The sequence below is a fragment of the Parahaliea mediterranea genome, assembly GCF_017255185.1.
Classification (GTDB): Bacteria; Pseudomonadota; Gammaproteobacteria; order Pseudomonadales; family Halieaceae; genus JAFKCZ01.
Window position 1 is genome coordinate 1 of sequence record NZ_JAFKCZ010000011.1, and the last position, 114,901, is coordinate 114,901.

At 66.7% G+C, this 114,901-nt stretch carries 96 protein-coding genes and 3 tRNA genes (1 of these 99 cut by a window edge); 42 read left to right on the forward strand and 57 right to left on the reverse strand.

Annotated elements, in window-relative coordinates; all coding sequences use genetic code 11:
* Positions 1–218: 218 nt before the first annotated feature.
* Both JYP50_RS15020 and JYP50_RS15025 read right to left on the reverse strand, forming a co-directional pair.
* Positions 219–1,496, reverse strand: coding sequence for a DUF819 domain-containing protein (locus tag JYP50_RS15020; RefSeq protein ID WP_206561372.1), 1,278 nt, complete (start codon positions 1,494–1,496; stop codon positions 219–221).
* A 106-nt stretch (positions 1,497–1,602) separates the two neighbouring features.
* Complete coding sequence (locus tag JYP50_RS15025) at positions 1,603–2,091, reverse strand: winged helix-turn-helix transcriptional regulator (protein ID WP_206561373.1); 489 nt, start codon at positions 2,089–2,091, stop codon at positions 1,603–1,605.
* Positions 2,092–2,246: 155 nt separating this feature from the next.
* On the opposite strand from JYP50_RS15025, the gene putA reads away from it, so the two are divergent.
* Positions 2,247–6,002, forward strand: a complete 3,756-nt coding sequence (gene putA / locus JYP50_RS15030) for a bifunctional proline dehydrogenase/L-glutamate gamma-semialdehyde dehydrogenase PutA (protein WP_206561374.1) — start codon at positions 2,247–2,249, stop codon at positions 6,000–6,002.
* 10 nt (positions 6,003–6,012) lie between these two features.
* Here putA and JYP50_RS15035 read toward each other — a convergent pair whose 3' ends face one another.
* Both JYP50_RS15035 and JYP50_RS15040 read right to left on the reverse strand, forming a co-directional pair.
* Entirely contained in the window at positions 6,013–6,726 is a 714-nt protein-coding gene (locus tag JYP50_RS15035) for a 2OG-Fe(II) oxygenase (RefSeq protein ID WP_206561375.1), read from the reverse strand.
* The gene (locus JYP50_RS15040) at positions 6,723–7,586 is read right to left on the reverse strand and encodes a bifunctional transcriptional activator/DNA repair enzyme AdaA (protein WP_206561376.1); all 864 of its coding nucleotides are present in this window, start codon (positions 7,584–7,586) and stop codon (positions 6,723–6,725) included. The genes JYP50_RS15035 and JYP50_RS15040 overlap by 4 nt, the downstream gene beginning before the upstream one ends.
* Before the next feature lie 167 nt (positions 7,587–7,753).
* Between JYP50_RS15040 and JYP50_RS15045 the strand changes: the two genes are divergently transcribed.
* Positions 7,754–8,977, forward strand: a complete 1,224-nt coding sequence (locus JYP50_RS15045; RefSeq protein WP_206561377.1) for a serine hydrolase domain-containing protein — start codon at positions 7,754–7,756, stop codon at positions 8,975–8,977.
* Positions 8,974–9,273: a hypothetical protein gene (locus tag JYP50_RS15050; RefSeq protein WP_206561378.1), complete on the forward strand. Its 300-nt coding sequence runs from the start codon at positions 8,974–8,976 to the stop codon at positions 9,271–9,273. The genes JYP50_RS15045 and JYP50_RS15050 overlap by 4 nt, the downstream gene beginning before the upstream one ends.
* Before the next feature lie 172 nt (positions 9,274–9,445).
* Here the strand turns inward: JYP50_RS15050 and ltrA are convergent, their stop codons facing one another.
* Positions 9,446–10,768 carry a group II intron reverse transcriptase/maturase gene (gene ltrA, locus JYP50_RS15055; RefSeq protein WP_206561379.1) on the reverse strand — a complete coding sequence of 441 codons (1,323 nt, stop codon included), beginning with the start codon at positions 10,766–10,768 and terminating at the stop codon, positions 9,446–9,448.
* Positions 10,769–11,367: 599 nt separating this feature from the next.
* Between ltrA and JYP50_RS15060 the strand changes: the two genes are divergently transcribed.
* The 4 genes from JYP50_RS15060 to JYP50_RS15075 all read left to right on the forward strand — a co-directional run bounded on the left by JYP50_RS15060 (position 11,368) and on the right by JYP50_RS15075 (position 15,616).
* The gene (locus tag JYP50_RS15060; RefSeq protein WP_206561380.1) at positions 11,368–11,529 is read left to right on the forward strand and encodes a hypothetical protein; all 162 of its coding nucleotides are present in this window, start codon (positions 11,368–11,370) and stop codon (positions 11,527–11,529) included.
* 65 nt (positions 11,530–11,594) lie between these two features.
* Complete coding sequence (locus tag JYP50_RS15065) at positions 11,595–12,674, forward strand: saccharopine dehydrogenase family protein (protein ID WP_241263187.1); 1,080 nt, start codon at positions 11,595–11,597, stop codon at positions 12,672–12,674.
* Positions 12,675–12,844: 170 nt separating this feature from the next.
* A complete protein-coding gene (locus JYP50_RS15070) occupies positions 12,845–14,200 on the forward strand; it encodes a pyridoxal-dependent decarboxylase (protein ID WP_206561381.1) in 1,356 nt (451 codons plus the stop codon).
* Positions 14,201–14,305: 105 nt separating this feature from the next.
* Positions 14,306–15,616, forward strand: coding sequence for an NAD(P)/FAD-dependent oxidoreductase (locus JYP50_RS15075; protein ID WP_206561382.1), 1,311 nt, complete (start codon positions 14,306–14,308; stop codon positions 15,614–15,616).
* A gap of 2 nt (positions 15,617–15,618) precedes the next feature.
* Here JYP50_RS15075 and JYP50_RS15080 read toward each other — a convergent pair whose 3' ends face one another.
* The 8 genes from JYP50_RS15080 to JYP50_RS15115 all read right to left on the reverse strand — a co-directional run bounded on the left by JYP50_RS15080 (position 15,619) and on the right by JYP50_RS15115 (position 27,546).
* Positions 15,619–17,766, reverse strand: a complete 2,148-nt coding sequence (locus JYP50_RS15080) for a 3-hydroxyacyl-CoA dehydrogenase NAD-binding domain-containing protein (protein ID WP_206561383.1) — start codon at positions 17,764–17,766, stop codon at positions 15,619–15,621.
* A 27-nt stretch (positions 17,767–17,793) separates the two neighbouring features.
* Positions 17,794–19,002, reverse strand: a complete 1,209-nt coding sequence (locus tag JYP50_RS15085) for an acetyl-CoA C-acetyltransferase (RefSeq protein ID WP_206561384.1) — start codon at positions 19,000–19,002, stop codon at positions 17,794–17,796.
* 128 nt (positions 19,003–19,130) lie between these two features.
* Positions 19,131–20,642 (reverse strand): acetyl-CoA acetyltransferase, encoded by a 1,512-nt coding sequence (locus JYP50_RS15090; RefSeq protein ID WP_206561385.1) that lies wholly within the window; start codon positions 20,640–20,642, stop codon positions 19,131–19,133.
* 26 nt (positions 20,643–20,668) lie between these two features.
* Positions 20,669–21,283, reverse strand: a complete 615-nt coding sequence (gene maiA, locus JYP50_RS15095; protein WP_206561386.1) for a maleylacetoacetate isomerase — start codon at positions 21,281–21,283, stop codon at positions 20,669–20,671.
* A gap of 12 nt (positions 21,284–21,295) precedes the next feature.
* The gene (locus JYP50_RS15100) at positions 21,296–22,015 is read right to left on the reverse strand and encodes a dienelactone hydrolase family protein (RefSeq protein ID WP_206561387.1); all 720 of its coding nucleotides are present in this window, start codon (positions 22,013–22,015) and stop codon (positions 21,296–21,298) included.
* Between the two features lie 45 nt (positions 22,016–22,060).
* On the reverse strand, positions 22,061–24,064 hold the full coding sequence (locus tag JYP50_RS15105) for an acetyl/propionyl/methylcrotonyl-CoA carboxylase subunit alpha (RefSeq protein WP_206561388.1): 2,004 nt from the start codon (positions 24,062–24,064) through the stop codon (positions 22,061–22,063).
* A 14-nt stretch (positions 24,065–24,078) separates the two neighbouring features.
* Positions 24,079–25,713, reverse strand: coding sequence for an acyl-CoA carboxylase subunit beta (locus JYP50_RS15110; RefSeq protein ID WP_206561389.1), 1,635 nt, complete (start codon positions 25,711–25,713; stop codon positions 24,079–24,081).
* Positions 25,714–25,740: 27 nt separating this feature from the next.
* On the reverse strand, positions 25,741–27,546 hold the full coding sequence (locus JYP50_RS15115) for an acyclic terpene utilization AtuA family protein (protein WP_206561390.1): 1,806 nt from the start codon (positions 27,544–27,546) through the stop codon (positions 25,741–25,743).
* A 94-nt stretch (positions 27,547–27,640) separates the two neighbouring features.
* On the opposite strand from JYP50_RS15115, the gene JYP50_RS15120 reads away from it, so the two are divergent.
* Together JYP50_RS15120 and JYP50_RS15125 are read left to right on the forward strand one after the other, a co-directional pair.
* Positions 27,641–28,357 carry a TetR/AcrR family transcriptional regulator gene (locus tag JYP50_RS15120; RefSeq protein WP_206561391.1) on the forward strand — a complete coding sequence of 239 codons (717 nt, stop codon included), beginning with the start codon at positions 27,641–27,643 and terminating at the stop codon, positions 28,355–28,357.
* Between the two features lie 38 nt (positions 28,358–28,395).
* Complete coding sequence (locus JYP50_RS15125; protein WP_206561392.1) at positions 28,396–29,568, forward strand: acyl-CoA dehydrogenase family protein; 1,173 nt, start codon at positions 28,396–28,398, stop codon at positions 29,566–29,568.
* Positions 29,569–29,575: 7 nt separating this feature from the next.
* Here JYP50_RS15125 and JYP50_RS15130 read toward each other — a convergent pair whose 3' ends face one another.
* Positions 29,576–31,495, reverse strand: a complete 1,920-nt coding sequence (locus JYP50_RS15130; RefSeq protein ID WP_347136806.1) for an aminotransferase class I/II-fold pyridoxal phosphate-dependent enzyme — start codon at positions 31,493–31,495, stop codon at positions 29,576–29,578.
* A 209-nt stretch (positions 31,496–31,704) separates the two neighbouring features.
* On the opposite strand from JYP50_RS15130, the gene JYP50_RS15135 reads away from it, so the two are divergent.
* The gene (locus tag JYP50_RS15135; RefSeq protein WP_206561393.1) at positions 31,705–32,139 is read left to right on the forward strand and encodes an Lrp/AsnC family transcriptional regulator; all 435 of its coding nucleotides are present in this window, start codon (positions 31,705–31,707) and stop codon (positions 32,137–32,139) included.
* Positions 32,140–32,152: 13 nt separating this feature from the next.
* Here the strand turns inward: JYP50_RS15135 and JYP50_RS15140 are convergent, their stop codons facing one another.
* Complete coding sequence (locus JYP50_RS15140) at positions 32,153–32,905, reverse strand: lysophospholipid acyltransferase family protein (protein ID WP_206561394.1); 753 nt, start codon at positions 32,903–32,905, stop codon at positions 32,153–32,155.
* A complete protein-coding gene (locus JYP50_RS15145; protein ID WP_206561395.1) occupies positions 32,902–33,984 on the reverse strand; it encodes an alpha/beta hydrolase in 1,083 nt (360 codons plus the stop codon). The genes JYP50_RS15140 and JYP50_RS15145 overlap by 4 nt, the downstream gene beginning before the upstream one ends.
* 146 nt (positions 33,985–34,130) lie before the next feature.
* Here JYP50_RS15145 and JYP50_RS15150 point away from each other — a divergent pair, with 146 nt between their 5' ends.
* Complete coding sequence (locus tag JYP50_RS15150) at positions 34,131–34,454, forward strand: hypothetical protein (protein ID WP_347136807.1); 324 nt, start codon at positions 34,131–34,133, stop codon at positions 34,452–34,454.
* 74 nt (positions 34,455–34,528) lie between these two features.
* Here JYP50_RS15150 and JYP50_RS15155 read toward each other — a convergent pair whose 3' ends face one another.
* Both JYP50_RS15155 and JYP50_RS15160 read right to left on the reverse strand, forming a co-directional pair.
* On the reverse strand, positions 34,529–35,089 hold the full coding sequence (locus tag JYP50_RS15155; protein WP_206561397.1) for a hypothetical protein: 561 nt from the start codon (positions 35,087–35,089) through the stop codon (positions 34,529–34,531).
* A gap of 12 nt (positions 35,090–35,101) precedes the next feature.
* Positions 35,102–35,776, reverse strand: a complete 675-nt coding sequence (locus JYP50_RS15160) for a class D sortase (protein WP_241263189.1) — start codon at positions 35,774–35,776, stop codon at positions 35,102–35,104.
* Positions 35,777–36,014: 238 nt separating this feature from the next.
* Between JYP50_RS15160 and JYP50_RS15165 the strand changes: the two genes are divergently transcribed.
* The 3 genes from JYP50_RS15165 (at position 36,015) to JYP50_RS15175 (ending at position 39,366) form a co-directional block, all read left to right on the forward strand.
* Positions 36,015–37,406 (forward strand): SDR family NAD(P)-dependent oxidoreductase, encoded by a 1,392-nt coding sequence (locus JYP50_RS15165; protein WP_206561398.1) that lies wholly within the window; start codon positions 36,015–36,017, stop codon positions 37,404–37,406.
* Positions 37,407–37,493: 87 nt separating this feature from the next.
* On the forward strand, positions 37,494–38,651 hold the full coding sequence (locus tag JYP50_RS15170; protein ID WP_206561399.1) for an alpha/beta fold hydrolase: 1,158 nt from the start codon (positions 37,494–37,496) through the stop codon (positions 38,649–38,651).
* Between the two features lie 19 nt (positions 38,652–38,670).
* Positions 38,671–39,366, forward strand: coding sequence for a PaaI family thioesterase (locus tag JYP50_RS15175; protein ID WP_206561400.1), 696 nt, complete (start codon positions 38,671–38,673; stop codon positions 39,364–39,366).
* Positions 39,367–39,386: 20 nt separating this feature from the next.
* On the opposite strand, the gene JYP50_RS15180 is transcribed toward JYP50_RS15175, so the two are convergent.
* From JYP50_RS15180 to JYP50_RS15195, 4 genes are all read right to left on the reverse strand, one after another.
* On the reverse strand, positions 39,387–40,739 hold the full coding sequence (locus tag JYP50_RS15180) for a hypothetical protein (RefSeq protein ID WP_206561401.1): 1,353 nt from the start codon (positions 40,737–40,739) through the stop codon (positions 39,387–39,389).
* A gap of 114 nt (positions 40,740–40,853) precedes the next feature.
* A complete protein-coding gene (locus JYP50_RS15185) occupies positions 40,854–41,981 on the reverse strand; it encodes an acyl-CoA dehydrogenase family protein (protein ID WP_206561402.1) in 1,128 nt (375 codons plus the stop codon).
* 27 nt (positions 41,982–42,008) lie between these two features.
* A complete protein-coding gene (locus JYP50_RS15190) occupies positions 42,009–43,244 on the reverse strand; it encodes an acyl-CoA dehydrogenase family protein (RefSeq protein WP_206561403.1) in 1,236 nt (411 codons plus the stop codon).
* Between the two features lie 89 nt (positions 43,245–43,333).
* Positions 43,334–43,576, reverse strand: coding sequence for a SlyX family protein (locus JYP50_RS15195; protein ID WP_206561404.1), 243 nt, complete (start codon positions 43,574–43,576; stop codon positions 43,334–43,336).
* Positions 43,577–43,640: 64 nt separating this feature from the next.
* On the opposite strand from JYP50_RS15195, the gene JYP50_RS15200 reads away from it, so the two are divergent.
* Both JYP50_RS15200 and JYP50_RS15205 read left to right on the forward strand, forming a co-directional pair.
* Positions 43,641–44,006: a translation initiation factor Sui1 gene (locus tag JYP50_RS15200; RefSeq protein ID WP_206561405.1), complete on the forward strand. Its 366-nt coding sequence runs from the start codon at positions 43,641–43,643 to the stop codon at positions 44,004–44,006.
* 350 nt (positions 44,007–44,356) lie between these two features.
* Complete coding sequence (locus tag JYP50_RS15205; RefSeq protein ID WP_206561406.1) at positions 44,357–44,749, forward strand: hypothetical protein; 393 nt, start codon at positions 44,357–44,359, stop codon at positions 44,747–44,749.
* Here JYP50_RS15205 and JYP50_RS15210 read toward each other — a convergent pair.
* The 4 genes from JYP50_RS15210 to JYP50_RS15225 are packed head-to-tail and all read right to left on the reverse strand — an operon-like array spanning position 44,739 to position 48,959.
* The gene (locus JYP50_RS15210; protein WP_206561407.1) at positions 44,739–45,386 is read right to left on the reverse strand and encodes a TIGR04282 family arsenosugar biosynthesis glycosyltransferase; all 648 of its coding nucleotides are present in this window, start codon (positions 45,384–45,386) and stop codon (positions 44,739–44,741) included. The genes JYP50_RS15205 and JYP50_RS15210 overlap by 11 nt on opposite strands.
* 5 nt (positions 45,387–45,391) lie before the next feature.
* Entirely contained in the window at positions 45,392–46,072 is a 681-nt protein-coding gene (locus JYP50_RS15215) for a TIGR04283 family arsenosugar biosynthesis glycosyltransferase (protein ID WP_206561408.1), read from the reverse strand.
* Positions 46,069–47,031 carry an arsenosugar biosynthesis radical SAM (seleno)protein ArsS gene (arsS, locus tag JYP50_RS15220; protein ID WP_206561409.1) on the reverse strand — a complete coding sequence of 321 codons (963 nt, stop codon included), beginning with the start codon at positions 47,029–47,031 and terminating at the stop codon, positions 46,069–46,071. The genes JYP50_RS15215 and arsS overlap by 4 nt, the downstream gene beginning before the upstream one ends.
* Complete coding sequence (locus tag JYP50_RS15225) at positions 47,031–48,959, reverse strand: transglycosylase SLT domain-containing protein (RefSeq protein ID WP_206561410.1); 1,929 nt, start codon at positions 48,957–48,959, stop codon at positions 47,031–47,033. Before JYP50_RS15225 ends, arsS begins: the two co-directional genes overlap by 1 nt.
* Before the next feature lie 260 nt (positions 48,960–49,219).
* Here JYP50_RS15225 and JYP50_RS15230 point away from each other — a divergent pair, with 260 nt between their 5' ends.
* On the forward strand, positions 49,220–49,834 hold the full coding sequence (locus JYP50_RS15230; RefSeq protein ID WP_206561411.1) for a TetR family transcriptional regulator: 615 nt from the start codon (positions 49,220–49,222) through the stop codon (positions 49,832–49,834).
* Between the two features lie 39 nt (positions 49,835–49,873).
* Here the strand turns inward: JYP50_RS15230 and JYP50_RS15235 are convergent.
* Positions 49,874–49,950 (reverse strand) — tRNA-Arg (locus JYP50_RS15235).
* Positions 49,951–50,193: 243 nt separating this feature from the next.
* On the opposite strand from JYP50_RS15235, the gene JYP50_RS15240 reads away from it, so the two are divergent.
* Positions 50,194–50,958, forward strand: coding sequence for a DUF2189 domain-containing protein (locus JYP50_RS15240; protein ID WP_206561412.1), 765 nt, complete (start codon positions 50,194–50,196; stop codon positions 50,956–50,958).
* 3 nt (positions 50,959–50,961) lie between these two features.
* On the opposite strand, the gene JYP50_RS15245 is transcribed toward JYP50_RS15240, so the two are convergent.
* From JYP50_RS15245 to JYP50_RS15280, 8 genes are all read right to left on the reverse strand, one after another.
* Entirely contained in the window at positions 50,962–51,501 is a 540-nt protein-coding gene (locus JYP50_RS15245) for a DUF3833 domain-containing protein (RefSeq protein WP_241263190.1), read from the reverse strand.
* A gap of 90 nt (positions 51,502–51,591) precedes the next feature.
* The gene (locus tag JYP50_RS15250; RefSeq protein WP_206561413.1) at positions 51,592–51,948 is read right to left on the reverse strand and encodes a hypothetical protein; all 357 of its coding nucleotides are present in this window, start codon (positions 51,946–51,948) and stop codon (positions 51,592–51,594) included.
* Between the two features lie 155 nt (positions 51,949–52,103).
* Positions 52,104–52,766 (reverse strand): glutathione S-transferase family protein, encoded by a 663-nt coding sequence (locus JYP50_RS15255; RefSeq protein WP_206561414.1) that lies wholly within the window; start codon positions 52,764–52,766, stop codon positions 52,104–52,106.
* A 133-nt stretch (positions 52,767–52,899) separates the two neighbouring features.
* Positions 52,900–53,925: an HAD family hydrolase gene (locus tag JYP50_RS15260; RefSeq protein ID WP_241263191.1), complete on the reverse strand. Its 1,026-nt coding sequence runs from the start codon at positions 53,923–53,925 to the stop codon at positions 52,900–52,902.
* A 67-nt stretch (positions 53,926–53,992) separates the two neighbouring features.
* Entirely contained in the window at positions 53,993–54,787 is a 795-nt protein-coding gene (locus tag JYP50_RS15265) for a hypothetical protein (RefSeq protein ID WP_206561415.1), read from the reverse strand.
* Positions 54,788–54,865: 78 nt separating this feature from the next.
* Complete coding sequence (locus JYP50_RS15270) at positions 54,866–55,552, reverse strand: DUF3313 family protein (protein ID WP_206561416.1); 687 nt, start codon at positions 55,550–55,552, stop codon at positions 54,866–54,868.
* A gap of 334 nt (positions 55,553–55,886) precedes the next feature.
* Positions 55,887–58,715 carry a hypothetical protein gene (locus JYP50_RS15275; RefSeq protein WP_206561417.1) on the reverse strand — a complete coding sequence of 943 codons (2,829 nt, stop codon included), beginning with the start codon at positions 58,713–58,715 and terminating at the stop codon, positions 55,887–55,889.
* A gap of 88 nt (positions 58,716–58,803) precedes the next feature.
* On the reverse strand, positions 58,804–61,851 hold the full coding sequence (locus JYP50_RS15280; RefSeq protein ID WP_206561418.1) for a TonB-dependent receptor: 3,048 nt from the start codon (positions 61,849–61,851) through the stop codon (positions 58,804–58,806).
* A 391-nt stretch (positions 61,852–62,242) separates the two neighbouring features.
* On the opposite strand from JYP50_RS15280, the gene JYP50_RS22290 reads away from it, so the two are divergent.
* The 3 genes from JYP50_RS22290 to JYP50_RS15295 are packed head-to-tail and all read left to right on the forward strand — an operon-like array spanning position 62,243 to position 64,972.
* Positions 62,243–62,389, forward strand: a complete 147-nt coding sequence (locus JYP50_RS22290) for a hypothetical protein (RefSeq protein WP_431311304.1) — start codon at positions 62,243–62,245, stop codon at positions 62,387–62,389.
* Between the two features lie 12 nt (positions 62,390–62,401).
* Entirely contained in the window at positions 62,402–64,117 is a 1,716-nt protein-coding gene (locus JYP50_RS15290) for a lysophospholipid acyltransferase family protein (protein WP_206561420.1), read from the forward strand.
* Positions 64,118–64,162: 45 nt separating this feature from the next.
* Positions 64,163–64,972 carry a UDP-2,3-diacylglucosamine diphosphatase gene (locus JYP50_RS15295; protein ID WP_206561421.1) on the forward strand — a complete coding sequence of 270 codons (810 nt, stop codon included), beginning with the start codon at positions 64,163–64,165 and terminating at the stop codon, positions 64,970–64,972.
* A 19-nt stretch (positions 64,973–64,991) separates the two neighbouring features.
* Here the strand turns inward: JYP50_RS15295 and JYP50_RS15300 are convergent, their stop codons facing one another.
* The 3 genes from JYP50_RS15300 to JYP50_RS15310 all read right to left on the reverse strand — a co-directional run bounded on the left by JYP50_RS15300 (position 64,992) and on the right by JYP50_RS15310 (position 67,998).
* Positions 64,992–65,447: a nitroreductase family deazaflavin-dependent oxidoreductase gene (locus JYP50_RS15300; protein ID WP_206561422.1), complete on the reverse strand. Its 456-nt coding sequence runs from the start codon at positions 65,445–65,447 to the stop codon at positions 64,992–64,994.
* A 126-nt stretch (positions 65,448–65,573) separates the two neighbouring features.
* A complete protein-coding gene (locus tag JYP50_RS15305; protein WP_206561423.1) occupies positions 65,574–66,677 on the reverse strand; it encodes a glutathione S-transferase family protein in 1,104 nt (367 codons plus the stop codon).
* Between the two features lie 4 nt (positions 66,678–66,681).
* Positions 66,682–67,998, reverse strand: coding sequence for a M20/M25/M40 family metallo-hydrolase (locus JYP50_RS15310; RefSeq protein WP_347136809.1), 1,317 nt, complete (start codon positions 67,996–67,998; stop codon positions 66,682–66,684).
* 77 nt (positions 67,999–68,075) lie between these two features.
* Between JYP50_RS15310 and JYP50_RS15315 the strand changes: the two genes are divergently transcribed.
* The 4 genes from JYP50_RS15315 (at position 68,076) to rmf (ending at position 72,408) form a co-directional block, all read left to right on the forward strand.
* On the forward strand, positions 68,076–68,480 hold the full coding sequence (locus tag JYP50_RS15315; RefSeq protein ID WP_206561425.1) for a secondary thiamine-phosphate synthase enzyme YjbQ: 405 nt from the start codon (positions 68,076–68,078) through the stop codon (positions 68,478–68,480).
* Positions 68,481–68,593: 113 nt separating this feature from the next.
* A complete protein-coding gene (locus tag JYP50_RS15320; RefSeq protein WP_206561426.1) occupies positions 68,594–71,029 on the forward strand; it encodes a TonB-dependent receptor domain-containing protein in 2,436 nt (811 codons plus the stop codon).
* A gap of 107 nt (positions 71,030–71,136) precedes the next feature.
* A complete protein-coding gene (locus JYP50_RS15325; protein ID WP_206561427.1) occupies positions 71,137–71,913 on the forward strand; it encodes a helix-turn-helix transcriptional regulator in 777 nt (258 codons plus the stop codon).
* A 291-nt stretch (positions 71,914–72,204) separates the two neighbouring features.
* On the forward strand, positions 72,205–72,408 hold the full coding sequence (gene rmf / locus JYP50_RS15330) for a ribosome modulation factor (protein ID WP_206561428.1): 204 nt from the start codon (positions 72,205–72,207) through the stop codon (positions 72,406–72,408).
* 33 nt (positions 72,409–72,441) lie between these two features.
* Here the strand turns inward: rmf and JYP50_RS15335 are convergent, their stop codons facing one another.
* Entirely contained in the window at positions 72,442–77,286 is a 4,845-nt protein-coding gene (locus JYP50_RS15335; protein ID WP_206561429.1) for an NAD-glutamate dehydrogenase, read from the reverse strand.
* A 250-nt stretch (positions 77,287–77,536) separates the two neighbouring features.
* Between JYP50_RS15335 and JYP50_RS15340 the strand changes: the two genes are divergently transcribed.
* From JYP50_RS15340 to JYP50_RS15365, 6 genes are read left to right on the forward strand one after another with little or no spacing between them, the layout of a single operon-like run.
* A complete protein-coding gene (locus JYP50_RS15340; protein ID WP_206561430.1) occupies positions 77,537–78,493 on the forward strand; it encodes an AAA family ATPase in 957 nt (318 codons plus the stop codon).
* Positions 78,494–78,504: 11 nt separating this feature from the next.
* Positions 78,505–79,506 (forward strand): DUF58 domain-containing protein, encoded by a 1,002-nt coding sequence (locus JYP50_RS15345; RefSeq protein WP_206561431.1) that lies wholly within the window; start codon positions 78,505–78,507, stop codon positions 79,504–79,506.
* A gap of 2 nt (positions 79,507–79,508) precedes the next feature.
* A complete protein-coding gene (locus JYP50_RS15350; RefSeq protein WP_206561432.1) occupies positions 79,509–79,988 on the forward strand; it encodes a DUF4381 domain-containing protein in 480 nt (159 codons plus the stop codon).
* A complete protein-coding gene (locus JYP50_RS15355) occupies positions 79,985–81,037 on the forward strand; it encodes a vWA domain-containing protein (RefSeq protein ID WP_206561433.1) in 1,053 nt (350 codons plus the stop codon). The genes JYP50_RS15350 and JYP50_RS15355 overlap by 4 nt, the downstream gene beginning before the upstream one ends.
* Entirely contained in the window at positions 81,034–82,905 is a 1,872-nt protein-coding gene (locus JYP50_RS15360; protein WP_347136811.1) for a VWA domain-containing protein, read from the forward strand. Before JYP50_RS15355 ends, JYP50_RS15360 begins: the two co-directional genes overlap by 4 nt.
* The gene (locus JYP50_RS15365; RefSeq protein WP_206561434.1) at positions 82,889–84,562 is read left to right on the forward strand and encodes a BatD family protein; all 1,674 of its coding nucleotides are present in this window, start codon (positions 82,889–82,891) and stop codon (positions 84,560–84,562) included. The genes JYP50_RS15360 and JYP50_RS15365 overlap by 17 nt, the downstream gene beginning before the upstream one ends.
* 1 nt (position 84,563) lies before the next feature.
* On the opposite strand, the gene pepN is transcribed toward JYP50_RS15365, so the two are convergent.
* From pepN to JYP50_RS15390, 5 genes are read right to left on the reverse strand one after another with little or no spacing between them, the layout of a single operon-like run.
* The gene (pepN, locus tag JYP50_RS15370) at positions 84,564–87,227 is read right to left on the reverse strand and encodes an aminopeptidase N (protein WP_206561435.1); all 2,664 of its coding nucleotides are present in this window, start codon (positions 87,225–87,227) and stop codon (positions 84,564–84,566) included.
* Positions 87,228–87,242: 15 nt separating this feature from the next.
* Positions 87,243–88,076 carry a DUF2797 domain-containing protein gene (locus tag JYP50_RS15375; protein WP_431311303.1) on the reverse strand — a complete coding sequence of 278 codons (834 nt, stop codon included), beginning with the start codon at positions 88,074–88,076 and terminating at the stop codon, positions 87,243–87,245.
* Positions 88,077–88,108: 32 nt separating this feature from the next.
* Positions 88,109–88,363, reverse strand: a complete 255-nt coding sequence (locus tag JYP50_RS15380) for a YeaC family protein (RefSeq protein ID WP_206561436.1) — start codon at positions 88,361–88,363, stop codon at positions 88,109–88,111.
* Between the two features lie 35 nt (positions 88,364–88,398).
* On the reverse strand, positions 88,399–89,274 hold the full coding sequence (locus JYP50_RS15385; protein ID WP_206561437.1) for a rhomboid family intramembrane serine protease: 876 nt from the start codon (positions 89,272–89,274) through the stop codon (positions 88,399–88,401).
* Positions 89,274–90,158, reverse strand: coding sequence for an NAD(+) kinase (locus JYP50_RS15390; RefSeq protein ID WP_206561438.1), 885 nt, complete (start codon positions 90,156–90,158; stop codon positions 89,274–89,276). Before JYP50_RS15390 ends, JYP50_RS15385 begins: the two co-directional genes overlap by 1 nt.
* A gap of 61 nt (positions 90,159–90,219) precedes the next feature.
* Here JYP50_RS15390 and JYP50_RS15395 point away from each other — a divergent pair, with 61 nt between their 5' ends.
* Positions 90,220–91,131 (forward strand): DUF1853 family protein, encoded by a 912-nt coding sequence (locus JYP50_RS15395; protein WP_206561439.1) that lies wholly within the window; start codon positions 90,220–90,222, stop codon positions 91,129–91,131.
* 6 nt (positions 91,132–91,137) lie between these two features.
* Here the strand turns inward: JYP50_RS15395 and JYP50_RS15400 are convergent, their stop codons facing one another.
* Complete coding sequence (locus tag JYP50_RS15400; protein ID WP_347136815.1) at positions 91,138–92,112, reverse strand: 1-aminocyclopropane-1-carboxylate deaminase/D-cysteine desulfhydrase; 975 nt, start codon at positions 92,110–92,112, stop codon at positions 91,138–91,140.
* A complete protein-coding gene (gene lipA / locus JYP50_RS15405; RefSeq protein ID WP_206561441.1) occupies positions 92,069–93,055 on the reverse strand; it encodes a lipoyl synthase in 987 nt (328 codons plus the stop codon). The genes JYP50_RS15400 and lipA overlap by 44 nt, the downstream gene beginning before the upstream one ends.
* Positions 93,056–93,231: 176 nt before the next feature.
* On the opposite strand from lipA, the gene JYP50_RS15410 reads away from it, so the two are divergent.
* Complete coding sequence (locus JYP50_RS15410; RefSeq protein ID WP_206561442.1) at positions 93,232–93,861, forward strand: TetR/AcrR family transcriptional regulator; 630 nt, start codon at positions 93,232–93,234, stop codon at positions 93,859–93,861.
* Between the two features lie 225 nt (positions 93,862–94,086).
* Positions 94,087–96,615, forward strand: a complete 2,529-nt coding sequence (locus JYP50_RS15415; protein ID WP_206561443.1) for a TonB-dependent receptor — start codon at positions 94,087–94,089, stop codon at positions 96,613–96,615.
* 284 nt (positions 96,616–96,899) lie between these two features.
* On the opposite strand, the gene JYP50_RS15420 is transcribed toward JYP50_RS15415, so the two are convergent.
* Both JYP50_RS15420 and JYP50_RS15425 read right to left on the reverse strand, forming a co-directional pair.
* Positions 96,900–96,976 (reverse strand) — tRNA-Asp (locus JYP50_RS15420).
* 27 nt (positions 96,977–97,003) lie between these two features.
* Positions 97,004–97,079: transfer RNA gene (locus JYP50_RS15425), tRNA-Val, on the reverse strand.
* Between the two features lie 184 nt (positions 97,080–97,263).
* Between JYP50_RS15425 and queD the strand changes: the two genes are divergently transcribed.
* Positions 97,264–97,623, forward strand: coding sequence for a 6-carboxytetrahydropterin synthase QueD (queD, locus tag JYP50_RS15430; protein WP_206561444.1), 360 nt, complete (start codon positions 97,264–97,266; stop codon positions 97,621–97,623).
* A 450-nt stretch (positions 97,624–98,073) separates the two neighbouring features.
* Positions 98,074–98,700 (forward strand): LysE family translocator, encoded by a 627-nt coding sequence (locus JYP50_RS15435; RefSeq protein WP_206561445.1) that lies wholly within the window; start codon positions 98,074–98,076, stop codon positions 98,698–98,700.
* An 8-nt stretch (positions 98,701–98,708) separates the two neighbouring features.
* On the opposite strand, the gene JYP50_RS15440 is transcribed toward JYP50_RS15435, so the two are convergent.
* Entirely contained in the window at positions 98,709–99,035 is a 327-nt protein-coding gene (locus JYP50_RS15440; protein ID WP_206561446.1) for a DUF3301 domain-containing protein, read from the reverse strand.
* A gap of 168 nt (positions 99,036–99,203) precedes the next feature.
* On the opposite strand from JYP50_RS15440, the gene JYP50_RS15445 reads away from it, so the two are divergent.
* Positions 99,204–99,833, forward strand: a complete 630-nt coding sequence (locus JYP50_RS15445; protein ID WP_206561447.1) for a TetR/AcrR family transcriptional regulator — start codon at positions 99,204–99,206, stop codon at positions 99,831–99,833.
* 18 nt (positions 99,834–99,851) lie between these two features.
* Here JYP50_RS15445 and JYP50_RS15450 read toward each other — a convergent pair whose 3' ends face one another.
* A complete protein-coding gene (locus JYP50_RS15450; protein WP_347136813.1) occupies positions 99,852–100,625 on the reverse strand; it encodes an alpha/beta fold hydrolase in 774 nt (257 codons plus the stop codon).
* Between the two features lie 65 nt (positions 100,626–100,690).
* On the opposite strand from JYP50_RS15450, the gene JYP50_RS15455 reads away from it, so the two are divergent.
* On the forward strand, positions 100,691–101,485 hold the full coding sequence (locus JYP50_RS15455; RefSeq protein ID WP_206561448.1) for a hypothetical protein: 795 nt from the start codon (positions 100,691–100,693) through the stop codon (positions 101,483–101,485).
* A gap of 3 nt (positions 101,486–101,488) precedes the next feature.
* On the opposite strand, the gene JYP50_RS15460 is transcribed toward JYP50_RS15455, so the two are convergent.
* The 6 genes from JYP50_RS15460 to JYP50_RS15485 form a co-directional block, all read right to left on the reverse strand.
* Complete coding sequence (locus tag JYP50_RS15460) at positions 101,489–102,487, reverse strand: HupE/UreJ family protein (RefSeq protein WP_206561449.1); 999 nt, start codon at positions 102,485–102,487, stop codon at positions 101,489–101,491.
* Positions 102,484–103,416: a peptidylprolyl isomerase gene (locus JYP50_RS15465; protein ID WP_206561450.1), complete on the reverse strand. Its 933-nt coding sequence runs from the start codon at positions 103,414–103,416 to the stop codon at positions 102,484–102,486. The genes JYP50_RS15460 and JYP50_RS15465 overlap by 4 nt, the downstream gene beginning before the upstream one ends.
* A gap of 8 nt (positions 103,417–103,424) precedes the next feature.
* Positions 103,425–104,237: a crotonase/enoyl-CoA hydratase family protein gene (locus JYP50_RS15470; RefSeq protein WP_206561451.1), complete on the reverse strand. Its 813-nt coding sequence runs from the start codon at positions 104,235–104,237 to the stop codon at positions 103,425–103,427.
* A 32-nt stretch (positions 104,238–104,269) separates the two neighbouring features.
* Positions 104,270–104,827: a nitroreductase family protein gene (locus JYP50_RS15475; protein ID WP_206561452.1), complete on the reverse strand. Its 558-nt coding sequence runs from the start codon at positions 104,825–104,827 to the stop codon at positions 104,270–104,272.
* Positions 104,828–104,912: 85 nt separating this feature from the next.
* Complete coding sequence (locus tag JYP50_RS15480) at positions 104,913–105,722, reverse strand: FkbM family methyltransferase (RefSeq protein ID WP_206561453.1); 810 nt, start codon at positions 105,720–105,722, stop codon at positions 104,913–104,915.
* Positions 105,712–106,734 carry an AraC family transcriptional regulator gene (locus JYP50_RS15485; protein WP_206561454.1) on the reverse strand — a complete coding sequence of 341 codons (1,023 nt, stop codon included), beginning with the start codon at positions 106,732–106,734 and terminating at the stop codon, positions 105,712–105,714. The genes JYP50_RS15480 and JYP50_RS15485 overlap by 11 nt, the downstream gene beginning before the upstream one ends.
* A 113-nt stretch (positions 106,735–106,847) precedes the next feature.
* Here JYP50_RS15485 and JYP50_RS15490 point away from each other — a divergent pair, with 113 nt between their 5' ends.
* The gene (locus JYP50_RS15490; RefSeq protein WP_206561455.1) at positions 106,848–108,023 is read left to right on the forward strand and encodes a hydroxymethylglutaryl-CoA reductase; all 1,176 of its coding nucleotides are present in this window, start codon (positions 106,848–106,850) and stop codon (positions 108,021–108,023) included.
* Positions 108,024–108,094: 71 nt separating this feature from the next.
* On the forward strand, positions 108,095–110,473 hold the full coding sequence (locus JYP50_RS15495; RefSeq protein WP_206561456.1) for a TonB-dependent receptor: 2,379 nt from the start codon (positions 108,095–108,097) through the stop codon (positions 110,471–110,473).
* A 78-nt stretch (positions 110,474–110,551) separates the two neighbouring features.
* Here the strand turns inward: JYP50_RS15495 and JYP50_RS15500 are convergent, their stop codons facing one another.
* Entirely contained in the window at positions 110,552–112,408 is a 1,857-nt protein-coding gene (locus tag JYP50_RS15500; protein ID WP_206561457.1) for a beta-ketoacyl synthase, read from the reverse strand.
* A 112-nt stretch (positions 112,409–112,520) separates the two neighbouring features.
* On the opposite strand from JYP50_RS15500, the gene JYP50_RS15505 reads away from it, so the two are divergent.
* Positions 112,521–113,534, forward strand: a complete 1,014-nt coding sequence (locus JYP50_RS15505; protein ID WP_241263192.1) for a GlxA family transcriptional regulator — start codon at positions 112,521–112,523, stop codon at positions 113,532–113,534.
* Between the two features lie 187 nt (positions 113,535–113,721).
* Positions 113,722–114,901: the 5' portion of an acetyl-CoA C-acyltransferase gene (locus JYP50_RS15510; RefSeq protein WP_206561458.1), read on the forward strand. 2 nt of this gene lie beyond the right edge of the window; the window shows 1,180 of its 1,182 coding nt (coding positions 1–1,180); the start codon lies at positions 113,722–113,724; the stop codon is cut by the window's right edge — 1 of its three bases falls inside, at position 114,901.

Below are 114,901 nucleotides of genomic sequence, written 5' to 3' on the forward strand. Positions count from 1 at the left end.
GGTCAGTTGTGGGCACAACTCAACCTCAAGAGATAGCATGAGCCTTTCTATTCGTAACAGGCAGAGCCTGCCACTCATGACCACGTCCGTAGGACGTGGTTTCCCACGCTTAAATGAATTCGGCCCTACAGGGCGGGCTGGCTTCGGGATTGGCCGAATGAATTCGGCCCTACAGGGGCTTGTGCCGGCCTTCATGTAGGGTCGAATTCATTCGACCATTACCCCACCGGCGCGGCGAGCTGCATCAGCACCGCGCACAGCCACGCCGCGTAGGTCCCCAGGGCGTAACCCAGCACCGCCAGCAACACCCCCACCGGCGCCAGCGAGGGGTGAAAAGCCGCGGCCACCACCGGCGCGGAGGCCGCCCCACCCACGTTGGCCTGGCTGCCGACCGCGATAAAGAAGGTCGGCGCGCGGATGATGCGCGCCACCACCAGCAGCAGAACCGCGTGAATGCTGATCCAGATCAGCCCCACCACGAAAATCCCCGGGTGATTCACGATCGCCGTGATATCCATCTTCATACCGATGGACGCCACCAGGAAATAGATGAATATCGAGCCCACCCGCGACGCCCCCGCAGCCTCGAGCCGGCGCACCGGGGTGAATGACAGGGCCAGCCCGGCCGTGGTGGCCAGTACCACCAGCCAGAAGAACTGGCTGCCCAGGCTGAACTTGTTGAGCGCGGGAAAGTTGCCACCGATCCACGGCGCAATGGCGTCGGCCGCCAGATGCGACAGCCCCATGACCCCCAGGCCTACCGCCAGCATGGCCATGAAGTCCGGCAGCAGCGGCATGCGCGCGTGGTGCCGGTGGAAGTGCTCCACCGCATCGCGCACCTCGTAGATAGCCGAGGCGTCGGCGCCGCGCTTCTCGTCCAGCTCCTCGGCGCGACCGGCCATCACCAGCAACACCGCCAGCCAAATATTGGCCATGATGATATCCACCGCGATCATCGCCGGGAAAATCTCGTCCGACACCTGCCACATCTCGTACATGGCGGTCTGGTTGGCGCCGCCGCCAATCCAGCTGCCGGCAATGGTGGACAAACCGCGCCAGATTTCGTCGGGCGCGGCCCCGCCCACGGTTTCCGGGCTCACCAGCCCCACCAGCATGACCGCGATGGGCCCGCCGACAACGATGCCCACCGTGCCGGTGAGGAACATGATGATGGCCTTGGGCCCCAGGGCGATGATGCGGTTGAGGTCGATGGACAGGGTCAGTAGCACCAGGGCCGCCGGCAACAGGAAGCGCGAGGTCACATAGTAGATATTGGAGTGCTCGCCGCTGATGATGCCGGCGCTGTTGAGCAGCGATGGCAGCAAGTAGCACAACAGCAGCGAGGGCACATAGCGATAGAAGCGCTGGCAGGCCGGGTGCTTGCTGTTCTCGGTGTAGAACACCAGGCCCAGGCACAGGGCCAGCAGCCCCAGTACCGCGGCGTCGCCCTGAATCAGCGGCATTTGCGCGGCGGCGTCGGATAGCGGGTCGGCCATGGTATCCCCTGTCGAGCAAATCCGCGCAGAATAGCGTCCGCCCCGGGGGATTGCCAGTGGGCGCCGTGCAACGGGCGCCGTGCAACGGGCGTCGTGCAACGGCGGCTCAGGGCGCCAGCGGCAGCCCCGCGTCCTGCTTGATCGCCTCGATCACCACGTAGGTGTGGGTCTGGGCCACCCCCGGCAGGTCGACGATGGTGGCCAGCACGTCGCGGTAGGCCTCCATGTCCGCCAGCCGCAGCTTGATCAGGTAGTCGAAGCCCCCCGCCACCATGTGGCACTCGGCCACCGCGTCGATCAGCACCACCGCGTCGCGGAAGCGGTCAAAGACGTCCGCGGTGGTGCGGTCCAGCGTCACCTGGATAAAGGCCGTGGTGCCATAGCCCAGGGCCGCGGCATCGAGTTTTGCGCCGTAGCTGCGGATCAGGCCGGCCGCCTCCAGGCGGCGCACCCGCTCCAGGCAGGGGCTGGGGGACAGATTCACCTGCCGCGCCAATTCGACGTTGGAAATACGCCCCCGGGACTGCAGGATCGCCAGGATTCGCGTGTCTGTGCGGTCGATCGGGGACCTGACGGTTGCTTTGCTGGCAGTCATACAATAACGCCAAATGATTCACTGTAAACTCGCATATTCGCCAAATATTATTCCCCCAAAAGCCGAAAAAAACCAGCTCATTCTGCGGTCGACTGACTACACTTTCGTCTGACCAAACCCTGCCCAATCCCACAGACAATATCGAGGCACCCATCATGCTGTACCAAGGCTCCCTGGCGGCGACCGACGACATCCGCGCCGAAATGCGCCAGTTCCTGCGCAAGGACGAAAACCAGGTGCTGGACCACCTGCTGCCACTGGCCGACATCAGCAACGCCGCCCGCAGCCGCGCCTGGGAGCGGGCGCGCAAGCTGGTGCTGCGAATCCGCGCCGAGCAGAGCGGCAAGGGCGGCGTGGACGCCCTGCTGCAGGAATACGCCCTGTCCACCGAGGAGGGCGTGGTGCTGATGTGCCTGGCGGAGGCCCTGCTGCGGGTGCCGGACCGGCACACCATCGACCGCCTGATCCGCGACAAGCTGGCGGACGGCAACTGGAGCTCGCACCTGGGCAACTCCGAGTCCATATTTGTCAACGCCTCCGCCTGGGGTCTGCTGCTCACCGGCAAGATGGTCAACTACAACGACGAGGACAAGAGCGAGCAGTTCGGCCTGCTGCGCAAGACCATGGGCCGCCTCGGCGAGCCGGTGATCCGCGCCTCGGTGCGCTACGCCATGCAGGTGATGGGCACCCAGTTCGTCATGGGCACCACCATCGACAGCGCCGTGGAGCGCGCGCGGGAAGTGGAGGCCAAGGGCTACCGCTACTCCTACGACATGCTCGGCGAAGGCGCGCGCACCCTGCGCGATGCGGAGCGCTACTACACCAGCTACGTGAACGCGATCGAGGTAATCGGCCGCGCGGCCGCCGGCCGCGGCCCGGTGAACAGCCCCGGCATCTCGGTGAAGCTGTCGGCCATTCACCCGCGCTACGAGTTCGCCCAGCGCGAGCGGGTCATGTCGGAGCTGGTGCCGAAACTGAAGGCGCTGGCGCTGGCGGCCAAGGCCAAGGACATCGGCTTTACCGTGGACGCCGAGGAAGCCGACCGCCTCGACATTTCCCTGGACGTCATCGAGGCGGTGTTCAGCGACCCCGACCTGGGCGACTGGGCCGGCTTCGGCATCGCGGTGCAGGCCTACCAGAAGCGCGGCATCTTTGTCATCGAATGGCTGCGGGCGCTGACCCAGCGCACCGGGCGCAAGATGATGGTGCGCCTGGTGAAGGGCGCCTACTGGGACACCGAGATCAAGCTGGCCCAGGTCGAGGGTGAACACGACTTCCCGGTGTTCTCCCGCAAGCCTTCCACCGACGTTTCCTACCAGGCCTGCGCCGCCAAACTGCTGGCTTACCGCGATACCCTCTATCCCCAGTTCGCCACCCATAACGCCTACACCGTGGCCACCATCCTGGAGATGAGCCAGGACCGCACCGGCTACGAATTCCAGCGCCTGCACGGCATGGGCGACGCCCTCTACGACCAGGTGGTGGGCGACGACAAGGTCCCCTGCCGGGTCTACGCCCCGGTGGGCGTGCACGCCGACCTGCTGGCCTACCTGGTGCGCCGGCTGCTGGAGAACGGCGCCAACAGCTCCTTCGTCAACAACATCGTGGACGAGGACATTCCGGTGGAATCGCTGTTGGAGGACCCGGTGGAGCAGGTGCGCCACTGGCAGGACAAGCGCAACCCCCACATCCCCCTGCCCGCCGACCTCTACGGCGCCGAGCGGCGCAACTCCGAGGGCATGGACCTTACCGACCCACTGGTACTGGAACCGGCCCGGGAGGCCATGGATCGCTGGCTCGAACAGCTGCCCCTGGACTACAGCAACGGCGGCGAAGTGGTGGAGGTGCGCAACCCCGCCGACCACAATGAGTTGGTGGGCCGGGTCAGCTTCGCCGACGACGCCGCCATCGCGGGGGCCCTGGATCGCGCCCACACGGCCTTCCCGGCGTGGGCCGGCAGGCCGGTGAGTGAGCGCGCCGATATCCTGCGCCGCATCGCCGACGCCCTGGAAGCACACCGCGACGAGCTGATCGCCCTGTGCGCCAAGGAGGCCGGCAAGTCGATCCCCGATGGCGTCGCCGAGGTGCGCGAGGCGGTGGATTTCTGCCGCTACTACGCCGCCCGCGCCGAGAGCGCGGACTTCGCCGCCGAGGGCCTCAAGCCCCGCGGCGTGGTGCTGTGCATCAGCCCCTGGAACTTCCCCCTGGCCATCTTCCTGGGCCAGGTCAGCGCCGCGCTGGTCACCGGCAACACGGTGATCGCCAAGCCCGCCGAGCAGACCAGCCTGATCGCCAGCCGCACCATCGAACTGGCCCGGCAGTGCGGACTGCCCGAGCACGTCCTGGAGCTGCTGATCGCACCGGGGCCGCCGGTGGGCGAAAAACTGGTTCCCGACACCCGCATCAAGGCGGTGATGTTCACCGGCTCCACCGAAACCGGCGCCTGGCTGTACCGCACCCTGGCCGCCCGGGAGGACGCCCCGGTGCCCCTGGTCTGCGAAACCGGCGGCCAGAACTGCATGATCGTCGACTCCACCGCGCTGCCCGAACAGGTGGTGGACGACGTCATTGCCTCCGGCTTCCAAAGCGCGGGCCAGCGCTGTTCGGCGCTGCGGGTCCTGTTTTTACAGGACGAAATCGCCGACAAGGTGATTGATATGATCGGCGGCGCCATGCGCGAGCTGCGCCTGGGCGACCCGACCCAACTGCACACCGACATCGGCCCGGTAATCGACGCAAAAGCGCGGGCCCGACTGGAGGAGCACGTGCAGTACCTGGAAGGCGCCGGGCGCCTGCTGCACGCCTGCGAGACTCCCGGGGGCGACAACCACACCTTCTTCGCGCCCCGCCTGTACGAAATCAGCAACCTGTCGCTGCTACCGCGGGAAGTGTTCGGCCCCGTGGTGCACGTCGTCCGCTACCGCGCCGAGGATTTCCGCGCGGTCATGGAGCAGATCAACCAGACCGGCTACGGCCTCACCTTCGGCATCCACAGCCGCATCGAGGACGCCTGCGAGGACGCCGCCCGCCGGGTCAGCGCCGGCAATATCTACGTCAACCGCAATATGATCGGCGCCATCGTCGGCGTACAGCCCTTCGGCGGCCGCGGCCTGTCCGGCACCGGCCCGAAGGCCGGCGGCCCACAGTACCTGACGCGCCTGGTCACCACCGGCGAGGAGGCGGAAAACGCCGCCGACCAATGCCCACTGCCATCCGGCGGCCGCAATGTCGACGCCCCGCTGCGCTCGGCAAAGGCCACGCAGGCCAGCTGGTCCGGCAAGTCGCTGAACGATCGCACCTCGGTACTGCGCCAGTTCATCGCCAGCTACACCGAGCGTCCCGCGGCGGACGACCCGCTGATGCTGGAAAACACCCTGGGCGCGGCCCGCGACCAGCTGCGCTTCGCCAGCGAGTGCCTGGGCCAGCCGGTGGAGCTGCCCGGCCCCACCGGCGAGTCCAACAGCCTGATTCTGGAGCCCCGGGGCAGCCTGGCCATTGTGCTGGACAATCCCGGGCACAATAGCGAATACCTGATGGCCATCCTTTCGGTGCTGGTGGGCGGCAACGCCCTCACCGCCTTCGCCAGTGACGACCTGCTGGGCGAATGGCGAGAGCTGGGGCTGGCGCTGGAAGCCGCGGGACTGCCGCGGGAGGTGTTCCAGGTGGTCCCGCTGGCCAGCGCCGCCGACGGCCTGGTGTCGCCGTCCGTCGACGGCGTACTGGTACACGCCCGCAGCGTTCACCTGCACGCGGTGGCGCAGAAGTTGGCGGAACGCGACGGCGCCATCATCCCGCTGATCAGCTGTGTCTCCCCGCGCACCCTGCTGCGCCAGACGCAACTGGAAAAAGCGGTGAGTATCGACACCACGGCCTCGGGGGGCAACGCCTCGCTGATGACAATGCCGGCCTGAGGTCGCGCGCTCAACTCGCCGCGTCGTGGAAGATCACCCCCATGGCGTGGCGACGGCCGCCGCGCACCTCGGCCACTCCGTGCTTCATCGCCACCCGGTGAAAACCCCTCCGGCCCCGAACGGGCCGGTAACGGGTGCTGAAGACCAGCAGGTCACCGCGCCCCGGTGACAATACGGTAACCCGCGCCTGGGCGCGCGCCGCCTGCTCGGTGATCACGAACTCGCCGCCGCTATAGTCCCTGCCCGGCTCGCCGAGGAACACCACCGCCTGCAACGGGAAGTAGATCTCACCGTAGATATCCTGGTGCAGGCAGTTGTAATCCCCGGTCCCGTACCTCAGCAGCAAGGGGGTCGGCTTGCACTGGCCGCTGTCGCGGCAGGCCCGGGACAGGGCCGCCAGCGAATCCGGGAAACGCGGCTCCAGCCCCAGTTGCGCCATCCACAGGTTGGCCACCGGCACCAGCGGCGGGTAGAGCCCCTGCCGCAGCTGTTGAACCAGCGGCGGCAGCGGGTAGTCCCAGTACTTGTACAGCCCGCGCCCGTAGCGGTGGCGCTCCATCACCACCTGCTTGCGAAAACCCCGCTCGCTGTCGAAACCGCCCGCCAGGGCCGCGCACTCCCGCGCCGTCAGCAGGCCCTCGACCACGGCATGGCCGCGCTCGTGCAGCTGAGCGGCCACCGTCGAATAGTCTATTGCCTCGATTCGCCGGCCCAGGTCCATCATTGCACTCCCTCCGCCCGGGCGGATTCCCAGCCGATCATCGCCGATTTGCGCGCGCCGCCCCAGCGGTAACCGCCGAATTGCCCACTACTCCGGATCACCCGGTGACAGGGAATCAGGAAGGCCACCGGGTTGCCGCCGATCGCGCGGCCCACGGCGCGGGAACTGCCCGGCGCGCCAATCCGCGCCGCCACCTGCCCGTAGGTGGCGAGACCGCCGGCGGGAATGCGCAACAGGCTCTCCCACACCTTCAACTGGAAGGCGGTGCCCGCCAGGTGCAGCTTGATCCGGTCCAGTTCCCGCCAGTCGTCCTGGAAGATGAACAGCGCATCCTGCTGGTGGCGGTCGGTCATCTGCCGCAGGCTGGCCCGGGGAAACTGCCGCTGCAGCCCCTCCAGCGCATCCTGCTCCGCCGCCTCGAAGGCAAGGTGGCACACCCCCTTGGCCGTCGACGCCACAATCACATTGCCAAACGGGCTCTCGGCCATACTGTAGTTGATATTCAGGCGGGCGCCGCCGCTTTTGTATTCTCCCGGTGTCATCGCCTCGATACGCACGAACAGGTCGTGCAGGCGGCCAGTGCCCGACAGCCCCGTCTCCGCCGAGGCCTCGAACACGGTGGACGGCCGCCGCAACAGGTCCTTGGCGTGCTGCAGGCTGAGGTACTGGATGAACTTCTTGGGGCTGACCCCGGCCCACTGCGTGAACAGGCGCTGGAAGTGGTAGGGGCTCAGGTGCACCACCGCCGCCACCTCCTCCAGGGACGACTGATTGCGAAAGTTCTCTCGCAGATAAGCAATTGCGCGCTCGATACGCAGGTAGTTGGCCTGCCCGGTGCTGGATGCCTTGGTCGTTACCGCCATGGTACTTCTCCCGCGATTGCGTGATCCGACACTGGCAACGGTACAACGGCGCCCGCGACGACACGACCCGATTCTTGCTGACTTGCCTGGCGGGTTTGTCCGTCCCGCCCGCCAACAGTACTATGTGTGCACGACAAACCGGGATAACAAGCCAACGGAATTCAAATATGAACAAGCCTTCGCGACAACTCTCCTCCCTGATACTGGCCACCGCCCTCGGCGCTAGCGCCGCGACCACGCAGGCCGCTGGCGTGACGATTGGAGGCACCGAATCGGACGAACAAGGCTCGGGCTTTACCGCCCTGTTCTCGGGGGATCGCTTCGAGAACTTCCGCCACATGAAGCGCTTCGTGCCCACCTCGGTGATGTCGCCCTCCCCCAAGCCCTGGCAGCTCGGGGACAGCAGCGACACCCTCAGCTACAGCGGCGACTTCCTGGGCGAGGAAACCAGCCTGGAGGACTTCATCGCCCTGTCGGACACTTCCGCGCTGCTGGTGATCAAGGACGGCCAGATTATCTACGAGCAGTACCGCCACGGCGACAGCCGCGACAGCCTGCACACCTCCTTCTCGGTGGCCAAGTCCTTTACCTCCGCCCTGCTGGGCATCGCCCTTGCCGAGGGTCATATCGACAGCCTGGACGACCCCCTGCGCAAATACCTGCCCGAGCTGGACAGCCCAACCTTCGACGGCGTGACCGTGGAGCACGTGCTGCAAATGTCCTCCGGCGTGCGCTTCGATGAAACCTACACCGACCCGGAGTCGGACATCAACCGCATGACCGCCCAGGTGCCGCCGATGACCTACCTGGAGTACATCAACCAGCTGGAGCGGGAACACGCCCCCGGCACCTACAATCACTACGCCAGCGTCAACACCCAGCTACTGGGCATACTGCTGGTGCGGGTCACCGGCGAGAGCCTGACCGACTACATGACCAGCCGCCTGTGGCACCCCCTCGGCATGGAACACAAGGGCCTGTGGACCCTGGACGAACAGGGCATTGAACTGGCCATGGGCGGCCTGGCCGCCAGCGCCCGGGACTACGCCAAGCTCGGCCTGCTCTACCTGAACGACGGCCTGCGCGGCGACCAGCGCATCCTGCCGGAGGGTTGGGTGAAAGCCTCCGTCACCCCGGACGAACCGCACCTGATGCCCGGTGAAAACCCCAACTCCTCCAGCGTCTCCGGCTACCAGTACCAGTGGTGGACGCCCCGCAACTGGGACGGCGACTACCTGGCGCGCGGCATCTGGGGCCAGAACATCTACGTCCACCCGGAAAACCGCGTGGTCATCGTCAAACTCGCCGCCGACCAGAAAAACTTCGACCCCGCCTACAAGCTGGCCTATATCGACTACCTGCAGGACATCGCGCAGTCACTGGGTGAATGAAACAACACCGGCGCCTCATCCGCGGCATCACCGCCTTCGTCACCACGGCCTATATCCTGATCGTCTCCGGCATTGCCGGGGGCGGTCACTCCGGCTCGCCCGGCTTTATCAGTGATATCGCGCGGGCATTGCCAACGGGCTCCGGAAGTATTGAATACGCGATTTATGTAGCGGTGTTGCCGGCGGTGGTGTTGTGGGTGGTGGTGTTGCGGGTGACGCGGTTGAGTCAGGAGGAGAAGGACATTGAAGACTTTAAACGTCGCTATGAGCGTGATGACCGAAATACAGGTCCCTGACTGCCAAGGGCTTTATACTAAGGATCATCTGATTAATTGCCGATGAACAGCGGACCGATCCAGTATCTTCCACTTCCCATCATTTCTGGGGCGGTCGGGTAGCCCCGGGGATTGCTCCACCGGGGCTCCCACAGATCCGGACGTGCGGAACTCCCGCATCCGGCTCCTCGAGTTAAGATGATGACTGGGATGGGTACGCACTGTGTATTACCCTCGCTGGTGGTAGTGGATACCGTTTGAGGAAAGTCTTAAAACGACTCCAGAGCAGCTTTGCGCGAGCACTACGCCGTGCAAGCCAGTTGCGCCAGATACGTTCCACCGCGTGCCGGAAGCGAACGAGAGTCCGCCCGTTTCCCGTGATGCCATAGTAGGCATAATGCCCGCGGAGCTTTCGACTCAGTTGAGTATGCTGCCATAGCACAGGTTCGTGCCGATAGCGACGACACCACTGTTTGATCGTCACCAGTGCGCGGCTCAACCGGTTCTTCGCCGTTTTGCGTTTCACCGCCCATCCACCCTTGCGGGTACGCGCCCAGAAGTGGGTAAAGCCCAAGAAGTCGAACGACCGTGAGTTGCCCGGTCCACCACGAGGGTGATCCGGCCCCCCGGGCCGCTTGAACTTGATCAGCCGCGTCTTTTCAGGATGTAATTTGAGGCCGAACTTCGCAAAGCGCTTCTCCAGCACCGCGTATACGCGCCGGGCATCGTCCTCCCGGGCAAATCCCAACACCGCGTCATCCGCAAAGCGGACAACGAACCCGTGGCTCTTCAGACGCGGTAGAACGTCTTCTTCAAACCACTGATCGAGCACCTCGTGCAGGTAGATATTCGCCAGTAATGGCGATATCACCCCGCCCTGAGGTGTCCCCCGTGCCGGGCGGCTCAACCGGCCATCTTCCATGACACCCGCGTTGAGCCATTTGCCGATAATGCGACGGACGACACCGTCTCCCACCCGACGAGCCACCAGGGTTTGCAGAGTCTTATGGTCCACATGATCGAAGAAGCTTTCGATATCCAACTCAATCAGCCAGCCGTTGGGGTGCCCCATTGTTCCCCGCCACACCGCCTCCAGCGCTTGGTGCGCCGAGCGTCCGGGGCGGAAACCGTAGGATGCGTCCGAGAACTGGACTTCGTAGATTGGCTCCAGCAGCATGACCACTGCCCGCTGGAGGATCTTGTCTTCCAACGTGGGAATGCCGATGGGGCGACGGCGCTTGCCGTCAGCTTTGGGGATGTAGACCCGCTTGACCGGCGGCGCTCGATAGCGACCCGATTTGAACCGCTCCAGCAGGGCTGACAGGTTCTCCTCCAGACGTTGCTCGTAGTCGCTCGCCGTTTGGCCGTCGACGCCGCTGGCCCCATCTTTTCGCGTCCGCCGGTACGCTTCGCGTAGCCAGGCAAGATCGATGAAGTGCGCCAGTGTCGTCAGCGTGCCCTCTGCTCGCTCTGTTGCTCGCTGTGTCAGCTCAAGTTGTTTCGTTGAGATGGTCATTGGACCCGGTGTTCCAGCCATCTTTCCCTCCTTAAGCACCTTAACCCGATCTTCCCCTTCCCTCCGTAGGCTCCGCTCGGGGTGCGTTCGCCTACTTCCTCGGTACTATGAGAAGACTCCGATTTCTCCTGTCCCATCCATTCCCTTTGCAGGCAATGTACCCTCGCGTTCGTGTGGTTTGGGATCGAGGCAGCGCCGCACCCGGCACCGCTCGCCTGGACCTTTTACTTAAGCGGCGCCCGCGCCGCTGTCTTCACGAAGGAGGACGGGAGACCTCCCAGGTTCCTGGGGGACCTCAGTATCACCATGCCCTGCTCTACGACCCCGCCGAGTGGTCCGTGCCAGGCTGTTGCGGCACCGACCATGCTGCCTTCCGCTCAGAAAACCACGTCGGCCTCGGGATATATCTCCTTTCGGGGCTCAATCACACGGCCTGGGGACTCCCTGTGTACGCTTCGCAGCCAGGGTCACCCCTGTACCACGCAACACTCGGTTCCGGCTGGTTGCCAACCTTTGCCGGGCAGGTTACCAGCCTGCCAGGTCCCTCTAAGAGATTTCCGTCATATTGTCCGTTACATAACTTTCCTCTCTTCCAGGCTTTGCCTGGCGCACTTTCCGCGGAGACGTGGGAAGACGCGCTCGGTGATATCGCGCCGGAGGTGGACGCCGATACCTGCAAGCCCTACTGGACCGGCGAGCATCCGGACTACGGCATGGCGGTGGACGGCCTGCTAAAACGACGCCAGCCACCACTTTCCTAGTACTCAACAAAAGTGGCAAAGTTGAGTTTAAGCAAGAAAAGGCAGTAATGGCCAGGAGCGCCATGATGAGTGAGAAGAATGAGCCGTCCGATCAAACTCCTTGGATGATCTACGGTGCCTACGGCTACACCGGGGAACTCATTGCCCGGGAGGCGGTGCGCCGCGGGCTCAATCCCGTTCTCGCGGGGCGCAACCTTGTAAAGACACAGGCATTGGCGGGCGAACTCGGCCTCGAAGCCGTGGGGTTTAGCCTGGACAACGTGGAACAGGCCGCCCGGCACCTCCAGGGCGTTTCCCTGGTGTTGAACTGCGCGGGCCCCTTTTCCGCCACCGCCGAGCCCATGATGACAGCCTGTATCGCGGCACGGGCGCACTATCTGGATATCACCGGGGAAATCGCCGTTTTTGAACTGGCCCAATCATTGAACGGCGAGGCCAGTGCAGCCGGCGTCGTGCTCTGCCCGGGCGTGGGTTTCGACGTGATTCCCACCGACTGCGTGGCGGCCGCACTGAAAGCCGCCCTCCCCGATGCCACTCACCTGGCACTGGGCTTTGACTCGCGCTCCGGATTTTCTCCCGGCACCGCAAAAACCTCTGTGGAAGGGCTGGCGCAGGGTGGCAAGGTGCGCCGCGATGGCAAGCTCGAAACAGTGCCACTGGCCTACCGGGTTCGCCGCATCGACTTCGGCGACGGGGAAAAGGATGCCATGACCATTCCCTGGGGAGACGTATCCACCGCCTACCACAGCACCGGCATACCCAATATCGAAGTGTTTATTCCCGGTACTCCGCGCTTGATCACCAGTGCCAGGCGCGCCAACTACATCCGTCCACTACTGGGTATCCAACCGGTGCAAAAGCTGATCAAGGCGCATATCGCCAGGACCGTTAATGGGCCCGACAGGGAACAGCGCGAGAAAATGCCGAGCTTTGTCTGGGGTGAAGCCACCAATGCGCGGGGCGAAAAGAAAACCGCCCGCATCCGAACCGCGAACGGCTATAGCCTGACCGTCACCGGTTCGCTGTACATTGTCGAGCATTTGATAAGAAACCGGCCAGCGGGTGGCGCGTACACGCCATCGACGCTGGTTGGCCCCGACTTGGTGAGCCAGCTCCCCGATTCTGGAAACCTCGAGATTACTTAGAATCCGCAAATCCATGCACTAAGACCTGTCCATCTCCCAGTACCGAAGACGAACGTCAGTCACCCCGAAAATCTCGACGCCCCCCTATCGCTGAGCCGGTTCGGTTGGCTTTGACGTTGCTCCCGGCGGCTCCTATGCTCAAAGCTCAGGCACTGTCGGGAGGCCGCACGATGCTGGACCGCCGTAGCTTTCTCCGCTCCACCACCTTGCTCGCGACAAGCTCGGCGGCGGCACTCTGCCGCCCGGTACTGGCCCGGGCGGAAAGCTCCGCCCCGCCGCCTGTCACCGGCTCGCCGGACGCGGTCCAGGCGCGCTACCTCGACACGCGCCGCGCCTTCTACCGCGAACACGACCCAAACATCTTCCTGGGCTACCCCGCCAATATGAATACCGTGCCGCCGGGCTTCCTCCAGTGGCGGGAGGAGTTGCGCAAGGTCGACCTCGGCGTGCGCAACACCAACAATGTCGGCGATCCTTTTCGCGACAACGCCCCGTACACGACTCACCCCCTGGAAGCCGACCTGGTGCGGCGCTTTGGCGGCCGTTTTGGCTTTCCCGCCGGCGACACCTGGGGCTTTGTTTCCCACAGCGGGACCGACAGCAACATGCACGGCGTCTATATCGGGCGTACCCTGCTGCACCAGCGCACCGGGGTGGCGCCCAGGATCTACTACACCCCCGAGGCCCACTACTCGATCCAGATCATCCGCGACCTGCTGGGACTGGAGGAGGTGCTGGTGGCCGCCGGCCCCGACGCCGGCATGGACCTGGCGGACCTGGAGCAAAAGCTGGCCGCGCACGACGACGCCCCGGTGTTGCTGGTGGCGACGATTGGCACCACGTTCAAGGGCGGCATCGACGACATTGACGGCATCCGCGCGCGCCTGAAAAACCGGCCCGCCTACATCCACCTGGACGCCGCACTGTTCGGCGGCTACCTGCACGCCACGCCCCATGCCGCCGAATTGCACCAGTACCACACGCAAAACGGCAAACCGGTCAAACGCTACGACTCCATCGCCGTATCCTGCCACAAGTTTTTCGGCTTCCCGGCCTGCGCCGGGCTGTTTATCTGCGGCCGCGGGGATTTCGAGGAGTACCGGGGCTACTTCGAGCAGGTACACGATCCCGCCTACATCTCCCACGTGCCGGGCACCATCACCTGCTCGCGGGATGCGGTGAAGCCGGCGGAGTTCCACTACTACTGCACCGACGAGGCGCTGGCAAGGCAGGCCGCCGATGCCGCGCAGGTGCTGGCGGACGCCCGCTACCTGCAGGCGCAAATGCAGAGGCACTTCCCGGACTTGCAACCGCGGATCGCCAATGCCCGCTCGAACACCGTCTATTTCAACAACACCGTGTCCGAGCCTCTCCGGAAAAAGTGGGTGCTGGCCACCATACCCGGCTCCACCGACAAGGGGCCGTCCCTCGCCCACGCCGTGGTGATGCCCCACGCCACCCGGAACATCCTCGACCAGTTCCTGGAAGACCTGGAGCGGGACCACAGGAAAACCGCCTCCATTTAGCATCCCGGTTGCATCTGGCGCGCCAGCGGTATAGCTTACGCGCCGGGCACCATACCCCTGTGGTCCCGGGACTGCAGGGGTATGTTGCTTACTAGGGCTGTACCCATGCAGATTGTGATCGTAGGCGGAGGCGCCGGTGGACTGGAACTCGCGACCAAACTAGGTAAAAAACTGGGCCGCAAGGGCAAGGCGGAGGTGGTACTGATCGACCGCAACCACACCCATGTGTGGAAGCCCTTGCTGCACGAGGTGGCCTCTGGCTCCCTCGACGCCGACCTCGACGCGGTGACCTACCGGGCCCACGGGCACAAACACGGTTTCGAATTCGAGCTGGGCACGCTCAACGGCATTGATCGCGAACGCAAGGTGGTGCAGCTATCCGCCCTGCTGGACGAGGACGGCCGGGAGGTCCTGCCGGCACGGGAACGGCCCTACGACACGCTGGTGCTGGCCATCGGCTCGGTGTCCAACGACTTCAATGTCTCCGGCGTCGGCGAGCACTGTATTTTCCTCGATTCCCCCGTACAGGCGCACCGCTTTCACCGGCGGCTGGTGGACGGCTTTATCCGCCTGAACCAGGCGCTGAAGAGCGGCGACAGCGTGCACAAACTGCGGGTCGCCATCATCGGCGGCGGCGCCACCGGGGTCGAACTGTCCGCGGAGCTGTACAAGGCGCGGGAGTGGTTCTCCACCTACGGCCTCACCGCCATCACCCCCCAGCATCTCGACGTGACCCTGGTCGAGGCCGGGCCGCGCCTGTTGCCGGCCTTGAGCGAGCGTATTTCCAGCGGCGCCCGGGAAGAACTGGAGAAGCTGGGCGTGCGGGTAATGGTGAACACCGCCGTGGTCTCGGCCGGCCCGGAGGGCCTGCAAACCAAGGGCGGGGAAGCCATTGCCGCGGACCTGATGGTCTGGGCCGCCGGGGTCAAGGCCCCCGACTTCCTGCGGGACATCGAGGGCCTGGAAACCAACCGCGCCAACCAGCTGGTGGTGGAACCCACCTTGCAGGTCAAGGGCGACGGCGCGATCTACGCCCTCGGCGACTGCGCCGGCTGTCCGATGACACGCCCGGACGGCAGCGAGGGCTGGGTGCCGCCCCGGGCCCAGTCCGCCCACCAGATGGCCAGCGCCGTGGCGCACAATATCCTCGCCAGCGCCCGCGGCAAGCCCCTGCAACCCTTCCGCTACAAGGACCTGGGCTCGCTGGTGTCCCTGAGCGAGTACACCGCCTTCGGCCGCCTGATGGGCGGCCTCGCGCGGGGCGGCATCAACCTGGAGGGCAAGATCGCGCGCCTGGCCTACGTGTCCCTGTACCGCATGCACCTGGCGGCGATTCACGGCTGGCCGCGGGCGCTATTGCTTGCGTTGACCGAGAAGATCAATCACTTCGTGCGCCCGCGGTTCAAGTTGCACTGAGCTCAGCTGAACAGCTCGCCGGCGGCGGCCTTCTCCACCGCGATCGCCGGCGGCTCGAAGCGCTCGCCGTAGGTAGCGGCCAGTTCGCGACAACGATCGACGAAGCGCTGCGCGCCGTAGGTGTTGACGAACTGGATGAAGCCGCCGGTCCAGGCCGGCGCGCCGATGCCCATGATGGAGCCGATGTTGCCATCGTCCACCGTGCGCAATACCCCCTCCTGCAGGCATTTCAGTGACTCGATCACCTGGCGGAACAGCATGCGGTCCTTCATGTCCGACTCCGGCAGGCTGGCATCGGCCCGGTAGTAGAGATCGAACAGGCCCGGCCAGATGGTCTTGCCGCCATCCGCGGCGTACTCGTAGAAACCGCCGCCGTGGTGGCGACCGCCGCGGCCGTGCTCCGCGACCATGGTGTCGACCACCTCGCGGGTCACGCTGGAGTCGCTGTGCGCATCCAGTACGCCCATGGCCTTCCAGGTCTCCTGGGCCTTGCGGGTCAGTTCCAGGCTCACTTCGTCGTACACCGCCAGCGGCCCCACGGGCATGCCCACGGCCTTGCCCAGGGCGTCGATTTGCGCCGGGTGGACACCCTCCTTCAGCAGGCGCACGCCTTCGTCCAGATAGGTGCCAAAGGTGCGCGAGGTGAAGAAGCCCAGGGAATCGTTGACCACAATCGGCGTCTTGCGGATCTGCCGGGCGTAGTCAAAGGCGCGGGCCAGGGTCTCGTCCGAGGTCTTGTCGCCGCAGATGATTTCCACCAGGGGCATCTTGTCCACGGGGGAGAAGAAGTGGATGCCGATAAAGTTTTCCGGCTTCTTGCTGGCCTCGGCCAGCTGGGTGATCGGCAGGGAGGAGGTATTGGAGCCCCACACGCCGTTCTCCGCCAGGTAGCCCTCGGTATCCAGGGTGATCTGGTGCTTGAGCTCGATGTTCTCGAACACCGCCTCGACGATCAGGTCGCAGCCTTCAAGGTCGGCGTTGTCGGCGGTGGGCTTGATCAGCCCCAGCACGCCGGCTTTTTTGTCCTCGCTCATCCGGCCCTTGGCGACGCGCTTGGCCAGCAGGCTTTCGGAGTAGGCCTTGCCCTTCTGTGCCGCCTCGAGGGAGATATCCTTGAGCACCACCTCAATACCGGCCATGGCCGAAACGTAGGCAATGCCCTGCCCCATCATGCCCGCGCCCAGCACGCCGACCTTCTTCACCGCTGTGGGCTCGACTGCCCCGGGCCGGCTCGCGCCGCCGTTCAGGCGGTTCATGCCAAAGAAGAACGTGGAGATCATGTTCTTGGCCACCGGCGTGGTCACCAGGTATGTGAGGCCTCGGGACTCGATGCGCAGGGCGGTGTCGAAGTCTAGCCGCGCGGCCTCCACCGCGCAATCCAGTATCTGCTCCGGCGCCGGCAGCAGGCCCCGGGTTTTCTTGCGCAGCATCGCCGGGGCAATGGTGATAAGTTGCGCGACCGCCGGGTGGCTAGCGTTGCCGCCGGGAATTTTGTGACCCTTGCGGTCCCAGGGCTGAACCGCGGCCTCGGGATTATCCTTCTGCGCCAGAATCCAGGCCTTGGCCGCCGGCACCAGTTCCTCGCGGGTGGCCACCAACTCGTGCACCAGGCCCTGCTCCCTCGCCGCCGCCGCGGACACCCGGGTGCCCTCCAGCAGGTAGGGCATGGCTTTTTCCAGGCCCAGCAGGTTGACCATGCGCACCACGCCGCCACCGCCGGGCAGCAGGCCCAGGGTCACCTCGGGCAGGCCCACCTGGACCGACTTGTCGTCCCAGGCCACGCGGTGGTTACAGGCCAGGCAAATTTCGAAACCGCCGCCCATGGCCGGGCCGTTGATCGCCGCGGCCACCGGCACCGGCAGTTTTTCCAAACGCCGCAACTGTTCCTTGGTGTCCTCCAGCAAGGCCATGAAGCGATCCTCGTCGCCCTTCTGCACCGACAGCAGGTCGTTGAGGTCGCCACCGGCGAAAAACACCTTCTTGGCGGAGGCAAAGACCACCCCGGCCAGGCCGGCTTCCTGCTCCAGGCGCTCGACCGTCTCGCCCATCGCGTCGCGGTACTCCTGGTTCATGGCGTTGACCGGGCCGGTCATGTCCATGGTGATGGTGACGATGCCGTCGGCGTCTTTGTCGTACTTGAATACACTCATTGTCTGTTCCCTCTGTCTGCCGGCGGGTTAAACGCGCTCGATAATGGTGGAAATGCCCATACCGCCGCCCACGCACAGGGACAGCATGGCGCGCTTGAGACCGCGCCGCTCCAGCTCGTCCAGCATGGTGCTGACCAGCATCGCGCCGGTGGCGCCGAGCGGATGACCCATGGCAATGGCGCCGCCGTTGACGTTGGTCACCTCGTGATCGATGCCCAGGTCCTTCATATAGCGCATGGCCACCGAGGCGAAGGCCTCGTTGATTTCCCACAGGTCGATGTCGGACTTGGACAGCCCGGCCTTGCGCAGGCATTTTTCCGCCGCCGGCCCGGGGCCGGTGAGCATGATGATCGGGTCGGTGGACAGCACCGCCGTGGCCACGATGCGGCCGCGGGGCGTCAGGCCCAGGTCCTTGCCGGCCTGTTCGCTGCCGATCAGCACCGCGCTGGAGCCGTCCACGATGCCCGAGGAATTGCCCGGGGTATGCACGTGGTTGATGCGCTCGAGGGTGGTGTACTTGGCCAGGATCACGTCATCGAAACCCATCTGGCCGGGGATTTCGAAGGAAGCCCTCAGGCCCGCCAGTGCTTCCAGGGTGGTGTCGGGCTTGATGAAATCATCTTTTTCCAGAATGGTCAGGCCGTTCTTGTCTTTGACCGGAACCACCGAACGGTCGAAGTAGCCGCTGTCCCGGGCGTGGGCGGCGCGCTGCTGGGAAGCCAGGGCGTAGGCGTCCACGTCCTCGCGGGACCAGCCCTCCAGGGTGGCGATGGTGTCGGCGCCAATGCCCTGGGGTACAAAGCCAGTCTTCATGCTAAAGGCCGGGTCGCCGCCCATGGCGCCGCCGTTGGACCCCATGGGTACCCGCGACATGCACTCCACGCCACCCGCGACCACCAGGTCCTCCCAGCCGGAGGCCACCTTTTGCGCGGCGATGTTCACCGCCTCAAGGCCCGAGGCGCAGAAGCGGTCGAGCTGCACGCCGGCCACCGACTCATCCCAGTCGGCGTTTTGCACGATCATTTTGGCGACGTCGGAGCCCTGTTCCCCCACCGGGGTCACGCAACCCATGACCACATCGTCCACATAGGCGGTGTCCAGGTCGTGGCGCGCCTGCAGGGCGCGCAGCAGCCCGGCGCCGAGATCCACCGGCTTGACTTCGTGCAGGGTGCCATCGCGCTTGCCCTTGCTGCGGGGCGTGCGCACGGCATCGTAGATATACGCTGTGTTGGACATGGTCATTCAACCTTCTGGCTTGGTCGGGAGGGACATGTTGCGAGTCCGGCGCGCCGGACTCAATGATGCCAAGGGTTAAAAAAATTGACCGGAGGTGACAGCCCGGCGCCCGGGCTCAAAGAAGTCGGTCAGAAGGCGATGTGGTTGACTGGCTCGCCCGGGGTCACCCGGCCGGTGACGCCCACCATATCCTCTCCCTCCAGGCCGCTCAGCATCGCCGGGTCGGCCTCGGTGTTGGCCAGGAAGCGGCGGCCATCGGGCATGCGCCCCAGTGCGATACCGCGCACCGGCTCCTCGCCCTGGTAACTAACGGTGAAAGCCTCAACGGTGCCCGTGCCGCGGGGCGCCGGGTCCACCGCCAGCGGTGTCGGGGAGTCCAGTCGCGCCCGCGGGTTCCCGCGACCGGGCGCCGGCCAGGGCTCCGCCCCCGGCTCGGTGGAATACAGGCCCAGGGCGTGCTTGGTGAGGTAATTGCCATTGGCGGTCACCAGGCCATGGCGTCCGGTGCCGGCGCGCAACCTCGCCGCCATTTCGGCGATACCGTGCATCGAGTAATTATTGCCGGGCCCGCCGAACAGCATCATGCCGCCGGTCACGCTGACGCCCCGGGGGTCGTCGACGGCGATACCCAGGGCCTCGCAGGCCACCTGCACCGCGGACGGAAAGCAGCTGTAGATATCGAACAGGTCCACCGCATTGATCTCCAGGCCGGCCTGGGCGAGCACTTCGGTGGCGGCGGCGCGAATGCCGGGAGAGCGATGCAGCAGCGGCCGCTCGCTGACGTTCCAGATGTCCACGGCGTCGGCGCCGCCGCGCAGGTACACCAGCCGCGACGGATCGATGCCGAGCGCCCGGGCATGGCCGGCGGTGGTCATCACCACCGCCGCGGCCATGTCCACCGCGAGGACGGAATTCATCACCCGGGTATAGGGGTAGCTGATCATGCGGTTGCCGTCGGCGGTGTCCAGCGCCGCCTCCGCGCTCCAGCGCTGGCGACGCCAGGCATGTGGGTTGCCCTCGGCCACTTCGCTCAGGCGCGCGATCATGCCCCCCAGGCGCCGCCGGTGTTCACTGTCGGACCAGCCGTTGGCGTGGCGCAGGGCGCTCTCGAACAGGGGGTAGGTATTGACCGGTTCGAACAGGCCGTGGGCTCTTTCGGCCTCGCTACAGGGCGGGCGGTCATCCCCGAGCAGCACCGCCGGCGTGTCGCCGCCGTCCGGCCAGGCGGACAGATCCTCACCATTTTTCAGCGCACCCGAGAGTGTGGCGAAAACCTCGCCGCCGCACAGCAGCACCGCGCGATGCTCGCCCCGGGCCAAGGTGTCGGCAAAGTGGTTGACCAGCAACTGGGGCGTGTTGCCGCCCACTTCCGTGGAGTAGGTCCGCGCCTTCAGGCCCAGGCGCCGGCACAGCGCGGCGCCCGGATTGGCTGGCATCAGCTCCGCCAGGCCCGGCACCTGGTTGGCCAGGAAGGGGACCGAAGCCAGGGCGTCGATGTCGCGCAGCAGGTTCGCACAACCGGCATCGTCGAGGGCCGCAGTGGCCACCTCGGCCAGGGCGTCCAGGGGGGTGCGCTGCACGTCGCGCTCGCGCCAGGTCTGCTGCGCGATACCGATCAGCACGGGCCGGTTGTCCGCCATGTGGTTTTCCTTGTCTGCTATGGGAGTTAAAGGTCGGGCGCGGCCGCGGCGAAGGCGGGCAACTGTTCCAGGTGAGCGCTGATGGCCACCAGCCGCGGATAGGGCGCCAGGTCCAGCTCGAAGCGGCGGGCGTTGTACATCTGCGGCACCAGGCAGGCATCGGCCAGGGTGACGCGGTCACCGAAACAGTAGCGCTCCCCCGCCACCTGCTGTTCCAGGGCGGCGAAGCCCAGGGCCAGCCAGTGGTGGTACCAGGCCAGCTTGGCGTCCTCATCGACCCCCAGGTCCCCGGTCAGGTGCTTGAGCACGCGCAAGTTGTTCAGCGGGTGGATGTCGCAGCCGATGAGGTACATCATCCCGCGCACCCGGGCCCGGTCGCCCGGCGCCACCGGCAGCAGCGCCGGCTCGGGGCGGCACTCCTCCAGCCACTCCAGGATCGCCAGGGACTGGGTGAGCACCTGTCCGTCGTCCGCCACCAGCGCCGGCACCAGGCCCTGGGGGTTGAGGGCGGTGTAGTCCCCGGAGCGCTGTTCCCCCGCGACCAGATTGACCGGAAGGCGCTCGTAATCGAGCCCCTTGAGGTTCAGCGCAATACGCACCCGGTAAGCGGCGGAGGATCGATGGTAGTCGTAAAGCTGCATCGCCCTTCCCCCCTAGGCCAGTGTTTCTTCCAGGAAATTCCGCATGGCCTGCCACGAGCGGCGATCGGCCACCTCACTGTAGAGCACGCCGCTTTCGGGATCGTCGGCGGCGGGGTTGCTGAAGGCGTGCACGGTGTTGCCGTAGGCGTGTACCTGCCAATCGGCGCCGGCGGCGGTCATTTCGCTGGCCAGCGCCAATACACTGTCGGGCTGGGCCATCGGGTCGTCGTAGCCGTGCAGGCACAGCACGCTGGCGTCGATGCGCCGGCCGGCGGTGTTGTCCGGCGGCATGAACAGGCCGTGGAAGCTGCACACTGATCGCACCGGGGCGCCGCAGCGGGCGAGATCGAGCACGCACAGCCCGCCGAAGCAATAGCCGATGGCGGCCAGGCGCCCGGCGTCAACCCGATCCTGTCCGGCGAGGCAATCCACGCCCGCTCGCAACCGCGCCTGCAGCAGCGCACGGTCCTCGATCAGGGGCGCCATCAACGCCTGGTTTTCCTCCACGCTGCTCCCCCGCACACCCTTGCCGTAAACGTCCAGGGCCACGGCCACATAGCCCAGCGCCGCCAGCTCGCGGGCCTTGTCCTCCTCGAAGGCGCTGCGCCCCCCCCAGGCGTGGGCGATGGCGACCCCCGGCCGGGGGCCCGGCGCGCTGTCATCCCAGGCGAGATAGGCTTCAAAGGTGGCGTCTTCGTGGTGGTACTCCACCAGGCGTGTCTGAATGGCCATGCAATTCTCCGGTCTGTGAATACAACCTGCCGATTATACGCAGCGCTAGCTGCTGATTTCGAGCAACAGGTCTCCCGCGGCCACCTGATCGCCCTCGCTGACCATGACCGCACTGACCTCCCCCGCGACTTCCGCGCACAGGCGGTGCTCCATCTTCATCGCCTCCATCACCAGCAACTCGGTTCCAGCCTCCACCGTGTCACCCACCGCGATCCGCAACGCCAGCACCGAGCCGTGCATCGGCGCGGTCACTGTGCCGCTGCCCTCGCCCTCCCCCTGCGCCAGGGCGGAGGACAGCACATTGCACAGCTGTACAGAGCGGCCGCGCCACTGCAGGGCAATTTCACCGGGGCCGGGATAGGCGTAGGCGACATCGAATTGGTGACCGTCCACTGCCAGGCGCGCGCTTCGCCGCGCGCTGCCGCCGAGCCACTCCAGGACGTGTTCTTGCGCTTCCAGTTGCACGAGATAATAACCAGGCCGGGTTTCCCTGACACGGATATCGGTGAGCCCCTCGCCCTCGCCGCCCGCGTCGGTGGCATAGCGAAAGTGCGCGGCCACTTCCCGTGTGCCGCTCCAACCGGCGAAGCGGGCGCTGTCGCGCCCCGGCCCCGCCTCCCGCGCCGCCTGCCGGTACTGCAGGCAGGCCGCCAACAGCAGGTGCTCGCGCTCCGGCGACGGCGGTCGGTAGCCTCCTGGAAACTGCTCGGTAATAAAGTCCGTGGTGGCCGCCCCGGCGACGAAATCACCGCGCTCCAGCACGTCCAACAGAAACGCCCGGTTGTTGGCCACGCCGAACAACACGGTCTGCTCCAGCGCACGCACCAGGCGCCGCCGGGCGCTTTCCCGGTCCGGACCGCAGGCGATGATCTTGGCGATCATCGGGTCGTAGTACGGCGGCACCGCCTGTCCCTCGCGCAAGCCGTGATCCACGCGAATGCCCGCACCTTCCGGGGGCTGCCAGCGCAGCGCGGTACCCGCCGCCGGCAGGAAATCGTTCTCGCAGTCCTCGGCATAGAGGCGCACCTCGATAGCGTGCCCCGCCAGCGCCACCTCTTCCTGGGACAACGGCAGTGGCGCGCCGCTGGCGATGTGCAGCTGCAAGGCCACCAGGTCCAGGCCGGTGACCGCCTCGGTCACCGGGTGCTCCACCTGCAGACGGGTGTTCATTTCCAGGAAATAGAACTCGCCGCCAGTATCGAGCAGGAATTCCACGGTACCCGCGCCGACATAGTTGATGGCGCGGGCCGCATCCACCGCGGCGCGGCCCATGGCCTCGCGCTGGGCCGGCGTCAGCACCGGGCAGGGCGCCTCCTCCACCACTTTCTGGTGGCGCCGCTGCACCGAGCAGTCGCGCTCGCCGAGGTGGATCACATTGCCGTGGCTGTCACCGAACACCTGGATCTCCACATGGCGCGGCTTCAACACCGCCTTTTCCAGGATCAACTCACCGGAACCGAAGGCATTCTCCGCCTCCGAGCGGGCCGCGGCCAGGGCCCCCGGCAGTGCGTCCAGGTGCTCCACCAGGCGCATGCCGCGCCCGCCGCCGCCGGCGGCGGCCTTGACCATCAAGGGCGCGCCAATTTCCACCGCCGCCGCCAGCAGGGCCTCGTCGTCCTGCCGCGGGGACTGGTAGCCGGGAATACAGGGCACGCCGGCCTCCAGCATCAGGCGCTTGGCCGCCGCCTTGTTGCCCATGGCGTCGATGGCCGCCGCCGAGGGGCCGATAAACACCAGGCCGGCCCCGGTACAGGCGCGGGCGAAATCCGCATTCTCGGACAGGAAACCGTAGCCGGGGTGGATCGCGCCGGCGCCGCCGCGACGGGCGGCCTCGAGGATGCGCGCGGGATCGAGATAGGAATCCTTCACCGCCGGCGGGCCGATCAGTATCGCCTCGTCCGCCAGGGCCACGTGGGGCGCGCCGGCATCCGCCTCGGAGTACACCGCCACGGTGCGGTAGCCCAGCTCGCGCGCGGTGCGAATCACCCGCACCGCGATTTCGCCGCGGTTGGCAACCAGAATGCTGTCGAAAGAAGTGGTGCTTTGCATCGAGATGCCTCCAGTTACATGCGGCCGACGCCGAAGGTGTTGGGGTGGGTGCCGCGGTCGCGCGCCTCCCGGCAGATTTGCAGCAGAATGCCGAGCACGGTGCGCGAATCCCGTGGGTCGATCAGGCCATCGTCCAGCATGCGGCCCGAGGTGTAAAAGGCGTCCGACTGCCGGTCGTAGTGGCCGATGACCGCCTGCTCCCGGGCTTTCAGTTCCGCTTCGTCGACCTCGACACCCTTGCGCGCCGCGCCCGCGCGCAGCACCTCCGACATGGTGTTCGCGGCCTGCTCGCCGCCCATCACGCCAATCTGGGTATTGGGCCAGCTGAACACGAAATCCGGGTCGTAACCCTGGCCGCACATACCGTAGTTGCCGGCGCCGAAACTGGCGCCGATCATCAGGGTGAGGCGCGGCACGCGGGCGTTGGTCACCGCCTGGATCATTTTCGATCCGTGCTTGATCATGCCCGCCTGCTCGTAGGCGGTGCCGACCATGTAACCGGTGATGTTCTGCAAAAACAGCAGCGGCGTGCCCGCCTGGTCGCAGAGCTGGATAAACTGCGCCGCCTTGGTGGCGCCATCGGGGTCAATGGGGCCGTTGTTGCACAGGATGCCAACCGGCATGCCGTAAATCGACGCCTGCAGGCAAACCATGGACACGCCATAGGCCGGCTTGAAATCCAGGAACCGCGAACCGTCGACCAGCCGGGCCACCACCTCGCGCGCGTCGTAGGGCTGCCGGTAGTCCGCGGGCACCACGCCCAATAACTCATCGGGGCTGTAGCGCGGTTCCTCGAAATCACCGTCCGGGGCCTGCGGGCAGTGCCGGTTCCAGCCCAGGCTCGCCACCACGTCGCGGCAGATCGCCAGCGCGTGCCCGTCGTCCTCGGCGAGGTACTCCACCAGCCCGGAGGTCGCGGCGTGCATCGCGGCGCCGCCGAGGGGACCGTTTTCGGCCACTTCCCCGGTGGCGGCCTTGAGCAGGGCCGGGCCCGCCAGGGCAGCCATGCCGTTGTCCCGGACGCCGATGACGTAGTCGCTCAGCCCGGGCATGTAAGCCCCCCCGGCCACCGACAGGCCGTGGAGCACGGTCACCGTGGGAATACCCGCGGCGCTGAGGCGTGCCAGGCGGGCGAAAACCCCGCCGCCATCCATCCACATCTCCACCTGGTACTTGAACAGGTCGGCGCCGGCGCTCTCCACCAGGTGCACGAAGGGCAGCTTCTTGTCGAGGGCGATATCCATGCAGCGCATGACTTTCCTGCTGGAGAAGGCGGTCATGGCGCCGGCGTTGATACCGGAGTCATCCACCACCACCATGCAGCGCACGCCGCTGACGTAGCCGATACCGCAGATCGCGTTGCTGCCGGGCACGGAGGATTCGGGATCGTCGGTATCCACCAGGTAGCCGGTGAGGTTGCACAGCTCCAGGAAGGGCGCGCCCGGATCCAGCAGGCGCCCCAGGCGCTCCCGGGGCAGCAGTTGCCCGCGCTTGTCGAAGCGCGGGCGCGCCCGGTCGGACAGCGCCGCGGCACGGGCGCAGAGGCCGTTGAGTTTGTCGACCAGCGCCTGCATGTCGGCGCGGTTGCCGTCAAAGGCCTCGGAGCCGGTATTGACCCGGCTATGGAAGACGGGGGCGGATTGGGTCATGGCGATATTACCTGTTCGGCTTCGGTATCAGATCAGTTGGTGGCGCTCGGCGAGACTCGCCGGCACGGCGACGGGCTGCGCCAGCAGAATTTGGGAGTAACCCTTGCCCTGGGGGTCTGAGCGCAGGCTCGCCACCCCGCCGCCACCGAGCACCTCGTGCAGCAGATAGTTGAAGGCGCGGCTACCCGGCAGATAAAAGCGCTCTACCGGCCGCGCCTGCCCCGGGGCGAGGAAATGGGCGAAACAGTCCGCCACCCGCGCCTCGTCCAGGGCGCTGGCGATGTAGGGTACGAAGTCCGCATGGCGCGCAATCACGCCCACGTTGGCCTTGTTGCCCTTGTCGCCGCTGCGCGCCCAGGCCAGGGTTTCCAGCGGCACCTCCACTCCGGTGTCCCCCGGCCCGGCCTCGGGCGGCTCGTGGACAGGGGGCGGCGCCGCGGCCTCCGTGGGCAAGGGGTCGTCGCAGCGCGCGACCTCCCCCTCCACGTCGACACTGATCGCCACCTCCGTTTTCGGTACGCGCAGCGAGAACAGGCGCACCACCGGCGAGGGCTTGGCCCGCGCGCCGGCGAAGCCGGTCAGGCCGGGGGGCGCGGTCAGCGCCAGTCCGGTCATCTCCTTGAGGAAGATGCCGATGCCCTTCGGGCTGGCATGGCGCACCGCCAATTTCATATCCACCTCGCGCACCGCGCCCACGGCGCGCGCGCCGCCAAAGTGCGACTCCTCGCCGATCACCTCGCAGCAGGTCTCGGTAAACGGGGGCAGCCCCGCCTTTTCCAGGGCCGCGGCGGCGCGCCGGAACACACCCCCGGCAAAGTGCCGCGCCCGGGCGCCGGCGTCTCGTCCGTACACGGTCCAGATATGCCCGGCGCGGAAACCGTCCGCCCAGGTCGCGCTGGCCTTGTAACTGTCGGGGGCCCCGCGGCCAGCGGCGCCGCTGACGCGCACCCGGTGCTCCGCCACCTGTTCCAGTTGCACTGAGGTAAAGTCGCAGGCCACATCGGGCAGGAGGTAGGCCCCCGGGTCACCAATCTCGTACAGCATCTGCTCGGCGACCGTACCCACGCTGACCAGGCCGCCGGTCCCCGCGCCCTTGTGCACCTCGAAGCTGCCATCCCCGGCAATGGTGGCCAGGGGGTAGCCCGCCTCGTCCAGGCGCTCAACCCCTTCCCAGTCGGTGAAATTACCGCCGCTGGCCTGGGTGCCGCACTCGAGGATATGCCCCGCCAGGCTGCCGCCAGCCAGGCGGTCGTAGTCCTCCCGGGACCAGCCGAAGGCGTGGATGCAGGCCCCCAGGGTGACCGCGCTGTCAACGCAGCGCCCGGTAATCACGATGTCGGCCCCTTTGTCGAGGGCGGCGGCGATGGGAAAAGCGCCGAGATAGGCGTTGATGCTGGCCACCTTCTCCAGGGGCGGAAAGGCTTCGCCGCTGAACATTTCACGGGCCCCGGCGAAGTCGCTGGCCCGGGCGCCGAGGTCATCCCCCGCCACCACGGCCACCTTGAGGGACAGGCCCGCCTCGCGGATCAGGCCGCGCAGCGCGGCGGCGCAGGCCCCGGGATTCACCCCGCCGGCATTGGCGATCACCCTGACCCCTTGCGCCGCGATGCGCGCCAGGTTCGGCGCCATGGCCGCGCTCACGAAATCCGTGGCGTAGCCCTTGCTGTCGTCCGCGGCCCGGGCCCGGGCCAGGATGGACATGGTGATTTCCGCCAGGTAGTCGTAGACCAGGAAGTCGAGCTTGCCGTTGTCGCCGCTGTCCAGCAGTTGCGGGGTCGCGAGGGCGGCGTCGCCCCAGAAACCCGAGGCCCCGCCGATGGTGATTTCACGCATGCGCCGCATTCCTCCGATGGGTGATGTCTTTCACAATATTGAGTGATGCTATATTATTTAAAGGTATCGCTCAATTCAATTGTCGAGGATGGTGATGACCGAGACAACGACAGCCAGATTCCGCGGGCGCAGCGAGGAGCGCGCCGACAACATCCTCGAGGCCGCCACGCGCCTGTTCGGCGAGGAGGGTTTCCACGCGGTCTCCACCCGCAAGATCGCCGCCGCCGCGGGTGTCTCCGAGGGCACGCTCTTTAACTACTTCAGCTCCAAGAACGAGCTCATCAGCGGCATCCTCGCGCGCATCTATGAGGAGCTCACCGAGCGGGCCGTCGACGGACTGCGGCGCCGGGTCGATACCCGCGAGCGCCTGCAGTTCCTGGCCGAGAACCACATCCAGGTGATGTCCCGGGACAACGCCCTGTTCATGCGCCTGATTCAGTCCTACATGAACGTGGACATCCGGGGCTATACCGAGATCGCCGGCTCGGTGCTGCACCAACTCAACCTGAGCTACGCCTGGGTGTTCGACTTCAGCGTGCGCGAGGGCATCGAGCGGGGCGAGGTGCGCGCCGACATCAACCTGTCGGCCCTGCGCGACTTGTTCTTCGGCGGGCTGGAGTACTGCAATCGCAGCCTCTTCCTGCACGACAGTTTCGACCAGTTGCCGGCGCGCGCCGGCAGCATCGTGGAGCCCCTGTGGCAGAGCATGCGCGCGGGGCAAACCGCGAGCACAGAGCCGGCGGAACTGGCACACACCTGCCGGCGCCTGGAAGCCGTCGCCGCACGCCTGGAACAGCTGGCCACGGACTGACTCGACCCCGGATTCGAATAAACCGCAAGGAGATACCCATGTCACTGACTTTCGACTCGGCACGCCTGCCCAACCCTCATCTCACCACCGAGCACCACGCCTGGCGGCAACAGCTGCGCCGCTTTATCGATACCGAGATCATGCCCCACGCCGAGGACTGGGACGAGGCCGGCCACATCCCCATCGAACTGTGGCCCAAAGCCGCGGCGGTGGGCCTGCTGGGACTGGGCTACCCCGAGGCCTACGGCGGCGTCACCGAGGGTACCGACCTCTGGTTCGGCTGGATCGCCAACGAGGAGCTGGCGCGCATCGGCGTCGGCGGCATTCCCGCCAGCCTGATGGTCCACGGCATCGGCCTGCCGCCGGTGATCAACTGGGGCAGCGAGGCCATGAAGCAGGCGGTGGCCCCGGCGGTGCTGGCGGGGGAGAAACACATCTCCCTGGGCATCACCGAGCCGGGCGCCGGTTCCGACGTGGCCGGCCTGGCCACCACCGCGGTGCGCGACGGCGACGAGTATGTGATCAACGGCAGCAAGACCTACATCACCGGCGGGATGCGTGCCAACTGGGTGTCCACCGCGGTGCGCACCGGCGGCGAAGGCGCCGGCGGTGTATCCATGCTGCTGATCCCCACCGACGCCGAGGGTTTTTCCCGCACCCCGCTGACCCGCAAGCAGGGCTGGTGGACCTCGGATACCGCCACCCTCTACTTCGACAACGTGCGGGTGCCCGTCGACCAGTTGATCGGCGAGGAGAACCAGGGTTTCCGGGTGATCATGACCAATTTCAACGGCGAGCGCATGGCCATGGCCGCCGGCATGGAAGCCCAGGCCCGGGTATGCCTGGAGGAAGCGGTGGCCTGGGCGGGCGAGCGCAAGACCTTCGGCAGGCGCCTGGCGGACCACCAGGTCATCCGCCACAAAATCGCGCAGATGAAACAGAGGATCAACGCCACCCAGGCCTACCTGCGCCTGTGCTACGAGACCATCGCCGCCGGCACGCCCAATCCCGGCGACATCGCCATGCTCAAGGTACAGGCCAGTGAGACACTGGAGTTCTGCGCCCGCGAGGCAATGCAGATCCTCGGCGGCATCGGCTATATGCGCGGCAACCGGGTGGAGCGGATCTACCGCGAGGTGCGGGTCAACGCCATCGGCGGCGGCTCGGAGGAAATCATGCGCGACCTGGCCGCGCGCCAGTACGGCGTGTAGCCAAAAGCTAGGGCTCCACCACCCGCAGCCAGGGCCGCTCGCGCCGCTCCAGCAGGCCGTGGAGCTCGATGCCATTGCTACTGCGGTACTGCGCCAGCAGGTAGGCGGCGATCTCCCGGGTAATCACCTGTCCCGGATTCAGCACCGGGATGCCCGGCGGATAGGGCACCACCTGGTCGGCGCTAAGCTGGCCGACAATCGCGGCGTTGAGCCCGCCGTCCTCGTCGGTCAGCCCGACCAGCCGCGACGCGCCGAAATAGGCCTGCCGCGGCAGGCGCTGGAAATCCGACAGCGGCGGCAACGGCGCCGCCACCTCCCCCTCCCCCGCCGCCTGCTCCCGATCGGCGGGAGTCGCCCGCGCGGCCATCTTGCGCAGCGCCTTCAGCAGGCGCAGCACCTTGCCCTGGGTGGCGCCCACGGTCACCAGCACGGTGAGGGTGTTGTGGGTGACTTTCTCCACCTGGATGCCGAACTCCTCGAACAACTGCAGCTGCACCTGCCGGGCGCTGAGCCCGGAGGCGCTGGTATCGACACTGAGTTTCAGCGGGTCCAGGCGGATGCCGTCTTCCGCCAGTTCCACCGGCAGCATCTCCTCCAGGCCCAGCACCCGGAACACGCCGGTGTCGTCGATGCCCTCGCGCAGGCGGCGGGCGATATCCAGGCAGCGGGTGAGCAGGCTGAAGCCCTCCAGGCTGGCCTGTTTGCGGGCCACGTCCAGGCTGGCGATCATCGCGTACTGGGGGCTGGTGGAGGTGTGCATGTTGAGGTTTTCGCGGAAACGGTGCTCGTCGAAATCCGGGTCGGCGACGTGAATCATGCTGGCCTGGGAGAACGCCGACAGCATCTTGTGGGTACTCTGGGTCACGTAGTCGGCGCCGCAGTCGAGGGCGTTGGGGCGCAGCTCGGGGTGACAGCGGCCGTGGGCGTACCAGGCCTCGTCGATCAGCACCTTGATGCCGCGCTCGTGGGCGCGCTCGATGATCGGCGCCAGGTCGTAGCGTAAACCGTCGTAGGTGCAGGAGGTCAGCACCAGCAGCCTGGCCTCCGGGTGGGCGTCGATGGCCGCGAACACCCGCTCCCGGGGCACCGGGCCATAGAAGCCGTAGCGGGTCTTGACCGAGGCCGGCAGGTAGACCGGCTCGGCGCCGAACAGGATCACCGCGTGGTGGACCGACTTGTGGCAAGCCTGGTCGAGGATCACCTTGCCGCCGGCACCGAGCAGGTGCTGCACGATCACCTTGTTGGCGGTGGAAGTGCCGTTGGTGACAAAGAAGGTGCGGCGCGCACCGAAAGCTTCAGCCGCCAGGTCCTGGGCTTCCTGGATCACGCTGTGGGGCTCCAGCAGCGAGTCCAGGGACTGCACCGACACCGACAGGTCGGTATTGAAGATGTGCTCGCCCATCATGCGGTAGAAATCCGCCACCCAGGGGCTCTCCCGCAGGCTGTCGCCGCCGGAGTGACCCGGGGTGTGCCAGGCGTCCTTGGCGCTGTACACATAGTCGCGCAAGGTGTCGGCAAAGGGCGTGCGCGCACGGCGGCCAATGGCGTTGCGCACCTGGCGGAACAACTGGTTCGGCTTGGCGTCGCGGCGGTCCACCAGTTCCGCCGCGGCATCGGGGAAATCCGCCTCGTCGTTCACCAGCAGGAACAGGTCGAGCTCCGGGCGCAGGACCTGCAGGCGCGCCAGCAGGTCGCGCCCGGCTCCGGCCCCCGCCCCGGCGAGGTCGATCACCACCGCCTGCAATTCGCCGTCCTCCGCCGCCCGGGCAAGCAGCGGCGCCTCTCCGGCCAGGGGCAGAAAACGCAATTCGCAGGCGCCCGAACGACCGGCATCCGCCGCCGCGCACTGCGCCAGGGCTCCCAGCAGGGAGGTACGGTAGTCGGCATCGGCGCTCATCAGGGCGACATTCACGGTCTGTGCGGACACGGTCGGTCCAGACACGGTCGGTTCAGACACGGTCGGTTCAGACACGGTCGGTCCAGACACGGTCGGTTCAGACACGGTCGGTTCAGACACGGCGGGGCTCCCGGCAATCAGTCGAGATCCCAGTGTAGTGGCGGCAACCACCAGATTGAATAGCAATTCTGACGGATTAACGTATAGTTTCCGGCAATATAACGGGACAATACATCAATATGAAGGCACTCGATCACACCGACCGCCAACTGATCAACCTGCTGACACGCAACGCCCGGGCCAGTACCAGCGCCCTCGCGCGGGCCTTGGGGGTCTCGCGCTCCACCGTGCAGGACCGCATCGCGCGCCTCGAGCAGCGCCAGATCATCGAGGGCTACACCCTGCGCTTTAACGACGGCTTCGACCAGCGCCAGTTGCGCGCCCACGTGATGATCCAGGTGAACCCGAAACAGGGTCAGCGGGTGGAGGCGGCCCTGCAGGACATGGAGGCGGTGAAGACCCTGCAAACGGTGAGCGGGGTCTTCGACCTGGTGACCTCGGTGCAGACCGCCACCACCGAGGAAATGGACATCGTGCTGGATGGCATCCGCGCCCTGCCCGGAGTGGAGAAGACCACCACCTCCATCGTCCTCACCACCAAGTTCCGGCGCTAGAAAAAGCCTCTCCCTAGGCCGCCTTGCGCGCGTAGGCCTCCGGGTCCAACCGGCGCATCTCGGCCTCGATCCAGCGCTCGATCTCGTCCATGAGTTCACCCGGCTTGCGCCCGCTGGCCGGCACCGGCGTGCCGATGGAGACATCGATCACCCCGGGAATGAAGGAAAAGGAACGCCGCGGCCAGCAGCGCCCGGAGGTGACCGCCACCGGGATGACGCTGGCGTCGGCGGCGATAGCCAGGCGAGTGGCGCCGGTCTTGTAATTGCCGTGCTTGCCCCGTTCGGTGCGGGTCCCCTCGGGGAACATAATCACCCACTTGCCGCGGTCCATCAGTTCACGGCCCTGTTCCGCCACCTTGCTCCAGGCCTCGTTGCGCTTGCTGCGGTCAATGTGAATCATCTTCAGCCGGGCCATGCACCAGCCGAACACGGGAATCGCCAGTAACTCCTGCTTGAACACATAGGCCAGCGGATGCGGGGTCATGCTGGGGAAGAAAAAGGTTTCCCAGGTGGACTGGTGCTTGGGGCACAGCACGATGCGACGCATGTCGTCCGGCGCCGGGAGGTTCTCGGCGCCGTGCACCCGGTAGCGCACCCCGCCCACCAGTCGGGCCACGCCGATCACGCCCTTGAGCCAGGGCACCGCGAACCACCACCACAGCTTGTCGTCGCGCACGAACAGCGAAAACGTCAACAGGCCCACACCGATGGGGATCACCGATACCACCATCCACAAAAACACAATCAGCGAGCGCAGGGCATTCATGCGGGGCTGGCCTCGCTGGCGGCGCCGGCACGCTGGAGAAAAGCCGCGACCTCCCGATAGGCCTCCTCCGCCTCGGGCAGTTCCGGGGTGAATATCTGCCACACGTGCACCATGTGGGGCCAGGTCTGCAGCTCCACCGGCGAGCCGGCGAGCTGCGCCTTGCGCGCGTAACGGCGGGCGTCGTCCAGCAGCATTTCCGCCTCGCTCGCCTGGATCAGCAGCGGCGGCAGGCCACGAAGGTCACCGCGCAGGGGCGAGACCACCGGGTCGGAGGGCATGAAACGGGTTCCCAGCCAGGTGGCCCACCACAGCAGGGGCCCCGGTATGCGGGTCAGCTTGCCAAAGGCCGGACCGAGCATCGGGTCGGTACCGAGATTGCCGCGCAGGCTGGGCGAGGTCATTGCGCCATCGGTGGCCGGGGAAAACGCCACCGCGGCATCCGGGGTGCGCAGGCCCACGTCACGCACCCAGGCGATGAGCGACAGGGTCAGGTTGCCACCGGCGGAATCGCCCGCGATGGCGATGAATTCCGCCGGCGCCGTGTCATCGGGGCCGTTCTCCAGCAGCCAGCGGTAGGCGTCGCGGCAATCCTCGATGCCGTCGCGCCGGCGGTGTTCGGGCATCAGGCGATAGTCGAGGGAAAACACCGCGCAGCCGTTGTCCAGCGACAGGCGGTTGGTGATCGAGCGGTGGCTGCGCGGACTCCCCGCCATCCAGGCGCCACCGTGGATGTACAGCAGCCGCCGGCGCGGGTTCGCGCCGGGTGCCAGCACCCATTCGCCGCGCGGCCCGCCCGCCGGTACCGTGCGCAACTCGCTGGCCAGGTCGCGACCGTCGCTGAGCGAGTCCATAAAGTCGCGTATGGCGGCCAGGCGGGCACTCCCCTTCAGCCCGCGCCCGGCGCGACTGAAAGCCTGTAGCGACTCCACCACCTGATGGTGTGCCGGCGACGGCGCCGCGGCGGGCGCCGCCAGCCGGGGCTGGTCAGTTGGCTGGTCTAGAAAGACCAGGTTTTCGCCGCGCAGCTTGTACAGGGTAAAAGCACACAGCGCGAGCACAGCAATGACAAACCAGAGCATGGGCGTCTCCAGGAGATGGACGGGGCGTACCAAACGGTGCATTAAACCAGAATGCACGGGCGACATAAAACGGCGGTGAGACTATACTAGGCGGTTTGAGGTCTGGGAACGCCCCGCCACCGGGGTCCACTGACATGAAAAAACCCGTGTCAAAAGCCGATTTGCGCGCCGACCTGGAACGGGCCACCGAAGCCTTTCTGCAGGAGGGCGGCCAGGTCGAGGCGATTCCCCGCGGCACCAGTGGCACCGACCCGCAATCCCCCCCCGACTACCTCACCCGCCGCCTGTTCGTCGAGCCCCGGACCACGCGCACCCTGGTGCCCGAGGTCGTGGCCACGATAGAGGAACGGCGCAAGGCCCTGTCAAAACGCAATACCAAGCCACGGCGCGGCCCCCTGTCCCGGCCCCGGCGCAAAACCATCTACGACGATTTCGGCGAACCGCTGCGGCGGGTGTGGATAGAGGACTGAATTCGCCCGGGTGAGCCGGGGGGAGAAAAAAGGGGCCCGCGGGCCCCTCGATCACTTGCCTTGAACTGCGGCGATCAGTGCCGGCGCCGGCGCAAGGCGGTCAACAGGCCACCGAGGGACAGCAGCGCGCCACCACCCAGGCCGAACAGGAACAGCGGGCTGGCGGTGGTGGGCATCGCCACCTCCTCCACTGCCACGATCTCGATGACCTCGATTTCCTCGGCCATCGACGGCTCTTCGTCGTACACCGCCAGGGCCCAGCGGTCGTTGGGCACGTAGACGTTCAACTCCTGGCCGCGCACCAGTTCGCTGGCCCGGTAGTTGCGCCCGGCGATCTTGGCCCGCCAGGTGCTGGGCACGTTGATGCTGTGCGAATCGCCCTTGGTACCGTCGGTGTGCAGGGGCCGGAAGGTGATCCGGTTGCCGCGCACGCGCTGCACTTCCACCCTGGCCTGGGCGTACAGCTTGCCGTCCCGCTCGTACACGCCGGAACAGGTCTCCTCGATGTCCGGGTAATCCGCCTTGACGCTGGCGGACCACTCGATATCGGCACAGGTGGGCGCCTGGGCGGCCGCCTGGCCACTCATACCGAGCGCCACAATCACTCCGGTTGCTATGGTCAACTGCTTGAGCATGTCAAATCCTCCTTAATTTCGATTGACATAGTTTTTGTCCAGCGTCGCGGTCACAACAAAACGCTGTGGCGCGTGCCCGACAAAGTAGAAGGGGTAACAGGTGACCAGCGTCAACGACTGGTGATCAGTGTCCGCCAGCACATGGGTGTCCTCGATCTCCACCACGCGGGCCCGCTCGACGGTAAAACGCTTGCGGCCGGCGAGGGTCTGCAGCTCCAGGCTGTCGCCCACGCTGATGTCCTTGAGCACCCGGAAGTAACCGTCGCGGTGGCCGGCAATGCCGATATTGCCGCCCTCGTGGGGATAGGCCATGCCGTCGATAATGCCGGCGCCGCGGTCCATGGTCAGTTCGCTGTCGGTGGCGTAAACCGGCACCTCCAGGCCGAGGGCGGGAGCGCTGAGCACGCCCAGCACGGGGGGCAGCTCGGCCCGCAGGCTGGCCTGGTAGTCGGCGACGCGCCCCGGCGACCACAGGGTCATGTCCGGCGGCGGCAGGTGGTCGACGGCAATGGCGGACGGCGCTTCCGCCGCGCCGCCGCGCATCGATTCGAAAGTGGCGATGTCGCCGAGGCGCTGCACCTCGCCGAGAGCCAGCTGACTGAGAAAAAAGCCGGTCAGGACAACGCCCCCGGCGTAACTGAGGCACTCTCCTCCCCGCAGGAAGATGTCTCGCAGCGATCCCCTCATCTCGGAAGCACAACCCCTTCTTATGGCAGGCCAGTCCGGATCACATGTCCGGTTTCCTACACAGTCTAGACCCGATGGACAAAAATGCTAGCGGATGCCAGCCAGGTGACCCACAACCGGCGGCGCCCCCCCGGTGCCCTATACTGACAAGCGAGTTCCCGGAGCGAATCCCGGGGCCGCTGTGAACCGCTCCCCGGGTCCCGTCCGTACCATGCAGGGTGCGTGAATGAGTAGCTCAATGATCGAACTGCATGAAAAATTCGAAGTGGACAGGCCCAGGGCCGAGGTCTTCGCCTACCTGCGGGACTTTCGTTCCGCCGCCGAGTGGGATCACACCACGCGCTCGGCGCGCAAGGCGACCCCGGGGCCGGTCGACGTCGGCAGCCGCTTCGACCTGGTGTGCAAGCTGCCGCTGGGCACGATCGATATCGAATACACTGTGACCCACCTGGAACCCGGCCGGGCGCTGACCCTGCAAGGGCAAAGCCGCCTGTTCGCGGTAACCGATGTCATCCACTTCAGCGACACCGCCACCGGCTGTCACATCGACTACCGCGCCCACTTCGCGTTTCACGGCCCCCTGGCGGCCCTGGAACCCGCCATGCGAAACGGCATGGCGCGCATGGGGCGCAAGGCGGTGGCGGGCATGCGGCGGGCACTGCAAGACGATTTTCCACCACCGGCCGCGGCGTCGGACACGCGCCGGGCGGACGCCTGGCTGGTGCCCGGCGTGGCCCTGTTCTCCAGCGCCGGGTACCGTCGCGGCCGCAAACGCTGGAATCCCGTGTCGGCCTGGATGGGCGACAAGCACGCGCTGATCACCGGCGCCAGCTCGGGACTCGGTTACGCCACCGCCCTGGAACTGGCGCGGACCGGGGCCGCCCTGACCCTGGTAATTCGCGACGAGGCCAAGGCCCAGCCACTGGTCGCGGCGCTGCGCCGCGAAACCGGCAATGAACACATTTATGTAGAACTGGCCGACCTGCGCCTGATGCGGGAGGTGGACGCCCTGGTACAGCGCTTGACCCTCCGCGACAGGCCAATCGACATCCTGGTCAACAACGCGGGCGCGCTGTTCACGCAATGGGGCCAGACCGACGAGGGCCTGGAACAGAGCTTTGCCCTGCTGCTCCTGGCGCCCTACCGCCTGACCCGGGGACTCAAACCGCTGCTGCGGCAGGCCCCCGCTCCACGGGTGATCAACGTGGTGTCCGGGGGCATGTACAGCCAGCGCCTGGAAGTCGGGCGACTGCAGGCGGGCTCCGACGGCTACAGCGGCGCCGAGACCTATGCCCGGGCCAAGCGCGCGCTGATGGTACTGACCGAACAGTGGGCCGCCGACTGGGCGCGAGAGGGTATCGTGGTCAACGCCATGCACCCCGGCTGGGCCGACACGCCCGGTGTCGCGAAGTCGCTACCGGGCTTTCGCAAACTCACCCGGCGCATCCTGCGCAGCCCCGACCAGGGCGCCGACACCATCGTGTGGCTGGCCCGCGCCACCGAGGCCGGCAAGGTCAGCGGGCAGCTGTTCCTCGACCGGGAACCGCGCCCCACCCACCTGCTCGCGCGCACCCAGGAGAGCCCCGGCGAGCGCGCGGCGCTGCGCGAATACATGGAGGCGGTATTTTAACAGCCTGTTAAACCGCGCGTATTGCATTGGTCGGTAGCGCTGGCTACGGTGTGTCGACGCGCCCGCCCGGGCCCCAGGAGAGACGCCGTGACCGAATCCATCCGCCCCTTTACTATCGACGTACCGGAGTCGACGCTGCGGGACCTGCACGCCCGCCTCGCCAACACCCGCTGGCCCGACCGCGAAACCGTGGACGACTGGAGCCAGGGCATCCCCCTGAACTATGTCCGCGACGTCGCCGACTATTGGGCGAAGGACTACGACTGGCGGGCCCGGGAGCGGCACCTCAATCGCTGGCCGCAATTCGTCACCGACATCGCCGGCACCGGGATTCACTTCATCCACGCGCGCAGCCCCCACGCGGATGCCCTGCCCCTGATCCTGAGTCACGGCTGGCCGGGCTCGGTGGTGGAATTCCACAAGGTGATCGCCCCCCTGGTGGACCCGACAGCCCACGGTGGCGACGCCAGCGAGGCCTTTCACGTGGTCGCGCCGTCGCTGCCCGGCTACGGCTTTAGCGGCAAGCCCGCCACCAGCGGTACCGGGGTGGAGCGTATCGGCCGCCTGTGGGGCGAGCTCATGGCGCGCCTGGGCTACGAACGCTATGTCGCCCAGGGCGGCGACTGGGGCAGCATGGTGACCCAGAGCATGGGCCAGACCGAGACCGGGCACTGCGCCGGCATCCACATCAACATGCCCATCGTATTGCCCGACCCCGACACCATGGCCGAGCTCACGCCGACCGAGCAGGCCGCGCTGGAGGCGATGGACGACTACCAGCGCTGGGGTTCGGGCTACTCCAAGCAGCAATCCACCCGCCCCCAAACCCTCGGCTACGCCCTCGCGGACTCCCCCGTGGGCCAGCTCGCCTGGGTATTGGAAAAGTTCCAGGCCTGGACCGATTGCGAACGCGACGGCAAGAAGCACCCCGAGCATGTGCTGACGCGCGACGAGTTACTGGACAACGTGATGTTCTACTGGCTCAATAACGCCGCCGCCAGTTCCGCCCGCCTGTACTGGGAAAGCTTCAACACACCCAATCTCGACCCGATCGCGATGCCGGTCGGCTGCTCGATCTTCCCCCGGGAAATCTTCCGCAGCAGTCGCCGCTGGGCCGAAAAGCGCTTCCACAACCTCATTTACTGGAACGAGCTGGACCGGGGCGGCCACTTTGCCGCCTTCGAACAGCCGGAGTTGTTCGTCGGCGAGTTGCGCGCGGCCTTTCGGTCACTGCGCCAATACTGAAGACACAGGACACACGCCCATGGACGAATTGACCGCCGGGTTGTTCAACCCTTTTGCCTCCGAGGAGGTCGCGCCGCCCAACTCCAGTCACTGGGAGGCCAAGCGCCGCCTGGCGGAAGCGGTGCGCCAACTCAACGACTTACTGGTGAGTACCGTCGCCAGCGATGCCGAGCTGGCCCAGGCCAGTGCACAGGTCGAGGCCCTAAACCGGACCCTGGCCGACACACCCCGCCTGCACGGCACCCTGGCCTACCTGAAGAGCGGCGAGCACGGCCACTACGGGGAAATCAACCACGAGCTGAATGCGGTGGGGGGGCAAAGCAACCCGCTGGCGCCGGGCCTGAACATGTGGCTGGACGGGAACCGGGCCTACGGCACCGTGCGCTGCGGCCTCGCCTACGAGGGCCCGCCGGGCTTCGTGCACGGCGGGTTTGTCGCCGCCATCTTTGACCAGTTCCTGGGCATGGCCCAGGTGGCGGGCGGCCAACCCGGCATGACCGGCACCCTAACCGTGCGCTACCTCCGCCCCACCCCCCTGAACACCGAGCTCAAGTTGAGCGCGCAACTGTCGCGGGCAGAGGACCGCAAAACCCTGGTCAGCGGCGAATTGCGCGCCGGGGGCGAGATCACCGCCACCGCCGAGGGGCTGTTTGTCCGCCCCTCCCGCGGCATGGCCGCCATGGCGGAGATGGCCGTGGGCAACAGCGGGCAATAATCCGCTGTCGGCGGCCATCGTCAGCTGTCGAAGGCGTCGCTGGTATTGAGCCGGTCGCCAAAGGGCGGCGGCGTCTGCCGGGGCGGCTCCCGTTCGACTGCCGCGCTCTCCACTTCGTAGGACGGGGTATCCAGTGTCACCCCCGCCGGCGACGTCCTGCCGGCGACACGAATATGGGCGCTGATATTGAAGCCCGGACTGTCCAGCGGGTGCGGTGCCGGACCGCTGCTCGCCGGCCGCGGCGGCGGCGCCACCACCCAGCCCTGGTCGGCATCGCGGCGGGCTGGCGACGCGGCGCCGGAAATCGACGACAGGGTAGCGGCGGAGTCTTCCGGGGCCTTCCTCGCCGGGGCCGGGTTGAAACCCGCCAGCATTTCCGGAGGCGCGCTGCTCTCGCCGATGTAGCGCAGCGGTTGCAGGCCCGGACCGGTATGTTCCGCAGCGGCGGGTATCGCGCCCTCCCCCAGGCGCCGGGCCTGTTCGGCCAGGGTGCCGACGACCTGCAGCCCGGGGCTTGCGGCGGCGGGCTTGCGCGGCGTCACCGAATCGAGGTCGTACAATTCCGCTCCGCGGTGTCCCGCCACGACCCGCCGCGGGGCGCTGGCGAGCACCTCCCCGCGCCCGGGGTCCGCGCGGTGCGGCGCCGGTTCGGCCTCGGGCTCCCGCCCGGGTTGCTGGCGCTGCACCATGCGCTGGCGCAACACCTCGTTGGCGCAATCGTACCAGCGGCCGCAGTGCGAGGACTCCGCGGGGTCTGGCATGCGGTGCTTGCGAAACTCCTTTTGAGCCAGCATGAAGCGCCGCTTCACCGCGCGGTAATAGTGGATATGATCGTCGGTATCGAGGGCGCTGAGCTCGTCCGCGCCCTGGCGGATCATCAACATGCGCGACGGCAGCTGCCCCTGGATCGAGTGCAACAGATCCGCCAGGAAACACAGGCGGAATATGTCGTGCCCGCCGGTGTCGCCCTGGGTATCACAGGGCAGGTAGAGGTAATCGCCCAACTCGGAAAAGCCGCTGGTGCGCATCAGCAGGTTGGCGGGGCCGGCGAGCGGCCCCACCGCCAGCTGGCCGTCGACGATAAAGTCGATACCGGTACGCATGGCCTCCAGCGTGGCCGCACGGCGCTTGCGCTCGTCCATGTCCCAGTCGATTTGCACAAACTGCCGACCGTTGGCGCGCAGGGTCGCGGCGAAGGCGACCTGGGGACGAAATGGCGAGCGCGGTGGCCTGGCGCCGCGGTCGGGGGGGATGCCGTGATCGGGATTTTCCAGCGTCAGGCGTTCCATCCAGCAGGCGAAGGGGGATTCACGAAACAGCACCAGGTCATCGGAACTGTAGGTCACGACGTGATCGACGCTGTAGCGATACATAGGCCCCTGCTGTTTTTCGTTTTCATTGCGCAAACAGCTCGGGCGCGCAAATCACACCGGCCGTTTGCGCATTTATATCGAAGAAGCGCGGCGCTGTCCACGCCGCGATGATACTCAGGCGGCGGTGTCCAGCAGGATTTCCGCCAGTCGCGCCCGGTGCCAGGCCCCATCGCCCCACAGGGCCTGGCTGTGTTTCTGGCGCTTGAAGTACAGGTGCACGAAGCATTCCCAGGTAAAGCCGATACCGCCGTGGTACTGCACCGACCGGCTGGAGGCAAAGCCCGCCAGGTCGCTGGCCGCGGCCAGCGCCATGTGCGCGTACTGGCCCGCCTTCTCCGGCTCGGTGTCACAGGCACAGGCGGCGTTGTAGAGCAGCGAGCGCACCTCGTCGATACCGATCATCACATCCACCAGCGGGTGTTTTACCGCCTGGAAAAAACCCAGCGGCCGATCGAACTGCTTGCGGGTGTTGGCGTATTCCACCGTGGTCTGCAGCTGCCATTCGGCGGCGCCGGCAATATCCGCCGCCAACAGGGTCCAGATGGCCGGAAAAGCCGTGTTGAGCGCGGCCAGGGCGTTAGCGCTCACCTCGACCGCCTCGACATTGTCGAAGCTGACATGCGCCTGGTCGCGGGTCAGGTCGACAATGGCGTCGCCGTGCACGCGCACCCCGGCGGCGCCGGCGTCCACCCAGAACAGCCCCAGGCCGCCCTCGGTATGGGCCGCCGCCAGCAGGCGGTCGACCTTGCCCGCGTCCTGTACGAACCAGGCCGTTCCCGACAGCGTGCCGCCACTGGCGCGCAGCTCGGTCGCGGCGGGATTCCAGTCGCCATCGCGGTTGGTCAGCGCCAGGGTCGCGGCCCTGCCGGCGCCGATGTCGTCCAGGGCCGCGGCCGCCCGGTCGCCGCAGGCCGCCAGCACAAACGTGGCGTTGAGGGTGCCCAGCAGGGGACAGGGAAAGGCCGCGCGGCCGAGTTCCTCCACCAGGCCGGCCACCGCCACCAGGGGCATGCCCAGGCCGCCGGCGGCCTCCGGTATCGCCAGGGCGGTCCAGCCCAGCTCCACCATCTGCCGCCACAGGTCCTCGCGCCAGGCCACCGCGGGGCCGCGATCGGGGTCGTGGTTATCCGCCACCAGCTGGTGCAGGGCCGCCACCGGCAGGTTGTCGGCAAAAAACTTCCGCGCCGCGTCCTTGAGCATCGCCGCTTCCTCGCCGAAGCCGAAATCATTGGGTTGTGCCATGGTATTCTCCTTGTCTGCGGCCGGCGGCTACTTGGATTTGGACATGCCCAGCACGCGCTCGCCGAGGATGTTGCGTTGCACCTCGCTGGTGCCGGCGGCGATGGTCATGCCGAAGGAATTCATATAGGCCATGGGCCACTGGCCGCCCGCGGGGGCGTTATCGTCCGCGAGGTAGAGCGAACCGGCGGCGCCCGCCACCGCCAGCGCGGTGTCGGCGACCTCCTGTGCGAGCTCGCTCGCCAGCAGCTTGTTCTGCAGCGGCAGGCGCATGGGGTGGTCCAGCAACGCCTGGTTGCGGCTGCGCCTCAGGGTCTGCTCAAAGGCCTTTTCGCGAATCACCGCGCGCATGATGCGATCGCGCAACACCGGGTCGTCCGCCGCCCTGCCCTCGCCGCGCCGGGTGGTGCGCGCCAGCTCGATCAGGGAGCGGCTGTTGGTGTCGTGGGTGGCGCCGCTTTTCATACCCCCGGCCCGGGGCGTTTGCAGCTCGCCGGCACTGCGCTCGTGCAGCAGGGTGGTCATCGCCACCTGCCAGCCCTTGCCCAACTCGTCCAGGCGGTAGCTGTCGTCGACTTCCAGGTCCTCGAAGATCACCTCGTTGAAACCGGTCTCGCCGGTGATCTTGATCAGCGGTCGCACCGTGACCCCCTTGCCCAGGGCGGCGCGGATCGGCACCACGAAATAGGACAGGCCGTCGTACTTGTGGGACCGGTCGGTGCGCAACAGGAGGATCATCCACTCGGCGAAATGCGCCAGCGAGGTCCACACCTTGTGGCCGTTGATCACCCACTTGTCGCCCCGCCGCTCGGCGAAGGTTTGCACGCTGGCCAGGTCCGAGCCCGCGCCCGGCTCGCTGAAGCCCTGGCACCAGATATCCTCGCCGGAAAACAACCGCGGCAGCAGGCGGCGCTTCAGTTCCTCCTGGCCGTGATAGAACACCGTGGGGGCGGCCATGCCCAGGCCGATCACGTTGGGCAGGAAAGGCGTGCGCGCGGCGATCATCTCCTGGTTGGCGATGCGCTGGCAATCGCCGCGCCCGCCGCCGCCCACCTCTTGCGGGTAATCACAGCCGATCAATCCCGCCTCGTAGGCGGACTTCTGCCAGGCCTGGAGGTAGTGAAGCTGGGGCTCGGTCATGATCTCCAGCGGTGACTGCGGCAACCGCACCGGGGGCTCGCCCGGCTTGTGCTGCGCCAGCCACTGGCGGCAGTACTGGCGGAATTCCGCCTGCTCCGGGGTATCTTTACGCGCACTTGCGGACATGCTGTCTCCCTGTATGAAGGATTGGAGTTATCGCGCCAGTGTGCTGCATGGCCCGGCGCGCGGCAACTGGCACAAGCGATAGTTACCGATTAGTAATGCGGGGGGCGCTCCGCCGGCGCGGCGCCGCCGGGCAGCTCGGAGAGGGCGGCGGTGTGCTCGTCCTGTTGTTGCTTGAGCAGTTCCACCTGGCGGCGCAGCACCAGCAGCTCTCGCTGCTGCGCCGCCAGCGCGTCGTTCAGGGATGCGATGGTGTCCTCCTGGAAGGTGAGCTGGCTCTGCAATTCCTGCAGCAGGGCCACGGTTTCGGGGGAGAGGATATCAGGGTCTCGCATGGTGCTGCTCCATTGGTCGATGCCCCTATATACTACCGCGTCCACAACAGTAGCCGGAGGCAACATGGGACAAAAACGCAAGGGCAACAGCGCGCTGGTGTACTCCACCGACGCGGGCAGGCGCTGCCCCCAGTGCGCGCGGCCGGTGGCCGACTGCGTCTGCGGCAAGGACCGTCCGGCCAGCGTCGGCGACGGCATCGTGCGCATCCAGCGGGAGACCAAGGGCCGCGGCGGCAAGGCGGTGACCGTGGTGCGCGGCCTGCCCCTGGCGGGGCCCGCGCTGAAGGCCCTGGCCAAGCAGCTGAAGCAAAAATGCGGGGTGGGCGGCGCGATAAAAGACGAGGTGATCGAGATCCAGGGCGACCAGCGCCAGCTGATCAAGGCGGAGCTGGAAAAGCAGGGTTACACCGTAAAACTCGCCGGCGGCTAGTATCGTGCGAATTTGCCGATTTTCGCCTTAAATACGGGACATTTATTTGGGTTTTTGGCGAAGATTTCTTCCCCGGCAGAAGGTTTCAAACCCCCGGATATATCAAGTTACACTGCATTCCCAAAAATCTTCTAAAAAAAATGCTCCAAGCTGTTATTTTTATTGGATTTATTAATTCCGTGTGCTAAAAATACATTCGTGGGGGCGTAAATTCCGCGAATCCGGGCGCAACACCGGAGGCAGTCTGGACGAAAAAACGACACAGAACGACCCGCCCACACCCTATAACAGTGACAACGAGTGAAACGGCAGTACCCAACGGAATTGATATCCCTGCGAGGAAGTGGGTTATGTACGTTACCGCAGAACACCTGAGGGAACAGGTCATCCGGCCGACCCTCAAATACCTGGGCGCCTGGAACCCGGGCATCGAGTCTTTCCTGCTCAACGCCGCCGTCGAGGCGCCCGAGCTGGGCCTGTTCTCGGCGCGCAACGACGGCCTGGGCCTGTTCCATATCACCGCGGCGCAGCACCGCGACCTCTGGGACCGCTACCTGGCGTTCAAGCCGGAGATCGCCAGCCGGGTGCGCGGACTGGCCAGCCAGCGCGCTTTCCTGAGCGACCCCGACAGCGAACTGACCACCAACCTGAGCTATTGCACCGCCATCGCCTGGCTGCTGTACCAGCGCGCCGGGGGCGAACAGCGCTCACGGGTGTCCGACCCGGCCCGGGTCAGCGCCTGAGGTCGCCGGTCGCCGCCTCGCGCCGGCAGGCCTCCCAGTAGGGCAGGTCCCGCGGCCGGTCGACATCCCGGCGCGGCGCCAGCGCCCGCCAAGTCAAACCCTCGCGATCAAGGCGCGCGACGCTCTGCGCGTACACCGCTTCCGTGCCCCAGGCCACGCCCTGGAAACAGGCCGGCGTCACCCGGCGCGCCCCGATCAGCACATAGCCGCCGTCTTCCGCCGGGCCCAGGACCACATCGCAATGCTCCAGTGCCTCCCGCGCCTGCTCCAGATAGGCCGCGTCCAGACCCGGGCAATCGGACCCCACCAACAGCACCCGCCGGTAACGCGCCAGGCCGTCGACCAATGCCTGGTACATACGCTCGCCGAGATCCCCGCCGCGCTGGCGCCTGGGGCCCAGCGCACCCGTGGCCAGGCAGTGCGCCAGGGCCGGGTGATTCCCGTCCCCGGCGACCCACAGCTCCACCGGCCCCAGGCGGGCGGCGAGCAGCTGGCGGCAGGTCCAGCGCAGCAGCTCCTCATGCAGGGCGCAAGCTTGATCGGCGCTGAGATAGGGCTGCATGCGGGTCTTTACCGCCCCGGCCCTCGGCGCCCGGGCGAATTGCAGCAACAGGGTGTCGCCCGCCTCAACCGGCATACCGGTCAACCGCCATAGTAGTAGCGCCACAGGCGTTGGGGCGACACGCCGCAAACATAGGCCAGGCGCAGCCCCCACATGCGCAGCACGGTCGACACGACGCCGCCCTCCTCCCAGCGCCGGGAGGACGTGAGCACCGTGCCGGCAAAGGGTCGAGGCGCGCTGTCGACGCGCAGGCGCTTGCAGACTTCCACATCCTCCATCAGCGGAATTTCGGCGAAGGCGCCGCGGGCCAGGAAGGCATCCCGCCGCACCATCAACAGCTGGTCGCCAGTGGCCACCCGGGTGAGGCGCGAGCGCAGGTTCATGGCGCCTTCGATCAGGCGCAGCGCCGGCGCCCGCCCGCTCAGCCGGACCCGGCAGAAGCCCCATTGCGGGCGCGCCGCGAGCCAGGTCGCCAACAGCGCCTCGTCAAATAGCGGCACGGTATCGGCGTGCAGGAACAGAAGGTAATCGCCCCGCGCCGCGCGCGCGCCGAGGTTCATCTGCTTGGCGCGCCCGGGGGGAGACAGCAGCAGCCGATCGCAGCGGGGCATGGCCACCGCGACCGAGCCATCGTCGCTGCCGCCGTCCACCAGCAACAGCTCCGCCGCCGGGAATTGCGCGCGCAATCGGGGCAATAGCGCTCGCAGCCCCCGGGCTTCATTGAGTACCGGGATGACAAAACTGTAGCTGGGCGAACTCACCCTTCCAGCGCGCCGCCGCAGCTGCTGCCCTGCCCCGCGGTGCAGCCGTAGCAGTGCTCGCCGGTGGCGATGGCGCGACCCGGCAACTGCTCCGGAGCGCGGATATCGCGCAGGTGCAGGGGCCTGCCCGCCGCGGCCATGGGCAATTCGAGCATCTGGTTGAAATCGCAATCGTAGACGTGGCCGCGCCAGTCGACACTGAGCAGGCCGCGGCACATGACGGTCTCGAGGTTGGCCGCGCTGTAGCGGTCCCGCAGCAAGTCCATGTAGTCGCGGTACTGCCCCTGGGCCAGCAATACCGCGCCGAAGCGGCTGATCGGCATGTTGGTGATGGTGTACAGGTGGTTGAAGCGAATGCCGAAGCGCGCGTCAAGTTCGCGCTTGTAGTCCGCTTCCAGCGCCTCCTGGGGCGGGGGCAACACCGGCCCCACCGGGTTGTACACCAGGTTGAGCCGCAGCGCCGGGTCGGCGCCGTAGCCGAGTTCGTTGAGGCGCCGCAGGGCCCTGACACTGTCGCCGTAGGCGCCCCTGCCGCGCTGTTGCTCGACGTTGTCCTGCAGGTAACAGGGCAGCGAGGCGGTCACCTCCACCTGGCTGGAGGCGAGAAATTCCGCCAGCGATTCCTGGCCCGGCTCCAGCAACACCGTGAGATTGCAGCGGTCGATCACCCGCAGGCCGCGCTCGCGGGCACCGCTCACCAGGCGACGAAAATGCGGATTGAGTTCCGGCGCGCCACCGGTCAGATCGAGGGCGCCCGGGCGCAATCGCGCGATCGCGTCGAGCACCTCGTCGACGGTGGCGGCGTCCATCTGCTCGCTGCGCTGGGGCCCCGCGTTCACATGGCAGTGCGCGCAACTCATATTGCAGCGGTAGCCCAGATTGACCTGGAGCGTGTCGAGGCGCCCCCGATAAAGCGCGGGAAAATCGCTGGCGAGCAGCAGTGGGCGGGTGTCGCGCATCAGTAACTCGCCGCCCGCTCGACCGGGTTGAGCACGCTGCCGTGGGGCTCGCCGCGAAGGTGGCGGAAGACCACGTTGTAGGCCAGCACCGCCTGAACGTAGTTGCGGGTCTCGCGGTAGGGGATGGTCTCGATCCACACCTCCGCGGGTACGGTCTCGCCCGGTTTGTGCCGCCAGCGGTCGACGCGGTGGGGGCCGGCGTTATAGGCGGTAAGGGCGAAGACGCGGTTGCCGTCGAAGCGGTCCAGTAGCTGGCGATAATACGCGCTGCCGAGCAACACGTTGTGCTCCACATCGTACAGCGCGCCGGTATCGTGCGGCTCGCCCAGGGCCGACGCCACCTGGCGCCCGGTGGCGGGCATGATTTGCATCAGGCCGCGGGCGCCCACCGGCGAGCGGGCCCGGGGATAGAATGCGCTCTCGCGCCTGGCGATCGCCATCAGCTCGGTGCTGGGCACCTGGTGCAGGGAGGCATAACGGGTAAACGTATCCTGGTAGGGCAAGGGAAAGCGCAGGTCCAGCGCGTCCCAGGCGCGGGCGCGGTTGGCGGCGTCGATGGCCATGCGGTACCAGCCCTGGCTGGCGGCGAGCGAGGCCAGCGCCTCCTGCTGGCCATTTTCCGAACGCTTGAGCAGCTGGTACCACTCGGAATGGGCGTTGTTCGTCTCGCGATGGAAGTTCAATTCGCCGACCCGGCGCACCGGCGGCAGCTGCAATAGCGCGTCCCGCCGGTCGTTGGCGAGCACGATGGGTTTGGCGTTAAAGGCGTAGGGCCGGCCCAGGCGATCCGCCGCCAGGAAGCCGTAGTAGTCCCGCTCGGTGGCCAGCTCCGCCAACGCGGCGCGCGCCGCCTCCACCTCGCCGTGCACCTCTTGCACATGGGCCTGCCAATAGCGCCACACATTGGCTTCCCGGGCTCCGGGCGACAGTACCGGCAGCAGGGCCGCCATGCTCTGCCAGTCGCGCTCCGCGAGCGCCCAGCGCAGGCGAATCTCCACCAGGCGGTCCTGCTTCAACCGCGGCAGCGCCGTGTCCACCCAGGCCCGGTTGGCTGCCGACTCGGCGAACAGGCTGTGCAGCACAATGGCCGCCTCCACCTGCTCCCGCTGCTCCGGGCTGAACGCCATGTCATTCTGGTACTGCCGCCAGTGGTGCAGGGCCCGTTCGGGTTTGTAGCGCGCCAGGTAAGCCAGGCCGTGGCTGACGATATCCCGGGAGCGGGGCTGGTCCGGGGGCAGCGTCAGTCGCGGCAGGACAGCCGGACTGGCGTAGACGCGCTGCAGCTTGTCGGCCCAGGGTGCGAGCCGGTCGCTGCCCTTGCTGCCGACATAGCGCAGCAGGGAGCGCTGGCGCGCGTCGAAAGCCTTCAGCATCCGCGCCCAGACGATGTCGTCGTCCAGCTCTCCGGCCTTTATCCAGGCACTGAACAGGGGGTCGCAGGCCTTGGGCCGCGATTCGCCGTGTACCCAGAGGCGCTCGGCCCCCTCCCAGGCGGCCAGCGGATCGCCGTCGGCCAGCCGGGCGCGAAAGTAGTAACACTTGAGCTCGACGCTGTTGGGCTCTTGCGGCATCAGCGCGAGAAAATCCCGCCAGCGTCGCTCGCGCCCGGCGCGCTCGAGGTAGGCCGCGAGCAGGCGGTTGCCCAGTGGCGAACCCTCGCTGTCACGGACGAACTGCCTCGCCTCTACCGGGCGAATCGCGGAGGGCTGGCGTGACAGGTTGAAATAATCCAGGTAGATGGAGAGGGGGTACTGATCGAGCTGGTCCCGCAGTTGCTGGAACTCCCGGTTGCGGCCGCCGCGCAGGGCGCTCACCGCGTCCTCGTAGTCGTCCCGGGCGCGATCCAGATCGTAGTTGGCTGCCGCCGCGGGCCCCGCGGCCCATCCCGCGAGCGCAACCAGGAAAGTCAGACAGAGCCGATACCGCAACTGGTGTCCACCTCAAACTCGACAAACACAACCGGGCGGCACCCGCCAACCGGTTGTGCCTAGGTTGATACGCCTCCCGGTCGAATGCAAGGAAAAGCTGGAAATATCCCGCGGTTATTAGCGGTGCATCTGAACGCCCTTAGCTAATTATCGTTCGTTAACCAAATGGCCGCCCGCCCGCGGAACTTCAGGCGATTCAAGCCATTGACAGCCCGATTTTGACTAATATTTAACAATCAAGCGATAACCGGAGGGGCAGCGTGAAGGATTTTCGACGCAGGGGCCCGCGCACCGCCAGTGTCATCCTCGACACCGCCGAAGCGCAGTTCGCCCGCCACGGCTACACGGGCACCTCCCTGCGCCTCATCGCCGCGGCGGCCGGGCTGCGGGAGCCGGGGATCTACAACCACTTCGACAGCAAGGAGGCGCTCTACACCGCCGTCCTGCAGCGGGCCCTGGACCCGATCGGCAAGATGCTCGCCGAACACCTGGCCCGGGCCAGCACGCTGCCGGATTTCATCGAGCTGCCGGCGCAACTGGCGGACCACCTGGCGCGACACCCCCAGGTAGCCGCCCTGCTCCAGCGCGCCCTGCTCGAGGAAGCGGGACAGCCGGGCAACGCCCTGCTGCATCGCTGGCTGGCGGCGCTGTTCGACACCGGCCTGGAGCGGCTGGCGACTTTTTCCGACGATATGGAGGTCCGCCGCGAAACCCTGGCGATCAATCTGATCGCCCTGTTCAATATCATTACCGGCTATTTCACCGCCCGCCAGGCCTTCCTCACCCTGGGGGCCGGCGACCCTCAGGGCGAGGCCAATCTACAGCGCCAGAAACAGCTACTGCACAGGGTCATCCGCGCGATGATGGTGAACTGAGGTATGTCGGGAGGGCCAGGCGGACCCGCGATGTGAAAATGGTGCCCCGGGCAGGATTCGAACCTGCGACCTGCCGCTTAGGAGGCGGCTGCGCTATCCAGCTGTGCCACCGGGGCTGCGGAGGCGGCAGTATATACGTTCAGCCAGGCCCCTGCACGCCCCTCACCGCGTCCCTTGCACACCGCGCCGCGGACGCCTATACCTGTAAATAACAGTGAAACTTTACCGACACCACGGTGCCAAAACCCTATATCCGTGGGAGACCAGGCGCGGGGCCCTCGCCCCGCCGGCTTTGCCAGGGACTGCGCGGCCCCGTCTGCCACCGCAATCGCGGACCCGCTCCGCGGGGAGAGACTGCCATGGCCAGCTCCAATCCTGCCCACCTCACCCAGTTGTACCCGATTTCACGCATCCCCATGTCCCGCCCCCTGGTGTGGTTGAGCATGGGCTGGGACGACATGATGCATCACCGCGGCGCCAGCCTGGCCTGGGGCGCGCTGGTCTCCGGTCTCGGCGCGCTGATGCTGGCCTACGAGCGCCACCCCTACTTCGTGGCGGCGATGACCTCCGGCTTCCTGCTGCTCGGGCCGATCATCACCGCGGGGCTGTGCGAGCTTTCCCGCTGTCGCGATGAGGGCGAGGCGGCGAATTTCGAAGCCTCCCTGGGGCCGCTGCGCCGCAACAGGCACAGCCTGGTGGAATTTGCCCAGGTGCTGTTGCTGATCTCCCTGCTGTGGTTTGCCCTCTCCGCCAGCATCCTCTACTGGGCGGCGGGCGAGATCGCGCCGACCGTAACCGCCACCGTGTGGGGCGATGTGATGCGCCACCTCAGCCCCTACCAGATCCTGCTCTACATCGGTTCCGGCGGCGTGCTGGCGACCATCGTGTTCGTCCTGTCGGTGGTGACGGTACCGATGATCATCGACCGCCATGTGGACGCGGGCACGGCCATGCGCACCAGCGCCCGGGTCACGGCGCGCGACCTGCCCGCGATGCTGGTGTGGTCGGCCCTGGTGGTGCTGCTGGTGGCCGCCGGATTCGCCACCTGGCTGGTGGGCATGGTGGTGGTGTTCCCGCTGCTGGGTCACGCCACCTGGCACGCCTACCGCGACCTGGTGCACTAGCGCTCAGGTGTCACCGAGGCGGCGAATGGTGAGCAGGATTTCCCCGACCCTGAAGCCAAACTTGCTCAGGGTCGACTCATTGATCAGGACGTCCTCGCTTACCAGGTACATGCGGTCGTCCACCCCTACATCAATAGTGCCGTCACGCCACGGCAGACGCAGCACATAGTCGAGGAACATGGCGTTGCCAGCCACGCTGGCGCGCCCCTCCCCGACCACGTCACCCGCGGTGCCAATGAAGCCTCCATCGGGGTGTGGCCGCAAAGTCCAGACCCGGCGATCCCGCTCGCCATTGTCGAACACAAAGTCCTCTTCCAGCGTGCCCACCCCATCTCGCCAGCGGGCGTCGATATCCGCGGTAAACCGGCGAATCACCCGCCCACCGCGGTTCTTTACCACGCCTTCGGCTACCAGGGTGCCACTGAAGAACTCCTGGGGCACCATGGCCGGCGCGTTGCCGGCATAATCGCCTACCTCAACAGAAGAGCACGCCGCCAGCGCCAGGCAGGCAGGTACCAGGGGAAGGAAAAACCAGCGCATCATTCGCTCCCACGTCGCAATAGTGGTACTTGCTACGTGTAAAGCGACTCGGGAGATCAGCGGCGCGCCCACGGGGCGAACCGCGGGGGAGAATCAGAGGGTGTAGCTGACGCCGACCACCCGGGTGCAGGCCTGGCTTTCCAGGAAGCTGCGCAGGCGAGCCTGAATCTGGGAGCTGTCGCTCTCGGGCAGGCCGAACATCAGGCCGTCGAAATAGCCCAGGGCCTTGGCGTAAATCACGTCGCCGTCGGCCTGCTCGTAGTCGGCGAGCACCTCCTCGGTCAGGTCGGAGAAATCGTCTGCGCTGAGGTAGCCCAGGGAGTCCTGGGCCAGCACGCAGGTCAACTGGCGGGCGGCCACAAACTCGTCGGGGCCCAGGGCCAGGGCGCTGGCCTGGAGGCTAGCCGCTGCCAGCAGGAAGGCCACAATTACTTTCGCGATGGACTGCATATCTCGCTCTATCACAACTCAGACTATGTCGATGGAGCGGCAGGATACGAAAGTATGATGACAGAACTATGACAGTTGCATGAAAAATCCCTCCCCGGCGCGGAACGCGCCCCCGCCGGGGCCGGGGCGCCATGGGTGGGGCGCCAGCTGGCGGGCTAGCCGGCCCGCTTCTGCAGGTAGGCCATGAACTCCGCGGTGTTGGCCTGCTGGTCGGCATCGATCTTGCGGCTGATTTCCGACTCCGCCATCATCGCATCCCACTCGCCAAGGCCGGGGACCGCGGCCACCACGTCCCAATCCAGCTTGGAGGGGCCGATGATCTTGGGAATGGCCAGGGCGTAACGCAGGTAGAGGTCGGCCATGGTCAGTTCATCGCCGGCCACGTAGGGATCGAAACGGGCCAGGGCGGTCAATCCCGCCACTCCGCGCTCCAGGCCCTCGCGCACTTCCGCCAGGGTGGCCTCGGGTATTTCCGCGTTGCCGAACACCGCCGGCAGCAGACGGCGGGCGGGCAGGTCAAAGTAAAGCTCGGCCAGTTTGGTCAGGCGACGCACCCCAGCGCGCTGCTCCGGATCCGCCGGGTACAGGGGCGACTCCGGGTAGGCGTCCTCGAGGTACTCCAGCAGCACCGAGCTCTCCGACAGGGTGGCGCCCTTCTCGGTGGTCATCGCCGGCACCTTGCCCAGCGGATTGACCGCCATCAGCTCGGGCGAGCCGGGGTAGGTAATGTGTTCCTCGAAGTCCAGGCCCTTGGCCATGAGCGCGTGTTTAACGATGTTGTGGTAGTTGCTGAAGGGGAATCCGTGCAGTGTGATCATGGCTTGTCTCCTGGTGATGGGCTGAAGCGGCCCAGTATAGCGCCGTCGTCGCGGTTGCGGACTACCCGTTTTTGCAGCGCGCGCCCGCAGGGATGCGACGCCAACGGACGCCGCGCGAGCTATTTCCGCAGGCTTAGCTGCCCGCGACGGGAAAAACCCGCCGCCAATCCCGCTTCATGTCCACCACCAGCCAACCCTGCTCCGGCGCCATGTCCAGGGCCCGGTCCAGCCGGCCCACGGCCGATTCGCGATCGTATTCAAATTCCCGCTCGCCGTCGGTGTGGTGAACGATGAGGCCGAGGCGCGGCGTGGTGTCATCCTCGTTGCGGGCAACGGTGGTGTACTGCAGCATCTGCAGGTCGCCGTCGGAATTGCCCGCGGCGAATATCGGGCGGCGACCGATATGCCGCCAGATACCGACCGGCTTGCCGGCCTTGTCGTCAATCAGGCTGATATCGCCGGTTTTGACGACGACGGGGATACCATCGCGCAGTTCGAATCGCGCGCCACCGGTAGTACCCACCACCTGCTCCGGAGGCACGCCGTAGCGCTCGTGCGAGAACACTCGGATGAAGTCAATACCGCCACCGGAGACGATAAACACCTTGAAGTCATTGGCCCTGAGATATTCCAGCAGTTCCAGCATGGGCTGGTAGACCATCTCGGTAAACAACCTGCCGGTCCGGGGGTGGCGCGCCGTGGCCAGCCAGTGCGCCACAGAGCGGGTAAACGCCTCGGTGGTCACATTGGCGTGGGCCGCCACCAGCATTTCCACCACCGGGCCCTTACCCTGGGCCGCCAGCCCCTTTACATCCCCCGCCAGGGCACTTCTATAGGGTTCCCGCTCTTTCCACTCCGGGTGATCCGCGGCCATGTCGCGAATGCGGTCGAGGGCGTAGTAGGCCTGGAAGTACAGCGGCTGCTCGCTCCACAGGGTGCCGTCGTTGTCGAAGGTGGCGATGCGCTCATGGGGCTCGACGTAGCCGGCGGAATCTTGCCGTGTCACGCGCGCGACGAATTCGACGATGGCAGCCTTGCCCGGACCGTCACGCCAGGACGGCAGCGGGTCTTCCGCGGCGAGCGATACCGGCGCCAGGACAATTGCCAACAGGGGCCACAAAAGCCAATACGCGATTTTACGAGCGAGCAACATAGTCATAGCCGTATCACCTTTGCGTCATCGGCTGCCACGAAGCGGGATTGCCCCGACTCCGGGTTGCGGCCTGTCAATTCATGAACTGCATGTTGAAGCCGAGGAAAATTTGCCATTCCGGCTGGCCTGGCCCGTCGTCGGCGATGGAAACCTGCGGTTCGACAAAGACGTTGAAAACGGTCTTGTCGCGCTTGAACACCTGCCCTACCCCCAGCCCCAGGGGCACGCCGTAGCTATCGTTCTCGAAGTTGTAGACCCAAACGGGGGTCGAGCGCAGGTAGGTGCCCCCGCCCAGCTGAACGAAGGCGAAGGGCTGGAAGGCGCCGACATTCACGTCCGCGCGATCGTCCTCGCCGGCAAAGCTCTCCTGCCATGTCAACAGGTAGCCGTACTGGAACTTCGGCGAACTGGCGTTGAACATCACATTGGCGAAACCCGCCGACCACTTTTCGCTGCCCACCGCGTCCTCGCTGGCGGTGGGCGCGGTCAGCTGGGGGCCGATGCCGAAGCTGATCGCCGGATCACCGGTATCGATCAGGTAGGCGGCGAAGACATTGAGGTCGCCGATGCCGGTCTCGCGATCGCCGCCGGGCCCCGTGGGGTAGGTGTTGAGCGGCAGGGAAGCCCGCATCACCCAGTTGGCCCCGGCGACCGAAAAGGGCTTGGCGAAACGCGCCACGGCCTGGTTGGCCCACTCATCGCTGGCGGTGACGTCGCCAATGTAGTAATCGTGGATGTTAAAGGCCGTCATATTGGCCAGTGGGTTGTTGGCCTGGGCCGCGCCGCCCTCCTCCTGGGCCCCCGCCCCACTGGTCCACAGCCAGGCCAACACGGCCGCCGCTACTGATTTCCCGATGGTGCCAGGCATGCCTCTCTCCCAAGCGGCATTCCTTGCCGCGACATTTTGTCGAACCGGGGACGCGGCCGGGGCCCGCCCCGTTTCCCTTTATGATCCAGCGCGGACCTTGTCCAAGCCCTCGCGCAACTCCTTCGACCAGCGGCTCAGGATGCGGTCGGCCTCGGCCTTGTTGGTAACACTGCTGCTCCAGGTGAGATAGCCGTCGTCAAAGTCCCGCTGGCGGTCGACGATACGGCCGATCACCGCGTCCGTGGTGGCGTCCACCAGCTCGAGGTAGAGGGTCATCTCTCCGGACGAGGTGGTATAAGAGCGGCTCATGCCGGCGGAGCGCACGTCCGGCGCGTTGACGTCCAGGTTGATTATGGCCGGGCGCAGTACCAGCACTTCCTCGCCCTGGCTGAACTCTTCCACCACGTCGTAGGCCGGATCCCTGGCCAGGGCCTCGCGGAAATACTTGTCGCATTCAGCTCCCAGCTGGGACTTGATACGTTCGACGTCCTTCTGGGTCACCCGGTTGTTCAGGTCGATACGGTCCGTGTTCTGGTCCCGCATCCAGTTCTTGCGAAAGGCCACCTGGCATTGCGTGACACCGAACTTGTTGTACACCGTCAAATCCGTCCCGGGTTTCAGGTACACCGTGGCAAACTGGGTATCCGGCACCAGGTGCAGGCCGTCGAACGACACTTCCGGCGCGGATTGTTGCACCCCGGCGCAGGCGGACAGCAGCAGGCCGGCCCCCAGGGCGGCGAGTATCGAGAGTGCGGTTTTTTTCATTGTTTGTTCTCCTGGTCTCAAGGTACTTGTTTCCCTACTGGAGCGGTCCCTCCGGAAAGAAAGCAATGGCTACCGACGCAATTGAGTGTAGTCCATCGCACCGCTTGTGCCCACGGGCCATGCCATTCCACGGCGATTTGCGAACAGCGATCCGGTATTTCTACCAATCGGAACGCGACACTGGAAATAGCCAAATAGAATAACCGGGGTGGTTTTTATAACCACAGAATGATCGGCCGGCCATGTTTCACTCGGAATACTTTTCGCGGACCAAAAAAAACCCGCGCTTGCGCGCGGGTCAAAAATTGGAACGGTTGAGTTCCTGTTCCGGGGATCAGTCCAGGGAACCCTCGATGATCCAGCCGCTCCACCAGGCGTCGGCGGGGGCGGTACCCGGCTCAACGGCGCCCACGTAAGTGGTGTCGTCGAATTCAAAGCCGGAACCGTTGTCGGTGGCCACGATACCCGGCGCCGCCACGTTGGCCGCAGCCTCGGTGATAGCATAGGCGCCATCGATGGTCACGGTGCTATTGGTCGCTTCGCCGGCATTGTCTTCCACGTCGGCCGCGCGCTTGTTGTAGAAGCCGTCGGCGCACTCGCCCAGCACATTCACCAGGGTGACATCGGAAGGCACGATGTTGGAACCGTCGCCATTGACGTCGGCGTCATCGATGCGGACACAGCCCACATCGAAATCGCGCACCGCGGTGTTGTAGATCGCGGTAGTCAAGGCGCCGCGCAGGCGCATGCCCGGCTGGGCTCCGGCATCGGACCCATCGTTGTTGTTGACGTCGCTGCCCAGGATCAGGATGTTGGCCAGGGTGGCCTCGGTTTCCGGAGCGTAGTCATCATCGCTGGAGTTGGCCTCGATCGCACGCGGGTCGTTGGAACCGGTGGGCGCGGCCTTGTTGGGGTTCTTGCGGATGATGGCGTACTGGACGTTGCCCTTGTAACCCTCGTCATAGTCGATGTCGTCATCGTCGTTGTTGGTCAACACCACGTAACGGGCGTTGGCGGTGCCGCCAAACCACTCGATGCCATCGTCGAGGTTGCCGTGAACCTGCACGTACTCGATCAGGGTGTTGTAGCCCACGCCCTGGAGGGTCAGGCCGTTGATCTCGTTGTTCGGACCGGCCACCAGGCCACCCTCGGCAATACGCACGTAGCGCAGGGAGCCGGAGTCGTCCGCGGGATCGTTGCCGCCGTAGTTGCCGACCACGGTACCGCCCTCGCCGACCACGTTACACACCGTGCCGCTGCCGAAGCAGGCGCCAGTGCCGCCCTGGCCGTACTGGGGCGCGAAGCCCTGCATGATGATACCGCCCCACTCGCCTTCGCCGTCGAAATTGTCATCGAGGCTGGAGAAGGTAATCGGGCTCGCGGCGGAGCCGTTGGCGATCAGCTTGGAACCGCGGGTCACGAGCAGGGAGCCGTCGTCAAAGGCCTTGACGCTAACACCCGGACGCACGGTCAAGGTCACGCCGGCATCGCGCACGGCCTGGACATCGGCATCGTTGCTGACGCTCCGGTTGCCACTGCCGACCAGTACCTCGCCGGACAGGCGCCACTCGACGCCGGCCACCAGGGTGTAGTCCTCATCGATAGTGCCGGAGATGGTGCACACGCTGCTGTCGCCATTACAGCTCACGAAGTCCGCGGGAGCGACCACTTCACCGTCGACCTGGAGGCTGCCGGGGATGGTCCAACCTTCCCACCAGCCGGTAGCGGCGGATGGATCGACAGCGCCGACATAGTTGGTCTGGTCGAAGGTGAAGCCAGAACCGTTATTGACCGCGTTGATCACCGGCGCCGAGGACAGCTGGGCCGCCGCCTCGTTGATCGCGAAGGTCGCGCTGTAGGTCAGCGTCTGGTTCACCACGTTGTTGACGGCGTCCGCCGTCTCGTGGGTGTAGATGCCGCCGGCACAATCGTTGAGGATATTGGTCAGGCTGACGTTTGACATCTCGATGATCGAACCGTCGCCATTGACGTCGGCATCGTCGATACGGATGCAGCCTTTGTTGAAGCCCTGCACCGAGGTGTTGAAGATGCTGGTGGTCAAGGCCCCGCGCAGGCGCATGCCAGGCTGGGCACCGGCCTCGGAGGCGTCATCATTGTTGACCGGGCCACCGACGATAGTGACGTTGGCGATCACTGCCTCGGTTTCCGGCACGTACTCGTCGTCGGAGGAGTTGGCCTCGATGGCGCGTGGGTCGTTGGAGCCGGTGGGCGACTCTTTCTCCTGGTCCTTCTGGATAATGGCGTACTGGATGTTGCCCATGTAGCCTTCATCGTAGTCGATGTCGTCATCGTCGTTGCCGGTCAGTACCAGGTACTTCGCGTCCACGGTGCCGCCAAACCACTCGACACCGTCATCCAGGTTGTTGTGCACCTGCACGTACTCGACGATAGTGCCGTGGCCCACGCCCTGCAGGGTCAGGCCGTTCACCTCGTTATTGGGGCCGGCCACCAGGCCGCCCTCGGCGATACGCACATAGCGGATGATGCCGCTGTCATCGGCCGGATCGTTGCCGCCGTAGACCGCGACCTCGGTGCCGCCCTCGCCCTCTACGTTGCAGACTTCACCACTGCCGAAGCAGGCGCCGGTGCCGCCCTGGCCGTACTGGGGTGCGAAGCCCTGGACGACCACGCCGCCCCACTCGCCCAGGCCGTCGTAGTTGTTGTCGAGGCTGGAGAAGGTGATGGGCATGGCCGCGGTGCCGTCGGCGATCAGGCGCGAGCCGCGGGTCACCAGCAGGGTGCCGTCGTCGAAGGCGCGGATATCGGTGCCGGCCTCGATTTCCAGGTCGACACCGGCGTCGCGAATCGCTTGCACATCGGCGGTGTCGGCGACTGTCTCGTTGCCCTCGCCCACGCGCACGGTGCCGGACAGGCGCCACTGGATGTCGCTGGTCAGTACATAGTCACTGTCGACCAGGCCACTCAGGGTGCCCACGCTGCAGTCGTCGTTGAAGCTGACGAAAGAGGCTTCGACCACATTGTCGCAGCTGCCGGTACCGGGATCGGGATCGGGGTCCGGATCGGGAGTGGGGGTACCGCCACCATCGACATTGATGGTGACATCATCGCCCTCATCGCCACTACAACCGGCCAGCGCGGTCAGCGCGACCAGGGTCGCTACAACAAGCCCTTTACGTTTCATGATTCAGTCCTTTTGCGTTAATGGTATCGCTGGTTGTTGCTGAATTTATGCAATCGACGGCCCCGCAAGGGGCCGCCAACTGCGGTCATCAAAAGTCGTAGGTGACCGAGGCGCCGAACACGGTGCCGGTCTGGTAGCTCTCGATCACGCGGTTGTTCTGCGAGTACTCGACATCCTCGTTCAGCAGGTTCTTCACCTGCAGCTCCAGGGTCAGGTTTTCGCCGAACAGCTTTTCGTAGGCGAAGTCGACCAGGATGCGGCCGTCCTCGAATTCCGGTCCGGTGTTCTCGCCGCGGCTGATGCGGAAAATCCGGTCGTCGAAGTAGTTCACCAGCAGGGTGAACTTCTGCTCGGTCGGGTAGTGATCAAAGCCCAGCTGGATATTGCCCAGCCACTCGGACTGGCCCTGCAGCTGGCGGCCGTTGGCGCTGGCGCCCTCCAGGCGAATGGAGTCCTCGGACAGCTCCACCTCCGAGTCGATGTAGGACACGTTGCCCTGCACGAACAGCAGGTAGTCCGCGGCGTCGATCAGGTTCATGTTGGCGTCCACCTCGATGCCCTTGAGCTTGGCGGAGTCCTGGTTGCGGAAGGTGATGCCCGAGGCCGCGGAGCCCGAGGCGTCCGGCAGCGCGCGCTCCACCGGCTGGTCGATATCCTTCTGGAAGAAGGCCACGGAGACACTCTCGTCCTCGGAGAAGTAGTACTCCATGCGCAGGTCGTAGTTCTCGATGGTGGACACCCGCAGGTCCGGGTTGCCGAAAATCGGGTCGTCGGTGTCCGGGTCGTAGGACAGGGACTCCGAACGCTCGATCAGGCCCGGGTAGGACACGGTCTCGCTGTAACCGGCCCGCAGCTGGATATCCTCGATGGGGCGGTAGGTCAGGTTGAGGGCCGGATAGACGTCGTCGTACTCCAGGTCGTTGTCGGTGCCGCCCTCTTCATTCGGGTACTCGAGGCTCTGGGTGAAGTCCTCGAAGCGGGCGCCGATGAGCATGCTCCAGGCGTCGCCGAAGTCGGTGTTGGCGCTCAGGTAGTAGGCCTGGATTTCTTCCTGGGAATTGTAGGAATCGGTGGCGGCGGTGTTGGCCGCCAGGCGAATCTTGTCCAGCACGTAGTTGTAGTACGGCAGCACCTCGGTTTCCAGGTTCTGGTCGATGCCCAGGTCGAGGTCGGCGTTGTCGCCGCGGCGAATACCGAAGCGGTACTGGGCCACCTCGCGGTCCTTGTCGGACCACAGGATGCCCGCCTTGAACTCCGTGGTATTGGCGCTGCCCCAGTCCAGCGGCACGGTGTAGTCCACGGTGACATCGTTGCTGTCCTCGGTCAGCTCCGACCAGCGGCGCTCGAAGGCCGAGGTGGACAGGTTGCCGTTGAAGTAGGTGTACTGGCGGCGGTCCGGCTCGTCGCGATCGGTGCGCGAGTAGGCCAGGCGCCAGTCCAGCCGGTGCGTGCCGTGATCGAAGTCAAACTCGTTGTGGCCGGTAAACTCCTGCGAGAAGAACTGGCGCTCGACCCATTGCAGGATGGCCTTGTCGACATCGCTGTCCTCGCGATCAACGCCGCTCTCCCAGCGGGTGGTGTCCTCGCTGTTGCGCAGCAGGATGGTCTTGCTGAGAATCTCGTCCGCGGCGCCGTACTCGTAACCGGCCACCACGTAGCCGTTGAGGGTCACCGTCTGCTGCGAGCGCATATAGCTGCCGGTGGTTTCCAGCGGGTTGGTCAGCGCGGCGCTACCGCGGTCGGAGGTGCTGTAGCCGTAGTCACCGGCGGCGTAGAAGCCGAACTCGCCACTGTCGGTGGGGAAGCGATCACCGTAGGAAACGGACAGCCCGCCCTCTGGCAGCGCGGTCTTTTCCGTGACGTTGTAGTCGTCCTGGAACGACACGCCGTACTGGGCGGCCTCCAACGGCGAGGTGCAGCGATCGGGATCGATGGCCGGGTCGCAAACCGTCAGCGAGGTGCCGCCATTGGTGCCGTTGACCACATTGCGCGGCAGGTCGCGCAGGCCGCTGTCGAAGCCGAGCCAGTCGCTGTTGGAGCCGCGGTAGCTGAGGATGTCGTCGCCGGTGAAGTCGAAGTTGTAGGCGGTGGAAGCCCCCACTTTGAACACCCGCTCGTCCGGTAGGCCCTTGGTATTGATCTTGATCGAACCGCCAGTGGTGGTGGCCAGCTGGTCGGGCGTGTAGGACTTCTGGATCTCGATACCGCCGAGGATATTGGTCGGGAACAGATCCAGCTGCACGTCGCGACGCTGGGGGTCGGTACTGGGCATCAGCAGGCCATTGAGCGTGCTGGAAATGTAGCGCCCGTCGAGGCCGCGCACGGTGGCGTACTTGGAGTCGGTCACCGCCACGCCGACGACCCGGTTCAGGGCCGCGGCGACATCGGAGTCGCCGAAACGCTCCAGCATGGCCACGTCGATGGCGTTGGTGATGGAGGTCGCGTAGCGCTCCAGGGTGCCGGCGTCCTCGGTGGGATTGAACACGCCCAGCACCACCACTTCTTCCAATGCGGTGGAGGGAAGCTGCAGCGTTTCCGCCGTGGATTCGGCGTAGAGTTTGACCTGGGCGGTGACACCCAGGTCGGCCAGCACGCGGATACCGGGTACGGTGGTATCGCGGTATTCGGGATGGGAGATTTTCAACTCGTACTCGCCACGTGGCACGTCGATCACGTAGACCCCGTTGGCATCGGTGGTGGCGGCCACGCCGGCCCCGCCGACCACCACGCTGGCGCCGGCGATCGGGCTGTTGGCGGTATTGGTCACGGTACCCGTCACGTAGCCCTCGGCACCGGCCTCGCCCGCCGTGAACTTGCGCACCGACACCTCGGGCTCGTCGCCCTTGGCGGACGTGAAGATCACGCTGACCTCCACATCCTCGTTCTGCGCCGACCGGAACTCGATGGGAAAATCGAGGTCATCATCTGACAGGATCAGCACGTGCTGCCCCGCCTGCAACTCGGCGCTCACCGTGCCGCGGCGGTCGGAAGCACCCGCCGGCGCGTCGTCCAGGGTGGCGACAACACCCTGCAGGGGCGCGTCGTCGAGGAATAGCTGCACATAGAGGCCGGCCGCCATCACCTGGTGCGACACCAGGGACAACAGCAGGCCAATGCAAAAATACGTTCTCTTCATAGGAAAGTGCCTTAACCCTGAACTGTGAACATGCTGGTTTAATCGCCCCCAAAACCCACCAACAAGCAGTGGCAAGGGGCGCACGGATCGCAATGACCCCCTAACGTTGGGTGCATACTAGGCCCGCAAGATGACAATTTTGTTAAAGATTTGAGATTGCGCCGGTAAAAGTTAGCGCTTGCCTTGCAATCCCCTTCCCCGGCGCGGCTGCCGAAAGAACCACCCCCGGGGCGCGCGCCAAGGACGGCGGGCGACCCTGTCACAAATTGTTCAATTCCCTGACTTTTTCCTGCAACAGGCGGGCGCCATCCTGCGCCCAACGTGTTCTTTCAGGGAGAATTTCGCCATGGCGAGCAATGCGGGATCCGTGAACAGGTACGAGAAACAGCAAATGCGCGACCAGATCCAGTGTCAGGTCGAGGAATTCCTCAAGCGCGGCGGCGAGATTCACGTCATGGACGACGCCGGCAAGAGGAACAACAGCAAACGGGCCAGCGTCTGGCACGGACAGGAAGATATCCACCAGCTGATTGATTGACGAGGACAGCCAATGCTGAACATCCAGCACGTTCTGGAAACGCGCTACCCCCGGTTCTTTGACCAACACGCCACCACCGCGAGAACCCTCTCGCGCTTTCTCAGCTTTCTCTTCTACGAATCACGCTTTCAGCAATTCGGTCGCGACTACCCCCATCTACAGGGTTTTGACTTCGTCGACGCGACCCTGCGCTACTTCGATTTCACCCTGAAGTTGCGAGACAGCGAGCGCGCGCGTATTCCCACCAGTGGCCGGGTGGTGATCGCCGCCAACCACCCCATCGGCTCCCTCGACGGCCTGGCCCTGCTGAACCTGGTGCGCCAGGTGCGCCCCGATGTAAAAGTGGTGGCCAACGACCTGCTCACCGCCATCGACCCGCTGCACCCGGTACTGCTGCCGGTCAACAATATGAGCGGCAATACCGCGCGGCAAAACCTGCGCAATATCCGCGCCCACCTCGAGGACGACGGCGCGCTGATCATTTTCCCGGCGGGCGAGGTCTCGCGCTTCGGCGCCAAGGGCGTCAAGGACGGCGAGTGGCAGAGCGGCTTCGTCAAGATCGCCCGCGCCACCCGCTCGCCGGTGCTGCCGATCTTCGTCGCCGGACGCAACTCGCTGTTTTTCTACAGCCTGTCCTTCCTGGCGCGCCCCCTGTCCACCCTGTGGCTGGTGCGCGAGATGTTCAAGCAGAGCCACAACGCGGTGGACGCCCGGGTCGGCAACCCGATCCCCTACGACAACTACAGCTCGCTGGATGTTTCCGCCAAGAAACTGGCGCAGATGTTCCGCAAGCATGTATACCGCATCGCCCGCAACCGGCGGCCGGTGTTCCGCTCTATCGAGACCGTGGCGGCGCCGGAGAACCGCGGCCTGCTCAGGCGCGAGCTGGCCCAGAGCGAGCGCCTGGGTGACACCGTGGACGGCAAGCAGATCTACCTCGCGCGGATGGAGCAATCGCCCTGCGTGATGCGCGAAATCGGCCGCCTGCGGGAGCTGACCTTCCGCGCGGTGGGCGAAGGCACCGGCCTGCCCCGGGACATCGACCGCTACGACCGCGACTACCACCACCTGGTGCTGTGGGACGCGGAAGACATGGAGATCGCCGGCGCCTACCGGCTCGGGGATGCGGCCGCCCTGATGGCCAGGGGCGGCGTGGACGCCCTCTATACCCACAGCCTGTTCGACTTCGGCCCCAACATGCGGCCCTACCTTGAACAGGGTCTGGAACTCGGGCGCAGCTTCGTGCAGCCGCGATACCAGACCCGGCACAGCCTGGATTACCTGTGGTATGGCATCGGCGCCTTTGTTCGCCGGCACCCGCGTTTTCGCTACCTGTTCGGCCCGGCCTCCATCAGCCGGCTCTACGGGGTCGACGCCATCGCGCGCATCGCCTGGTATTACGGCACCCACTACAACCACACGGCGCTGGACATTGCCCCGCGCACGCCCTTCCAGATACCGGAGGAACTGAAGGCCCAGTTCGCCGCCGAGTTCTCCGGCATCGATCGCGACGAGGATTTCCGCGCCCTGCGCGACGCGCTGGCGGAAAAAGGCCTGCCGGTGCCGGTGCTGTACAAACACTACTCACAGGCCACCGAACCGGAGGGCGTGACCTTTACCGCCTTCAACGTCGATCACGACTTCGGCGACTGCGTGGATGGCTTCGTGATGGCGGATCTCGAGCAGCTCACACCGCGCAAGCGTAAACGCTACCTGGCAGGCGGCTGAATGGCGGGTGGCGACAAATACTGACCCAAGGGGAGGGAGGCGAGAATGGAGGCACTAAACACAGAAGGCAAGATCAGTTGCAGGACCCTGTGGATATCGGATGTCCACCTGGGCAGCGTGCACTGCAAGGCCGACTACCTGCTGCAACTGCTGGACCGGGTAAAATGCGAGCGCCTGTACCTGGTGGGGGATATCGTGGACGTGTGGGCCATGCACCGCCGGGTGTACTGGCCGGAGTCCCACAACCACGTCCTGCGCAAGCTGTTGAAGCTGTCGCGCAAGCACGTCGAGGTGATCTATATCCCCGGCAACCACGACCAGAATTTCCGCGAGTTCTGCGGCGGCGAATTCGGCAACGTACACCTGCGCCAGGAGGCCGTGCACGAAACCGTGGACGGCCGCCGCTTCCTGGTCATCCACGGCGACGAGCTGGACTACGCGGTGCGCTACAGCCGCCTCAACCGCGCCATCGGCGATATCGCCTACGACTTCCTGATGTCGGTCAACCGCCAGGTCAACCGCTACCGGGAGATGACCGGCAAGCCCTACTGGTCGCTGGCCAAGTGGGTCAAGGGCCACATCGCCCAGGCGGAGCAGGCGATCGACGCCTACCAGGACGCCGCCGTGCTGATGGCCCGTCAGCGAGGCCTCGACGGCATCATCTGCGGCCACCTGCACCACCCGCTGATCCAGCAGTACGAGGACATCCTCTACTGCAACGACGGCGACTGGGTGGAGAGCTGCACGGCCCTGGTCGAGGACTTCGCCGGCGCCCTGCACCTGATCCGCGGCATCGGCGACCCGGCCACCGCCACGCCCCTGCTGTTCGCCGAGACCCAGACCCAGGAGGCCTAGCCCCCGCCCGGTATGAGCCCTAGACCGGGTCCAGCACCACCACCGGGATGCGGCGATCCGTCGCCTCCTGGTATTTGGTGTAGGGCGCGTAGATGTCCACCATCTGCCGCCACAGGCCCTCGCGTTCCCCGCCCTCGGCGATGCGCGCGCGGGCCCGGAATTTGTCCGCCATCACCTGTACGTGAACTTCCGGGTCCGACTCCAGGTTCAGGAACCAGGCCGGATGGGCCGGCGCGCCGCCCTTGGAGGCGATGACACAGTAACCATCCCCCGCGCGGCTGTAGATCAAGGGGATGGTCAGCGGCTCGCCCGACTTGCGGCCAATGGTGGTCAGCAGCAGGGTCGGCACCATGCCCTCCCCGCCCCCCAGGGACGCGTCCCAGTAGTGCCCGTCGGCGCCGTCGCTCTCGATGTAGCGCTTGAGGTGGTCCTTGATCCAGTCCGGCAGGTTGTCGGCGATACGTTGTTCGGTCATGCTCCACTCCTCCGTTCATGGTGGCACGGGCAGCTGTTTAGGCACCTGCCCGGGTAGTCCGCTCTAAGCCTAGTCCAGCTTACGCCGCCGCGCGGCGAACAGATCATCGGCGCCGCCGGCACGGGTTCAGGCCTCGACCAGTTCCAACTGCCCGGGCACGCGCGCGACCCGGTGTGTGATGCGGGTCTGCATCGCCTCCAGGCCGCCCACCGTGGCCAGCAGAATATCGGCGCGCTGGCGCTCCTCGTCGCGCAGTGACTGGTACTGATCCAGGCAGCGCTGGAACAGCCACTGGGCGTAGCTGTGGACATAGCGCTCGCCGCTGGCGCCGCCGGTGGTAAAGGGGTGCATGCCCAGCACCCGGGGCAGCTTGCCGCCGGGGTTGTCCCGCAGCCATTGGGCATTGCGCGCCACCACGTCCAGCGCGTCCGGCAGGTGATCGCGGCACATGGTCGCCAGCACCGGCAGCAGGCTGTCCGGGACCCGGTCGTCAGCCAGGAATTCGCCGCCCCGGGGCACGGGCCGGTTCATGCGCTGCACCCAGCGGTAGACGTGGGGGGCCGTGCGTTCCATCAACGCCCGCGGCACCGGGTCGCGGCCGAGGTGCGCGTACAGCGGCCCGATCAGCCCGAAGTCGCCGATGGAGGGCCGGCTGCCCAGCAAGTAGTCATACTGCGCGAAGTGGCCGTCCAGCTGCTCCAGCAACTCGGCATAGGCGCGCTCGATACCGTCAATGGTGCCCTTGGTGATACCCAGGTGCGCGATCGATCCGCGAAACGGCGCCGAGATTTTCTCGCCGATGCGAATCTGCTCCTCTTCGCTGGCCCCGGGCGCGTTCATCGCGCCGAACTCGCGCATGATAAAGTCGTACTGTTCGTCGAGGACGCTCCAGCGGTAGTGCATGGCCGGGATCACCAGCCATTCGTCGCCGTAGAACTCCAGCATCAGCGCCACCAGCCGTTGCAGCCCCCCCTGGGGATACACCGGGCACGCGGGATGGCGCGCCTCGAGAAAGTCGATGATCTCGGTGGTGTCCTGCACCAGCTGGTCGTCGTCGGTGACCAACACCGGCACGATGGGCGCGCCGACACGGGGCACAATGATGGTCTTGTAGACCTCGCGGGTGGCCGGCAGCTCCTGGAAATCCAGGCCCTTGTAGCGCAGGTAGGCCCTGGCCTTGCCGGTGTACAGCGACAGTTCGCCGCCGTAGAGTGTGTACTGTGCGCTCATGCGCTCAACCTCCCGCTTCGCTACTCGATGATCCCGCCGCGAGGCGGTGCAACAACAGCGCGGCGCGCGCCGCCTGCCGCGGCAGGGTGCGCATGTCGGCGACCTCGTCCACCGTGTGGCCGCCCTCCCCCATCAGGCCGAGGCCGTCGATCGCCTGCCGCACGTGGGCGGCGGCGAAGGAGATGTCCGCCGCGCCGGCACGGCGCGGGTCCACCGCCCGCACCGGACCGTAGCCGAGTGCCTCGCTGATCCGGTTGTACAGCGCCAGCAGGTCGCGGTTGCCCTCGCTGGCCGCCATCGGCGGGTAGCCGGCGGCAAAACTCAACTCGGCGCGGGTGTGGGGGGAGTTGTCGGCGGCAACGGCCTGCATGACCTGCTGCGCGCGCCGCAGCTGCTCCGGCGACACCGCGCGGATGCCGCCGTTGACCAGGGCGTCGCGGGCAATCACGTTGCTCTTGCCAAAGGCCGTGCCCTCGCCGCTGGTCGGGTCCAGCCGCACGTCGGTGCCGGCCACCACCACCCCGGGATTGAAAGTCAGGTTGGCCTCTCCGCGCAGCTTGCGGCGCCATTCATCCAGGATGCGGGCCAGCTCGAACACCGCGCCGTCGCCGATGTCCTCGCGAAAGATCTGCGAGGAGTGCGCCGGCTTGCCGGCCACTTCCAGGCGCCAGGAAGACGCCCCGCGCCGGCTGATCACCGCGGTGGCGGGATCGCCGTCGCCGTCCTCGAAGCCGATGGCGATATCCGCCCATTGGGCCGCCTCCACCAGGGCGGCGTTGGCCAGGGCATGGGGCTTGCCGCGCAGCTCCTCGTCCCCGGTCAGCACCACCCGCAGCTGCAGCGCGTCCAGCAGGCCGGCCTCGCGCAACGCCGACAGGGCCAGCAACATCACCACGTTGCCGCCCTTCATGTCGGTGATGCCCGGCCCCTTCACACGATGCGCATCCACGCGCTGGAAACGCTGGAAGGGGCTGTCGGCGGCGAACACGGTGTCGAGGTGGCCGATCAACAGGATGCGCGGGCCGCGCGCACCGCGGCTGGCGACCAGGTGCCCGGCGCGGTCGAAGCCCTCGCCGTCGATCCAGTCGGTGTCGAAATCCAGCGCCTTGAATTCGCGCTCGAAGACCTCGCCCACGCGGCGCACGCCGGCGAAATTCATGGTGCCGGAGTTGATGTTGACCACCTCCTCCAGCAACCGGGTTGCCTCCGGCACCCCGGCATCCACGGCCCGCACCACGGATTGTTCCGCGTCACTCAGGTTCGCCGCGCCGGCGGCGGCGGCGGACAGGCAAAGTAGCAGTAGCAGGCTCAGGCGTTTCACGCGTTTCACTCCCGGTAGACGGCGACAGCCTGCGACAATACCATCTGTCCCCATACGGGGGAAAACCGAAGCACACCATGATTGAAATACTGGACATTCCGGTGCGCGGCCAGGGCCTGCACCCCATCACCGACCGCCTGGCGCCACTGCTGGCCCGGGCCGGCGCCGACGAGGGCCTGTGCACGCTGTTCATCCGCCATACCTCGGCGAGCCTGTTGATCCAGGAAAACTACGACGACAGCGCCCGCGTCGACCTGGAAAACTGGCTCAACCGCCTGGTGCCGGAGAACGACCCGCTCTACAGCCACACCCTGGAGGGCCCCGACGATATGCCGGCGCACATCAAGGCGGCTCTCACCGCCACCCAGCTGAGTATTCCCTACCGCGACCGCGCGCTGCTGCTGGGCACCTGGCAGGGCGTCTACCTGTGGGAGCACCGGCACCACGCCGGGGCGCGCCAGGTGGTGGCGCACCTGCCCTGAAAGTCGCGTAAACACTGGCCATAACAAGGCCTATCACATTCAACAGCTTGTTCGCGCAGACGCTTTGGAGGACGTTACACGGCAATAACAACGCTAATAGCGAGGTGTCCGTCGTGAACAGATCCAGCCCTGGAAAACAACGCCATATCGCCCGCGCGATAGCCCTGTTGAGCCTGCCCCTGGGGGGCGCCGTCCAGGCCCAGACCGGCGGCGAGGTGCTGCCGCTGGAAACCGTCATCGTCACCGCCCAGCGCTACGAGCAGTCGGTCAACGACGTGGGCATGGACATCCAGGCCTACCAGGGCCGGCGCCTGGAGCAGCTGCGGCTGGACGACGTCACCGACCTGACCGCGGTGGTACCCAGCTTCACCGTGGCCCAGAGCTATCAGGGCGTGCCCACCTACACCCTGCGCGGCGTGGGTTTCAATACCATCAATATGTCCGCCACCTCCACGGTGGGCACCTACGTCGACGAGGTGGCCTACCCCTACCCCATCCTCAATGCCGGGCCGATGTTCGACCTGGAGCGGGTGGAGGTGCTCAAGGGCCCCCAGGGCACCCTGTTCGGGCGCAATACCACCGCCGGGCTGATCAACCTGGTGACCCGCAAGCCCACCGATGCCTTCGAGGCCATGGTCTCCGCCGAGGTCGGCAACGATGCCACCTACAATTTCGAGGGCATGGTCAGCGGGCCGCTGACAGAGGGTATCCAGGGGCGCCTGGCGGTGCGCCGCGAGGACAGCAACGACGGCTGGCAGGAAGCGATGGATCGCGGCGACGAACTGGGCGAGGTCCACCGCACCGGCCTGCGTGCCGCCCTGGCCTTCCAGCCCACCGACAACCTCAACATCGACCTCGCCTACAGCGGATGGCGCGACACCTCGGATACCCTGGCGGCCCAGGCCATCGGCTTTACCCCAGGCACCACCGGCAGCCCCTTCAACGCCCCGGGATTGCCGGAGTACGTGGCGGCCAACCGGCCCGCGAACCCCGAGGATGCCAGCTGGGCACCACAGGCCGTGCGCTCGGCGGACGAAGGCATCGGCCCCGGCCTGGGGGGCGACCTGGACAAGGACAACAAACTGGACGCCTATACGCTCAGCATCGACTGGGCGCTGGGGGACGACCTGCGCCTGGTGTCCCTGAGCGCCTACCAGGACTTCGAGCGCAGTGAACTCTCCGACTGGAGCGGCGCGCCCTACGAAATCCTGGTGCAGGACGCCTACGGCACCATCGAGAGCTTCTCCCAGGAAATCCGCCTGGAGGGCAGCACCGCGCGCGTCAAGTGGCTGCTCGGCGCCTACTACGCCGAGGACGACCTGCTGGACGCCAACCGCACCCTGCTGGGCGACAACGCCAACGTGGGCCTGATCCGCACCGTCACCCTGAGCCTGCTGGGCACGCCCTTCAACGCTGGCGGCTACACCCCCACCGACGCCCTGCAGGCCTTTCGCACCTACCGCGACGAGGCCACTATCGAAACCACCACGGCCAGCATCTACGCCAGCGCGGACTGGGAACTGAGCGACACCCTGTCGCTGACCACCGGTATCCGCTACAGCGAGGACGACCAGGACTACGCCGGCTGCTCCCGCGACTTCAACGGCAGCATGCTGCCCAACGTCAATGTCACCAACCGCGCCCTGTTCCTGCAGACCTACGGCGCGTTCGTGGAACCGATTGGCGAGAACGACTGCAACACCTTCGACCCGGAGGCACTCAGCTTCGGCATTGTCGAATCGGAGCTCAACGAGGACAACGTGGCCTGGCGCCTGGTGGCCAACTGGACCCCCACGGTCGACACCCTGTTCTATGCCTCCCTGTCCCGGGGCACCAAGGCCGGGGTGACACCGGTGAACGCCGCCAACATTTCCACCCAGAACGCCCCGGCGACCCAGGAGGAGCTGCTGGCCTATGAACTGGGCGTGAAAGCGGCCCTGTTCGGCCAGCGGGTGCAGGCCAATGCCTCGGCCTTCTTCTACGATTACAAGGACAAGCAGCTCAGCGTCTACTTCGCCGACCCGATCTACACCGCCCTGTCGCGGATCAACAACGTGCCCGACTCCGAGGCCTACGGCCTGGACACCGAGATTTCCTGGCGGGTCAACCAGCACCTCACGGCGATCCTCGGCGCCACCTTCCTGCACACCGAGGTACAGGACTACGAGGGTATCGACGCCGCGGGCCAAGCGGCCGATTTCGACGGCAACAGCTTCCTCTACAGCCCCGAGGCCAGCGGCAGCCTTACCCTGCTCTACGAGCGGCCCATTTCCGATACCCTGGGCATGGCCCTCACCCTGAACGGCCGCTACCAGGACGAGAGCTACGGCAACCTGCAAAACAGTGACGACCACGCCATCGATGGCTACGGCCTGCTCAATATGACGGCTTCGATTCAGTCGCTCGACGAGCGCTGGAGCGCCAGCCTGTGGGGCGCCAACCTGACCGACGAGTACTACTGGCTGGCGGTGGCCACCAACGCCAACACCGCGGTGCGCTTCCCGGGCCGGGGGCTGACCTACGGCGCCAGCGTGACCTTCCGCTTCTGATGCCCGTCGACCCCCTCGCCCGCCGCCCGCCGCCCGCGGGCGAGCGCTTGCGATCCCCCCCTCTCGCAGGCAAGCTTGTCAGCTGGCCAGAGCGGGAGCACATAACAATGCCGGCGGCGACACAGACGGGACAGCGGGAGGCCGCGCAGGACGAGGTCCAGGCCCTGGCGGAGCGGGTTGCCGCGATCGGCCGGCGCATCGGCCTGCCCTATATCGCCGCCAGCGCCGACATCAGCAGCCCGCGCCCGCTGATCGACCGCGCGGGGCGCCCGCTGGCGGAAACCACCTTTTCCTGGGTCGACCCCAACCTGCGCTACTGGGAGGATCCCGGGTTCGCCCTGCGCGCGGCCATCATCCAGGCCTGCCGGGTGTGCGCCGAGCCCTTCTACCTGGGCGCGGGCAGGCTGTCCTCCTGGCGCCACTGCCCCGCCCTGGAGGCGGTCAACGAGCAGGAGGACTACGACGGCTTCGGGGTCGCGGCGGCGATCGCCGTGCCCTGCCACCTGCCCGGCGGCGTGATCGGCGCGGTGGTATGGGCGACACCGGATCCGGAGCTGCCGGTGGCCGAGGTGTTCGCGCGCCACGCCGGCGAACTGCTGGGTTTGGCGCTGATCTTCCTGTCCAGCTACCGGGACTGCAGCACCCGGGCGCGGCTGGAGTGCCCGCCGCGGCTGACCCCGCGGGAAATCCAGTGCCTGAAATGGGCGGCCCTGGGCAAGACCGACGCCGAGATGGCCTTGATCATGGACATCTCCCTGCCCACGGTGCGTTTTCACATCACCAACGCGGCGCGCAAGCTGGCGGTGTCGGGGCGCTCCCAGGCCCTGTACCGGGCGGCGATGCTGGGTTATATCGGCGCCGCCGCCGGCCCTGCCCGGGCCTGAGCGGCCAACTCGGGCGCTTTTAACAAGCAAGCGTTATAAAAGCCGCTTTCCTTGTTCCAAAACATTAGTCGACTTGCTTGTCATGCTCTGGTTTCATGAATTCGTGCCCGGGTATCCCGCGATACTACTGGCACCACTTCGCAGTATTGCTTTGCGATATTCAAGCAAACCAAACTGACATCGAGAAAGTCGCGAAAGACTGACACGTCAACCCGCCGACCGCCCCCCCACCCGGGGTGTGCAGCTCTCCCCTCGGCGACGGTTGCGGTGTCCAAGACGGAGGCAAACTCTATGAGAAGACAGAAACGCGATATGAACACCAGGGCGTTTGATCGAGGCTACCAGGCCGGTGTCTCCGGCCGCAGCATCGACTATTGCCCACACGCCGACAGCGAACACCGACAAAACTGGATATGCGGCTGGCGCGAGGGTCGCAGCGACCAGTGGGATGGCCTGACCGGTGTGTCGGGCGTGCACAAACTTCGCGTCTCATAGACCCACAAACATCCTTTCCACCTGACAGCCGTGTCAGTCGCGCATACTGCTTTGGGCCAGGTCCAGCAGTTCGCGATTGGCCACGGCGAACATGGCGAAATCCGGCGCATTGGTGGTGTGCAATTCGCTCAGCATCTCCCGCCAGCGTTTCAGCAACGGCGCCTCCTGCTTTGACCAGGCCTTGAAACAGCTCTCCGTATCGCCGTCGCAAGCCTCCGCCATGTGCCTCAGGGCGCCCACCGCCAGGGTGCGCTGCTGCCACTCCAGATCCTCCAGATAGGTATCCCGGGCCATCGCCTGCCACTCGTTGTCGATCTTGCTGGCCAGGATCTGGCCGCTGAACCAGTCCAGCTCCAGTTTCTCGCCCAGGAAGTAATACAGCTCGGCCACCTGCAACAGCGGCGAGGCGGTCTCCGCCGCGGCCTGGATAATGCCCAGGGCGGTGTAGGACAGCACCGCGCTGGACACCCGGCGCGCCAGCGTCTCGCCGACGCCGGCGTCGAGGTAGCGGCGCTCCAACCCCTCGAACTGCTCCTTCAGGCGGCCGCGCAGCAGCTCGGGAACCGCCTCGCGCAACGTCGCCACGCCGTCGCCGAACTCGGCGATGCAACCGGTGGGGGCCAGCTCGTGGCGGCGATTGCGCAGCAACCAGCGCACCGCCCGCCGCACCAGGCGAATCAGGTTGAGCATCATCTCCAGCTGGATACGGGCGTCCACCAGGTGATCCAGGGCCTCGATTTCGTCCCACAACCCGGCCACGGAGAACACTTCCATCACCGTGGTATAGGCCCGGGCCACGTCCGCCACCGGCGCCCCGGTGGCCTTGCGCTGGCGCTGCACGAAGGTCAGGCCCATGCGGTTGACGATATCGTTGGCGATCTGGGTGCACATGATTTCCCGGTGCAGGCGGTGCTGGCGCAGCTCCTCGCCGTAGGTCTCCAGCAGGCGCTCGGGGAAGGCGGTGCGCACCGCGTTGGCCAGGTGCGGGTCCTTGCCCAGGTCCGAGTCGATCAGCTGCTCCTTGAGCATGGCCTTGGTATAGGACACCAGCAGCGACAGCTCGGGCCGGGTCAGGCCCTTGCCCTGAACCAGGCGATCGGCCAGCTCCTCGTCCGAGGGAATGAACTCCAGCTCCCGGTTGAGGCGACCGCTGTGCTCCAGGTAGTTGATGTAGCGCTGATACTCGCCGCTGCGCTCCAGGGCCTGGAACTCGGCCAGGCTGATGGCCTGCACCTGGCGGTAGTTGTTCTTCAGCACCAGTTCGGCGACGCTCTCGGTCATCTCCTCCAGCAGGGCGTTGCGGTGCTTCTCGGTGAGGTCGCCGCGGGCCACGATGGCGTTGAGCAGGATCTTGATATTGACCTCGTGGTCGGAACAGTCGACGCCGCCAGCGTTGTCGATAAAGTCGGTATTGGAACGGCCGCCGTGCAGGCAGTACTCCAGGCGCGCCATCTGGGTCATGCCCAGGTTGCCGCCCTCGCCCACCACCTTGCAGCGCAGCTGGTTGGCGTTGACCCGCACGCCGTCGTTGGACTTGTCACCGACCCCGGTGTGGGACTCGAGGCTGGACTTGACGTAGGTGCCGATACCGCCGTTCCACAACAGGTCCACCTCGGCGCACAGCAGACGCGTAATCAGTTCGTTGGGCGTCAGGTGGTCTTCGTCGATGCCAAAGCGGGCTTTCATCGCCGGGGTCATGGTGATCGACTTGGCCGAACGGCTGAACACACCGCCGCCCTTGGAAATCAGCGCCTGGTCGTAATCGGCCCAGGAGGAGCGCGGCAGTTCGAACAGGCGCTGGCGCTCGGCGAAACTGGCGGCGGCGTCGGGTTCGGGGTCGACAAAAATGTGCAGATGGTTGAAGGCCGCCACCAGGCGGATGTGCTCCGAGCGCAGCATGCCGTTGCCGAACACGTCGCCGCCCATGTCGCCGACACCTACCACGGTGAAGTCGGTGGTCTGCTCGTTGACACCCATCTCGCGGAAGTGGCGCTGCACCGACACCCAGGCGCCGCGGGCGGTGATGCCCATTTTCTTGTGGTCGTAGCCGGCGCTGCCGCCGGAGGCGAAGGCGTCGCCCAACCAGAAACCGTACTCGTCCGCGAGGGCGTTGGCGATATCCGAGAAGGTCGCGGTGCCCTTGTCCGCCGCCACCACCAGGTAGGGGTCCTCCTCGTCCTTGGCCACCACCTGCGGCGGGCGCTGGATGCCGGATTCGGTGCGGTTATCGGTGATGTCCAGCAGCCCGCGGATAAACAGCTTGTAGCATTCCACACCCTCCTGCTGGATCTCGTCGCGACCCATGTCCGGGGTCAGGTTCTTGGCCACGAAGCCGCCCTTGGCGCCCACCGGCACAATCACCGCGTTCTTCACCTGCTGCGCCTTCACCAGGCCCAGCACTTCGGTGCGAAAATCCTCCAGCCGGTCGGACCAGCGCAGCCCGCCGCGGGCCACCTTGCCGCCGCGCAGGTGCACGCCCTCCACCCGGGGGGAATACACGAAGATCTCGTACATGGGCACCGGCGCCGGCACCTCTGGAATCGCCCGGGGGTCGAGCTTGAACGAGAAATAGGGCTTGAGGACGCCGCGCCCGGCCTCCTGGAAGAAGTTGGTGCGCAGGGTCGCCTTGATCACGGTGACGAACTGCCGCACGATGCGATCCTCGCTCAGGTTCTGCACCTGCTCCAGGGAGTCCAGGATGCGCTGCTCCACCGCTCCCTCGCGCTGGGCGCGCCAGTCCTCGTCGCCGTCGAACACCGGCGAGAAGCGGGTCAGGAACAACTCCACCACCCCCGCGGTGATGTGCAGGTGGTTGGCCATGGTCTCGGCGATGTAGTCGACGCTGTAGGGGAACTGCAGCTGCCGCAGGTAGCGGGCATAGGCCCGCAGCAGGGCGATTTCCCGCCAGCTCAGGCGGGTGCCCAGCAACAGGCGGTTGAAGGAGTCGTTCTCCGCCTCGCCAAACCAGATACGCGAGAAGGCGTCCTCGAACTCGTCGCGCACCTGCTCCAGGTCGATGTCGTTGGCCAGGGAGTAGATCAGGCTGAACTCCTGGATCCAGAAGGTCTGGCCGTCGGCGGCGCGCACCCCGTAGGGCCGCTCCGACACCACCCGCAGCCCCAGGTTTTCCAGGATCGGCAGGATGTCCGACAGCGGCAGCGAGTCGCCGCGGTGGTAGAGACGCAGGCGCAGCTTCTGGTCGCCCTCCTCCAGCAGCCGGTACAGGCGCATGGCGAGTTCGTCGCCGGACTGCAGCGACAGGATGCGGTGAATATCCATCACCGCCACGCGGGGATCGAAGTCGTCGCGGTAGCCCGGCGGGAACCCGGTGCCGAGGTTGCGCGCGTGGTGTTCGCCCTGCTCCTCGCCGAACTCCTCCACCAGGCGGATGCGCAGGCGGTCTTCCCAAGCGAGGGTGGCTTGCACTATCTGTTCCTCGATTTCATTGACATCGTAACTCCGAACGTCCGCGGGGTTGACCCGCAGCACGAAATGGCAGCGCACCAGGATGGACTCCGAGAAGTGCGTGGTGAACTCCGACTCCTCGGCGCCGAAGGCGCGGGTCAGGATGTCCTGCATCAGCACCCGCCGCTCGGTGGTGTAGCGGTCCCGGGGCATGTACACCAGGCAGTTGACGAACTTGCCGTGCACGTCCTTGCGCACGAACAGGCGCGTCTGGCGCCGCTCCTGGATGCGGTTCACCGCCATCACCGTGTCGAACAGCTCGCGTATGCTGGACTGGAACAGCTCGTCCCGGGGGAACAGTTCCAGCACCCGCTCCAGTTCGCGCCCGTCGTGCTCGCTGAAGTCCAGGCCGGAGAGCTCGATCACCTGCTCCACCTTGCGCCGCAGGATGGGGATCAGCGAGGGGTGCATGGTATAGACAGTGGAGGTGAACAGGCCGATGAAGCGATGTTGCCCCAGCAGCTCGCCGCGCTCGTCGAAAACCTTGATTTCCACATAGTCGGGATAGGCCAGGCGGTGCACCCGCGAGCGCACGCGCGACTTGGAGAAACTGAGCTGCCGGCGCTGCAGTTCGTCCGGTGGCATGGCATTGATATCCGCGAGCAAATCCTGGGGGCCGCGGGTGCTGCGCTTGCGCAACAGGCCCAGGCTGGCGTCCTCGTCCACCAGCACCTCGACCTGGGCGCCCTCGCGCCGCACCGCGAGGTACTCGTAGCCGAGGAAGGTCATGTGGTCCTGGCGCAACCACTGGCAGAAGGCGATGGCCTCCTCGCGGTAGTCCTCGTCCACGCAGCCGGTGTTGGCGATGACCTCGGTGGCCTCGTCCAGCCGCTGGCGCATGGCGTGGAAATCGTCCACCACCAGCGCCACTTCGCCGAGCACCGCCTCCAGGGTATGGCGCAGCTCCTCCAGTTCCTCGGGCTGGGAGTGCCGGCCGATCTCGAAGTACAGCAGGCTCTCGTGGGAATCGCCGTCGGCGCCGTCGTCGTCGAGCACCGCCTGCAATCCGTTGTCGGCGTCGCGCCGGGTCACCAGGTTGCAGCTGGCCAGTGCGTGAATGCGAATATTGCGCTGGTTCAGCTCGCCGCGCACCGAGGCCGTGCAAAACGGCATGTCCCGGCACAGCACCGCCACCACCGTGTACTTGCTTTCCCAGCCGTGCCCCTGGAGCTCGGGATTGAAAATCCTAACCTTGGGCCGCGGCGCGTCCCAGCTGTCCATGAAGCGCAGCAGGCCATAGAGGCAGCCGTACAGGTTTTCCACCGAACGGCCGCGCATGTCCTCGGCCGGAAAGCGGCTGAGAAAGGCGCCGGCCAGGTTGTGGAGCGAGCGTCGGTGCGCCGCGTCGCCACGTTTATCAATGCGTTGTGCCAGCTCTTCAAGCAGGCTGTTTTTTACTGCGTCCCATGCCATGGATATTTTGCTCGCGTCCGGTCGGGGCCCCTTGCGGCGGGCCCCGTGATTTGCCCGATAGTCTAGACTAATTCGCCTTCGCTGTAGCCAGCCGCGGGCGGAACTTTTGCACACGGCCCCGGTCACAGCAGCACCTTTTCCGCGGCGATTGGCCCGGCGCCGCGCATTGCGTAGAATGCGGCGCACCTCCGCCGGCTGCCGCGGTGGTCGCAATGCCCATGATAAAGTGCAGTAAACAACAGGAGATCGCGTGGCAAGCGCAGAGCTGAGAGCATTGGAAAGCTGGCTCAGCCAGCAGATTATCGGTCAGGCCCATCTGGTTGAGCGCCTAATTATCGCCCTGCTCGCCGACGGCCACCTGCTGGTGGAGGGCGCGCCCGGACTGGCCAAGACCCGGGCCATTAAATCCCTCGCCGATGGCATCGAGGGCAGCTTTCACCGCATTCAGTTCACCCCTGACCTGCTGCCCGGCGACGTGACCGGCACCGAGATCTACCGCCCCCAGGACGGCAGCTTCCTGTTCCAGCGCGGCCCGGTGTTTCACAACCTGGTGCTGGCGGACGAGGTGAACCGCGCGCCGGCCAAAGTGCAGTCGGCGCTGCTGGAGGCCATGGCCGAGCGCCAGGTGAGCGTGGGCACCCAGACCTACGACCTGCCGGAACTGTTCCTGGTGATGGCCACCCAGAACCCCATCGAGCAGGAGGGCACCTATCCCCTGCCGGAAGCTCAGCTTGACCGTTTCCTGCTGCACGTCAGGGTCGGCTACCCCGACGCCGCCGCGGAGCGCGAGATCCTGCGCCTGACCCGCGCCGAAGCCGCGCATCGCGGCGGCGAACCGCCACAGCCGCTGTCCCAGGAAACCGTGCTGGCGGCGCGCCGCGAAGTGCTGGCCATGCACATGGCCGAAGCGGTCGAGGATTACATCGTGCAGCTGGTGATCGCCAGTCGCGAGCCCGCGCCCTACTCCGAACAACTGGCCGCGTGGATCGAATTCGGCGCCAGCCCGCGGGCCACCATCGCCCTGGACCGCTGCGCCCGCGCCCACGCCTGGCTGCAGGGCCGTGACTTCGTTACCCCGGACGATGTGCAGGCGGTCGCCGCCGATGTGTTCCGGCACCGCCTGCTGTTGAGCTTCGAGGCCGAGGCCAACGGGGTCACCGCCGACCAGGTGATTCGCGAACTGCTGGCCCTGGTGCCGGCTGGCTGAGCCGGAGGGCCATGCAACACGCAATCGTGCAACGACCGCCACAGGGCGCCTACGCCGACCTCGGCGAGTTGATCGCCCTGCGTTTCCCCGCGGCGCAACTGCAGCTGTGGCGACGCAAGCGCGCGCTCAGCGTTCTCGCGGGCCCCAACAAATCGAACTTCCGCGGCCGCGGCATCGATTTCGACGAGGTGCGCGGCTACCAGCCGGGGGACGATATCCGCGCCATCGACTGGCGCGTCACCGCGCGCACCGGCAGCGCCCATACCAAACTGTTTCGCGAGGAACGCGAGCGCCCGGTGTTGATTGCGGTCGACCAGCGCAACAGCCAGTTCTTCGGTTCCCGCCACTGTTTCAAGTCGGTGCTGGCGGCCCACCTGGCGGGCCTGGTGGCCTGGAGCGCGCTGAACAACGGCGATCGCGTCGGCGGCCTGGTGTTCAACGGCCAGGATCACCGCGAGATACGGCCGCGCCGCAGCCGCAAAACCGTGCTCGCCATTCTCTCGCAGGTCGTCGAGTACAACCACCGCCTGCCGCTGGCGGACACCGAGGCCAGCGATAGCTTCGCCGCCATGCTGGCCAATCTGCGCCGCGTGGCCCGGCCGGGTAGCAGCATCTACCTGATCAGCGATTTTCACGGCGCCACCGAGGCCCGCGCCCGCGAGCACCTCTACCAACTGGCCCAGCACGCCGAGATTTCCGCCTTTGCCTGCCGCGACCCGCTGGAGCAGGCGCTGCCGCGTTCCGGCGTGTACGCGGTCACCGACGGCAGCGAACGGGCGCAATTGAATACCGCCGACACCGCCCTGCGCCGCGCCTTCGAACACCAGGCCCGCGAGCGCGCCGAGACCCTGGCCAGCGACCTGCAGCGACTGGGTATTCCACTGTTGCAGTTCACCACCGACCAGGCGCCGCTGCCCACACTGCAGCGCTACTACGGCGAGGCCCGGCCTGGCGCGGCCCGGCCTGGCGTGGCCCGGCCTGGCGTGGCCCGGCCTGGCGAGGCGCGGCGCTGACCATGCAGGCACAGGACCCGCTCGCCCAGTTGCACCCCTTGCGACAACCGCCGGAACCGCACTGGTGGCCGCCGGCTCCCGGCTGGTGGTTGCTGGCGGCGCTGGCGCTAGTGGCGCTGGCCGCCCTCGCCCTGTGGCTGTGGCGACGCCACCGCGCGCGCCGCTACCGGCGTCTGGCGGTCGCGCAGCTGGACGCCTTGCATGCCGCGTGTACGGCCTCAAGCGACAAGCCCTTCATAGAACCCTGCAATCGCCTGCTGAAGGCGGTCGCGGTGCGCAGTTTTCCGCGGCGCGAGGTCGCCGCGCTCAACGGCGAGGCGTGGTTGGACTTTCTCAACGATACCGCCGGCGGCAAGGGGCCGCCGCTGTTCGGCCCGGCCTTCGTGCGCCAGCTCTACCGCCCGCCGGCGGAAGAAATCGAGCGCGACGACCTGTACCGGGCGGCGCGCCAGTGGATACGGCGCCACAGGAGCGGCCGATGATCGAGTGGGTCTGGCCCTGGTTGCTGGCACTGTTGCCCCTGCCCTGGTTGCTGCGCCGCCTGCTGCCGGCGGCGCGCTCGCGACAGGCGGCGCTGCGGGTACCCTTTTATGAACAGTGGCGCGCGTTGAGCGAACAACGCGGCGGCGCGAGCGGCGCGCGCCAGTGGCCCGCGCTGTTGTTGCTGTGGCTGCTCTGGGCCTGCCTGGTGGCGAGCGCGGCGCGACCGATATGGATCGGCGAACCGGTGGAATTGCCCAGCAGCGGGCGCGACCTGATGCTCGCGGTGGACATCTCCGGCAGCATGCGCATCGAGGACATGGTGCTGGGCCAACAACAACTGCGCCGCATCGACGCGGTCAAGGTGGTGGGCGCCGATTTTATCGGCCGCCGCGCCGGCGACCGCCTGGGCCTGATCCTGTTCGGCAGCAAGGCCTACGTACAGTCCCCGCTCAGTTTCGACACCGCGACCGTGCGGCGCTTCCTGGAGGAAGCGCAAATCGGTTTCGCCGGCCAGGAAACCGCCATCGGCGACGCCATCGGCCTGGCGGTCAAGCGCCTGAAAGAGCGCCCCGCCGACAGCCGCGTGCTGATCCTGCTCACCGACGGCCAGGACACCGCCAGCTCGGTGCAGCCGATGGACGCCGCCCGGCTGGCACGCGACCTGGACATACGCATCTACACCATCGGCATCGGCGCCGACCGCTTGACCCTGCCCGGCCTGTTCGGTTCCAGTTTCGGCTCTCGCCAGGTCAACCCCTCGGCGGAACTCGACGAGGACAGCCTGCGCGCCATCGCCGAACTCACCGGCGGGCGCTATTTCCGCGCCCGCGACCCTCGGGAGCTCGCCGGCATCTATCAGTTGCTGGATGAACTGGAGCCGGTGGAGCAGGACGTCGCGCTGTACCGGCCGCGCCAATCCCTGGGCTACTGGCCCCTGGGCGGCGCGCTGGCGCTGAGCTTCGCCCTGGCCCTGCTGCACTGCTATCGCAGCGGCCTGTTCCGGCGCGCCGGCGCTTTGGCCGGCGGCGAAGGGAGGGCGGCCTCGTGACCCTGGGGGCACTGCACCTGATGCGCCCGGAATGGCTGTGGGCGCTGCTGCCAGTGGCGCTGCTGGGACTGGCGCTGGGTCTGTCGGGGCGCCGCGCCGGCAGTTGGAGCAACGTCATTTCACCGGCGCTGCTACCCTACCTGGTGGGCGGGACCCCGGCGAGCGCTCCAGCGCGGCGCGGCCGCGCCCTGCCCTGGCTAGTGGCGGGCTGGGTACTGGCGGTCATCGCCATGACCGGCCCCAGCCTGGAGAAAATTCCGCAGCCGGTTCACCAGCGCGAGGACGCCCTGGTCATCCTGCTGGACTTGAGCTACTCGATGAAGGCCGCCGACCTGGCGCCCTCGCGCATCGACCGCGCGCGGCAAAAGATCCTGGATCTGTTGGCGCGGCGCCGGGAAGGCCAAACCGGCCTGGTGGCCTTCGCCGGCGACGCCCACGTGGTGACCCCGCTGACCGACGACAATCCCACCATCGCCAACCTGCTGCCGGCGCTCAACCCGGACATGATGCCGGTGCCGGGCAGCGACGCAGCGGGCGCGGTCGAACTCGCCCTCGACCTGCTGCGGTCCGGGGCCGCCGGCAGCGGCCGCATCCTGTTGCTGACCGACGCGGTCAGCGAGCGCCAGCGGCAAGCCATCGCCGGGGCGGTGCGCGATGCCGGTGTCGAGCTGGTGGTCATGGGTGTGGGCACCCCCAGCGGTGCGCCGCTGCCGCTGCCGGACGGCGGTTTCCTCAAGGATCCGAGCGGGGCGATCGTGGTGCCCGCGCTGAACGAGGCCGAGCTGCAACAGTTGGCGGAGCGGGCCGGGGGCAGCTACCTGCCGATGCAAATCGGCAGCGACGACCTGGAGGCCCTGGCGCAACGGACCACCCTACCGGGCCGCGAGCGCCTGTCCGCCGCCGAACGCCGCGCCGACCAGTGGGAGGACCAGGGCTACGCACTGGTGTTACTGTTGCTGCCGCTGGCGGCGCTGCTATTCCGTCGCGGCCTGCTGGTCACCGCCCTGCCCTTGCTGTTGCTGGGCGGCCCCGAGGCCGCCCGCGCGCAAGGCTGGGACGACCTGTGGCTGACTCCGGACCAGCAGGGGCGGCGGGCCCTGCTCGAGGGCGACGCCGAGCGCGCCGAGCAATTGTTCGAGGATTCGGCCTGGGCCGGCACCGCGGCCTACGAACACGGCGACTTCGACGCCGCGGCGCGGCAGTTTGGCCGCGGCGATAGCGCCGACGACTGGTACAACCGCGGCAACGCCCTGGCCCGCGCCGGCGAGCTGGACGCGGCAATCGAGGCCTTCCGCGAATCGCTGGCCCGGCAACCCGAGCGCAGCGACGCCCGGGACAACCTGGAATTGGTCGAGACGCTGAAAGAACAGCAGCAGCGCGATCAACAACAGCAACAGGGCGACCAAGCGGGTGAGCGGGACCAGCAGTCCGGTGGCGAGCAACAACAGGACAGCGATTCGCAGCCGCAGGAAGATAACCCGCAGCAACAGGGCGGAGACTCGCGGCAACAGGACGACGGGGGCTCCCGGCCGGAGCCTGGCGAGCCCGAACAGTCGCAACAGTCGCCGGAGGACTCGCAATCCGGTACCGAAGCCGGCGACGAGGCGAGCGCCCCCCGGGAACAGGAGCCACAGGCCGGGGACGACGGCAGCAGCGCGCAAGCGGGTGAGCCACGGGACGGCGAAGCCGAACAGGGGCCGGCCGCGGCCGCGCCGGACCCACAACAGGCCGAGCGCGACCAGGCCTTGCAGCAATGGCTGCGCCGGGTACCCGACGACCCTTCCGGTCTGCTGCGCGAGAAATTCCGCTACCAAAGCCGGCAGCGGCAACAACAGGGAGAGAAGCCGGAAAATGACACGTACTGGTAGGACAATGGTGTTCGCGATGGCGCTGCTGACCCTGTTCAGCGCCGGCGCCAGGGCGGCGCTGGAAGCGAGCGTCGACCGCCGGCAAATCGCCATGGGCGACACCCTGCGCCTGGTGATCGAAACCACAGGCGACGAGGAACTGGCCGACATCGACCTGGAGCCGCTGAAGCGCGACTTCGACATCCTGCAACGCTCCTCCGCCAGCAGCGTGCAGATCGTCAACGGCCAGCGCAGCCATACCAAGCAACTGGTGGTGGACCTGAGCCCGCTGCGCCAGGGCGCCCTGCGCATACCGCCACTGGCCAGCGGCGGGGAGCGCTCCAACGCGGTGACCGTGGAGGTAGGGCCGCCCCCGGAGCTGCCCGGCGGCGACCAGCAGGTGCTGTTCGAGGCGGAGGTGGACCGCGAGGCGGTCTATGTCCAGGGCCAGGTACTGCTCACCCTGCGGATACAACAGGCGATCAATCTCGATGCGCGCAGTGTCAGCGAACTGCGGCTGGACAATGCCTTTGTCAAACCGCTGGAGCAGAACTCGTTCCAGCGCACGGTCGACGGCCGGCCCTGGCTGGTGCACGAAATTCGCTACGCCATCTTCCCCGAGTCCAGCGGCACGCTGGAGATTCCGCCCCAGACCTTCAGCGCCCGCGAGAGCATCGCCCGGCGCAGCCTGTTCGACCGCGGCAACGGCCGCCTGGTGCGGCGCGTCACCGAGCCGCTGCGCATCGAGGTGCTGCAGCAACCGGCCGCCTACCCGGACGGTGCCACCTGGCTGCCGGCGACCTCGCTGGCGATCGAGGAGCAGTGGTCCACGCCGCCGGAACAACTGCGGGCGGGGCAGTCGGCCACCCGCACCATCCGCGTCACCGGCAGCGGCCTGCAGGGCGCGCAGCTGCCGCCCGTGCTGTTCCCCGCGACCCCCGGGCTCAAGTACTACCCCGACCAGCCGCAAATCAGCGAGAGTGAATCGAGCAGCGGCCTGGTGGGCCAGCGCGTGGACAGCGCGGCGCTGGTACCGACCAGCGCCGGCACCTACCGCATTCCGGAGGTACGCATTCCCTGGTGGGATACCGAGTCCGGGGCGTTGCGCGAGGCGGTACTGCCGGGCCGGGAGATCCAGGTGGCGGCCGCCGCGCCCCACAGCGCGCCCTCGCCCCTGCCGGCGCCCGCCACCACCACGGCGAACCGCGACGCGGTCACCGCGACGGGAACGGCAGTGGAATTGTGGATCTGGCGGGGCGTGGCCCTGTTCAGCGCCCTGGGCTGGCTGGCGACCCTGGCCTGGCTGTGGCGTCAGCGACAGCAACAACAGCGGGCGCCGGTGGAACACGAGCGCGCCTTGCCCGGCGAGGCCGCGGCCTACAAGACACTGCTGGCGGCCTGCGCCGCCGACCAGGCCACCCGCGCTCGGCGGGCCCTGCTCGACTGGGGACGGGCCCTGATGCCCAACGAGCCGGACCTCACCCTGGACGGCTTCGCCGCTCACTGCGCAGACGCGCGCCTGCGGTCGGCCATCGATACCCTGAACCGCGAACTCTACGCCGGCGACACCGGGCACTGGCGCGGGGACGAACTCGCGGCGCTGGCCAGGGAATTACGCAAGCCGCTGCGCAAGCGCGCGGCGGGCGAGTCCCCCGCCCTGGGCCTCTACCCCGCCTGACTCAATCCTCCAGGGACTTGCTCACCACCTCGTAGACATCCGGCGACAGGCCGGGCAGCGCCGCCAGGCGCTGCAACTGGGCGCGCATCAGATTGGCGCGCTCGCCCGCGTAGTTGCGCCAGCGGGTCAGGGGCGTCAGCAGGCGCGAGGCAATTTGCGGATTGCGGCTGTTGAGCTGCTCCACCACGTCGGCGAGGAAGCGGTAGCCCTCGCCGTCGCCGCGGTGAAACTGCAGCGGGTTGCCGTTGGCGAAACCGCCCACCAGGGCCCGCACCTTGTTGGGGTTGCGCAGGTCGAAGGCCTCGTGGGCCATCAGCTGCCGCACCCGCTCCAGGGCGTCGTCGCCGGGCATCGCGGCCTGTACCTGCAACCACTGATTGACCACCAGGGACTCGTCGCGCCAGTCGCGGTAGAACCCCGCCAGGGTTTCCTCCCGCACCTGCGCCGCTGCGCGCTGGGAGATCACCCGCAGCGCCGCCAGGCGATCGGTCATGTTGCCGGCGGCGGTGTACTGGGCGCGGGCCAGGTTGATGTGCTCCTCGCGGGCGGCGGCCAGGTACTCCAGCGCGGTATTGCGCAGGCCGCGGGCGGCGATCTGCGCCGCCTCCGGCGCGTAGGGGGCATCGACCGCGCTGCGCCGGTAGGCGTCGAGCCAGTTCGCCTCGCAGTGGCTGGCGAGCGCGCGCAGCACGGTTTCCCGGGCGCCGTGAATAGCCTCCACGTCGGCGCCGCCGCGCTGCGCCGCCAGCTCCGCCAGGTAGGTCTCGCCCGGCAGGCGCAGCATGTCCGCGACCATGGCCGGGTCGGCGCTGGTGTCGGCCAGCAGCGCGTCACAGGCTTCCAGGTAGACCGCCGCCACCCGCGGTTCCTGGTTGGCCTGCAGTTGCTCCTGCACCTCGTTGATCACCGACACCGCCAGCTGTTGCGCCGCGTCCCAGCGCACGAAACCGTCGTCGTCCCGGCGCATCAGCGCGCACAGGTCCTCGCGCGCATAGCCGTACTCGAGGCGCACCGGGGCGGAGAAGCCCCGCAGCAGCGAGGGCACCGGCTTCTCGCCCACGCCCTCGAACACGAAGCGCTGCTCGGCGGCGTCGATCATCAATACCCGGTGGGTATTGTCGGCGGTCTCGGCGTCCGGCGCCTCGCCGGCCAGGCGCAGGGGCAGGTTGCCGGCCTCGCCCAGCAGGCCCATGGCCAGCGGGATCAGCAACGGCTCCTTGTGGGGCTGCCCCGGCGTGGGCGGGCAGCTTTGGGACACCACCAGGGTGTAGCGCTCGCGCTCGGGATCGTATTCGTCGCGCACCGTGAGCAGCGGCGTGCCGGCCTGTGAATACCAGCGGCGGAACTGACCGAGATCGAGGCCGGAGGCGTCCTCCATGGCCCTGACGAAATCCTCGCAGGTCACCGCCTGGCCGTCGTGGCGCTCGAAGTACAGGTCCGAACCCTTGCGGAACTGCTCCGGCCCGAGCAGGGTGTGGATCATGCGCACCACCTCCGCGCCCTTCTCGTAGACCGTCACGGTGTAGAAATTGGAGATCTCGATAAAGGAGTCCGGGCGTACCGGGTGCGCCATGGGGCCGGCGTCCTCGGCGAATTGCAGGGTGCGCAGCACCGTGGCGTCCTCCACCCGCTTGACCGTGCGCGAGCCCATGTCGGCGGAGAACTCGGCGTCGCGGAACACGGTAAAACCTTCCTTCAGGCTGAGCTGGAACCAGTCGCGACAGGTCACCCGGTTGCCGGACCAGTTGTGGAAGTACTCGTGGGCGACAATCGCCTCCACGGTCTGGAAGCCCTTGTCGGTGGTGGTTTCGGGGCTGCACAGCACGCAGGAGCTATTGAAGATGTTGAGGCTCTTGTTTTCCATCGCCCCCATGTTGAAGTCGTCCACCGCCACGATGTTGAAGATATCCAGGTCGTACTCGCGGCCGTAGACGTCCTCGTCCCAGCGCATCGCCTTCTTCAGCGAGCGCATGGCGTGGTCGCACTTGTCGAGGTCTTTCTCCTCGACAAAAATGCGCAGCGCGACCTCGCGGCCGCCGCAGGTGGTAAAGCTGTCGTCGACACTGTGCAAATCCCCCGCCACCAGGGCGAAGAGGTAGGCCGGCTTGGGGAAGGGATCGTCCCAGCGCACGCGGTGGCGCCCTCCCGGCAGTTCCTCCCTCGCCACCGCGTTGCCATTGCTCAGCAGCACCGGGTAGCGCGCGCGGTCGGCCTCGATCGCCACCTCGAAGCGCGCCATCACGTCGGGGCGGTCCAGGTAGTAGGTGATCTTGCGAAAGCCCTCCGCCTCGCACTGGGTGCAGAACATCGTGCGCGACTTGTACAGGCCCTCCAGGGAACTGTTGTCCTGGGAGCGGATGCGGGTGCGGGTACTCAGCTCAAAGCGCGCCGGCACGCGGTGCACCAGCAGGGTCTCGTCCCCGGCCTGGAACTCGTCGTCGTCCAGTGCGCGCCCGTCCAGGGCCACCGACTCCAGCTGCAGGTCCTGGCCGTGCAGCACCAGCGGCGCGTCCCCGGCCACGCCGTCATTGCGGCGCAGGTGCAGGGTGGCCTCCACCGTGGCGTGGTCCTCGTGCAGGTCGAAATACAGCACCGTTTTATCGATGAGGTAGGCCGGCGGCTGGTAGTCCTTGAGATAAATGGCGCGGGGTTTGGCGTCTCGCATGGATACCTCGATAACTCAGAGTCGGTGGAGGGCGACCTGGTAGCCGCCGTACTTGCGCAGGTTGATCACTCCGGTGTCGAAAATCAGGTACTGGCCCTTGATGCCCATCAGGGTACCCTCGATGGTCGGGCTCTTGTCGAGGTTGAAGGACTTCACCTTGGCCGGGTACTCCAGCACCGGGTAGTCGATCCGGGTCTCGGGCTGGCCTTCCAGCACGCTGATCGCCTGCAAGCCGTGCTCGGCTTGCAAGGCCTCGACCTGGGCGGCGCACTCCGCCACCAGTCGCTGGCGCTGGGCCTCGAGATCGACCTCATCGTTCGCGCCCTTGAGCATCGCCTGCCAGCTGGTTTTGTCGGCGACGTGCTGCTTGAACAGGGTCTCCACCAGTCCGGACTGGTAGCGGCTGCCGACCCGGAAGATGGGCAGGGCCTGGGTGGCCCCCTGGTCCATCCAGCGGGTGGGCACCTGGCTGTGGCGGGTGATGCCCACCTTGAGGCCGGAGGTGTTGGCCAGGTACACGATGTGGTCGATCATGCAGTGGGTCTCGCCCCACTGCGGTTCCCGGCAGGTACCCTGGTGGTAGTGGCATTTTTCCGGGCTGACAATGCAGCTGTCGCACTGGGCCAGGCGCTTGAAACAGGGGTAGCAGTAACCCTGGCTGAAGCTCTTGCTGGTCTTGCGGTCGCAGTGGATGCAGTTGATCTGCCCGCGGTATTCCAGTTGCAGGGCTTGCCCCACCAGGGTGTTCAGCGGTTCCAGGTGCTCGCCCAGCACCATCTGGTATTGCACCGGCGTTTCCAGTGCGGTGTGCATTTTGCGCAGGGGACCTGCTGCCAGCTCTTGGGCCAATTCGAGCTCCTATCGAACGTCGGTTGGGAAAATCAGTCGCGCCAGGACAGGGGCTGCGGCGCGGGGTCGTCGCACACCTCGCCCGCCTTGTGGCCGCGGTCGATGTAGCCGACCCGCTCCCCCTCGGGCAGGTTGCGCTGTCCCCAGGCGATCACCGCCTGCAGGCAGTGTTCACGCTGCTCGGGGGTCAGGCGGCGGCCGTCGGGCCATTTGCCCAGCTCCACCGCCCGCTTGAGGTCGCGATAGACCTCGGGCGTCATGCTGTCGATGAGTTGGCGGTAATCCATGGGGGTATGCGAGGTACGTGTAGGGAAAGCGGCGATTATACCGCCCGGGGCCCGCCCTTGTCGCCCGTTGCCCGCGACAGCAGGCCGAAGGCGGCGCCCAGGGCGGCGCCGCTCAGCAGGCCGCCGACATGGGCGGCGTTGGCGATCGCGCCAAAACCCAGCACCTCCACCAGGCCGAACACACAGACCACCAGCCAGCCGACCATCAACAGCATGATCGGCGTACTGGGCCTAAACGCCCAGCGCGGCTGCACCAGGGCCCCGACCCAGCTGAAGCCCAGCAGCCCGTACACCACGCCGGACATGCCGCCGAAGATGCCGGGGCCGCCGAACAGGTACTGGGCGGAATTCGACACCAGGGCGATCACCACGAACAGGCCGAGCATATTGAAGCTGCCCATGACCCGCTCCACCTTCGCCCCCAGCTCCCACAGCCACAGGCCGTTGAATACAATGTGCAGCCAGCCGAAATGCAGGAAGGCCGGCGTCAGCAGGCGCCAGTACTGCCCGCCCTGGGGCTGGAACTGCAGCTGGCCACCCTCGAGGGTGAAGGGCGTGAAGCTCAGGGCCGACAACAGCGCCAGGGAGGGCTGCAGGTAGACCAGTAAAAAACCCAGCACACTGAGCGCCAGCAATGCCAGGGTGACCGGCGCCCCCCGCCAGCGGTTGGCCGCGGCCGCCGGCCGCGCCTCCCGGGGGCGCTCGCGCAGTTCGATCCGCACCTCGCCCGCGCGCCAGGCCTGGTACAGCGCCTCCACCTCGGCCACCTGGCCGGGCTCGCCCACTTTCAACACCTGGCGACCGCCCTCTTCGTAGATACGGTGGCCCACCCCGCGCTGGTGCAACACGGCACTCAGCGGCAGGAGGTTCTCCTCGACGTCGACGCTGAGCGCCGTATACCCGCGAAACATCAATTGACCAGGGCGTTGCTCCAGCGCAGTTTATCCCTGCAGCTGGCGTAGAAACTGTGGCCCACGGGGTGCAGCAGGGTCAGGCGGTGGGGCTTCTTACTGATCACCACGCTGTCCCCCGGCCGCGCGGTCATGTTGACCTGGCCGTCGCAGGTCACCGGCGGGTGGATGCGGTTGCGCCCGAGGATGTGCACGCTGATCTCGCTGTTGCCGTCGACCACGATGGGACGGCTGGAGAGGGTGTGGGGAAACATCGGCACCAGCACCACCGCGTCCAGGGTGGGGTGCATGATCGGCCCGCCGCCGGAGAGGGAATAGGCGGTTGAGCCCGTCGGTGTGGACACGATCAGGCCGTCGGCGCGCTGGCGGTAGACGAAGGTGTCGTTGACCGACAGCTCGAACTCGATCATCTGCGCCGAGGTGCCGGAGTTGACCACCACATCGTTGAGGGCGTCGGCCCGGCCCACGGTCTTGCCGTCCCGGACCACCTTGGCGTCCAGCAGGAAGCGCCGCTCGCGCTCGTACTCGCCGTCCAGCACCGCCGGCACCTGCTGGCCGATCTCGTCGGGGCTGATGTCGGTGAGAAAACCCAGGCGCCCGCGATTGACCCCCAGCACCGGGGTCTCGTATTTGGCCAGGGTGCGGGCGGCGCTGAGCAGGCTGCCGTCGCCGCCCACCACGATCACCAGGTCGGCGTCCTCGCCGATCTCGTCCAGCGAGGCCCGGGCACAGTCGGACGCCGGCAGCAGTTCGCCGAGGCGGTCCTCCACCACGACCTCCAGGTCGCGCTGGCCCAGCAAGGCCAGTAATTCCTCCAGCACGGGCTGCACGCCGTCATGCTGGCTGCGCCCGACCAGGCCGATTCTCTTGAAAACTGCGCTCATTCCACGCCTCGCCCCGAAAGCAGTTGGTATTATAAACACGGATATCACCGGGAGTGCATGCATGCCCCACCCTTTCCAACACGCCTGCGTGCGGGACCTGGCCTGGGCCTGCTTCTCGCCGCCGCTGATGCTGTCCGCACGGCTCGGCGGCGATGGCCCCGATGCAGGCAACGCCGACTTCGCGCTGACCCCGGCGCGACAGGACTGGCTGGCGCGCCTGGACGCCGATCCGGCTCCCCTGCGGGAACACCTGGCGCGGTCGCGCAGCCGTCGCCTGGGGCTGTATTTCGAGCGCCTGTGGCACTTTTTCCTGGCGCGGGACCCGGCGGTGGAGCTGCTCGCCCACAACCTGCCGGTACGCGAGAATGGCCGCACCCTGGGCGAATTCGACCTGCTCTACTACTGCCACGAGCGGCGGCGGCACTGCCACCTGGAGCTGGCGGTAAAGTTCTACCTCGGCTACTCCGCCCCCGGTTGCGACACACCCGGCGCCAGCCGGTGGCGCGACTGGCTCGGCCCCAATAGCCGCGACCGGCTGGACCTGAAGCTCGATCGCCTGCTGGACCACCAGGTCCGCCTGGCCGATCACCCGAGCGCGAGGGCGGTGCTGGCCCGGCTGGGCGTCACCGACCCCCTGCGCGAGGTGGAAATGAAGGGCTACCTGTTTCGCCATCCACGCAATCCGCTACCGCCACCGCGCGCCTTCAACCCGGCCCTGGCCCTCCACTCCTGGTGGCGATTGCAGGAGTTGCCCGGCGCGCTGGACCCCAGCTTGCGCTACCGGGTACTGCCGCGACTGGAGTGGCTGGCCGCGGCCCGCGATACCGTCGACGCAATGCCCCCGCCGGCGCTGCTGCAGGCTCTGGAGGATCACTTCCGCGAACACCGCCAGCCGCGCCTGGTCGCGGCGCTGGACGACAGCGGCGTGGAGCAGTGGCGCTGCTTTGTCACCGATGCCAGCTGGCCGGACTAGACCGCCCTAGCCCGCCCCGTCCGCCAGCCAGGCAAAACCCCGTCGGCCCTGCAGGCCGCCGGTGTGGACGAACACCACCGGGCGCTCGCGGTCGATATCCCCCCGCGCCAGCATCCGCCACAGCGCAAGCAGGGCCTTGGCGGTGTAGACCGGGTCCAGCGGCAGCCCGAGGGCAATTTCCGCCCACTGCTGGAACTCCCGCAGCGGCGCGCTCACCCGGGCGAATCCGCCCTCGTGCGCATCGTGCACGATGCGCCAATCGGCCCCCGCGCCGCCGCCCAGCGCCGCGAGGTTGCGCCGCACGCGGTCATCGGTGTCCAGCGCGCCCTTCAGCGCGGAGATGCCCAGCAGGCTGTAGCCCGGGCCCAGCGCCGCGGCCATCCCCGCCAGGGTGGTGCCGGTACCCGCGGGCACCACCACCGTGGCGCCCTCCGGGCAGGCCCCGGCGATCGCCCGTCCGACGGGCAGGCAGCCCCGCGCGCCCTCGACGCAATCGCCGCCCTCGGGAATCAGCGCCGCGGGGCCGTGGCGATCAAGTAAAGCGCGCTGAAACGCGGCGTCGTGGCGCCGCCGGTAATCGCCGCGGGACACATGCACCAGCGCCATGCCGCGCGCGGCACAATCGCGCAGCGTGGCGGTGGGCTCGGCGGTCGCCTCCCCGCGCACCACGCCGACGGTCTCGAATCCCGCCGCCGCGCCGAGTCCGGCCAGGGCGTGGAGGTGATTGGACCAGGGGCCGCCAAAGGAGAGCAGGCGGCGGTGGCCCTGCGCGCGCGCCCTTTGCAGCAGCAGGCATAACTTGAACCACTTGTTGCCGCCCGCCAGGGGATGGCAGCGATCCAGGCGCAGCACCCGCACCCCGCCCAGGGCCTGGTCGCCGAAGGGAGTATCGGGCAGCGACTGCCAGAGCGCCGACAGGTCCGGCGCCGGCGGGGCGCTACAGCCCGACGTTGTTTTTCTCCAATACCTGCTCGGCGCGATAGCTGGAACGCACGAAGACCCCGGACACCACCTCCATGAAGCCCCGCTCCAGGCCCCACAGGCGGTACTGCTCGAACTCCGCCGGGGTCACATAGCGGTCGATCGGGAAGTGGTTGGCGGTGGGCTGCAGGTACTGGCCGAAGGTCAGGATGTCGACATTGGCCGCGCGCAGGTCGTCCATGGCCTCGAGAATCTCCTCCTCGGTCTCCCCCAGGCCCAGCATCAGGCTGGTCTTGGTGAGTACGTCGGGGCGGTGGGACTTGGCGTGGGCCAGGACCTCGAGAGTCTGTTCGTAGCTGGCGCGGGGATCGCGCACCGGATGGGTCAGGCGCCGGACCGTCTCCACGTTCTGGGCGAAGACCTCGATGCCGGAGTCGACCACGGTCTCCACGTCCCGCAGCACGCCGAGGAAATCGGGGGTCAGGGCCTCCACCGAGGTCTGCGGGTTTTCCGCCTTCACCCGGCGCACGCATTCGGCGTAGTGACCGGCGCCGCCGTCGGGCAGGTCGTCGCGATTGACCGAGGTGAGCACCACGTATTTCAGGCCCATGAGCTGCACCGAGCGGGCGGTGTTGGCGGGCTCCTCCGGGTCCAGCCAGCCGCGGGGGTTGCCGGTATTGACCGCGCAGAAGCGGCAGGCGCGGGTGCACACGTCGCCCATCAACATGATGGTGGCGGTGCCGGCGCTCCAGCACTCGCTCATGTTGGGGCACTTGGCCTCCTCGCAGACCGTGGCCAGGCGGTGCTCGTGGACAATGCCCTTGACCTTTTCATACACCGGGCCGCCCCGGGCGCGGATCTTGAGCCACTCGGGCTTGGCCAGGCGCTCGCCCTGGCGCGCGCTGGCCTTGATGCCGTCCTTGATCGCGGTGATACCGCGGTCGTTGACGAACTTGTGGCCGCTGTGCACCTGTACCGTGGGGATAAGCTCGCTGTCTGCCATGGTCTGTGGTCTGTCCTGAATCTGGCGCCGCCAGGGGCCGGCGCCGGGTAGCTTGGGCCCCAAAGTATACCGGATCGGCCGGCGCAACGCAGTGCCGGCGGGGCCTCCACACTTGGCAGACGCCGCCAACTGGGGCTAAATACCCCTATAAGTAAAATATTTAATCAAGGTAATACATGGCCGATTCAGCACCGACCGAGGGTCGTCGCGAACGCAAGAAACGGCAGACCCGGGCCCGCATCCTGCGCGCGGCGCAGGTGCTTTTCACCCGCCACAGTTTCGACGGCACCACCGTGGAAGCCATCGCCGAGGCGGCGGACGTCTCCAAGCCGACCCTGTTCAACTACTTCCCGACCAAAATCAACCTGCTGCAGGCCCTGCTGCCGGATGTCGACCGCCGCTTCGCGGCGGTCATCGACAGCACCGCCGGGGCCGACACCGGCACCCGCGAGCGCCTCGAAGTATTTTTTGCCTACGTGGGCAGCATGACCCGGCGGACACCCAACCTGACCCGCGCCCTGCTGATGCAGTCATTGCGTGTCTACGAATGCCGCGCCGGCGATGTGGACGCGCACCGCTTTCCCGCCACCCGCACCGCCTTCCTGGCCCTGATCCAGGCCGGCATCGAACGCGGCGACGTGCGCGACGACACCAGCGCGGAACGCCTCACCGACTACATGACCGGCATCTACGTCCACCAGCTCATGACCTGGCTGATCGACCCGAGTCACCCGGTGGAGCGGGAACTGGCCGCTGCGGCGGCCTTTCTCGCCTCCGCCCTGCGGCCGGGCCCCGCCCGCCATTGACCTACGCGGCGCGCGCCCGCGCCCCGCGAATTGGAGCCACTCTCCGCCGGCGGTTTGACTTTCAATACCGCAACACCCCCGCTGAACGTTTCCGAACATAGCCACTGACAAGGTTCGAGCGTATTGTTTGCCTGCGAATAAATATTTATCCGCAGTTCAGCTTTATTACCTGCTCGATAACAACAGGCAGTCCACTGCCTGCATAACATACAAAGCGAGGTCGATATGCAGACACCGAAGACCCTGTCACCCAGGCCACTTGCCCTGGCCATTTCACTGCTGGCGGCACCTTGCGCCCTGCCCGCTCTGGCCCAGGGCGGCGCGCTGGAGGAGGTGGTGGTCACCGCCCAGAAGCGCGAGGAGTCCAGCCAGGACACCCCCATTTCCATCAGCGCCCTGAGCGCCAGCGCCATCGAGAACCGCGACATCCGCAACACCGAGGACCTGATCGGCCAGCTGCCGGGTGTCGGCGGCTTCAGCGCCCCCGGCTCCCGCGGCGCCACCAGCCTGGCGATGCGCGGCGTATCCGGCGGCTCCCCCGCCAACCTGTCGCTGGACCCCGCGGTGGCCCAGTACCTGGACGGCGTATACATCGGCAAGCTCATCGGTTCGTCCATGGACGTGGCCGAGATCGAGCGCATCGAGGTGCTGCGCGGCCCCCAGGGCACGCTCTACGGCCGCAACTCCACCGCCGGCGCGGTCAACGTCATTACCCGCAAACCCAGCGGCGAGTTCGGGCTGCGCGCCACCGCCAGGGCCGGCAACTACAATTTCCGCGAATTCAAACTCAACATGGACCTGCCCTCCGTCGGCACCGTGGGCCAGGGCCTGGGCGAGGTCGCCGCCAGCGTGGGCTACCAGACCCGCCTGCGCGACGGCATCTACGACAATGACAGCCCCGGCGGCGGCGACTTCGACGAACTGGACCGCCAGGCCTGGCGCGCGGCGATCAACTGGAACATCACCGATCGCCTCTACGTCGACTATATCTACGACCACAGCGAACTGGACGAAAACGGCTCGCTGCAGCAGGTGGTGGGCTTCACCCCCGTCGACGCCGCGGGCAATGTCAGCCGCCTGCAGGCGCTGCAGGGCACCCTGGCGGCGGCCCAGGGCTGGGCGGCCATGCCCGGCGCCGACCCGCGTATCGGCCAGCGCTGGATTCCCTCCCTGCAGCAGACCATCGGCGCCTACCAGAACGCCCTGGCCCGGGGCGAGGGCCGCGCCGACGACGGCCTGGCGGACTTCACCCCCACCTCGAACAACGACATCGACGGCCACAACCTGACCGTGACCTGGGACGCGGGCGAGCTCGGCGCCCTGGGCGAGGTCACCTTCAAGTCCATCACCGGCTACCGCGAACTGGAAACCACCGTATTCGGCGATATCGAGGATCTCGACAGCCGCCTGGACGCCAACGGTGTCGGCGCCTACTCGGACCTGGCGCATCTCACCATGGCGCAGATCTACGGCGCCGAACTGGGCTTCCTCGGCACCCCCTCGGGCGCCTTCGCGGGCATGCTGTGGGACGGCATCGACGGTATCGGGGCCTTCCACTCCAAGCAGAATACCTTCACCGGCTACGAGCAGTTCTCGCAGGAACTCCAGGTCATCGGCAGCACCGACCGGCTGGAGTATGTGCTGGGGGCCTACTACTTCGAGGACGAGGGCGAGTACCGCCGCCGCGCGATATTCGCCGCCCCGCTCAACGGCGATGGCGCCCAGTTCTACGACAATACCACCGATGCCTGGGCCGGCTTCGCGCAGGCGACCTGGACACCGGGCTGGCTGGACGAGCGCCTGTCCCTCACCGCGGGCATCCGCTACACCGAGGAAGAGAAGTCGATCGACTACGACTACAAGGAGAACGTCACCCCCTTCGGCGTCCAGCCGGCGCGCGCGGTGAGCCGCGAGGAGAGCTTCTACAACACCAGCGGCACCTTCACCGTGGCCTTCCAGGCCACCGAGGGCATCAATACCTTCCTGCGCTACGCCACCGGCTATCGCAGCGGCGGCTTCAACGGCGAGGTGTTCGACAACCCCTACGACGAGGAGACCATCGAGCAGCTGGAGATCGGTATCAAGAGCGACTGGTGGGACCGCCGCCTGCGCATCAACGGCTCGCTCTACACCTACACCTACGAGGACCTACAAGTCAGCCAGATCAAGACCGACGGCGGCGCCGCCACCAGCCTGATCACCAACTCCGGGGAAGCCGACCGCTGGGGCGGCGAGCTGGAGCTGCTGGTAGCGCCAATCGAGGACCTGGTGCTGGGCCTGAGCTACTCCTACATCCACGGCGACTTCGAGAAGTTCCCCGACCTGTGCGGCACCAACGAGCCGGCGACCTGCCTGCAAACCTCCAACGTCGCCCGCCGCAGCACGCCGAACAACCAGCTCAACCTCACCGCGGACTACGTGTTTGCGCGCACCCGCTTTGGCGACATCACCGGCTACGTGCAGGCCAACTGGCAGGACCAGTGGTACGAGGCGGCACTGTGGACCGCGGTGATCGAGGGCGAGCCGGTCATCTACGACCACCAGGTCATGGACGAACGCACGGTGGTCGACGCGCGACTGAACCTGGAGAACATTCCACTGGGTAACGGCAGCCTGCGCATTACCGCCTGGGGCAAGAACCTGACCGATGACGACTATCCCACCTTCGCCATCAACTTCGGCAGCCTGGGTTTGATCGCCGAGCAGTACGGGCCGCCGCGCACCTACGGGCTCGAGGTCAGTTACGACTACTGACAACCCACCTCCCGGGGGCTCGCGATTTTGCGCGCGAGCCTCCGCCCTCCCCTCACCTGATTGACCCAAAGCCCCAAGCATCGGCTGAAACCGCCGCACGCTTCGCGTGCGCGCGCCCTTGCCACGGCTGGGTTTTCAGCTGTACTGAATCGGGGAGATTATGCGGGCATGCCATTCCTGCTGGCCTGAATGCCGGAGAGAGGGCCTCCCAGGGGGCTTCTCTGCGCATTCCGAACCAGCACAAACAAAAAAGGGCCGCCCAATGGGCGACCCTCTTCTGTATATGGCGGACCGGACGGGACTCGAACCCGCGACCTCCGGCGTGACAGGCCGGCATTCTAACCAACTGAACTACCGGTCCAAAACGGTAGAATTCTTGCATCGGCGATGGTGGGTGGTGACGGGATCGAACCGCCGACCCTCTGCTTGTAAGGCAGATGCTCTCCCAGCTGAGCTAACCACCCCCTGGCCGATGGACGCGCATTATAGAGATATCTCCGGGGCTGTCAAACCTTCGTCATAAATTTCTTTAAATATTTTTCGTGCGTTAAAAGCGCTTGATTTTAGTAGTAAAATTTGGTCTTCACAGATTTGCCCCGGCGACCCGCCGACGGACCTTCCCCCAGCCGCGAACAGCGCGAGACGAGCATGGAAATTTTCAAGGACTTTCACTTCGAGGCGGCCCACCGCCTGCCCAACGTGCCCGCGGGCCACAAGTGCGCGCGCCTGCACGGGCATTCATTCCAGGTGCGCATCTGCGTGGCCGGGGAAGCCTCCGAGCCCGCCGGGTGGGTGATGGACTTCGGCGACCTGAAGGCCGCCTTCAAACCGATCCTGGCGCAACTCGACCACTACTACCTCAACGACATCGAGGGCCTGGAGAATCCCACCAGTGAAAACCTGGCGCGCTGGATCTGGACGCGACTGCAACCGACCCTGCCCGGGCTGTCGGCGGTGGAGATCCGCGAGACCTGCACCTCGGGGTGCATCTACCGCGGCGGGAACTGAAACCACCTGCCCGGTGTTACAAAGCGGTAACATGAGTGAAACATATTGACACGCGCGCAAACCCTACAGAAAAAGCACTCATCACATTTGGCCAATCCAGCTTGACGCCAACGGCCATATATGATGTTTCCAAATCCCTGGACGGGTTACCTTCCGTAGCAGCTGCAAAAATGTTATGCACACTGGTTAGTAGTCACGAAAGTTTCACGAGCTTAGGTTTTTATTTAAATCGACAATGTCAACACTTAATTATATCTCGTTGTTTTTATTGAACTTTTTACAATTGCTCGAATTTTAAGCAATCTGTAACAAATACGGTGATTACTGCCTCACGGGCACGGTTAAACAAAATACTCACCGAGTTATCCACAGTTTCTGTGGAAAAGCGCACAACGGGGGAATGGTTACAAAAGCCCTCGCCACCAGCGGATCGCACAAGGAAAGCAACACATGGAAAGCGGGCAGTGGTTGTCGCTGTTTATCGTCTGTTTACTGGGCGCGGTATCGCCCGGGCCCAGCCTGGCGGTGGTAATGAACGCCACCATGGCCGGCGGGCGCGGCGCGGGCGTCGCCTGCGCCCTCGCTCACGGGTTGGGGGTCGCGCTCTACGGCGCGCTGACCGTGGCCGGGCTGGCGCTGCTGATTACCGGCTCGCCCACGCTGTTTACCGGACTGCAACTGCTGGGCGCCGCGTACCTTATCCACCTGGGCATCCGCGCCCTGCGCAACCGACCGCGGGCCGGCGACACGCCAACACCGGTGGCGCCGGCCCGGGGCGCGGCGGCGAGCGGCTTTCTGGTGGCCTTTCTCAACCCGAAACTCGCGGTGTTCATGCTGGCCCTATTCAGCCAGTTCCTGTCGCCCGCCACCACGGTGGCGGTCAAGGGCATCATGGTGGCCACGGTGGGGATTACCGACGCCAGTTGGTACTGCCTGGTGGTGGCCCTGGTGTCGCACCCCGCCCTGCTGGCTCGCCTGCGGGCAAACAGCACCGCCATCGACCGGGTGTTCGGCGCGATCCTGCTGGCGCTGGGCTGCACGGTGATGCTGCGGGCGGTACTGCCCCTGGTCGCCTAGACCGGGCGTTAATGCAAAGTGCGGTCCGGCTCGCTGACCACCACGGCCTGCAGGCGCTTGCCCAGCATGATCACGAAGCCCTGCTGCCGACGCACGCCATCGAAGCTGTAGTCGAAACGGTACTGCCGCCAGATCCGCCAGTGTCCGCGCTCGTCGCGGCTGAGCGACAAACGATTGATATGCACCGATTGATCCAGCAACTGGAAATCATCGCGCTCCCCGGCCCTCAGCACCGCCTGCACCGCCAGCTCCCTGACCCGGATCGACTCAAGGAAGTACAGGCACAGTACGCCAAACAAAAAAACGGCGAGGACTTCTCCCAGGCTGAAATACATGTGGTGGGCCACTCCGGTGGGGCCGGCGGGCTTCAAACGCCGGCACTAGTGCTAAAACTGGCGCGCCAGCATACCGGTCACCGGGCGCCGGCTCCAGTGTTAGCCGGCGGCGGTTTTACAAGCTGACTATGCAAGTGTATTGTCGCTGCCAGCCACGGGGAAGTCATCATGTCCGCACCATCACAGACCAGCAGCACCCGCGAGCGGCAGCGGCGGCAGAGTCGCGAGCGCATCCTGCGGGCCGCCGTGCGCAGTTTTGCCCGGGCTGGCTTCGAGGCCGCCTCCCTGTCGCGGATCGCCGCCGATGCCGGGGTGAAAAAAGCGCTGGTGCAGTACCACTTCACCACCAAGGACGCCCTGTGGCGCGAGGCCGCGACGCGACTGTGGACCGAGCGCAACGCGCGCCTGAAACAGTTCGTGGCGAATCGCGGCCCGGCGGCCCTGGCGCGCAACCTGCGGCCGGCCTTCACCGCACTGGTGGAATTTACCCGCGAGCAGCCCGAATGGCTGTGGTTCATGTTCCACGAGGCCCAGGTGGACGGTCCGCGCCGGCACTGGCTGATCGAGCACTGCCTGCGCGACGACTACGTCCTCGGCCAGGACTTCGTGCGCCAGTGCCAGGAACAGGGCTTGATCCGCCCGGCACCGTCGCTGCACCTGCTGCACCTGATCACCGGGGCCCTGACCTACAACCTATTGGTGGCGCCGCAGACGCTGGAGGCCACCGGCACCGATCTCGCCGGCCCCGAGGCCATCGCCCGGCAGGTAGACCTGCTGCTGGAAATGCTGGCGCCCTGAGATTGGGGGCCAGGCGGATCAGCCGCCGTCCAGGAAACGCCCGACCACGGAATTGAACAGCCGCGGCTGCTCCGCGTGCAGCCAGTGACCGCAGCCCTGCAGGACCTTGAACCGCGCCCGTGGAAACAGGGCCTCGATGGCATCGCGGTGCCCGGGCAGAATGTAGTCGGACAGCTCGCCCTTGATAAACAGGGTCTCGCCCGGGAAGGGTACGGCGGCGGACAGGGCCTCGCGCACGGCGGCGTAGTCCCGCTGCAAGCCTTCAAGGTTGAAGCGCCAGCGGTAGCGCCCGTCCTCCCCCCGCGCCAGGCTCAGGGCCAGGAACTGGCGCACGCCCTCCTCCTCCACATGGGCGGCCATGCACAGGTCCGCCTCCGTGCGCGAGGAAGGGGCCTCGCGGACCACGGCCTCGAGGGCGGCAAAGACCGCCTCGTGGTGGGAGGGATAGGCCACCGGCGCGATATCCGCCACCACCAGGCGCGCCACACTGTCCGGCGCGTCCAGGGCGATACGCATCGCCACCTTGCCGCCCAGGGAGTGCCCCACCAGATGCGCCCGTTCGACGCCCCTCTCGGCCATCCAGTCGCGGACCGCGCCGGCCAGGGTGTCCAGGGTCATCTTCTCGAGCCAGCCGGAACGGCCGTGATTGGGCAGGTCCAGGCTGTGCACCCGGTAGCGGTCCTGGAGTGAACGCGAGAGCACCCCCAGGTTGTTGCCCGCGCCGAACAGCCCGTGCAACAGGATCACGTCCGCGCCGTCGCCGGCGGTGGAGGAATGGATGTTCGGGCTCACTGCGCGCTGTGCCTCCGGGGAGATTTTGCTACCATGCGCCCCACTATAACGGATTGGGAGTCAGCATGCGTTTGTTCCGTACCGCCATTCATCTCGGCACCGCCCTGGGCCTGGCCGGCCTGTTGCTGGGTTGCAGCACCGGCCCGACCTACAACCCCACTACTTTTCCATTCGAGATGAACGAGTCACTGGTCGCCGCCACCAAGGTCAAGACCGTCATTATTCCCCACGTCAACCTGGGGCCGCCCTCGCGCAACTATCTCGAGGACGCCGAGCCCCGGATCGACGGCCAGGTCAGCAGCTACCTGAAGGAACAGGGCTACAAGGTGCTGCCCCAGCGCGAGTTCCGCCGGCACTGGAACACCGCGGTCAGGGCCTACGGCGACCCGATCGACCCCACCACCGGCAAGGTCAACATGAAGAGCTTCGTGCAGATCATGCACAGCGTGCGCGACCAGCTGCGCAAAACCACCGACCTGGACGCCTTCGTATTCACCGACATCGTGGAGTTCGAGGTGCCGTTCAACGGCGGCCTGAAACACCTGGCGCGCTGGGACGGCGTGTCCCGCCGCCCCTCGCTGCAGGGCCCGGGCAGCGGAGTCACCGCCGATTTCGACTGGAACACCGCCGCCGCGGTCACCTCGCTGCAGATCAGCATCTACGACATGGAGCTGGAGCGCATGTTCGCCAGCCGCGGGGGCCTGGACGCCACCGACGCCATCGACACCCGCTCCTCCAGCGGACGCTACGTGCGCCGCCGCAATATCCTGGAGAACGAGGACTACATCCTCGAGGGCATCAAGCTCGCCTTCCACCCCTTCATCGCCTGGGAGGACTGGCCCGGTAATCCCGACGACTAGGCCCTAGCCGGCCAGCACCTCGACACCGCGCTGCAGACACCACATCGCGGAGAGTGCACCGAGCAGATAGACCGGTACGGGCAGCAGGCGCCGTTGCCAGCTGCCCAGGGGCCGGCGGATGAACAGCCACAGCACCAGCACCAGCGCGATAAAGGCGATCTGCCCCACTTCGATGCCGACGTTGAAAAACAGCAGCGCCAGGGGCACGTTGTCCTGGGGCAGGCCCGTTTCGGCCAGGGCGCCGGCAAAGCCCATGCCATGCAGCAGGCCGAAGCCCCCCGCCAGCCACCAGGGATGGCGCTTGAGCGAGCCGCCGCTGCGGGTCAACTCCACCGCCAACACGAAAATACTCAGGGCAATGGTGAACTCCACCAGGGCCACCGGGTAGTGAATGTAGCCCAGCGCCGCCAGGGACAGGGTCACACTGTGGCCGACGGTAAAGGCGGTGATGGTCCACAGCAGGCGGCGCCCGTTGCCCACCAGCAGGATCAGGCCAAACACGAACAACAGGTGGTCCACGCCGCCCCAGATATGCTCGATGCCCAGCACCGTGTAGTCGCTCATCACCTTGCCGGCCCCGGGTTCGGCGGGAATCACGAAGGAGGCCTGCTCGGCGCTCAGTACCTGCTGGTAGTGACGGCCGTCTCGCAGGCTCAACATGACCATCGCCGTGGCCTGGTTGGCCCCCAGGGCCGTCACCCCCAGGCTCTCCCCCACCAGGCCGTCGTCATCGAGGCCGCTGCAATCGAGCTGCCAGCTGTAGACCCGCCCGGTCCCCTCGAGCTGGGCGGGGTTGCTGCGGGCGACCTCGCAGGCCGCCGGCCACTGCGGGCGCATGGGCACGTTACTGGTGGCTTGAACGGGTGTTTTCCACACCACGTTGTACTGGCCCTCGCCGATCTCGGTGACTTTCAGCAACGAGGGGGCGAAACGGTGGGCCTGGGCGGGGAGCGCCAGCAGCAGCAAGCCCAGCAGCGCGGCGACATAACGCAGGGGGTTCACAGGCGCACCTCGTACTGTTGGCGCAGCTTGTCGATGGCACCCGCCAGGGCATCGGCGCGCTGGCGCGACTCCAAATCACGCAACAACCGCGGGCGCACCTCCGCCAGGGTGGCGTCCCGCGCCGGCTCGATATCCTCCACCCACACGTAGTGCAAGCCGTAGGTGGAACGGATCGGGCCCACCCAGCTCCGCGGCCGCGGTTCGGCCTGCTGCAGGTTCATCACGAAGGTCGAACCAAAGTTGCGGGCCAGCTGGTCCGGGGTCTGGCGGGTAAACTGGTAGCCGGGCAGGAACGGAGAACTCATCGTCCGCGCGGCCGCGGCGTCCAGTCCCCGCTCGGCAATAGTGTCGATCACCGCCGGAATCTCGCCCTCGCGCTGGCGGTTGAAATAGAGTTGCTCGATGGAGTAGCGCGGCGCCCGGCGCAACTCCTCGCGACGCTCGGCGAAACTGGCGGCGATATCCTCCCCGGTGACCGGGGCGGGGGGATTGGCCGCCAATAGCAGCTGCTCCATCACCTGGATCATGCGCCGCTTGATCACCTCGTCGCCCAGGTGCAGGCGCATCTCCAGTGCCTGGTCGTACAGCTCCTGCTCGGACTTGCCCTCGGCGAGCTGCAAAAAATGCATATTGCGCAGCAGGCGCTGATACACCACCTGGTCGTAGAGGTGTAAATCCAGCTCCAGGGCGCGCTGGAAAAGCATGTCCCTGTCCAGTTCCTGGGCGATCAGGCGCTGGCTTTGCGCCGCCGTGGGCGGGCGCCCGGTAGCCGCCAGCCACTGCTGCTCGAGGGTCTCGACGCGCGCCTCGCTGAGGGGGCCTACCACGGGCTTGGGCGCCGGGAAGGCCATGCGCTGCAGTTCAAACAGCACAAATCCCAGCACGATAAAGTGTAACCACGGCCGGTTCAGCCGCGACAGCCATGACATAGCGACGGTCAATCCTCGTAGCGAGCGACGCTCTTGCCGGCCTGGGCGCCGATCCCCGCCATCAGGTCGGCCTCGCTGAGCATGCCGGCATTCCAGGTGGCGACATGGTTGAGGCCATCCTGCACCGAGTGGTCCCGGGCGTAGAGCAGCATTTCCTTGGTGCCGCGAATGGCCAGCGGCGACTTGGCCGCGATCTCGCGGGCAATCTTGTGCACCTCGGCGTAGAGGGTCTCGCGGTCGGCGAAGACCCGGTTGACGAAGCCCAGTTCCCGGGCCTCCTCGGCACCGACGTCGCGGCCGGTGTAGGCCAGTTCACGCACCACGCCCTGGGGAATCAGGCGCGGCAGGCGCTGCAGGGTGCCGACATCGGCGGTCATGCCGATATCGATCTCGCGGATGGAAAAGTAGGCGTCGGCGCTGGCATAGCGCATGTCGCAGCAGCAGGTGAGGTCCACCCCACCGCCGATGCAGGTGTTGTGAATGGCCGCCAGCACCGGCTTGCGGCATTTTTCCAGGGCGCTGAGGTTGTCCTGCATGCGCAGCACGGTGCGGCGAAAGTGCTCCGACTGCCGCGCCCGGTCCTCGCTGTCGCCCTTGATGCCGGCGAACATGTCCAGGTCGATGCCGGAACAGAAGTGGCGCCCGTTGCCGGTGAGCACCACCGCGCGCACGCCGGCCTCGTCGTCCAGCCACTCGAAGCAGGCCTGCAACTCGCGCCACATGGCGGGGTTCATGGCGTTGGCCTTGTCGGGACGGTTCAGGGCGACGGTGGCGACCTTGTCCTCGATCGCCAGTGACAGTGTCTCGAACTGCGGGGGCATGATAAGTCTCTCCAGGCTGGACGTGATTGAGTTTACCAGTGATTGAGGTAACTGTCGGGGGGCAGTTCCGGCAGGGGCTTGGCGCGACCCGCGCGGGTTCCCAGGTAGAGAAAACCGACGATTTCCTCGTTGGGCGCCAGGCCCAGGGCCGCCATTACCCGCCGGTCGAAGGCCGGGGCGCCGGTGCGCCAGATACCGGCGAAGCCCTGGGCCTCGGCGGCGAGCAGGATGGCCTGGGCGGCGCAGCCGGCTGAGAGCCGCTGTTCCACCGCGGGCACCTTCGGGTGTTCGCTGATCCGCGCCACCACCACCAGCAGCAAGGGCGCGCGCAGGGGGGCGTTGCGGGCCTTTTGCCGCGCGGCCTCGTCCGCCGCCGGATCGCGCTCGAGCAGGCAGCGCTCCAGCACCTCGCCGAAATCCCGGCGGCGCTCGCCGGCGATAGTGAGGAAGCGCCAGGGGCGCAGCCAGGCGTGGTCGGGCACCCGGGTGGCCGCCACGATCATTTCCCGCAGCTCGGCCTCGCCGGGGCCCGGCGCCTCGAGCTTGGCCGCCGAGTTGCGTTGCTGCAGGAATTTCAATACTTCCGACATGGTCAATCTTGCTGCCTAAAAATGTTGCCGCATGATAACAGCATTCCCGCCCGCCGCACGCGCCCGATTGCCGCGCTCCCTGGCGCTAGAGGGGCGACGGACCCACCAGGATATTCATAAAGCCCGCGTCGCCGGCGCAGCCATCCACGTTGTCGCACCAGCGCGCCAGCTCCGCGGCGGAGGTGGGCGCCAGTACGTGTTCGATATGGTCGACGATCCACAGCGGCTGCCCGAGGCCCGCCAGCAACTCCACCAGCCGCCGGCCGCTGCTGCCGGCCTGGCGCAGGGACAGGGGTGTCAGTTCAATGAGAATGCGCGGCGGCGCCGGCAGGGTCCGCAGCAGCGGCAGCAGGCCGAGCATCACTTCGTATTCAAAGCCCTGGGTGTCCACTTTCAACATGTCCATGCGGGTAACACGGGTGGCGAGGTAATCGGCCCCGTGCAACAGGCGCACCGGCACCTGGCGCCGCGCCTCGCCGGCGGCGAACAGCTGGTGATCGCCGAGATTGTCCGGGCTCAGGAACAATTGACCGGTGCTGTCCGTCGCCGCCAGTCCGGCCTCCACCACCGCCACCCGCGCATCGAAGCCGTTGCGCCGCACATTGGCCCGCAGCAGGCGCGCGTTGTCGGGGTCGGGCTCGAAGGCGTATACCCGGCCCTCCGCGCCCACGCCATCGGCGGCCAGCACGGTGAAATAACCCAGGTTGGCGCCCACGTCGACGAACACGCCCCCCGGCAGCAGCGCGGCCCGCACCAGGGCGGTCTCGAAAGGCTCCCAAATGCCCCGCTCGCGCAGCTGGCGGGATATACAGCGGTCCCGATCGCCGTGCACCACCAGGCTGAGCCGCGACCCAGCGCCCGGCAGCGCCAGCGATACCGCTTCCTCAGGAGGCATAGGCCCCCGGCGACACGCCGGTCCAGCGGTGGAAGGCCCGGGAAAAACTGCTGGTATCGGCGAAGCCCAGCAGGAAGGCGATTTCGGTCAACGACTGCCGCGGTTCCTGGCCCAGGTAGGCGCGGGCCAGTTCCAGGCGCGTGTCGTTGAGCAGCTGGTTGAAGGAGGTGCCCTCGGCGCTCAACTTGCGCTGCAGGCTGCGCCCGCTCATGCCCAGGGCCCGGGCGTAGTGCTCGTGGCCCTGGGCGCCCCCCGGCAGCTCCCTTACCAGCAGGCCGCGCAGGCGGGTGGCCACGCTGCCAAGCTCCAGGCGCTGCAGGTAGTCCTCCACCACCCGGTCGTTGGAGCGGGCCAGGTCCTCGTTGCCCCACTCCAGGGCTTGCTCCAGGGTCGCGCGCTCGAAGCGCATGCTGTAGCGCGGCGCGCCGAAGGCCACCGGCGCGCGGAAAAACTCCAGGAACGGTTGCTCATCGCGGCAGGCCCCGCGCATCAACTCGACCGCCTCGGGGGCGAAGTCGCGGCCCTTGATCTTGCGACAGGAGCGCAGTATCAGCGACAGGATGGCCTCCATCGCCTCCAGCGCCGGGCCGAGCTCCGGCGCCAACGGATACCAGGACATGGTCACGCTGCGATCGTCACAGTGCAGCTCCACCCGGGCCGCGTCGGACACCATGACGTTGAAGCGCGCCACCCGCCGCAGGGCCTCCAACAGCGTGCTGCTGGCCATGAAGGCGTAACCCAGGGCGTGGAAGGTCGTTTGGCTCGAGTAGCGCGGCACCCACAGGCCGAGGCTCTCGTCGCCCACGGCCCGGACGCCCTCGCGCCACAGGTCGGTGGTGGCCGCCAGCGGCAGCCGGGCGTCGGGCGCGGCGAGCTGGTCGAGGCTCAGGCCGGCACCGGCGACCAGCGCGTCCGCGTCACAGCCGTGGTCGCGCAGCGCCAGCACCAGCACCTTGGTCCAGCTGCACAACACGGTGGGCGCCTGGCCCGGTTCAGCTTGTCGATGTGGCATGTTGGGTCATGATCTTGGCGCGATGGGGCATGCACGGGTCGAGGAGCCTGTATATCGTAAGCGTCGCTGTAATGTCCATATGATCGCCATAATACCGGAGATACAGAACGCTTATGTCCAATGATCGCATTCCCCGCAACAGGGAGAACGACTACACCCGCGAGGCCGCGGCACAGCGTCGCGACTTCGTGAGCCAGCGCACCGGCGCCTCACTGGAGCATGTCGGCCAATACTCCTTCGACCCCGCCGGCCTGCCCGGCAACATCGAGAACTTCAGCGGCATCGTGCAGATGCCGCTGGGCTTTGCCGGCCCCCTGCGGGTCAACGGCGAACACGCCCAGGGCGACTTTTACGTGCCCATGGCCACCACCGAGGGCACGCTGGTGGCAAGCTACAGCCGCGGCATGCGCCTGACCCGCGACGCCGGCGGCATCACCACCACGGTGGTGGACGACGCCATGCAGCGCTCCCCCGTGTTCGCCTTCGAAGACGCGCGCGGCGCCCGCGACTTCGGCAAATGGATCACCGACAACTTCGCCGGCATCAAGGCGGCGGCGGAGACCACCACCCGCAGCGGCAAACTGCGCAATATCGAGCAATACCATGCCAGCCGGATGCTCTACCTGCGCTTCAACCTCACCACCGGCGACGCCGCCGGGCAGAATATGTGCGGCAAGGCGACCTTTGCCGCCTGCCAGTGGATCCAGGCCAACTACGATCGCCCGATCGCGCGCTTTTTCCTCTCCGGCAACATGGACACCGACAAGAAACACTCGCAGCTGAACACCCTGCACAGCCGCGGCAAGCGGGTGGTGGCCGAGATCACCCTGGGCCGTGATCTGCTGCAACAGCAGATGCGTACCACTCCGGAGGCCATGTACGCCGCCCGCATGACCTCCCAGTTGGGCGGTCTGATGGCGGGCGCGGTGCACAATGGCGTGCATCCGGCCAATGGTATTGCAAGTGTGTTTATTGCCACGGGACAGGACGAAGCCAACGTGGCAGAATCCCATGCAAGCCTGGTACACGCGGAAATCACACAGGAGGGCGACTACTACTATTCCGTGACACTGCCTTCGCTGATTGTCGCCACCTACGGCGGCGGCACCGGCTTGGCCACCCAGCGCGAATGCCTGGAAGTAATAGCTTGTTACGGGGCGGGCAAAGCGCGTAAATTGGCCGAAATCATTGCGGCCACGGTGCTGTGCGGGGAGGTATCCCTGGGCGCGGCGGTGGTCTCGGAGGAATGGGTAAGCAGTCACGACGAACTGGGACGCAACCGCCCCTGACTCCGGCCTCTCAAGATTTTTTCAGTTTGATAATAGCTATAAGCAACAACATGAAAAGAGGGAGCTACACCATGAAAATAACTACTTGTTCCACCCGTCAACGTCCGCTGGCGACAGCGCTGGGCGGCCTGCGCCTGCCGGCGGTTGTGATTGGCGGCGCCATCGCGGCCACGGCCATGGGCGCGGCGCAAGCCCAGGAAGTCAGAAGGGGCTCATCCGCCGCGCTGTTGGAGGAGGTCGTGGTCACCGCGCGCAAACGCGCCGAGGAATCCCAGGACGTCCCCCTGGCGATATCGGCTTTCGGCGCCGATCAAATCGAGGCCCTCAAGGTGCGCGACCTCACCAACCTCTCGGTGGGACTGCCCAACGTCGCGCTCGACGATGTGGGCACCACCCGCGGCACCGCGAACTTCTCCATCCGCGGCCTGGGCATCAACAGCTCCATCCCCTCAATAGACCCGACCGTGGGCGTGTTCATCAACGGCGTCTATCTCGGGGTCAACAACGGCATCATCTTTGACGTGTTCGACCTCGAAAGCATCGAGGTGCTGCGCGGCCCCCAGGGGATTCTGTTCGGCCGTAACGTAACCGGCGGCGCCATCCTCATGAACACCAAGAAACCGGGCGACGAACTGGACGCCACGGTGCGGGCGGCGATCGACGGCGGCGGCGACGGCGGCATGAACCGCTACCTCATGGGCGCCATCGGCGGCCCGGTCACCGAAAACCTGGGGCTGCGCCTGACCGCCTACCTCAACGACGACGAGGGCTACCACGAGAACCAGTTCGACGGCAGCGATGTACAGGCGGTGGAACAGCAAATGGTCCGCGGCACCCTGGTGTGGACGCCAACCGACCGCAGCGAACTGGTGGTGCGCTACGAAAACACCGACATCGACGGCGACGGACCGGTCGCCCAGTCACACATCAACGGCTCGGGCTTCCCCGGAACGCCCTTCAACGCCGACCGGGACAGCTTCGACGCCAATTACGACCTGATCGGCAACCAGAAGATCGAATCCGACTTCCTCACCGCCGAGCTGAACATCGATGTCGGCCTGGGCGACGGCACCATTACCGCCATCTACGGCTGGCGCGATTCCGAGTCCTCCGCGCTCAGCGATATCGACGCCCAGCCACTGGCCCTGTTCCACGCCCCCTCCGACCTGAAAACCGAGCAGAACAGTTTCGAGTTGCGCTACAACGGCCAGTTTGGCCGCGCCAATGTGACAACCGGCGCCTACTGGTTCGACAACGACATGGACTACCACGAGCGGCGCAACCTGCTCGGTTTCCTGACCAATGCCCTCACCGGGGGCGCCCTGCCCGACAGCGTCCCCTTCCAGATCCAGGACGGCGGCGGCTTCTACTCGGTGGAAACCGTGGGTATCTTCGCCGCGATGGACTACGAGCTGACCGACAAACTGGTGCTGACCGCCGGCGCGCGCTGGTCCTCCGAGGAAAAATCGGCCCGGATCGCCTCGCTCAACGTCAACACCAACGTGCTCGACCTGGGGACAACCCTGGCCACCGGCGTGCCGGCGTACGCCAACCCGATAACCGGCACCGACACGCGCTGTAACTTTGTCGAGGGCCCCGCCTGCCCCATCGACTTCGCGGACGACGAAACCTGGAACACCTTTGCGCCGAAAATCGGCCTGGCCTACTTCCTGGACGACCGCTCCCAGGTATACACCCACTGGAGCCGCGGTTTCCGCTCCGGCGGCTACAACCTGCGCAACACCAACCCGGCCTTTTCACCCGGCCCCTTCGACGAGGAGCAGGTCGACAGCTTTGAGGTGGGTTACAAGTCCACCCACGACTGGGGTCGCCTGAATGCCGCGGTTTTCTATAACGACATCCAGGACATGCAGCGCGAGGTCAACCGCTCCGACCCGGATTCCGGGGTGGCGCAGATCATCGACAACACCGCCGATGCCACCATCATGGGGCTGGAAATCGACGGCACCTTCACCCTGACCGACAACCTGCTGCTGCAGGCCACGCTGGGCTACATCGACGCCAGTTACGACAAGGTCATCTTCGACCTCAACAACGATGGCGAGGTCAACGGCGCCGACAAGGACCTGGAGCTGCCCCGCGCGCCCGAGCTGACCTACAGCGTGGGCCTCAACTACGACATGACCATTGGCAACTGGGGCTACGCCACGGCGCGCCTGAGCTATGCCTACCGGGATGAAATGGCGTACACCGACAGCAACTTCGGCTACATCCTGGAGCAGGACATCGTCAATGCCGGCCTGGACTTCTACTCCAACGGCGGCCACTGGGTCTTCTCGCTCTACGGGCGCAACCTGCTCGACACGGTGAAACACGGCGGCGATACCCAGCTGCCCGACATGCTCGGCCCGGTGCCGCTGGGCGGCACGTTCTCACCGCTGAGCAAGGGCCAGCAGTACGGCGTGGAGGTAACCTACAACTTCTTCTGAGGGGGGGAGTTCCTTCCGGGCATCCAGGGCGGCCAATGGCCGCCCTTTTTTATGGGCGCCTTCTAGTGGACGCCCTGTTCAATCGCCCAGACGCATGTCGCCATAGGGGGAGTCCAGGTCCAGCGCCACGGTGTGCGGCCCCACCTGCATCTCCCGATCGCTCACGCGCACGTCGTCGTCACCCAGCACCCCGTGGTCGAAGCGGTAGGTCGGCGCCACCTCGCCGGCGATCATCGCGCTGTCGTAGGCCGCCTGCCGCTCGCGCACCGCCTCGTTGGCGCCCTGCCAGCGCTTGCACGCGGCCTCGCCGTGGCGCGCCGCCAGCATGCGTTGGGTCACCGCCGGGCCCAGCAGCGCCGCGGTGGCGTTGTTGCCGCCAAACCCCTTGGAGTTCACCAGGGTGTAGTGCAGTTGCGCCGGGTCGATTTCCCGGTGTTTGGCACTGAAGGCCAGGTTGTCCCGGTGCACGTCGTCGGCCAGGCCGTCGATGGTGGAGATCCCCGGGATGATGCCGTGCCGCCAGATCCCCAGGGTGCTGGTGACCTGGTCGCCGGAGGCGGAGCCCAGGGAGTGCCCCAGGTAGCATTTCAGCGCCGCCACCGGCCACTGCTCGATGCCGAAAGCCTTCGCGGTCTCATCGAGGATGCGCGACTCGGTGACCCGGTTCTGCGGCGTGCCGGTGCCGTGGGCCTGGACCAGGCCGCCGCGGCGCAGGGCCTGCTCGCCGATGATCGCGCGCACCGCCGCCATACCCTTGGCCATGGTGATGTAGTTGCCCACGCCGGGGCCGGAAATCGACTTCTTGTAGCCGTCGGCGTTGACGAACACATCGGTGGCGGCGCCGAACACGGTGGCGCCGAGCTCCATCGCCAGCGCGTCGTCGAACAACACCACCATCTGCGCCGATTCCGCGATGGTGAAACCGCAGTTCTCGGCGAAGGGCCGGCAGGCCCGCCGGTGGTCCGGTTCGCGGTCCGGGGCCAGCCCGTCCAGTTCCCGCAGGCCCTTGTCGGTGGCCAGGGCGCCCATGGCGGCGTAACCCTCCATCACCTCGGGATTGACCGGCGCCTCGGCGGAACCAACGAAAGCGACGCGGGCCCGGCCGCTGCGGATGTCGTCGATCCCCAGGCGCAGGTTGTAGAGGAAGGAGGCGCAGGCCCCCAGCGAGGCGCCGGTGGAACCCAGGCTGCCCAGTACATAGGCGTTGACGAAGTCGGCGGGCATTTCCGCCAGGCTCAGGGGACAGAATTTGGAAGTCACCCGCTGGCCGTTGTAGCGGGCTTTCAACATGCCGCCGGCGCCGGCCCCATCGAGCTGGCCCATGGCGCTGCCGGCGTAGACACTGACCTGGTCCACGCTGACCCGCGCCGCCACCTGCTCCCAGTCCAGGCCCAGGCTGCCCAGGGCGTCGGAGGCGGCGTAGACCATCATCTGCAGGCCCCGCGGATGGTTGCGCGAGGGGTAGAGCTTGCCGGGTTCGAAGCCGGTGGGCAGCTGGCCCGCGGCCTTCACCTCGAACTCCCGCGTGGTGGGCAGCAGGAATTCCTGGCGCCCGCGGATGCGCACGTTGACGTGGGTCACCGAGGTGGGTGTCACTTCCCACTCCGGCGGTATCTCCTCCGGCAGGTACTGGCGCTTGATATCGAAGCTTACCGGCTGGCCGTTACTCTCGGTGGGAAAACGCCGGTTCCACAATACCTTGTCCACATCGAAATGATTGTGTTCCACCCGGCGTACCAGGGTGTGGGCGAGGATATGCTCGGCGTTCGCCTCCTCCAGGCCCATCAGCCGGGCCAGGGCGGCGAATGTGCGCTCCCGCTCGGCGGCCGGCAGGGCATCCTGCACCATCCGCCGGTAGGCGTGGTGGGCCGAGGCCCGCCCCGCGCCGTTGATACCGCCGAAACCCACGATCACTGGTAAGCGCTGACCACTCATTACCGCCTGTCACCTCACTGTCATACAAAGACCCAGTGTAGGACCAGCACCTGTCACGCGGCTATGCGATTACAGACACAGTTTATGTTATTTTGGACAAACGAAATCCTCATTGCCAATTGCCATGTATACCGCCGTCGCCGTGCTCTACCCCGATGCCCTCGCCACCAGCGTCACCCTGCCAATGGAAATCCTGCAGGCGGCGAGCCAGCTGGCCAGCGTGAGCGAGCGCGGACGGCCACAGGTGCGCTTCCTGCTTGCCGGGCCGGACACCGCCCCCATGAGCCTGGCCTCGGGCATCGTGTTGCAGCCCACGGTGCGCTACCGGGAACTACCGCCGCCGGACCTGATCCTGCTGCCCGCCATCTGGCGCAACCCCCGCCCCACCCTGCTCGCCGCGGGGCCGTGGCTGGGGCTGCTCGCCGATGCCGCCGCCAGGGGCACCCGCATCTGCACGGTGGGCACCGCCAGCGCGCTGCTGGCGGAGACCGGCCTGCTGGACGGGCGGCCGGCCACCACGCACTGGAACTACTTCAGGCAATTCAGGCGCCGCTATCCGAAAGTCCAGCTCAAGACCCGGCACCTGATCACCCAGAGCGACAACCTCTACTGCGTGGGCAGCGTGAATTCCATCGCCGACCTCATGGTGCACATCGTCGAGGGCTGGTTCGGCACCCGCGTCGCGCGGGCCGTGGAGCAGCAGTTTTCCCCGGAAATCCGCCAGTCCTTCCGCGCCGCCGCCTACCAGGGCGGCGCGGGCAACGCGCACCACGACGAGACCGTGCTACAGGCCCAGCAGTACCTGCAGGAGCGGCTGACCGACGGCTGCAATCTCGGCGAGCTGGCCCGGCGGCTGGGCATCAGCCCGCGCACCCTGAACCGGCGATTTCGCGAGGCCACCGGGCTCGGCCCCCAGCAATACCTCAACAACCTGCGCCTGGGCACCGCCCGGGACCTGCTGCGGCGCAGCAACCTCAGCGTCAGCGAAATCAGCTGGCAGGTGGGCCTGCAGGACGTGAGCTACTTCTCCCGCCTGTTCCGCCGGCACCACGGCGTCAACCCCATACGCTACCGGGAGGCCGCCCGGGGCAAGCTGTTCGACCCCCGGGACGCCGAGTCGACATGACGTCCAAAGCCCCCCCTGTAGGGTCGAATTCATTCGACCAACACCCACCGGCGCGACCAGATAAACGCGCCCCCACAGGGGCCCGGCTTGTGCCCAATCGGGCTCTGTGGCTAAATGTCCGCCCATTTTCCCGGTGGGGCGCCCCCGCGCCGCACCCTACACCCACCTCAACGACCGGAATCGAGCCATGAGCAATGAAGCAGTAGTCATCGTCGCTGGCGCCCGCACGCCGATGGGCGGCCTGCAGGGCAGCCTGTCTGAAGTCACCGCCCCCGAACTGGGCGCCACCGCCATTGCCGAGGCCCTGTCGCGCAGCGGCGTCGATGCCGCCGATATCGACGAGGTCTTCATGGGCTGCGTCCTGCCCGCCGGCCTCAAGCAGGGACCGGCGCGCCAGGCGGCCATCGGCGCCGGCATCCCCAAGTCCGCTGGCGCGGTTACCCTGAACAAACTCTGCGGTAGCGGCATGCAGGCCACCATCTTCGGCTACGACAGCATCCTCGCCGGCACCAACAAGGTGGTGGTGACCGGCGGCATGGAAAGCATGACCAACGCGCCCCACGTACTGCCCGGCGCCCGCGGCGGCCTGCGCACCGGCCACAAGACCATCTACGACCACATGTTCCTCGACGGGCTGGAAGACGCCTACACCGGCCGCGCCATGGGCAGCTTCGCCCAGCAGACCGCCAACGAGCGCGGCCTGACCCGGGAGCAGATGGACGCCTTCGCCATCGAGTCCCTGACCCGCGCCAAGCGCGCCATCGATGACGGCTCCCTGAAAGCCGAAACCGCTCCGGTCACGGTGAAAACCCGCAAGGGCGAGACCGTGGTGGTGGACGACGAGCAGCCCCACAAGGCAGCCCTGGACAAGATCCCCAACCTGCGCCCGGCCTTCGACAAGGAAGGCACCATTACCGCCGCCAACTCCAGCTCCATTTCCGACGGCGGCAGCGCCCTGGTGCTGATGGCCGAGAGCGAAGCCGAGCGCCGGGGCCTCAAGCCCATGGCCCGCATCGTGGCTCACGCGCGCCACAGCCAGGAGCCTGCGGAATTCACCATCGCCCCGATCGGCGCGATGAACAAGCTGTTCGAGAAAACCGGCTGGAGCAGCGACGACGTCGACCTGTTCGAGATCAACGAGGCCTTCGCCATGGTCACCATGCTGGCCATGCAGGAGCTCGGCCTGGATCACGACAAGGTCAACATCCACGGCGGCGCCTGCGCCCAGGGCCACCCGATCGGCTCCACCGGCTCGCGCATCATCGTCAGCCTGATGTACGCCCTGCAGAAATACGGCAAGCAGCGCGGCGTCGCGGCCCTGTGCATCGGCGGCGGCGAAGCCACCGCGGTAGCCATCGAGCTGCTAT

Excerpts from the sequence above, each read along its gene's own strand:
- JYP50_RS15020 (WP_206561372.1), bottom strand. The coding sequence starts at position 1,496 with ATGGCCGACCCGCTATCCGACGCCGCCGCGCAAATGCCGCTGATTCAG.
- JYP50_RS15025 (WP_206561373.1), bottom strand. The coding sequence starts at position 2,091 with ATGACTGCCAGCAAAGCAACCGTCAGGTCCCCGATCGACCGCACAGAC.
- putA (WP_206561374.1), top strand. The coding sequence starts at position 2,247 with ATGCTGTACCAAGGCTCCCTGGCGGCGACCGACGACATCCGCGCCGAA.
- JYP50_RS15035 (WP_206561375.1), bottom strand. The coding sequence starts at position 6,726 with ATGATGGACCTGGGCCGGCGAATCGAGGCAATAGACTATTCGACGGTG.
- JYP50_RS15040 (WP_206561376.1), bottom strand. The coding sequence starts at position 7,586 with ATGGCGGTAACGACCAAGGCATCCAGCACCGGGCAGGCCAACTACCTG.
- JYP50_RS15045 (WP_206561377.1), top strand. The coding sequence starts at position 7,754 with ATGAACAAGCCTTCGCGACAACTCTCCTCCCTGATACTGGCCACCGCC.
- JYP50_RS15050 (WP_206561378.1), top strand. The coding sequence starts at position 8,974 with ATGAAACAACACCGGCGCCTCATCCGCGGCATCACCGCCTTCGTCACC.
- ltrA (WP_206561379.1), bottom strand. The coding sequence starts at position 10,768 with ATGACCATCTCAACGAAACAACTTGAGCTGACACAGCGAGCAACAGAG.
- JYP50_RS15065 (WP_241263187.1), top strand. The coding sequence starts at position 11,595 with ATGAGTGAGAAGAATGAGCCGTCCGATCAAACTCCTTGGATGATCTAC.
- JYP50_RS15070 (WP_206561381.1), top strand. The coding sequence starts at position 12,845 with ATGCTGGACCGCCGTAGCTTTCTCCGCTCCACCACCTTGCTCGCGACA.
- JYP50_RS15075 (WP_206561382.1), top strand. The coding sequence starts at position 14,306 with ATGCAGATTGTGATCGTAGGCGGAGGCGCCGGTGGACTGGAACTCGCG.
- JYP50_RS15080 (WP_206561383.1), bottom strand. The coding sequence starts at position 17,766 with ATGAGTGTATTCAAGTACGACAAAGACGCCGACGGCATCGTCACCATC.
- JYP50_RS15085 (WP_206561384.1), bottom strand. The coding sequence starts at position 19,002 with ATGTCCAACACAGCGTATATCTACGATGCCGTGCGCACGCCCCGCAGC.
- JYP50_RS15090 (WP_206561385.1), bottom strand. The coding sequence starts at position 20,642 with ATGGCGGACAACCGGCCCGTGCTGATCGGTATCGCGCAGCAGACCTGG.
- maiA (WP_206561386.1), bottom strand. The coding sequence starts at position 21,283 with ATGCAGCTTTACGACTACCATCGATCCTCCGCCGCTTACCGGGTGCGT.
- JYP50_RS15100 (WP_206561387.1), bottom strand. The coding sequence starts at position 22,015 with ATGGCCATTCAGACACGCCTGGTGGAGTACCACCACGAAGACGCCACC.
- JYP50_RS15105 (WP_206561388.1), bottom strand. The coding sequence starts at position 24,064 with ATGCAAAGCACCACTTCTTTCGACAGCATTCTGGTTGCCAACCGCGGC.
- JYP50_RS15110 (WP_206561389.1), bottom strand. The coding sequence starts at position 25,713 with ATGACCCAATCCGCCCCCGTCTTCCATAGCCGGGTCAATACCGGCTCC.
- JYP50_RS15115 (WP_206561390.1), bottom strand. The coding sequence starts at position 27,546 with ATGCGTGAAATCACCATCGGCGGGGCCTCGGGTTTCTGGGGCGACGCC.
- JYP50_RS15120 (WP_206561391.1), top strand. The coding sequence starts at position 27,641 with ATGACCGAGACAACGACAGCCAGATTCCGCGGGCGCAGCGAGGAGCGC.
- JYP50_RS15125 (WP_206561392.1), top strand. The coding sequence starts at position 28,396 with ATGTCACTGACTTTCGACTCGGCACGCCTGCCCAACCCTCATCTCACC.
- JYP50_RS15135 (WP_206561393.1), top strand. The coding sequence starts at position 31,705 with ATGAAGGCACTCGATCACACCGACCGCCAACTGATCAACCTGCTGACA.
- JYP50_RS15140 (WP_206561394.1), bottom strand. The coding sequence starts at position 32,905 with ATGAATGCCCTGCGCTCGCTGATTGTGTTTTTGTGGATGGTGGTATCG.
- JYP50_RS15145 (WP_206561395.1), bottom strand. The coding sequence starts at position 33,984 with ATGCTCTGGTTTGTCATTGCTGTGCTCGCGCTGTGTGCTTTTACCCTG.
- JYP50_RS15155 (WP_206561397.1), bottom strand. The coding sequence starts at position 35,089 with ATGCTCAAGCAGTTGACCATAGCAACCGGAGTGATTGTGGCGCTCGGT.
- JYP50_RS15160 (WP_241263189.1), bottom strand. The coding sequence starts at position 35,776 with ATGAGGGGATCGCTGCGAGACATCTTCCTGCGGGGAGGAGAGTGCCTC.
- JYP50_RS15165 (WP_206561398.1), top strand. The coding sequence starts at position 36,015 with ATGATCGAACTGCATGAAAAATTCGAAGTGGACAGGCCCAGGGCCGAG.
- JYP50_RS15175 (WP_206561400.1), top strand. The coding sequence starts at position 38,671 with ATGGACGAATTGACCGCCGGGTTGTTCAACCCTTTTGCCTCCGAGGAG.
- JYP50_RS15180 (WP_206561401.1), bottom strand. The coding sequence starts at position 40,739 with ATGTATCGCTACAGCGTCGATCACGTCGTGACCTACAGTTCCGATGAC.
- JYP50_RS15185 (WP_206561402.1), bottom strand. The coding sequence starts at position 41,981 with ATGGCACAACCCAATGATTTCGGCTTCGGCGAGGAAGCGGCGATGCTC.
- JYP50_RS15190 (WP_206561403.1), bottom strand. The coding sequence starts at position 43,244 with ATGTCCGCAAGTGCGCGTAAAGATACCCCGGAGCAGGCGGAATTCCGC.
- JYP50_RS15195 (WP_206561404.1), bottom strand. The coding sequence starts at position 43,576 with ATGCGAGACCCTGATATCCTCTCCCCCGAAACCGTGGCCCTGCTGCAG.
- JYP50_RS15200 (WP_206561405.1), top strand. The coding sequence starts at position 43,641 with ATGGGACAAAAACGCAAGGGCAACAGCGCGCTGGTGTACTCCACCGAC.
- JYP50_RS15205 (WP_206561406.1), top strand. The coding sequence starts at position 44,357 with ATGTACGTTACCGCAGAACACCTGAGGGAACAGGTCATCCGGCCGACC.
- JYP50_RS15210 (WP_206561407.1), bottom strand. The coding sequence starts at position 45,386 with ATGCCGGTTGAGGCGGGCGACACCCTGTTGCTGCAATTCGCCCGGGCG.
- arsS (WP_206561409.1), bottom strand. The coding sequence starts at position 47,031 with ATGCGCGACACCCGCCCACTGCTGCTCGCCAGCGATTTTCCCGCGCTT.
- JYP50_RS15240 (WP_206561412.1), top strand. The coding sequence starts at position 50,194 with ATGGCCAGCTCCAATCCTGCCCACCTCACCCAGTTGTACCCGATTTCA.
- JYP50_RS15245 (WP_241263190.1), bottom strand. The coding sequence starts at position 51,501 with ATGATGCGCTGGTTTTTCCTTCCCCTGGTACCTGCCTGCCTGGCGCTG.
- JYP50_RS15250 (WP_206561413.1), bottom strand. The coding sequence starts at position 51,948 with ATGCAGTCCATCGCGAAAGTAATTGTGGCCTTCCTGCTGGCAGCGGCT.
- JYP50_RS15255 (WP_206561414.1), bottom strand. The coding sequence starts at position 52,766 with ATGATCACACTGCACGGATTCCCCTTCAGCAACTACCACAACATCGTT.
- JYP50_RS15260 (WP_241263191.1), bottom strand. The coding sequence starts at position 53,925 with ATGACTATGTTGCTCGCTCGTAAAATCGCGTATTGGCTTTTGTGGCCC.
- JYP50_RS15265 (WP_206561415.1), bottom strand. The coding sequence starts at position 54,787 with ATGCCTGGCACCATCGGGAAATCAGTAGCGGCGGCCGTGTTGGCCTGG.
- JYP50_RS15270 (WP_206561416.1), bottom strand. The coding sequence starts at position 55,552 with ATGAAAAAAACCGCACTCTCGATACTCGCCGCCCTGGGGGCCGGCCTG.
- JYP50_RS15275 (WP_206561417.1), bottom strand. The coding sequence starts at position 58,715 with ATGAAACGTAAAGGGCTTGTTGTAGCGACCCTGGTCGCGCTGACCGCG.
- JYP50_RS15280 (WP_206561418.1), bottom strand. The coding sequence starts at position 61,851 with ATGAAGAGAACGTATTTTTGCATTGGCCTGCTGTTGTCCCTGGTGTCG.
- JYP50_RS22290 (WP_431311304.1), top strand. The coding sequence starts at position 62,243 with ATGCGCGACCAGATCCAGTGTCAGGTCGAGGAATTCCTCAAGCGCGGC.
- JYP50_RS15290 (WP_206561420.1), top strand. The coding sequence starts at position 62,402 with ATGCTGAACATCCAGCACGTTCTGGAAACGCGCTACCCCCGGTTCTTT.
- JYP50_RS15295 (WP_206561421.1), top strand. The coding sequence starts at position 64,163 with ATGGAGGCACTAAACACAGAAGGCAAGATCAGTTGCAGGACCCTGTGG.
- JYP50_RS15300 (WP_206561422.1), bottom strand. The coding sequence starts at position 65,447 with ATGACCGAACAACGTATCGCCGACAACCTGCCGGACTGGATCAAGGAC.
- JYP50_RS15305 (WP_206561423.1), bottom strand. The coding sequence starts at position 66,677 with ATGAGCGCACAGTACACACTCTACGGCGGCGAACTGTCGCTGTACACC.
- JYP50_RS15315 (WP_206561425.1), top strand. The coding sequence starts at position 68,076 with ATGATTGAAATACTGGACATTCCGGTGCGCGGCCAGGGCCTGCACCCC.
- JYP50_RS15325 (WP_206561427.1), top strand. The coding sequence starts at position 71,137 with ATGCCGGCGGCGACACAGACGGGACAGCGGGAGGCCGCGCAGGACGAG.
- rmf (WP_206561428.1), top strand. The coding sequence starts at position 72,205 with ATGAGAAGACAGAAACGCGATATGAACACCAGGGCGTTTGATCGAGGC.
- JYP50_RS15335 (WP_206561429.1), bottom strand. The coding sequence starts at position 77,286 with ATGGCATGGGACGCAGTAAAAAACAGCCTGCTTGAAGAGCTGGCACAA.
- JYP50_RS15345 (WP_206561431.1), top strand. The coding sequence starts at position 78,505 with ATGCAACACGCAATCGTGCAACGACCGCCACAGGGCGCCTACGCCGAC.
- JYP50_RS15350 (WP_206561432.1), top strand. The coding sequence starts at position 79,509 with ATGCAGGCACAGGACCCGCTCGCCCAGTTGCACCCCTTGCGACAACCG.
- JYP50_RS15355 (WP_206561433.1), top strand. The coding sequence starts at position 79,985 with ATGATCGAGTGGGTCTGGCCCTGGTTGCTGGCACTGTTGCCCCTGCCC.
- JYP50_RS15365 (WP_206561434.1), top strand. The coding sequence starts at position 82,889 with ATGACACGTACTGGTAGGACAATGGTGTTCGCGATGGCGCTGCTGACC.
- pepN (WP_206561435.1), bottom strand. The coding sequence starts at position 87,227 with ATGCGAGACGCCAAACCCCGCGCCATTTATCTCAAGGACTACCAGCCG.
- JYP50_RS15380 (WP_206561436.1), bottom strand. The coding sequence starts at position 88,363 with ATGGATTACCGCCAACTCATCGACAGCATGACGCCCGAGGTCTATCGC.
- JYP50_RS15385 (WP_206561437.1), bottom strand. The coding sequence starts at position 89,274 with ATGTTTCGCGGGTATACGGCGCTCAGCGTCGACGTCGAGGAGAACCTC.
- JYP50_RS15390 (WP_206561438.1), bottom strand. The coding sequence starts at position 90,158 with ATGAGCGCAGTTTTCAAGAGAATCGGCCTGGTCGGGCGCAGCCAGCAT.
- JYP50_RS15395 (WP_206561439.1), top strand. The coding sequence starts at position 90,220 with ATGCCCCACCCTTTCCAACACGCCTGCGTGCGGGACCTGGCCTGGGCC.
- lipA (WP_206561441.1), bottom strand. The coding sequence starts at position 93,055 with ATGGCAGACAGCGAGCTTATCCCCACGGTACAGGTGCACAGCGGCCAC.
- JYP50_RS15410 (WP_206561442.1), top strand. The coding sequence starts at position 93,232 with ATGGCCGATTCAGCACCGACCGAGGGTCGTCGCGAACGCAAGAAACGG.
- JYP50_RS15415 (WP_206561443.1), top strand. The coding sequence starts at position 94,087 with ATGCAGACACCGAAGACCCTGTCACCCAGGCCACTTGCCCTGGCCATT.
- queD (WP_206561444.1), top strand. The coding sequence starts at position 97,264 with ATGGAAATTTTCAAGGACTTTCACTTCGAGGCGGCCCACCGCCTGCCC.
- JYP50_RS15435 (WP_206561445.1), top strand. The coding sequence starts at position 98,074 with ATGGAAAGCGGGCAGTGGTTGTCGCTGTTTATCGTCTGTTTACTGGGC.
- JYP50_RS15440 (WP_206561446.1), bottom strand. The coding sequence starts at position 99,035 with ATGTATTTCAGCCTGGGAGAAGTCCTCGCCGTTTTTTTGTTTGGCGTA.
- JYP50_RS15445 (WP_206561447.1), top strand. The coding sequence starts at position 99,204 with ATGTCCGCACCATCACAGACCAGCAGCACCCGCGAGCGGCAGCGGCGG.
- JYP50_RS15455 (WP_206561448.1), top strand. The coding sequence starts at position 100,691 with ATGCGTTTGTTCCGTACCGCCATTCATCTCGGCACCGCCCTGGGCCTG.
- JYP50_RS15465 (WP_206561450.1), bottom strand. The coding sequence starts at position 103,416 with ATGTCATGGCTGTCGCGGCTGAACCGGCCGTGGTTACACTTTATCGTG.
- JYP50_RS15470 (WP_206561451.1), bottom strand. The coding sequence starts at position 104,237 with ATGCCCCCGCAGTTCGAGACACTGTCACTGGCGATCGAGGACAAGGTC.
- JYP50_RS15475 (WP_206561452.1), bottom strand. The coding sequence starts at position 104,827 with ATGTCGGAAGTATTGAAATTCCTGCAGCAACGCAACTCGGCGGCCAAG.
- JYP50_RS15480 (WP_206561453.1), bottom strand. The coding sequence starts at position 105,722 with ATGCCTCCTGAGGAAGCGGTATCGCTGGCGCTGCCGGGCGCTGGGTCG.
- JYP50_RS15485 (WP_206561454.1), bottom strand. The coding sequence starts at position 106,734 with ATGCCACATCGACAAGCTGAACCGGGCCAGGCGCCCACCGTGTTGTGC.
- JYP50_RS15490 (WP_206561455.1), top strand. The coding sequence starts at position 106,848 with ATGTCCAATGATCGCATTCCCCGCAACAGGGAGAACGACTACACCCGC.
- JYP50_RS15495 (WP_206561456.1), top strand. The coding sequence starts at position 108,095 with ATGAAAATAACTACTTGTTCCACCCGTCAACGTCCGCTGGCGACAGCG.
- JYP50_RS15500 (WP_206561457.1), bottom strand. The coding sequence starts at position 112,408 with ATGAGTGGTCAGCGCTTACCAGTGATCGTGGGTTTCGGCGGTATCAAC.